Raw genomic sequence first — 113,223 nt, forward strand, 5'->3', positions numbered from 1 at the left:
CCACGCTGGGCGAATACGGCGAGACGGGCACGCAGCGGCTCGAGGGCACCGACATCCCGTCGGACCTGGCGCTGCTCGCCGGCACCGACGAGGCCCGCGAGGTCTCCCAGGTCGTGGTGCGCACGATGATCGCCGACCTGTCCCAGGCTCCCGTCGACGCGCACGACGTGTACCTGCGCCTGCACCTTCTTTCGCACCGCCTGGTGAAGCCGCACGGCCAGAACCTGGACGGCATCTTCGGTCTGCTCGCCAACGTCGTGTGGACCAACTTCGGCCCGTGCGCCGTCGAGAACTTCGAAACCGTTCGTTCGCGCCTGCGCATCCGCGGTCACGTCACCGTCTTCGGGGTCGACAAGTTCCCGCGCATGGTCGACTACGTCGTGCCGTCGGGTGTGCGTATCGCCGACGCCGACCGCGTCCGGCTGGGCGCGCACCTCGCGTCGGGCACCACCGTCATGCACGAGGGCTTCGTGAACTTCAACGCCGGCACGCTCGGCAGCTCGATGGTCGAGGGTCGCATCTCCGGTGGCGTGGTCGTCGACGACGGCTCCGACATCGGTGGCGGCGCGTCCATCATGGGCACCCTCTCCGGTGGCGGCAAGGAAGTCATCTCGATCGGCAAGCGCTGCCTGCTCGGCGCCAACGCCGGTGTCGGCATCTCGCTCGGCGACGACTGCATCGTCGAAGCCGGCCTGTACATCACCGCGGGCACCAAGGTCACCGGACCGGACGGAACCGTCGTCAAGGCCAAGGAACTCAGCGGCGCGTCGAACCTGCTGCTGCGCCGCAACTCGGTCAGCGGGGCCGTCGAGGTCGTCCCCAACAAGGGCACCGGCGTCGAACTGAACGCCGCCCTGCACGCCAACGACTGAGCCCGGCGCGCATCCGAACAGAGCTACACCCGAACAGAGCAGAGCAGTGACCGAAGCCGGACGACCCCACACCGAGATCGAGGATCTGGGCACCGGCCTGAAGGTCCGGCACCTGACGATGATGGGACTCGGTTCCGCCATCGGCGCGGGCCTGTTCCTGGGGTCCGGCGTCGGCATCGCCGCCGCCGGACCCGCGGTCATCGTCTCGTACATTCTCGCGGGCATCATGATCATCTTCGTGATGCGGATGCTCGGTGAGATGGGTGCCGCGCTGCCCGCCAGCGGTTCGTTCTCCCACTACGCGCGCATCGGCATCGGCGAGTGGGCCGGCTTCACGATGGGCTGGCTCTACTGGTTCATGCTGATCATGGTGCTCGGCGTCGAGATCACCGGCGCCTCGAGCATCGTCAACTCGTGGATCCCCGCGGTGCCGCAGTGGGTGATCGCGCTGGTGTTCGTCACGTTCTTCGCGGTCGTCAACCTCGCGAAGGTCGCGAACTTCGGGGAATTCGAATTCTGGTTCGCCGCACTGAAGGTCGCGGTGATCGTCGCGTTCCTCGTCATCGGTGTGCTGCTGGTGTTCGGCCTGCTGCCCGGGACCGAGCCGGTCGGGACGACGCATCTGTTCGGTGACGGCGACGGCTTCGCGCCGAACGGCATCGCGGGTATCGCCGCGGGTCTGCTCGCGGTCGCGTTCGCATTCGGCGGCATCGAGATCGTCACCATCGCGGCCGCCGAATCCCGGGACCCGGAACGAGCCATCGCGACCGCGGTGCGCACCGTCGTCTGGCGCATCAGCATGTTCTACCTGGGGTCCATCGCGATCATGGTGCTGGTGCTGCCGTGGACCGTCGCGGGCAGCACCGACGATTCGCCGTTCGTGTCCGTGCTCGACGTCGCAGGCATCCCGTACGTCTCCGGATTCATGGAACTGGTCGTCGTGGTGGCGCTGCTGTCGGCCTTCAACGCGAACGTCTACGGAACGTCCCGGATGGCGTTCGCCCTCTCCCGCGGCGGCGACGGTCCCGCCGCCCTGAGCAAGCTCTCGCACACCGGGGTGCCGCGCAACGCGGTGCTGCTGTCGGTGTTCTTCGGGTTCGTCAGCGTGCTGCTGAACTGGCTGCTGCCCGACACCCTGCTCGGGATCCTGCTCAATGCGGTCGGCTCGGCGCTGCTGGCGATCTGGATCTTCGTCGTCGTCGCGCAGTTGCGCCTGCGTCCGCGATTCGAACGCGAAGGCGTCCTCACGGTCCGCATGTGGGCGTTCCCCTACCTGAGCTGGTTCACCCTGGCGATGCTCGGCGCGTTCATCGTGCTGATGCTGTTCGACGACGCCGCCCGCATCCAGTTGCTGTCGACGCTCGTGCTGTTCCTGGTGATCGCCGGGATCGGCTTCGTGTGGCAGCGCCGCACCCGGCAGCACCCGACCCGGCAGGCGCAGTAGCCGGCCGATCGAACCTCGCTAGCGGGTGCGGTCCACGAGGGCGCTGACGAAGATCGCCGAGATGTCGGCAGGGTCCTGCGCGATGTAGCTCGTTCCGCCGGTGGCGTGGGCGATCGCCGCGAGCGCATCCGCATCGGCGTCGTCCGTGATGCCGACCGTGACGATCACGACCGGCCGGGCCGGATTCTGCTCGCGCTCGAGGGTCGCGACCAGATCCTCCCGGCCGATGCCGCCCGATTCGTCGTCCCCACCGTCGGTCAGGACGATGACGCTGTTGATCGCGCGCGGGTCGTAGGTGGCCTGCATCTGCCGGAACGCTGCGAGTGTCGTGTCGTAGAGGGCCGCGCGATCGCCCGCCGCTGCCGCCGCCTCGGCCGCCACAGTGGTGCTGAGCGTGTTCATCAGATCCCGCTGCAGGTGCCCGTCCACCATGGTGTCGAGCCGCCGGATGGGCAGCAGTTCGCGGTGGCCCTGCCCGTCCCCGCCGAGATCGTCGGCGAACACCCACAGGCCGGCCTGCACGCTGCCCGAGAACATCGCCGTGGCGGAGCGGGCAGCCTGCTCGGTGAGTTGCAGGCGCGTGGCGCCGCCGACCGGCGTGTTCATCGACGCAGAGACGTCGACGGCGACGAGCGTGCGGATCGGCAGGGCCAGTACCGCCCACGCCTGCAGCGCTTCCTGAGCGATGCTCTCGTCGTGCAGGGTCATCGCGGTGATCTCACCGACCCCGGCTCCCTCGGACAGGGCCCGCCCGGCGGGATCGCGGAACCCGTGGGCGACGAAGACGTCCCGCGCCCACTGCGTCGAGAAGATGTCCGCCAGCATCCGTCCCGCCTCGGTCGCGTCGCGGTGCCGCTCCGGGCCCGGCGCCGTCACCACCAGCGAGTAGTCGAGCAGGATGCTGCCGTTGTCGGGCACCTTCGCTTCGAGCACCGCGCCCCCGAGTGCGTCACCGCCGTCGGTGCTGTACCGGTGGAACTGCTGTTCGGTGGCGACACCGACCCCGCCCTCCGACGCGATCAGGTCGAGCAGGACCCCACCGGTCGGTGGCTCGTCCGGCCGAGCGTTCTCGCGCTGCGCGAGCGGTGCCATCGCGGTGCGCACGGTGCCGATCGCGACCGGATCGTTCTCGGTTTCGGCGAGCGCCGCCCGGATCGGCGCCGCGGCCACACCCGTGCGCAGCGGATTGCCCGGACGCAGGTCCTTCAGGGCGAGGGCGGCCCGCCAGGTGGCCACCTCGGGGACCTGCCCGGGCCGTCCGACCAGGACCGCCGGCGTCGTCGCGATCGGCGTGAGGACGGTCTGCACCGGACCCGACGCCATCGCCGACGCGCGGGTGGCCCACCAGCCCGAATCCGTAATCCACAGGTCGGGTGCGCCCTCCCCGGTTCCGAGCAGGCCCGCGACGTCACCGGGTTCGGCGACCGAGACGGTGAAGCGTGCACATCCGGTGTCGGCGCGGGCGAGCACCTCCTCGACCGCGTCCTCGATTCCGGGCGCCACCGCGAGGGTGTATTCGTCGACGACGTCGCACCGGTCCCGCCAGGCCCGGACCGCTCCCGCAACACCGGCGCCCAGTCCGACAAACAGTGCGACGACCAGCAGGTACGCCGCGGCCCTCCGTGTCGGGCGACGCTTCCGCTCGCCGGGCGGCACCGCCATACGACTCCTCCCCTGACCGATGATCCGGCCGACCTCCGGGTATTACCCCCCCATATGACGCCGGTCACACCTTATCGGTCACGAGATGCAATCGTTACAGCATCGTGAGACCCCCGGCGTGTTCCGGGACGACACCCTCCAACCGCCGAGCCACGATCGCGGCCTGCAACTGCCGCAACCCGGACGGCCGGGTCGGGTCGTACCCGGTCAGCTGCGCGATGCGCTTGAGCCGGTAGTCGACGGTGTTGGCGTGCACGTGGAGCGTGCGGGCGGTGAGCTGGCGGCTCAGGTCGTGGGCGATGTGCGTCTCGAGCGTCTCGATGAGCTCCGGCGTGTCGTCGAGCGGTTCGAGGACCCGGGCGAGGTACTCGCGCGCCGGGCCGGGCCGGGTGAGCTGGTACTCGAGCGCCAGGTCCTGCATGCGGTACACCCCCGGCGCGCGGCCGAGCTGACGAACCAGATCGAGCAGTTCGTGGGCCTGCTGCGCTCCGGTCGGCACCTCGGAGACCGTCGCGTGGACCACCACGATCGTCACCGACACCCCGGCGACCGTCTCGATGCGCTCGCGCAGCATCGCGATCGAGTCGTCGCTGCGGGCGCCCGCGAGCAGCACCGTGCCGCCTTCCGGCCCGAGCAGCGCCAGCTGCCGCCCCTCGCAGGCCGCTTCCAGTTCGACCTCGACGCGACGGAGGGTGCGGCGGGCGACGACGTCCTGCCGCACGTGCGGATTGCGGGTGTCGGGATGGCGGGCCAGCGCCAGACCCAGCACCGTGTACCCGTCGGCCAGCTCGAGCCCGGACCGCCGCGCGACCGCGGCGGCGTCCTGGCCGCTCAGCAGGGCGGTGACCAGTTCCTGCGCGGCGACGTCCCGTTCCCGCTTGATCGCGTCGAGTTCGGCGACGAAACCGGTGGTGGCGGCGACGGTGACGCGCTCGAGCAGCGCCATCCACAGCCGGGACGCGGCGGCGATGGACTCGATGTCGCCCTCACCTGCGCGTTCGGTCACCAGTTCCCAGCCGAGGCGGATTCCCTCGTGGTAGATGCGCAGCATGTATTCGAGCCGGAAACCGGCGCGCGCCCACTGCGCGGCGCTGCTGCGCAGCTCGGCCAGGTCGGCGTCCGACGGCAGCTCACCCGCGTCGAGCAGGTGGATCGCGATGCGCAGGCATCGGACGGTGACCTCGGTGACGTCACCGCGCAGCGACTCGCCCGGCCGCAACGAGCACGGCGCGACGTGGTCGGCGAAGTGCGCGACGAGTTTGCGGGCCACCGCCGGCAGATCACGAAGCGGTACCGACGCCGGCTTTCCGTCGACGACGAATGCGGGCTCCCCACCCCCCGGAACCATCGGATGCACGTGATCTGTCCGCACGTGATCGGTCACAGACATGTTTCAACCCCCCAATGAGTAGACGCACCTACTGTGCAGAAAACAATCCGCCTTCGGGGGCGGAATGCGCAACCCCAAGTCACAGATTTCTCGCGAACTCCGCCCGGCGGGGCCCATCCACCCCGCCGGCGGCTCCTATCCGAGCAGCAGCTTCTTCTGCACCTTCCCCATCGCGTTGCGGGGAAGGTCCTGCACCACCCGCACCTCCCGGGGACGTTTGTGCACCGAAAGCTGCTGTGCCACAAGGTTGACGAGTTCTTCCTCGTCGACCCCCGGACCGCCCGGACGCGGCACGACGAACGCGACGATGCGCTGCCCCAGATCGTCGTCGGGCACTCCGACGACGGCGACCTCCCGCACCGCGGGATGCCCGAGGAGGACGGTTTCGATCTCCCCCGCACCCACCCGGAACCCGCCGGACTTGATCAGGTCGGTCGATTCGCGGCCGACGATCCGGTGGAATCCGCCGGGATCGATCACGGCGACGTCACCGGTGACGAACCAGCCGTCGTCGGTCCGTGATTCCGCGGTCGCGTCCGGGCGGTTGAGATAGCCGTCGAACAGCATCGGCCCGCGAACCTGCAGCACACCGATACTCTCGCCGTCGTGCGGCACGTCGGCGCCGTGTTCGTCCCGCAGCCGGGTCTCCACGCCGCGCACCGGTGTGCCGACCCACCCCGGCCGGCGTTCCCCGTCGGCGCGGGTGCTCAGCGTCAGCATGGTCTCGCTCATCCCGTACCGCTCGATCGGCGTGAGGCCGGTCAGCTCGCGCAGCCGCTCGAACACCGGCACCGGCAGCGGGGCACTCCCGGACACCAGCAGCCGCGCGCCCCTCAGCGCCCGCGCCGACGCCTCGTCCTCGACGACCCGCGACCACACCGTCGGCACCCCGAAGTACAGCGTGCCCCGGGCCTCGGCGTACGCCTGCGGTGTCGGCTTGCCGGTGTGGATCAGCCGGCTGCCCACCCGCAGGGGCCCGAGGACACCGAGGATCAGGCCGTGCACGTGGAACAGGGGAAGCCCGTGCACCAGGATGTCGCGGCTCGTCCAGTCCCACGCCTCGGCGAGCGCATCGATGCCCGCGGCGATCGCGCGGCGGCTCAGCAGCACACCCTTCGGGGCTCCCGTCGTGCCCGAGGTGTAGAGCACGAACGCGATGCGCGCCGGATCCGGTTCGGGCAACGCGTGCCAGTCCCGCGCGTGCAGTCGCACCGCGATCACCGGCAGTTGCGGGACGGCGTCGTCCGATTCGGGTGCCGCTCCGAGCCAGGCCTGGGCGCCGGAATCGTTCAGGATGTGTGCCCGCTCGGCCGGACCGGAATCCGGCGGCACCGGAACGACGGTGACACCCGCGAGCAGCGCGCCGACGACCGCGACGATCGTCGACGCCGTCGGGGTCGCGAGCACCGCGACCCGCTCGGCCCGCGCGACGCGCGCCGCAACGGCGGTCGCGGCACCGAGGAGATCGCTCCGGGACAGGGTGTGCCCGTCGGTCCGGACGGCGTCGGGCACGTCGTCGCCGCGCGCGACGGCGAGGGGATTCAGTGAGGACAGGAGTGCAGACACGGCATCACCTTCCCACAGACCGCATCCTCAGGTCCCGACCGCCGCGGCCGACACCGGTCGGGTCGGCGGCATCACGGTGCCGAGGACCGCGCCGAGCAGCATGCCGCACAGCACCGCCACACCGTGTGCGTCGTCGATCAACAGCAGCAACGCGCCGATCGCGAGAATCGCCAGGGACACAGCCAGTTCGAGGCGGCGGGCACCCATCGACAACCAGAGTCCGGCGGTCGCCGCGGCCAGAGCGAATGCCGCCGCGGAACAGCCGGCACCGGCGGACGGCGACACGAACGAGGTGAACAATCCCCACATCAGCTGTCCGCCGGCGAACAGGGCGAGCGCACGGCCCGGCCCCCACACGCGCACACCCGCGACCGCGAGCACGGCGAGCAGCACCAGGTTCGCCACGGTGGCGGCCGCTCCCCCGTCCTGGACGAGCACCGACGTGCCGATCCGCCACCATTCGCCGTCGTTGCGGATCTGCACCGGGTTGCGCCGGAACATCTCGTCGAGCGCGGGCACGGCGACCCGTAGCAGGGACGGCACGGCCACTATCAGCCACAGCACGGTCGCGGCGAGGGGCGGGGGCCACAGGAACGTCCCGAGGTCGCGGGCACGGGCCCAGCGAAGCGCAAGCAGCGTCGCCAGCACGGCGAACAGGACATACAACACCGCCGATCGCGGATCGTCGCCCGATGTGCTCACGGACGCCAATCTACCTGCGTACGACCGGTTTCTCGGGTTACCGAGCCCGATCAGCCGAGTCGGGACGCGGCCGCGGCGATCCTCTCGTCCGTCGCGGTCAGCGCGATCCGCACGTGCTGCACACCACCGGGACCGTAGAACTCGCCCGGTGCCACCAGGATTCCGCGTTCGGCGAACCAGTCGACGGTCGCGCGGCACTCCTCGCCGCGCGTCGCCCACAGGTAGAGCCCGGCCTCGGAATGGTCGACGGTGAAGCCGGCGCCGCGGATCGCTGCGAGCAGCACCTCGCGCCGCGCGCGGTACCGCTCGCGCTGGATGTTCTCGTGCTCGTCGTCGAGCAGCGCCGCGGTCATCGCGGACTGGATGGGCAGCGGCAGCATCATGCCGGAGTGCTTGCGCACCTCGAGCAGGTCCGCGACCAGTTCGGCGTCACCGGTGACGAACCCGGCGCGGTAGCTGGCGAGGTTCGAGGTCTTCGACAGCGAGTGCACGGCCAGCAGGCCGGTGTGGTCGCCGTCGCACACGCTCGGGTGCAGGATCGACAGCGCTTCGCCTTCCCAGGTCAGCCCCAGGTAGCACTCGTCGGACACGACGACGGCGCCGCGGCTGCGGGCCCAGTCGACGACCTTGCGCAGGTGCTCGAGGCCGAGCACCTTGCCGGTCGGGTTCGACGGGGAGTTCACGAACACCAGCGCCGCGCCCTCGGGGCCGAGTCGGTTGAGGCCGTCGGCGCGGATCAGCCGCGCGCCGGCGAGCAGACCGCCGACCTCGTAGGTCGGGTAGGCCAGTTCGGGGATGACGACGAGATCGTCGGCGCCGAGACCGAGCAGGGTCGGCAGCCACGCGATCATTTCCTTGGTACCGATCGCCGGCAGGATCGACGACTCGGCGATGCCGGTGATGCCGTAGCGGCGTGCGAGCGCGCCGACGGCGGCGGACCGCAGTTCGGCGGTGCCGTGGGTCGTGGGATAGCCCGGCTCCTCCGCGACCGCGACGAGTGCCTCGCGGATCACCGGGGCGACCGGATCGACGGGGGTTCCGACCGAGAGGTTGACGATCCCGTCGGGATGCGCCGACGCCTTCTCCTTGGCGTCGGTCAGCGAGTCCCAGGGGAAGTCCGGCAGTGATTTCGCCACCGAACGACGTGCACGTGTGGTCACCGTGGAGGTCAACTCATTCCTCGCCCATGGGAGGAAGCGCCTTGATGAACGGCGGGTCGTAGTCGACCTTGCCGAGCTTGGCAGCGCCACCGGGGGAACCCAGATCGTCGAAGAAGTCGACGTTCGCCTTCACGTAGGCGGACCACTCGTCCGGCACGTCGTCCTCGTAGAAGATCGCCTCGACGGGGCAGACCGGCTCGCACGCACCGCAGTCGACGCACTCGTCGGGGTGGATGTACAGCATGCGACCGCCCTCGTAGATGCAGTCGACGGGGCATTCCTCGATACATGCCTTGTCCATCACGTCCACGCACGGCTCCGCAATCGTGTACGTCACTGCTGTTCTACCTGCCTTTCACTATGCCCGCCGACCTGCGCGGTCCCGCCCGAATCGGCCACCCGCGGCGACCGACGCCGTCCAGTATCCCCCGCCGGGCGGGGACCCCGACGAATTAGGGTGCCCTGACCTGCTGGAGGACCGGTGCGGATGTCCCGGCCGCCGCCGTCAGGCGACGGTCACCCCGATGTCGCGACGCGCGTACGCGGTAGTGCGCTGACGGGCCGGACGGCCGATGCCCTCGGCGATCGCGACCAGCTCGGCGACGGTCTTCTCCGATCCGTGCTGCGATCCCGCCATCCGGGAGATGGTCTCCTCCATCAGGGTGCCGCCCAGGTCGTTGGCGCCACCCTGCAGCATCGCCTGCGTCCCGGCGACCCCGAGCTTGACCCAGCTGGTCTGGATGTTGTCGATCCGCCCGTGCAGCATGATCCGCGCCAGCGCGTGCGCGGCGCGGTTGTCGCGCATCGTCGGACCCGGCCGGGACGCGCCCGCGAGGTACAGCGGCGACGACTGGTGCACGAACGGCAGCAGCACGAATTCGGTGAAACCACCTGTGCGGTCCTGGATTCCGCGCAGCACGTTCAGGTGTCCGACCCAGTGGTGCGGCTGGTCGACGTGCCCGTACATCATCGTCGAGCTCGACCGCAGCCCCACCTCGTGCGCGGTCGTCACGACGTCGATCCACTCGGCGGTGGGCAGCTTGCCCTTGGTGAGCACCCAGCGCACCTCGTCGTCGAGGATCTCGGCGGCGGTGCCCGGGATGGTGTCCAGGCCGGCCTCGCGCAGTTCGATCAGCCAGTCGCGGGTGGAGATGCCGCTGCGCGCGACGCCGTTGGCGATCTCCATCGGCGAGAACGCGTGCACGTGCATCGTCGGGACCCGCTCCTTGACCGCGCGCACCAGGTCCGCGTAGCCGGTGACCGGCAGTTCCGGATCGATGCCACCCTGCATGCACACCTCGGTGGCACCGGCGACGTGCGCCTCCCACGCCCGGTCCGCGACTTCGCTCGTGGACAGGGTGAACGCGTCGGCGTCGCCCTTGCGCTGCGCGAACGCGCAGAACCGGCAGCCGGTGTAGCAGATGTTGGTGAAGTTGATGTTCCGGTTCACCACGTACGTCACGTCGTCGCCGACGGTGTCGCGGCGCAGCGCGTCGGCGAGTGCGACGACCGCCTCGAGGCCCGGGCCGTCGGCGGTCGCCAGCGCCAGGTATTCGGCGTCGGAGCAGCCGGCGGGGTCGCGTTCCGCCGAGCGCAGGGCCGCGAGCACATCGGTGTCGACCCGCACGGGAGCGCTCGCACCGAGGGCGAGGACCTGTTCGCGGACGGTTTCCCAGTCACCGAAGGCGCTGCCCAGGTCGGAGCGGTGCTCGGTGTTGCGGCCGGTGACGTCGATGTCGGAGTTCAGGTCGATGCGTCCGGACGACTCCCAGTCGATGTCCGGTTCCTGCCAGGGCAGCCCGGACGGGATCACGTCGGCGGCGAGCCCGGTCTGCGGGTCGGACAGCGCCCGCACGTGGGCCGCGATCCGCGGGTCGATCCACGGCTGACCGGCCAGCACGTACTGCGGTTGCGCGGCGATCCGTTCGGTGAGGGTGAATCCGGCGTCCGCGCTGATCTGCGCGAGCGTGTCCAGGTTCGGCCACGGCCGCTCGGGGTTGACGTGGTCGGGGGTCAGCGGCGAGACGCCACCCCAGTCGTCGACACCGGCGGCGAGCAAGGCGCGGCACTCGTCGTGCGAAACGAGGTTCGGGGGCGCCTGGATGCGCATGCCGGGGCCGAGCACCAGGCGGGCCACGGCGATCGCGGCCCGGAACTCGTCGAGATCGGCGTCGTCGTGACCCCGCATGGCGGTGTCGTCCTTGGCCCGGAAGTTCTGCACGATGACTTCCTGGATGTGACCGAACGCCTTGTGCGACTTGCGGATCGCGGCGATCGACTCGGCCCGTTCGGTGAACGTCTCGCCGATGCCGACGAGGATGCCGGTGGTGAACGGCACCGAGAGCCGTCCGGCGTCGGTGAGCACCCGCAGACGCACCTGCGGGTCCTTGTCCGGGCTGCCGTGGTGGCACTGCCCCTTCTCGGTGAACAACCGCTCGGAGGTCGTCTCGAGCATCATGCCCATCGACGGCGCGACCGGCTTGAGCCGGGAGATCTCCGCCCAGCTCATCACGCCCGGGTTCAGGTGCGGCAGCAGGCCGGTCTCCTCGAGTACCCGGATCGCCATCGCCCGCACGTAGTCGAGGGTCGAATCGTAGCCGCGCTCGTCGAGCCACTGCCGGGCCTCGGGCCACCGGTCCTCGGGCCGGTCACCGAGCGTGAACAGCGCTTCCTTGCAGCCGAGTTCGGCGCCCTGCCGCGCGATCTCCAGGATCTCGTCGGGTTCGAGGTACATACCCCGACCCTCCGCCCGCAGCTTGCCGGGCACGGTGACGAACGTGCAGTAGTGGCACCTGTCCCGGCACAGCCGGGTGATCGGCACGAACACCTTCCGCGAATACGTGACGGTGCCGGGACGTCCCACCGCGGCCAGACCCGCATCCCGCACCCGCGCCGCGGACGCGCACAGGTCCTCGAGATCCGCGCCGCGGGCCTGCAGCAGGACGGCGGCCTCGTCGACATTGAGCGTCACGCCGTCGCGGGCCCGGCGCAACGCTCGCCTCATCCCCGGCACAGCCTGCGCCTCGGTCCGCCCGGCGGCGCCGGGTCGGACCGAGGGCATGGGAAGGTTCGTGACGGGAGCGTCGTCGTCAGTGGAGCGGGTCATTGGGCGATCATGCGCCACGACTCCGACGCGTGCCACCTCCGGGTGCTCACTCCCTGGGATAGTCCTCGTCTTCGGGGACGGACAGGCTCTGCTCGACGGCGTCACCGGGATCGACCTCGAGCGGAACCTGGTCGGGCACCACGTCCTCCGCGGCTTCGTCGTCGTATGCGTCCGTGACCTGCTCGATCCGATCGGCCTCGGGCAGTCCGGCGAATTCGTCGGGGCGCGCTGATCCAGGCATCACAATCCTCCTCGTCTCGACGTTTCGACCAGGCGGCCCGCGTGCCGGACCGGCCGGTACAACCGAGCCTATCGGCTGCGTGCGCTCCCGGCTCGTGATCTTCTCCCACCTGCGTGTTCACTCGGGGTCGGGAGACTCGTGGGCCGGATCCGACCGAGTCGCGCAATACTCGGGAGCGACCGGCGCGGCGACGAGGAGCACGAATTGACACGGGATTCCGAACTGGGCAGACCCGACGCCCGGACCGTTCCACCGACACCGGTGGTGATGGACGATCCCGCGTGGCGGCCGAGCCCGAAGGCCCGGTTGCTGTGGGCCGTGAACGCCGCGCTGCTGTGGATCCCGATCGTCGCCGCCCAGATCGTGTGGGCGATCGTCGACGCCGGTCACGGCCCGTGGCACGTCGCGGCCGCGGTCGCGACGCTTGTGCTCGCCGCCGCGCACATCGGCCTCGTGCCGGTGTGGCGGTACCGGGTGCACCGCTGGGAGATCAGCGACACCGCCGTCTACACCCGGTCGGGATGGTTCACGCAGGAACGCCGCATCGCGCCGATCTCCCGGATCCAGACCGTCGACACCGAGCGCGGCCCGATCGACCGGTGGCTGGGACTGGCGACGGTCACCGTCACCACCGCGTCGTCGGCGGGAGCCGTGGAGATCGCCGCCCTCGACGTCGCGGTCGCCGACGCCACCGCGGCGCGTCTCACCGAGATCGCCGGACGCAACGGGATCGACGCGACGTGAGCATCGAATCCGTCCCCCCGGAATCGGAGAGCCCGGCCGCGCTCGCCGCCGAGGCCGAGCAGCCGTGGCTGCGGCTGGACCCGCGGATGCTGCTGGTCCACCCCGTGCAGGAGATCCTGCGGCTGCTGCCGGTGCTCGCGGTGTCGGTGATCGTCGGCAGCAGCAGCGGCAACCACGGCTGGGGTCTGGCGGTCGCCGGGCTGCTCGTCGTCGTCGGTGTGCTGCGGTGGTTCACCACCACCTACCGGATCGGCCCGGTGCACGTCGAGCTGCGACGCGGTCTGCTGCAGCGGCAGGTGTTGTCGATTCCGCGCAGCCGCATCCGTTCGGTGGATGTCGACCGCCGCGTCATGCATCGCCTCCTCGGGCTCGCCTCGGTGCGGATCGGCACCGGTCAGGCCACCTCCGGCGGCCGCGACCGCAACCGGTTCGAACTCGACGGGCTCGCGATCGGCGCGGTGCCGGCACTGCGCGAGGCGCTGCTGTCCGGCCACCCCGTCCCGGACGGCCGTCCCGACAAGGCCCCCGCAGCCGCCCCCACCGAGATCGAACTCGCCCGCCTGCAACCGTCCTGGGTGCGCTACGCGCCGTTCTCCACGACCGGGCTCGTCGCGGTCGCGGCGGTCGCGGGTGTGGTGTTCCAGTACGGGCTCGGGGAACGCCTCGCCGAGTCCGGCACCGTGCAACGCGGCATCTCGTGGGTCACCACGGCCGGTCCGGTGATCGCGGTCGCGGTGGGAGCGGTGGCGTTGCTGGCCGTCGCGAGTGCCGCGGCGTGCGTGCGGTACCTGCTGCTCTACGGGAACCTGCTCGTCACCGACGACGGCCGCACCCTGCGCATCGGCCACGGGCTGCTGCGGGTTCGGCACACCACCCTGGACCGGGCGCGGCTGCGCGGCGCGGTGCTGCGCGAACCACTCGCCCTGCGGATCGCGGGCGGTGCCCGGCTCGACGCGATCATGACCGGTGTCGCGGCCGAGCGCGGCGAATCGTCGCTGTTGCTGCCCGCGGCCCCGGCCGCCGAGGCGCATCGCGTCGCGACGGCGGTGGTGCGCGACCCGGCACTGCCGACGACACCGCTGCGGTCGCACGGTGCCGCGGCGCGCCGGCGCCGCTACACCCGGGCCGTCCTGCCCGTCGTCGCCGTGCTCGCGGTCGCGGCCGTCGCCACGGCGGTCACCGGCCGGACGGTTCCGCTGCCCGTGTGGGTCGGCGCCGGTCTGCTGATTCCGGTCGCGGCCGGTCTCGCCTGGGACCGGTTTCGCAGCCTCGGGCACGCCGTCCTCCCCGGGTGGCTGATCACCCGCAGCGGATCGCTGGATCGGCAGCGGGTGTGCCTCGAAGCCGACGGGATCATCGGCTGGACCGTGCGGCAGACGTTCTTCCAGCGGCGTGCCGGGGTCGCCACGGTCATCGCCGCGACGCCCGCCGGGGTCGGGCACTACGAGATCCTGGATGTGCCGGTGGGGCAGGCGTGGGCGCTGGTCGAGGCGGTCACCCCGGGCGCCGGCGACGTGTGGGCGAACCGATGACCCGGCCACCAGACGAGACGCCGCACACCCTCGCCGAGATGGACGAGCAGCTGGTGCACTGCCGGGCCTGCCCTCGGCTGGTGGCGTGGCGCGAGCAGGTGGCACGCGACAAACGTGCCGCGTTCCGCGACGAGGCGTACTGGGGCCGCCCGGTGCCGGGTTTCGGCCCGGCCGACGCGGCGCTGCTCATCGTGGGTCTGGCACCGGCCGCGCACGGCGGCAACCGCACCGGCCGGATGTTCACCGGCGATCGGGCCGGAGATTTCCTGTATGCCGCGATGTACGACGCAGGGCTGGCGTCGCAGCCGACGGCGACGCACCGCGGCGACGGTCTCGTCCTGCGGGGCACCCGGATCACGGCGCCGGTGCACTGCGCTCCGCCGGCGAACCGTCCGACGACCGTCGAGCGCGACACGTGCCGTCACTGGCTGGACCTCGAACTGAAATTGCTGACCCCGACGCTGCGCTCGGTGATCGTGCTCGGCGGTTTCGGCTGGCAGGCGCTGCTGCCGGTGCTCGCCGACGCCGGCTGGGCGATCCCGCGGCCGCGACCGCGGTTCGGGCACGGCGCGCACGTCGAGCTACCGGGAGCGTCCCCGGACCGGGCACCACTGCACCTGTTCGGGTGCTATCACGTCAGCCAGCAGAACACCTTCACCGGGCGGTTGACCCGGTCGATGCTGGCCGACGTGCTCATTTCTGCGGCGGAGACTGCCGGACTGCGTTCGTGATGGCGTTGATGCGCGCGCTGAACAGGTACAGGCCGGCCGGGCCGAGCGCCGCGATCGGCAGCAGCAGGATCCGCCAGTCCGCGACCGCGAGCTGATCGGCGCCCGGGCCACCGACCAGGCACAACAAGAACCCGACGGTCCAGGCCACGAGCGGCCACGTGGCCTTGCCCAGCGATCCGGTCTCGGTGCGCACCGCCATCACCAGCAGCAGGTTCACGACCGCGGCGAGCAGGATGGAGATCGGGAACGGCACCGAGCCGATGTACATGCCCAGGAACAGCACGGACAACACGGCACAGATCAGGCCGTCGACGACGAGCAACGCCACGACACCGGTCCGGGGTGGGACGTCGGCGGGAACGGAGGCGTCGGATGGTGCGGTGGCGGGATCGACCGTCATGGTTTCGATAGTGCGCCAACGTGCCCCCGATGCGCACATCGGGGGCACGGTTCCGGAGCGGTCCGGATCAGGGAACCGGCGGATAGCCGAGCATCGTCAGCAGCTGGCTCTGCTGATCTGCGAAGTCGTACAACGCGTGGTAGTAGTCGGCGCGGATCTGATCGGCGTAGGGCCGCAACGAATCGACGAACGCGACGATCTGATTCTGGACGGACCAGTTGTACATCCGCATCCCCCCGGGCTCGGCACCGACCGGACAGTGACTGTGAGCAGAATCACTCCTGCTCGGCAGCGCCAGCCTACGTCAGGCCCGCGAAGAGGTCACGCTCTCGGCCGGAGTCGTCGACGTCCCCGAGCGCGCCCCGCACGAGCACGAAGTGCTCCTCGGCGAAGACCGGCTGGGCGATCAGGTTCGACAGCGCGAACGCGGCGCCGCCGGGCGCGACGATCACCTGGGTGGCGTGCGCGGCCATCGCCGCCCGCTTCGCGTCGAGCACTCCGCCGACGTCCACCGCGGTGGTCACCCGCTCGTCGGGCACGCTCGGCAGGTCGCCGGCGTCGGGCACGGCCCACTCGGCGGGGATGTCGCCGAGCGCGGCGAGTCCGTCCCGCAGCGCGCTCTCCTCGGTGACGGTCCAGTACAGCTTCGGGGTCGACCACGGCTCCCCCGCCTCCGGATACGCGTCGGTGGCGGCCGCCTCGATCGCGGCGGTCACGCGCTCGTGCACGGCGACGTGATCGGGATGGCCGTAGCCGCCGACCGGGTCGTACGTGACGACGACGTGCGGGCGCAGTTCCCGGATCACGGCGACGAGCGCCGACACCGCTTCGTCGTGGTCCGCGTTGACCCAGGCCCGGGGGTTCTCCGCCGACGGGGTCCCGGCCATGCCGGAGTCGCGCCAGCGTCCGGCGCGCTCGAGGAAACGGGGCGCGGCGACGCCGAGCGCGGCGAGCGCCCGGGTCAGTTCCAGGATGCGGTAGCCGCCGAGCTGATCGGCACGATCGGCGACGAGTTCGGCCCAGTCGTCGCCGATGACCTCGCCTTCCTCGCCGAGCGTGCAGGTCAGGACGGTGACTTCGGCGCCCTCTGCCACGTAGCGGGCGATGGTCCCGCCGGTGGTGAGGGTTTCGTCGTCGGGATGGGCATGCACGAGCAGCAGCCGCCGGGCAGCGTCGGTCACGAGGTCGTCCTCCACCAGTTGGGGGCGTCGGCGACGACACCCGCGGGTACCGCACCGGCCAGCGATACGCCGTCGATTCCGGGGCCGGCCGCGACGACCGTGCGGTCCTGCACGATCGGCAGGTTCACGGCGAGGTCCCACAGCTTCGGCTGCGCGTTCGTCAGGATCTCGTGGACGTCACCGTTACCGCGGATCGCGGCGTCGAGGTCGGCGGTCAGCGACGGGTCGCACACCGAGCTCAGATTGCTCGGGGCCTCGAGCTGCGCGATCACCGCGTCCTCCTCGACGACCTCGGTCTCGGGGGAGGGCTCGTCAGCCGGGGCCGGGGCGGTCGGTGCCGGGTCGGAGTCGGTGGTTTCCTGCGGAGGCGTGCCGACCACATCGGACGGAGGCGTGCCGACCACATCGGACGGAGGCGTGCCGACCACGGGGGGCGGAACCGGCAGGCACCCGAATCTCGACAGCGCGGCCGTCGCCGGATCGTTTCCGGCCCGCATCCAGCCGACGACGGCGTGCACCCGGCCTTCGACGAGCGCGTCGCCGTACAACTCGTCGGCCGGCAGCGCGGTGACGGTCGCGCGGATGCCGGCCCCGCGCAGCAGATCGGCGGCGGTCCGCGCGACCGCGAGAGGCACCCCGGCGTCCTCGACGACACCGATCACCAGGGTCAACGGCGCGCCGTCGCGGACGAGCAGTCCTTCGGTTTCGGTCTCGGGCGCCGGCGCCGGAGTGGTGGCGGGTGCCGCCGTCGCCACGGGCGCGCCGGACGCACCGTCCGGAACGTCGACCGGAGCCGGCGGCGGCGCCGGCAGGTATCCGGCCTCGGCGAGCAGGCCGAGGGCCTGTTCGCGGGAGGGTCGCGGAGGCATCGACGGCGCATAGCCGGGATCCGAGGGAGCGAGCACCTGGGCACGAGCGGGAACGACCGCGGATTCGGTTCCCGCCGCGACGGTGGCGAGCAGGTCCGGGTCGAGCAGACCCAGCACGCCGCGGCGCACGCGCGGATCGGCGAATTCCGGGGTCCGCGCGTTCAGGGTGAGATCGAGTGTGCGCGGCTGCAATTGGGTGCCGGCCCGGACGCCGGGAACCGCACCGAGCTGGGCGAGCAGGGCCGATCCGCCGCGCACCTGCGCGACCTGCACGTCGCCGGTGCGCATCGAGTCGGTCAGCTGGGAATCGGTGCCGCCGCGGCGCAGCAGGATCTCGTCCGGCCGGGCGGGCAGCCCCCAGAAGCGGTCGTTGCGTTCGAGCAGGATCTCACCGCGGCCGCGGTCCACCGAGTCGACGGAGAATCGGCCACCGGACACCGGGATCGACTCGGCCAATCCGGTGACGAAGCCGCCGGGCGTGTCCTTGACCAGGTGGGCGGGCAGCAGATCGGAGAACAGTTCACGCCACGCCGGGTACGGCTCACGCAGGGTCACGGTGACGGTCTTGCCGCCCCCGGAGGACGCGACGTCCTCGATCAGCCGGTACCCGGACGGGTCCACGACCCCGGGCTGGGTGATCATCTGCTGCCACAGGTAGCGGAAGTCCTCGGCGGCGATCGGCGCACTGTCCGACCACTGGGCGTCGGTGCGCAACTGGTAGGTGATCGTGAACGGGTTCTCCGAGGTGACCTCGGCCGACACGAGCACCGACTCGTCGGGAACACGGTCCACCAGCGCCGGGTTCGCGGGGTTCGGCACGGTCCGGAACGCACTCGGCAGCACCAGTTCGGCGACGGCGTTGCCGACCGGCGATTGGTCCGCGAGCAGGTGCGGATTGAATCCGGCGCCGATGTCGTCGATGGCGACGACGACGGTGTTGCGCTGCGGCGCGGGCGCCGGGGTCTGGGTCGGCTCGGTCTGCTCGATCGGCGGGGGCGGAGAGGCCGTGCACGCCGCCAACCCCGTGACCAGAGCGGTGATTCCGGCCATCACCAGTGGCCGGCACCGTCTCCGGACGCGCGAACGCAACAACCGAGCCTCCCCTCCGTCGGACAACGGCTCGGGTGGCGGCTCCGGAACGGATCGGGGCCACCACCCGGACTGCTACTTGTTCCGGGCCTTCTCGCGCGAACGCGCGCGGGCACGGTCGGTCGCGGACAGGTGCACCTTGCGCACGCGGACCGCCTCCGGCGTGACCTCGACGCACTCGTCGACGGCACAGAACTCGAGCGCGGCCTCGAGCGTGAGCTCGATCGGCTTGGCGAGGGTCTCCATGACGTCGGCGGTCGAAGAGCGCATGTTGGTGAGCTTCTTCTCGCGGGTGACGTTGATGTCGAGGTCCTCGGCACGCGGATTGATGCCGACCACGTGGCCTTCGTAGGTGTCGCTGCCGGGCTCGACGAAGAACGTTCCGCGGTCGGCGAGCTGGATCATCGCGAACGGGGTGACCGAGCCGGAACGGTCGGAGACGAGCGAACCGGTGTGGCGGGCACGGATCTCACCGGCCCACGGCGCGTAGCCGTGGAAGATCGCGTTGGAGATGCCGGTGCCGCGGGTCTCGGTGAGGAAGTCGGTGCGGAACCCGATCAGGCCACGGGACGGGATGATGAATTCCATACGGACCCAGCCGGTCCCGTGGTTCGTCATCTGGACCATCTTGCCCTTGCGGTTCGCGAGGAGCTGCGTGATCGCACCGAGGTGTTCCTCGGGGCTGTCGATGGTCAGCTCCTCGTAGGGCTCGTGCAGCTTGCCGTCGACGGTCCGGGTGACCACCTGCGGCTTGCCGACGGTCAGCTCGAAGCCCTCGCGGCGCATCTGCTCGACGAGGATGGCGAGGGCGAGCTCGCCGCGGCCCTGCACCTCCCACGCGTCCGGGCGTCCGATGTCGAGGACGCGCAGCGACACGTTGCCGACGAGCTCGGAATCGAGGCGGGACTTGACCATGCGGGCGGTGAGCTTGTGGCCCTGCACGCGGCCGACCAGCGGCGACGTGTTGGTGCCGATGACCATCGAGATGGCCGGTTCGTCGACCGTGATGGTGGGCAGCGCCACCGGGTTCTCGGTGTCGGCGAGGGTGTCGCCGATCATGATGTCGGGGATGCCGGCGACGGCGACGATGTCGCCCGCGACGGCCTCGTCACCCGGCTGGCGTTCGACACCGATCGTCTTGAGCAGCTCGGTGATCTTGACGTTCTTGACGCCGTCGGCGTGCATCCACGCGACGGTGTCACCCTTGCGGAGCTTGCCGTTGTGGATGCGCAGCAGCGCGAGGCGGCCGAGGAACTCGGACGCGTCGAGGTTGGTGACGTGCGCCTGGAGCGGAGCCTCGGGGTTGCCCTTCGGGGCGGGGATGCACTCGAGCAGGACCTCGAAGAGCTCGTCGAGGTTCTCGGCGTCGGGAACCTGGCCGTTCTCCGGCTGCTTCCGGCTGGCCTTGCCCTCGCGGCCGGAGGCGTAGAGGACGGGCAGCTCGAGCGCGAGTTCGGCGGCTTCGGCGGCCTCGTCGTCGAGGTCGGAGGCGAGGTCGAGCAGCAGCGTCTGGCTCTCCTCGACGACCTCCGCGATCCGGGCGTCGGGGCGGTCGGTCTTGTTGACGACCAGGATCACCGGCAGCGACGCGGCGAGCGCCTTGCGCAGCACGAAGCGGGTCTGCGGCAGCGGGCCCTCGGAGGCGTCGACGAGCAGCACGACACCGTCGACCATCGACAGGCCGCGCTCGACCTCACCACCGAAGTCGGCGTGGCCGGGGGTGTCGATGACGTTGATGACCGTCACGGAACCGTCCTGGTGGTGACGGTGCACGGCGGTGTTCTTCGCGAGGATGGTGATGCCCTTCTCGCGCTCGAGGTCGCCGGAGTCCATGACCCGGTCGACGAGTTCCGCACGTTCGGCGAAGGCGCCCGACTGGCGCAGCATGGCGTCGACGAGGGTGGTCTTTCCGTGGTCGACGTGCGCGACGATGGCGACGTTCCGAAAATCAGCGGTGCTCACGCGATGGCTCTCCTGGCTGTAGTCCGGCCACACGGCACTGGACCCGGTCGGCACCTCGCCCGTACGGCGTTTCGTCTCGGTGGCCGCGACGCGAATGCGAGACACCCGACGTGACCGTGAACCGGCCCGCGCAGGCACTGCGGCCTTGTATATCTTACAGGCCGCCGAACCGTGTCCGCGCCGATGGACCGCGGTTACCCCAGCTCAGCCCGCCCGACGTGATGTTCGCCACGCCTATTCGCCGTCGGGTGTGGCGCCGTCGAACCATCCGTCGCACCGCACGGCACTGTTCTTGCGGGCGGCGTAGTGATCGAAGAACACCGTCGACATCAGTTCGCGGCGGCTGGTGACCCCGGCCTTGGCGAACACCGATTTGAGGTGGTCCTGCACGGTGTACGGCGACATGTGCAGACGCCGCGCGATCTCCGCGGTGCTGTCGCCGCGGAGCACCCGTTCGACGACCTCGCCTTCGCGCCCGGTCAATCCGAATGCGGCCACCACCAGCGGAAACACCGCCGCGGCGCCGGCCTGCTCGATCGTCACCGCGATCCGCGTGCCCTCACCGCGACCGGCCAGCGGCGACGCGTGCACGACGAGCCACTCCCCCGTCCGCGAGCGCACGGTGAGGCGGGGCACCGAGCCGGTCCGGCCGGCCTGCAGCGAGCGTGCGGCCGCGACGGTCGACGTGAGCGCGGGCGGCGGATCCGCCCACAGCGAGCCGCCGAGTTCCTCGACGCGCTGCTCGGCGCCGGGTGTGGCCATCTCCACTTCGCCGTGGGCATCGAAGACCACCACGGCGGGCCCGTCGAGCGGTTCCGTCCACTCCGCCCTGGCCTCGGCGGTGGTGGCGATCAGTCCGGCCCGGACGCCGCGCGCCAGCAGCCCGGACACGCTCTGCACGAAGTCGGCTTCGGCCGGGCTGAAACCGCTGGATTCGGGGGCCCGGTAGACGGCCATCCCGCCCCAGGTCCTGCGGCCGGCCTTCATCGCGGCACGCAACTCGTGCCCGAATCCGAAGTGGGGTTCGATGAGGTCGCGGAACCGGGAGCTGCGGTACGGGTCGCCCGCGGTCTCGTCGTGCAGGATGCTCACGCCCACGTCGCGGCGGGCGAGATCGGTGAACAGACTCACCCGGTCCTCCACGTATTCGTGGTACGCGAAGAGTTCCTCGCACGGATCCTCGATCCCGACCTTGATCGAGCTGGTGACCAGGGTGGTCGACGGATCGATGGTGGCGAAGCACACCCCTTCGAACGGCACCGCCCTTTCCAGGATGTCGAGCGCTTCCATCCCGAACGCGTCCCACGGAAGTCCGGCGCGGGACAGGGATTCGATGCCGGCACGGGCAGCCTCGGCGCGGAACGTTCTCACCTGAAAAGTGTGCAGGACGCACCCGATCTTGGTACACCCCAGAATTCTGGGGGTCGCGATTCCCCGCACTTCGGGGATTTTTCCGCCGGCCGGACGCGGACACGCTTCTCCGCATGACGACAACATCGACGACCGTCCCGCGGATCCCGTTCCCCGACCTCGCCGCCCGCATCGACGGCGCGCTGATCCTGCCCACCGACGACGAGTTCCCGCACGCCGCTCAGGCCTGGAACCTGGCGGTTCCGCAGCGTCCGCGCGCGGTGCTGCACGCCCGGACCGCGGCCGACGTGGTGCACGCCGTGCGCTTCGCGATCGAGCACCGGCTGCCGGTGACCGCGCAGCCCGGCGGGCACGGCGCCACGACCGCGCTCGACGGGGCGCTGCTGATCCGTACCTCCGCCCTGGACGACATCTGGATCGACGCCGACGCCCGGGTCGCGCGGGTCGGCGCGGGCGTCAAGTGGGGGCAGTTGCAGACCGCGCTCGACGGCACCGGCCTCACCGGGATGCTCGGTTCGAGTCCCGACGTCACGGTCGTGGGGTTCTGCCTCAGCGGTGGCCTGTCCTGGTTCGGTCGCGCCCACGGCACCGGGGCCGCCTCGCTCCGGGCGGTGGAACTGGTCGACGCGGCCGGAACGCACCGCTGGGTGGACGATTCCACCGACGCATCGCTGATGTGGGCGTTGCGCGGCGGCGGAGGCGAGTTCGGAATCGTCACGGCCGTGGAGATCGCGCTGGTGCCGGCACCGGAACTGGCCGGGGGGCGCCTGCTGTTCCCGGTCGAGGATGCCCCGCGCGTCTGGCGGGCGTTCGCCGAGGTCACGACGGTGGCGCCGCGGGAGCTGACGCTGTTCGCGTCCGTGCTGCACTTTCCGCCGATCCCGGAGCTGCCCGAGGAGATCCGCGGGCGGTCGTTCTGCGCGGTGGACGCGGTGCTGCTGGGGGGCACCGCGGCCCTGGAGGCGCTGCTCCGCCCGATCGCCGGGGCCGGGACGGTGCTGCGCAGCACGATCGGTCCGCTGCGGCCGAGCACGATCGGCGACGTGTGCGAGGAACCGGTCGATCCGTCGCCCGCGCTGACCGGATCCGGGTCACTGGTCTCGCTGGACGACGAGGTGCTCACCGCGCTGCTGGACCGTGTGTCCGACACCGCGTGCGGGCTGATGCAGGCCCAGGTCCGGCATCTCGGTGGCGCCTTCCGGGACGATCCCGCGCGGCCGGCGGCATGCGGGCGGGTCGAGGCCGAGTACATGGCGATGATGCTGGCGATGGCGCCGGTCCCGGAGGCGATCGAGCCGGCGCAGGCGGCGATCGACGCGGCCCTCGACGTCCTGAAGCCGTGGCACGCCGGCCCGCTGCCCCTGTCGATGCTCGGTCACCACGACGGCGCCGAGGTCGCGTTCGCACCGGATACGCTGCGCCGCCTGCGCGACGTCAAGGAATCGACGGATCCGCGGTGTGTCGTGCGCGGAAATTTCCCGGTGCACGGCTCTCCCGCAATTCGGTAAGGGAATGCTAACCTGCCTTCCACGGTCGGGAGCACGTCCGTGGAAGGCAGGATGGGGACGCGAATGGGCAAGGTCAAGGTGAGCAAGATTGCGCGTCTCACCCCGAAGAAGAAGTGCTGCCGTAAGAAGACCCGCTGCATCAAGTGCCCGGTCGTGATCATGCGGATGAAGAAGCTCGAGGGCGAGGACCTCAGCAAGAAGGAACTCGAGAAGCGGCTGAAGAAGGCCCGCGCGGCCTGAGCCCGGAACCGGTCCGCGCGGGTTCTGCGCTCCGGGTTCTAGGACCTCCGCAGCAGGTGTTCCTGCAGGTCCGGTAGCCATTCCCGGTCGTTCGGCACCAGCGGCAGCGTCGCCAGTTCCGCCGCATCGACCCACCGCAGCGCGGAGTGTTCGAGCGGGGCGGGGACTCCGTCCACCAGTTCGACGCGGTAGGCGCACAGCATCCGGCCGTCCGGCAGAGGTACCGCCGCTCCGATGCGTTCGCCCCCGGAGACGTCGACGCCGAGTTCCTCTCTCAATTCGCGGCGCAGCGCGTCCTCGACGGTTTCGCCGGGTTCGACCTTGCCGCCGGGCAGTTCCCACAGGCCCGCGAGTTCGGCAGGTCCGGTGCGTTGCGCGAGCAGCAGCCGCCCGTTGCGGAACAGCGCGGCCGCCACCACTTCACCCGGGCCGTCGGTCATGTGCTGCTCCTGTCGTTGCGGTCACGTGCTGCGGCGTCCCAGAATGAGTCATGGCCGACCTTCTCTCCGACGCCGAGATCGACGCCGCCCTCGCCGACCTCCCGGGCTGGTCCCGGAAGGGGAATTCTCTGGTGAGGACCATCGAATCAGCAACCTTCCCGGACGCGATCGCCCTGGTCACCCGTGTGGCCGACGCCGCCGAGGTGATGAATCACCATCCCGACATCGACATCCGGTGGCGCAAGGTGACGTACACGCTCTCGACGCACTCCGCGGGCGGGATCACGGCGTCGGATCCGGCTCTCGCCCGCCGGATCGACTCCCTGGCGGGACAGTAACCGGATCCGCCGGCGGCTGCGTCCGCCCCGCGTGGACGATCCACGCGTAGACCGCGAGCGCGCCGATCACGTTCGCGGCGCCGAGCCACGACAGGACCGCGGGGCGCGAGATGTCCCAGATGGAGTCCTGGGCCCAGCCGAGCAGCCACGGCACGCCGACGAGGGTCGTGACCGCCCAGCACGCCGCGATCACGCGGGTTCCGCGGCGCGCGGCGAGCGGGCCGTACACGAGCCACACGAGCATCGGCACGACCCACACCCAGTGGTGGGCCCACGAGATCGGCGAGACGAGCAGTCCGAACAGTTCGACGACGACGAGCGTGCCGAGGCGGTCGTCGGGGCCCAGTGCCCGCCACGCCGCGTAGGCGAGGGCCGCCGAGAGCGCGACCGCGATCAGCCACAGCGGTCCGGTACCGACGTCGTGACCGACGATGCGGCTGAGCGCCCCGCGCAGCGACTGGTTCCACACCGATCCGACAGGTCCGATCCGATTCGCGTCGCCGAAGAACGTCGTGAAGTACTTGCGGCCCTGTTCGCCGAGGACCAGCACGCTCACCGCGACGGTCGCGAAGAACACGACGGCGGAGAACACGGCGGCGGACCATCGCCGGCGCGCGACGAGATACAGCCCCGCGATCGCGGGGGTCAGCTTGATGCCGGCCAGGAGCCCGACGAGGCCGCCGGAGATCCACCAGCGGCTGCTGCGGGCGGCGATCATGATGCCCAGCACCAGGAAGACGTTGACCTGCCCGTAGTCGAGGGTCATCCGGACCGGTTCGGTCCACACGCCGATCGCCGTCCACACCAGCGCGACCGCCGTCCACCGGGTGTTGCGGGCGTCGGCGCCGACGAGCAGCTCGAGCGCGATACGCACGATGCCGAACAGCGCGGCGACCGTGAGCAGCTGCCATACGAGGCCCACGAAACCGAACGGCAGGTAGTGCAGGGGGAAGAACACCAGCGCGGCGAACGGCGGGTAGGTGAACGGCAGCGGGAAGTCGGGGGTGTCCCGCGAATACGTGAAGTCGTAGAGATCGCCCTGCAGCAGGCTCGCCGCGCCCTCGACGTAGACGTGCAGGTCGACGAGGTTCAGGCCGTTGGGGGTGAGAAAGGCCCACAGCAGCCGGGCCACGACGGACACGAGCAGCAGCGCCGCGCACCACCACAGACGCTGCGAATCGTGACTGCGCTGGAGGCGGGCGGATCGTGGCACTGGGGTGCAGCCCTCCCGTGGTCGTAGGCCCGGGCGCATCCGTAAGAGCACTGCGCATCCGAGGGCCCCCGGCTCGCCCGAGGACCGGAGATACACAGTATCGGCTCGCGGGTACCGCCCGGAAAACGCTGGTCCCAGGAGTAACAGTTTTATCTCCAACCCCAGCAGCAACACCCGGTTGGGGTTACGGTCTACCGGATACCACCATTCGGAAGACACGGTAGCTACACTCCCGGCAGGTCCTGCCATCGGCGCAAATCAAGCGCCACGGCTTGTACCGGACGGGGGGCCTACATAGAGTGTCTCCTCGAGCCGTCAGCTCCCGCGGCCCGTAACGGACCGCCGGGGGCTTCAACGACAAGGATGGGGAACAGTGCTTCGTACTCGAGGAATGCGACGGGCGCTCATCACGTGCGCACTCGCCGCCACCGCGGGACTGATCGTGCCCACGCACGCGGTCGCGCAACCGCTTCCACCGGCCCCGGTCATTCCCGATCTGGCCCAGATCACGAGTGCCCTGCCCTTCCAGGTGCCTGCGGATCTGTCCATCGAGACGCTCACGAACCTGCTCGCGAACCAGGTCGCCAACCCCGAGGAGATCGAGGCGCTCGCCTCCCTCGCCCCGGCCATCATCGGTGCCGCTGCGGGCCCCTCCGATATCGCGGACGACGGCAAGAACGACCTGCTCGCACAGGCCAAGGAGCTGCTCGAGAACTCCGAGCTGCCCGAGTCGATCAAGTCCACGCTGCAGCGGGTCATCACGTTCCTGGACGGCAGCGGTGGCGGCGGTCCGGACATCCCGGATCCGAACAGCGTCGTGATCACCCAGTTCCTGTACCCGACCCTCGGTGAGGGCTGCATCAGCGACACCGCCGACTCGGTCGGCACCGCGCTGGCCGTCGCCGGACCGTCGAAACTGCCGCCTCCGGGACCGGGCGCCGGCCAGACCGGTTTCGTGTTCACCGCGCTGGGCACCGCTCCGCTCGCCGAGAAGCAGGAGAGCCCGCTCACCGTGAGCTGGATCAACGTCTCCAACGGCCGGACCGGCTCCCAGCCGCTCACCGGTGAAGCCAAGATCAACCCGGACGGCCCGGCCACGCTCAGCGCGATCGCCGACACCGGGTCGGGCAACGTCGTCGCGGTGATCTCGGGCGGTATCACCACCCAGAAGCCGGACGCCGAGCCGCGCTCGTGCTCCTTCCTGCCGACCATCGGCCTGGTGACGGTGCGCTGACGCGCAACACCGTGTCGTTCGAGACCGCCGGGGCACTCGCCCCGGCGGTCTCGTCGTTTCGCGTATCCGTCCGGGCGACCGTCGGCACGTGATAAACCGGGGCATGGCCGAATTCCCGTCCCGTGCCGGAAAGCAGTGCCGGAGCGACCGCTCCCGGTCGATCCGCTCGATCGCATCGCTCGATCCTGTCGATCCGGTCCGAGGGCTCGATTCTCTCGATCGGCTCCGCCTATTCGATCCTGTCGATCGGCAGTGTCGGCTCGATCCTGTCCATCGGATCCGTCGGCTCCGCGGGGTCGGCCCTGTCGTCGCTGTCGTTCGGCAGCCTCGGATCCGCGCTGTCCGGGCTGTCCCGGTGGTCCCTGCTGTCGTGGCGCGGCAACCACGACGCCCCCGACGCCGAGCATCCCTCGCTCGTGGTCACCGCCGCCGAGGAGGACCCGGCGCAGCACTGCCAGAGTTGAGTGCCCCGCGGCTCTACCCGGCCTCTAACCCGCGCTGAGGGACCACTGCCCGTAGTCCTCGGTGAGCACGTGGTTGACGTCGATGCCGATACCGTCGATCGTCTTCTGCCCCGGAATCTGGTGCAGGTTCGCCAGCGGATGCACGTACCCCTTGGGGGTGCCCCAATCGTGCTGCCAGTAGAAGGAACCGAGCTGCGCGACGACGGCGAGGTCGATCGTCGGCGAGTTCGCGTAGACCCCGGTGTTCTCGCGGCCGACCACGGACTGCCAGCCCAGCAGATACGGCGCGATCAGGGTGGCGAATTCGAGCGGCGTCGGATTGTCGTCGATCGACGCGTAGATCGGACGGTCGTCGGGACCACCGGCTGCCCGGTGCAGTTCGAGGCCGCGGGTCGCGTGCTCGACGCCGGCGTCGAAGCCGCCTCGCCAATCGGCGGTGTCCGCCTTGCCGAACTGGTAGCAGGACACGACCTCGAGCCCGCTGTCGGTCAGGTCCGTCGCCTCGTCCTCGGTCAGCGGCTTGGCCAGCATCCACTCCGCACCGGGCCGCCGATCCGAGACGTACCGGATCGCACCGATGTGCCCGGCCGCGCGGATCGACTGCGGGGACGGCACATCCGCCGAATAGTCGACGATCGTGCCCAGGACCTCCCGGCCCTGCGCGACGCCGGGCGCGGTCACGGCGGACAGCCACACCGCTCCCGAGCCGATCGCCGCGTATCGGAACAGTTCCCGACGAGAAATACTCATCGCACCTCGCTTCAGCCGGTTCGGTCGAGAAGATCACCGCCCCCGAGGTCCGGGGTGGGCACCATCGGGTATTGCACCACACCCCCCAGCCGTCACAGGGGTAACACGCGAAACCGAGGTGCCGGCTGTCGCCCGGCTATCGGCCGGCGAGATCCGCGAAGTAGGCCGGCACCAGCGCGACGTCCTCGACCGTCCGCACCGTGGTGCGCACGCCGAGCCCGTGTTCCTTGAGCAGGTCGCACAGGCCGTCGCCGTCGATCAGGTCGATCGGCGGTGCGCCGTGCCGGTGTGCCTCCGCGCGGGCGTCGTCGGTGAACGAACCGGTGGAGACGAGCAGCCCCTTGTCGCCGCGACCCACCATTGCGGCGCGGAACTCGCGGACGACGTCGGCGCCGGCCCGCTCGGGGCCGCGCACGAACCGGAAGAAGACGGAGAAGCTGAGCAGCGAGACCCGCAGCACACCGGTGCCCTCGACGGCGGCGTCCGCGTCGTCGGGTTCGCTGTCCGGCACGGAACCGGGCGCGGGGATCGTCAGGGTCGTGAATCCGGCGGCGCGCAGCACCGAGGTGACCATCCGGGCGAAGCCGTCGGCGGGCAGTTCGGCGATCGCGGCCAGGACCGGTTCGCGCCAGAGTTCGGGATCCTCGGGTGCCGCCACGAGCGGAACGACCTGAGCGCCCAACGACGCGTTGCGGACCAGCCGCTTGCGGCGCTTCTCCGCGGTGTACGCCACCTGCATGGGCTTGATCTCGGATTCGCGCACCGCCCGTCCCCGGTCGGTCACGCTCCAGACACCGCGGCGGGTGTTCGAGAGCAGGCCCATGCCCTTGAGATAGGTGCGTGCCCACGCCACCCGGTATTCGATCTCGGTACCGGGACCGTCGCCGTGCAGCACGGTGCGCACCGCCTCGGGCAGGCCGGCACGGTCGATCACTTCGCTGTCGATGTCCTCGATGACGCCGGACCCGCCGAGGGCGATGACCGCCTGCAGGGTGGGCCACAACAGATCCGTGTACGGCGGCAGGGCGACCTCGTCACCGGCCGAACTTTCGGCAGAGGTTCCGACCACGTTCCGGCGCTGCACACCTTCCCCAATCGCGTGCGGGTTGTCTCCGCACCGCTCTCGATCCTGCACGTCGGAATCACCCTAGCGGATCGCCCGAGCACAGCGGCGCACGCACACGCTCCCACCGCGTGGGACGACCCGCCGCGAGCGGGCATCGGCGTGCGATAGTGACCCGGACCACGCCGGGTCACCGGCGAGTGGCGGTGTTCGAGACGGGGTGGGTCACGGCATGGGATGGAGTCACAGCGAACTCGAGGATGCGTTCGCGCTGTACCAGCAGGCGTCCGCGGATGCGCGGCGGACCGGCGACTGGGGACTGTTCGCGGACCGGTTCACCGAGGACGCCCGCTACTACGAGCACGCGTACGGCCGGTTCGAGGGCCGCATCGCGATCCGCGAGTGGGTGATCCGCACGATGGGCGCGTTCCCCGGCAACCGGATGACCGCGTTCCCCGCGACCTGGTCGGTGATCGACGCCGACCGCGGGTGGGTGATCGCCGAGATCGACAACCCGATGGAGGATCCGGGCGACGGCTCGCACCACGCGGCCGCGAACATCACGATCCTGCACTACGGCGGCGACGGGTTGTGGTGCTACGAGGAGGACGCCTACAACCCGATGAACTTCCTGCGCATGGCCCAAGGCTGGTGCCGCGCCGCGGAGGCGGCGGGCACCCTGCCCGAGGACGCCCGCATCTGGTGGAACCGATACGGACGCTGAGCCCTCAGTTCCGTACGTCAGCGATGAGCTCGTGCTGCTCGACCGCGCTCGGGGCCTGCATGCCGGGCGCGTTCGGGTCGGAATGGGAGGCGCGGAACGAGTCCGACTTCAGCCACGCGAGGAAGTCCTCGCGGGTGTCGAACTCCATCGTCGAGACGTAGGGGGCGTCGTCGCCGACGGGACGCTGCAGCGTCGTCCGGTGCAGACCCGGGACGCCGGCGAGCGTGGTGTTCATGCTCTCGACGAAGACCTTCTCGAACGCTTCGGCGGTCTCGGCCGGGACCGGGATGCGGTTGGTGACGATGAACATTGATGCTCCTTGTTTCCGTTCGGGCGGGCCCTCCGAGGCCGCCGCGGCACATCATATCGACATCGTGTCGACAAATGTCGAGCCGGATCGCCCTCGTCCGCGCTTCCCGTTGACTACGATCAGGTCCGTGGCCCGTCCGGCACCGATCGACATGGCTCACCACCCGCATCTGAGCGGACTGTTCGCTCCCCAGCGGGAGGAGGTCGACGTCCGCGGCCTCGAGATCGTCGGCGAACTCCCCGACGATCTGCACGGCAGTTATCTGCGCAACGGGCCCAATCCGCGCTTCGATCCGATCGGCAGCTACGTCTACCCCATCGACGGCGACGGCATGGTGCACCGCGTCGAATTGACCGACGGTACAGCGCGATACACGAACCGGTTCGTCCGGACACCGAATGTGCTCGCCGAGGAGAAGGCCGGCCGCGCCTTGTGGTCGGGACTGACCGATCCCTACTTTCCGCCTGCCGAGGAGGTCGGCCCCGACCTGGCGAACACGATCCGGGAACTCCCGGACATCAACGTGATCCGGCACGGCGGCCGGTTGCTCGCGCTGGCGGAGGCCGCTCCCCCCTACGCGTTGGGTTCCGACCTCGAGACGCTCGGGCGCGAAACCTTCGACGGCGCCCTGCCGGTCGGACTCACCGCGCACCCCAAGGTCGATCCCCGCACCGGCGAGATGGTGTCGTTCTGCTACGTGCTGGACGCGCCGTACCTGACCTGGTCGGTGATCGGCGCCGACGGCACGGTGACGCGCGGCCCGACACCGGTCGACGGTGCCGATCGCCCGTTGATGATCCACGACATGGCTCTCACCGAGCGGTACGTCGTCCTGATCCTGGCGCCGTTCGTGTTCGAGCTCGGCCGGATCTTCACGGGAGCTTCGCCGCTGGATTGGCAGCCCGAACTGGGTGTGCGGATCGCACTGATTCCTCGCGACGGCAGCGCAATCCAGTGGCACACCACCGACGCGTTCTGGGTGTGGCACACCGCAAACGCCTTCGACCTACCCGACGGCTCGGTTGCCGTCGACTACGTCGAATGGCAGTACCCGGGTGGGCTCGTCGACTCCGCCGATCCCAACCCGAGCGCCCTGCGCCGCGCGGTGATCGGACGCAACGGGATCACCCGGACGACGCTGCACGAGCGCAACATCGAATTCCCCCGCGTGGACGACCGCCGGCTCACCGAGACCCATCGGGTCGTGGCCACGGTCGGCGAATCCGGCGCGACCGAGCTGCCGGCGGGTGATGCGGACGCACTGTTCTGGTTCGACGTCGCCGCGGGCACCGAGTCCGTGTGGCTCGGCGGATCGCTGGCACCGGGCGAACCCGCCTACCTGCCGAGCAGCAACGGCGGACCCGGATACTGGGGCACCATCGCCACCGATCGCAACGACCTGACCAGCTGGTTCCTCATCTTCCCGGCGGAGGATCCCGCGTCGGGTCCGCTCACGCGGGTGCGGCTGCCGATCCGGGTTCCCGCGGGTCTGCACGGGGCGTGGATTCCGGCTTCCTGACACCGCCTACGGTGGTCGCGTGGGATTCACACGCGCAGAACTCGAGTCGTTTCGCGACGCCCTCGTCCCCGATCTGATCGGGCCCGGATGCCGGTTGCTGTTCGTCGGGATCAATCCGGGTCTGTGGACGGCGGCGACCGGCGCGCATTTCGCGCGCCCCGGAAACCGGTTCTATCCCGCGCTGCTGCGCGCCGGGATCATCACGCGCCCGATCGATCCCGGCGCGGGGATGAGCCCGGAGGACCGGCAGCATCTGCTCGACCGTGGTGTCGGGATCACCAACCTGGTCCCGCGCGCGACCGCCCGCGCCGACGAACTGACCACCGCCGAACTGCGCGCGGGTGCCGAACGGCTCGCCGCCGTCGTCGCCGAGTTCACGCCACGGGTGGTCGCGGTCGCCGGAATCACCGCCTACCGCACCGCTTTCGGACGGCGTAAGGCGGTGACGGGCCTGCAGGACGAGACGATCGGCGGCGTCCCGCTGTGGGTGGTGCCGAACCCGAGCGGACTCAACGCCCACGACACGGTCGACTCGCTCGCCACCGCCTACGCCGAGCCGGCGCTCCGCGCCGGTGTGCCTTTGTGGCGGCCAGGGGCGCCACAAAGGCACACCGGCGACTAGCGGACCTTGGCCAGGTAGTCACTGGCGCGGTAGCCCGGCCCGACCCCCTCGACGAGGATCGCGGAGCCGTCGGAGTGCTCGGTGCGCAGCGGCAGGATCGCCTGGTACGCGGGCGATTCGTACCAGGCACGGGCATGCTCGGCGTCCGGGAACTCGATGACGATGAGATGTCCGGGCCACGTTCCTTCCACGACCACCGGATCGGTGCCGTGGACGAGGAACCGGCCCCCGAATTCGTCGAGGGTCGCGTCGATCTCCTGGAGGTAGCGCACGATCTCCGGTCCGAAATCGACCGAGCGCAGGTGGGCGACGGCGTATGCGGTCATTTTCTTCTCCCGTGGTTCGTTGGCCGGTGGGTACACAGACGAGACTCCCGGTCGCGGCGACACGAATCGATTACCTGTGAGGTAATGGCAGCCCTTCCCGGCCTCCCCTACCGTCGAATACATGACAACCGTGCAGCAGGAATCGGCCGGCGCGCTGCTGCGGCACTGGCGGGAACGTCGCGGGCTGAGCCAGCTCGCCCTCGCCAACCTCGCGGGGGTGTCGGCGCGGCACCTCAGTTTCGTCGAGACCGGCCGGTCGAAGCCGTCGCGCAGGATGCTGCTCGCACTCGGCGAACACCTGGATCTTCCGCTGCGGGAACGCAACGCGCTGTTGCTCGCAGCGGGTCTGGCCCCGGCATATCCGGAGCATCGGCTCGGCGACGTGCCGATGGCCGCCGTGTCCGACGCGATCGGCCGGATCCTGACGTCGCACATGCCGTTTCCGGCGCTGGTGGTGGATCGGCACTGGACGATGATCGACGCGAACGACGCCGTCACCGGACTCCTCGCAGCCTGCGCACCGGCCCTCGTCGAGCCCCCGGTGAACGTGCTGCGGTTGACGCTGCATCCCGAGGGGCTCGCCCCGCTGATCTCGAATCTGGGCCAATGGCGGGCGCATCTGCTGGCACGACTGCGGCACCAGATCGGGGCGACCGGCGACCCCGAGCTGATGCGCCTGCACGCCGAACTCGAGGGCTACCCCGGGGACGGGACCGCGGAGGCCGGGCACGCGGACGCCGGTGACAGCGCAGCGCTCGTGGTACCGCTGCGGTTGCGGGTCGGCGACGTCGAGTTGTCGCTGCTGAGTACCACCACACTGTTCGGAACCCCGCTCGATGTGACGGTGTCTGAACTGGCGATCGAGGCGTTCTATCCCGCCGACGACGCGACCGCCCGTGTGCTGCTCGGCAAGTGAACCGGTCGGCACCGAACCGCTCTCGAGTCGCACCGCCGCGCGGTAACGTCGAAACGGCCCCATCATCGTGAAACCGGATCCGGAGGACACCGATCATGAGCACTGCAAAGTGGTGGGTTCTGGACGGACGCAACAACGGTTTCGTCCTCGAGGAACGACCGAGCGGCGACATCGTCGTCGTCAACACGACGACGTCCGAGGAGCACGTGCTGCACGGCTATGTGTGGAAGCACTCGCACGTGTTCGGTGTGCAGATCCAGAGCGAGGGTCCGCCCCCGTACGGGCACTGGGTGGAGAACCCGGAAGACTGAACTCTCACCGAATCATCCTGAGCCACGGCATCATCCGGAGTCACGGAACCATCCGGCTCACGGAATGATCCGGAGCGCATAGCGCTCCCCTGTCCTGCTGTCGACGAGTGCCGCCGCATCCACGACCGCGGCGACGGGCAGCACGTCGTAGATCGCGGCGGCAAGTCGCGGCAGGTCGGTCAACCGTGTACGCGGACTCAGCGTGCAGTGGGGCATCCAGACGTCGGGGCGGTAGTGCTTGTGCAGGTCCGCGCCGGTGGCGACGACCGCGTCGACGACGCGGCGCTGCCGCTGGAGCAGGTCTGCGGTGGGTGCCGGCGCCAGCCAGATGCGCCCGCGCCGGAAGGTGCCGAGCGCGTCGAAGTGCAGGACCATGGGACCTCCGTCCGCCAGCGTCTCGACAGCGGCCGCGACCTCGTCGACGACGAAGGTCCGCAGTACCGCATAGGACAGGTGCGGGACGTGACGGCGGTGGGTGTGCGTGAGCAGCGTGGGAATGTCGAGGTCCTCGAGCCTGTCCCACAGGCGGCGCAACGCGCGTTCGGTTTCCCTGTCGAAGAGCAGGCACACCGCGAGAGCCATCAGCCGAGACGTTCGGCTCGCGCGTACAGATACCGCTGCTGGGGCAGGCTCGTGGCGCGTCGCGCGGCCTCGCCGTATTCCGCCCGGGCTGCCGCCTCGTCGCCCAGCATCTCGAGCAGATGCGCCCGCACCGCATGGAACCGCCGGCCGTCCGCGACACGGTCGTCGGCAGCGAGCCGCGCGAGGAGGTCGAGCCCCTCCTCGGGACCGCGTGCCATCGCGACGGCGACGGCGTGATTGAGCGCGACGACGGGGTTGTCCGACATCCGCAGCAGCAGTTCGTAGAGCCGCACGATCTGCGGCCAGTCCGTCTCCTCCGCACGAGACGCACGATCGTGCACCGCGGCGATCGCGGCCTGGAGCTGGTACGGGCCGGCTTCGCGGCGGCGAAGTGCCCCAGAACGAAGTGCCCCGGCAACCAGTGCCGTGCCCTCGGCGACGGCGTCGCGATCCCACAGCGAGCGGTCCTGCGCGTCCAGCGGGATCAACGCTCCGTCGGCGGACACCCGCGCGCCGCGCCGCGCGTCCGTCAGAAGCATCAATGCCAGCAGTCCCGCCACCTCGGGGTCGGACGGGAGCACCCTGTGGACGATGCGGGCCAGCCGGATCGCCTCCGACGACAGGTCGTGGCGGACGAGGTCCGTGCCCGAGGTCGCGGCGTAGCCCTCCGTGAAGATCAGGTACAGCACGTGCAGCACCGCTGCGAGTCGCTCGGCGTATCCGTCGGCCGCGGGCATCCGGAACGGCTCGCCGCTGTCCTCGATACGTTTCTTCGCGCGGCTGATCCGGCGGGCCATCGTGTCCTCGGAGGTCAGGAACGCCCGCGCGATCTCCGCGGTGGTCAGGCCGCCGACGGCCCGCAACGCGAGCGCGACCTGGGATGCGGGCGTCAGCGACGGGTGGCAGCACAGGAACAGCAGCACGAGCGTGTCGTCGGAGGGGACGTCCGCATCCGCCGCGGGTGCTCGCCATCGATCGGACGGTGTCCATTGCGTGACGACATCCTCGCGGCGCCGCCGCGCCTGCTCGCTGCGCAGCAGGTCGGTCAACCGTCGTGATGCGACGGTGACGAGCCACGCCCCCGGATCGTCCGGAAGCCCCGAGCGCGGCCATCCGGTCGCGGCCGCCAGCAGCGCTTCCTGCACCGCGTCCTCGGCCAGGTCGAAGCGCCCGTAACGCCGGACGACCGCACCGAGGACGCGCGGCGCTTCGTTGCGCAGCACGTCCTCGAGCGCGGTGTCGTGCATGTCTACGGTTCGGGTTCCGGGGGCACGCCTTCGTCGATGGGACGGACGTCGGCGTAGGCGGCGGCACGGACATGCGGCGGCGCCGGGCACTCGGCGAGCCGGAGCGCGATCTCGGTGGCGCGGTCGAAGCTGTCGCACTCGACGATCCAGTAACCGGCGAGCACTTCCTCGGACTCGGCGTACGGCCCGTCGGTCACGAGCGCGCCGGGCCCGACGCGCCGGGTGTGGACGGGCGCGGCCAGTCCCCGGGTCTCGACGAGTTCGCCGGAGGCCTCGAGTTCGGCATTGAACTTGGTCATGAACTCGGCCATGGCCGCGAAGTCCTCCTGCGACCATGCGGGCGTCCCCGTGCTCTTGCCCGCCATGCCGTCGTAGTCCTGCTGGGTCCCGTAACTCTGGATCATGAATTTCATGGCCGTTCCTCCTCCGTGGCACCCCGGATGGGTGCTGCATCGGATACGTCGGAGCCGGTGACCCCGTCCGGACACAGTCCTGAAGAGAAATTATCGGCGAATGCGGGAGACTTCGGTGCCGATCAGGCCACGGTCACGTGCCACACCAGCGCGGCCGCGAGCGCACCGACACCGTTGAGCGACCAGTGCAGCGCGATCGGGGCGAGGATGCTGCCGCTGCGACGACGCAGCCAGGTGAAGACGAATCCGGCGGCCGCGGTCGCGACGACCGCGCCCGCGATGCCGAGGACCTGCCCCCACACGCCACCGCCGAGCACTGCGCTCAGGCCCGCGTTCCCGGAGGTGAGGCCGAGCGACGACGCGATGTGCCACAGGCCGAACAGCAGCGAGCCGGCGGCGAAGACGCCGCGGGCTCCCCACGCGCGTTCGAGCGCGCCGTGCAGGACCCCGCGGAAGGCGAGTTCTTCCGGGATGACGGTCTGCAGGGGAATCACGATCATCGATGCGACGAGGGCACCGGAGATGGTCGCGTACCGCTCGGACAGGAAGAACTGCCGGGTGAACGGCAGCGCGATACCGACGGCGACGACGCCGACGACGAGCCCGATGGCCCCGAGCGAGTAGAGCGTCCCGCGCTTCCAGTGCCGGGGCGACAGTCCGAGTTCCGACCAGCGCATTCCGCGGTGCCGCATCATCGCGACGAGCACGAGCGCAGCGATGGGCACGGTCGCGATGGACGCCCACACGGTGGTGAAGTGGGCCACCATGTTGGTGGCGACGAGCACGGCGACGACGACGAGAACGTCGAGCCACGCGTGAGCGCGGTGGAGGCGTACGAGACCCGCGGTGACTCCGCCGGGCATATTCGCGAGAAGCATCCTCACAAGTGTACGGATTGCGGCCCCGTCGCGGCATGACGCACATCACTGCAACGGCGTACCACCCGTCACCGAGAGCCGGAAAACCGCAGGTGACGCACGTCACTTCGCGATCAGGAATCGGCTGGGTCACACGCCCCGTTGTCAAGGTCTTGCGTCGTCGCCGCTAGCCTGTTAGCCGAACCCAGCCCCTCTCCAGGAGTAATCATGGCCGACTTCCTCTACGAGGACCTGCTGCCCATCGGGGAAGACCCCACCGAATACCGGCTGCTGACCAGCGAGGGGGTGTCCACCGTCGAAGGACCCGACGGCCGCACCTTCCTGAAGGTCGAACCCGAGGCTCTCCGCCTGCTCACCGAGACCGCGCTGCACGATATTTCCCACTACCTGCGCACGGATCACCTGAAGCAGCTCGCCAGCATCCTCGAGGACCCGGAAGCGTCGAACAACGACAAGTTCGTGGCCCTGGATCTCCTGAAGAACGCGAACATCGCCGCGGCCGGCGTGCTCCCGATGTGCCAGGACACCGGCACCGCCATCGTCATGGGCAAGCGCGGCCAGCACGTGCTCACCCCCGGCGACGACGAGGAGTCGATCGCGCGCGGCGTGTACGACGCGTACACGAAGCTGAACCTGCGCTACTCGCAGAACGCTCCCCTGACCATGTGGGACGAGAAGAACACGGGCAACAACCTGCCCGCCCAGATCGAGCTGTACGCGGACACCGCGAAGGGCCACGAGAACTCCTACAAGTTCCTGTTCATGGCCAAGGGCGGCGGATCGGCCAACAAGTCGTACCTGTACCAGGAGACGAAGGCCATCCTGAATCCGGACTCGATGATGCAGTTCCTCGAGGCCAAGATCCGCTCTCTCGGCACCGCCGCGTGCCCGCCGTACCACCTCGCGATCGTCGTCGGTGGCACGTCCGCCGAGTTCGCGCTCAAGACCGCGAAGTACGCATCGGCGCACTACCTGGACGAGCTGCCCACCGAGGGCGCGATCACCGGCCGCGGGTTCCGCGACCACGAGCTCGAGAAGAAGGTCTTCGAGCTCACCCAGAAGATCGGCATCGGCGCGCAGTTCGGCGGCAAGTACTTCTGCCACGACGTCCGCGTGATCCGCCTCCCCCGCCACGGCGCGTCGCTGCCCGTCGCGATCGCCGTGTCCTGCTCGGCGGACCGCCAGGCGAAGGCGAAGATCACCCCCGAGGGCGTGTTCCTCGAGCAGCTCGAATTCAACCCGGGCCGGTTCCTGCCGGAGATCACCGACGAGCGCCTCGATGCCGAGACCGACGGCGTGTCCGGCACCGGCAAGGGTGCCGCCGTCAAGATCGATCTGACCCGGCCGATGCCGGAGATCCTGGCCGAGCTGTCCAAGCACCCGGTCAAGACCCGGCTGTCGCTGACCGGACCGCTGGTCGTCGCCCGCGACATCGCGCACGCCAAGATCAAGGAACGGCTCGACGCCGGCGAGGAGATGCCGCAGTACCTGCGCGACCACCCGGTCTACTACGCGGGTCCGGCCAAGACCCCCGACGGCCTGGCGTCCGGCTCGTTCGGCCCGACCACGGCGGGTCGCATGGACTCGTACGTCGAGCAGTTCCAGGCCGCGGGTGGCTCGATGGTGATGCTCGCGAAGGGCAACCGCTCCAAGCAGGTCACCGACGCGTGCGAGAAGCACGGCGGCTTCTACCTCGGCTCGATCGGCGGCCCGGCCGCCCGCCTGGCGCTGGACTGCATCAAGAGCGTCGAGGTCGTCGAGTACGAGGAACTCGGCATGGAGGCGGTCTGGAAGATCGAGGTCGAGGACTTCCCGGCCTTCATCGTCGTCGACGACAAGGGCAACGACTTCTTCGCCGGTACCGGCGAGGTCACGCTGACGATCGGTAAGCGCCCCGGCCTCTGATCGGTTGCACCCCAACGCATCCGCGGACCGTTTCGGTTCGCGGATGCGTTGTTTCGTCTGCGGCCGTCAGGCGCAGGCCGCGCACGGCTCGGTGCGGGAGAGCACCGCGGGTGCCTGCGCGACCACGTCCTGCAGGAACCGCACGACGGTGGCCGCCGAGGCGGGTTCTCCGGGCTTCAGCACCGCGCACAGGGCCCGGCAGACGTCGGGGTCGAGCGCGGGTTCGGCCCGGAAGTTGGTGCCGAGCGCGAGCGTGAGCGGTCCCGGAAGCCGGGGCGAGCGGATCTCGAGTGCCGCGCCCGCGTGCCCGTCGGTCAGGCAGACGTCGAAGCGCGCGACGTCGGCGTCGTGCTCGAAACGGACGGTCCGCACGCGGTTGTGACGCATCTGCCGGTACAGGGGTCGCAACCCGCCGAGGACCAGGGGGCGGATCGTGACCGAGTTCCTCTGGACGTTCATAATTTGGAATTATTCCAGATTATGTCGAGGGCCGGCAACCGTCCCTCACAGCACTGCCGCTCCCGCCACCTGCTTCACCGAGGCATTGATCCGATTCCAGACGTTGATCGTCGCGATCTGCACGATCAGCGCCGCGAGCTGCTCCTCGGTGTAGAGATCGGCGGCCGCGTCCCACACCTCGTCGGGAACCGGGTCCGGCCGGTCCGCGAGCCGGGTGACCGCCTCGGTCAGCGCCAGCGCCGCGCGTTCCTCGTCCGTGAAGTACGGGGATTCGCGCCAGGCGGCCACCGCGAACAGCCGCTCGGCCGTCTCGCCGTCCTTCAACGCGAGCCGCGGGTGCAGATCGACACACACGCCGCAGCCGTTGATCTGACTGGCCCGCAGGTGCATCAGATGCAACGTCTTCACGGGAATGTCGACGTCGTCGGTGGACTGTCCGAGCGCGTGGATCGCCTGCATCGCCGCGGGCAGGACCATCACCGGATTCTTCATTCGAGCCTGCATCGGTTCGCTCCTTGTCACATCGGGTCGTTCCGGTTCATCACCACATCGACGGAACAGGGCGGAAGGATGTGACAGATGAGCGACGAGGATTTCCTGGCGCGGCAGTTCGAGACCCACCGAACACACCTGTGGTCCGTCGCCTTCCGCATGCTGGGATCGGGGGCGGACGCCGACGACGCACTGCAGGAAACGTGGCTGCGGCTGAGCCGTTCCGACACCAGTGAAGTCGCCAACCTCGCCGGCTGGCTGACCACCGTCGTGAGCCGTGTATGCCTGGATCAGCTGCGGGCCCGCCGATCACGATCCGAGGTCTCCCTCGACGATCCCGATCACCCCCGGGAGCCCGCACTCCCCCAGCCTGCGACCGGGCCGGAACACGAAGCGGTTCTTGCCGATTCCGTCGGAGTCGCGATGCTCGTCGTCCTCGACACCCTCGGCCCGGCGGAACGGCTCGCGTTCGTGCTGCACGACATGTTCGGTGTGCCGTTCGACGAGATCGCCCCCATCGTCGACCGCGCCCCTGCCGCGCCCCGGCAGCTCGCCAGCCGCGCGCGACGCCGGGTGCAGGGCGCGACCCTCACCCCATCGGACCTGTCGCGCCGGCGGCAGGTCGTCGACGCGTTCCTCGCCGCGTCCCGGGAAGGCCGGTTCGACGACCTGCTGACGCTGCTCGACCCCGAGGTGCGCCTGCACGCCGACGACGCCGCGGTCGCCGCCGCGCAGGACGCCGCCGCGGCCGGGGCGCCCCTGCTCGACCGCGAACTGGTCGGGGCCAAGGCGGTGGCCACCGCGTTCTCCGGACGCGCCCGGAAGGCGCAGACCGTCCTCGTCGATGGCATGCCCGGCGCGGCCTGGGCACCGGGCGGCATGCCGCGGTCCGTGTTCGTCTTCACGATCGACGACGGCCGGGTCGCAGCGATCGACGTGGTGGTCGATCCCGACGAGATCGCCGCGCTCGACATCGTGTTCGTCGACGACTGACGTCGCCGCGTCCCCCTACCTTTTCCGAGCGAGTCCCCCTACCTTTTCCGAGCGAGTCCCCCTACCTTTTCCGAGCGAGCGGTACATTCGATCGATCGAAGGAGACGAGCGATACATTCGCTCGGACGCGCGGAGCGCACACCGCCGACGGTCAGGCGTCGAGCACGGTCCCCGCCCGCTCCGGCAGGGTGTAGGCCGCGACCGCGGCGACGGCGAACGCGGCCGCGAACACCCCGAACACGAGCCCGTTCCCGCCGTGCAGCAGCCACGGCACCATGAGCGGCGCGAGGATCGACGCGATCCGGCCGAACGCCGCGGCGGCGCCGGTGCCGGCCCCGCGCACCGACGTCGGATACAGCTCCGGCCCGATCGCATACAACGCGCCCCACGCGCCGAGGTTGAAGAACGACAGCATCATTCCCGCCGCGACGATCGTGGTCGGAGTGTCCGCGAGCCCGAACAGTCCCGCCGCGACCGCCGAGCCGACGAGGAACGTCGCGAGGGTCGCGCGGCGGCCCCACACTTCGATCAGCCAGGCCGCGACCGCGTAGCCGGGTAGCTGCGCGAGCGTGATGATCAGGGTGTATTCGAACGACTTGACCAGGTCGAAGCCCTGATTGACGAGCAGGCTGGGCAGCCAGATGAACGCGCCGTAGTACGACAGGTTGATGCCGAACCACACGATCCACAGTGCCGCGGTGCGCCCCCGCAACCGCGGGGACCAGATCGATTCCGCGACGACGGGTGTCGGCTCCGCAACCGGTTCGTCGAGCGGGGGCGTGGCGACGGCGACGCCCGCCGACCGCTCGAACGCCCGCACCGCGGCTTCCGCTTCGGCGAATCGGCCCTTCCGCTCGAGGAAGCGCACCGATTCGGGAAGACCCAACCGGATCACCACGGCGTACAGCGTCGGGACGACACCGGCGAGCAGTGCCCAGCGCCAGCCGTCGTCGTTGATCGGCACGACGAAGTAGCCGATCAGCGCGGCCATGATCCAGCCGACCGCCCAGAACGCTTCGAGCGCCACCACCACGCGACCACGCACCTTGCGCGGCGCGTACTCGCTGACCAGCGTCGATGCGACCGGGAGTTCCGCCCCCAGCCCGAGTCCGACGACGAACCGCAGCACCAACAGCACCGCGACCGATCCGGCCAGCGCCGACGCACCGGTCGCCAGGCCGTAGACGAGCAGCGTGGTCGCGAACACCTGCCGGCGTCCGATGCGGTCGGCGAGCAGCCCGCCGAGCGCCGCCCCGACGGCCATGCCGACGAACCCGATCGAGCCGATCCACGAGAGCTGGGTGCTGCTGAGGTTCCATTGCACGGCGAGGGCGGCCATCACGAACGAGATGAGCCCGACGTCCATCGCGTCGAGCGCCCAGCCGATGCCGGAGCCGAGCACCAGCCTGGTGTGTCTGCGGGTGAACGGCAGTTCGTCGAGCCGCTGGGCGCGCGTGGTCATGAAGCGCAACGTACCGGCCGGGCCGCTCGGTTCGCAGTGAGCGACGCGATGGGGTTTCGCACACCCGGGAGGCCGTCAGGAAGGCATCGACTGCCCACGCAACGCCTCTGCCCCCTCCCCGCTCAGACGCGACAGTGCCGCGCGCCGGCCGGTGAGCAGCAGCAGAATCGCGGAGATCGGTCCGCGCACCTCCGGACCCTCGCCGACCGACCAGTCGACATCGGTTGCGATGAAGCGGAATCCGTCGAGCGGAACAGACTCGAAGACCCGGCTCTTGCTCGTTCCACGCGAGGACCAGACCCGATCCGCCGCGGTGGCCGCCGCCGCGGTCGGCATCGGGAGGTCCCGCTGCAGCGGCACCGCGATGTCCTGGCTGTGGACGAGGATGTCGATCAGTGTCTCGAGCTCGGTGAGGCCGATGTTGTGCCGGCGCGAGCCGATCATGGCCCGGATGTCCGCGACCAGCCGTTCGGGCGGTGACGCGGCGCGGCTGCGGGCGGCCTCGCGGATCGTCGTGTTGACGCTGCCGGGATGCCGCAGCGCCATCCGGATCGCCTGACCGAGCGTGATCTGCTGCAGCGTCAGGTGGGCGGCGACGTCGCGCACGGTCCAGCCCTCGCACAACGACGGGTGCGACCACTCGTCGTCGGAAAGCTGTTCGAGCAGGTCGGCCGTGCGTCGACGTTGGTCGTCGATCGCGTCCCACACCTCGTCGGAGTCCATCCGGCCACCCCGTTTCCTGTCCGCCCGCACGACACCCGGCCCGGATGACACCCGGCACGTTCAGCCGCGCGCCGCCTCCTCGAGCACCGGCACCTCGATCTTGTGCATCTTCATCAGCGCGTCGCTGACCCGCTGCACGACTCCCAGATCCGGGTCGGACATCAGTTCCCCGAGCCTGCGCGGCACCACCTGCCAGGACACCCCGAACCTGTCCTTCAGCCATCCGCACTGCGATTCCTCGCCGCCGTCGGCGGTGAGGGCGTCCCAGTAGTGGTCCACCTCGTCCTGGTCGGCGCAGTCGATCGCGAACGACACGGCCTCGTTGAACCGGAACTGGGGACCGCCGTTGAGCCCGCTGAACCGGGTGCCGTCGAGTTCGAACTCGACGGTCAGGGCGGTGCCCGCCGGAACCGGTGAGTCCTCGGGATAGGGGGTGACCTTCAGAATGCGCGAATTGGGGAACACCGTGATGTAGTACTCGGCTGCTTCCTGCGCGTTCATGTCGAACCACAGCCACGGGGTGATCGCGGGCATCGGTTTCTCCTCGTCTCGGGTTTCCATCGTCGCCTACACAGACCCCGCGGCGCGGGAAAACTCATCGGTCGACCAGCTCGGCCGGGTAGAAGAACTCGCCGATCAGGCTCCGCTCCCACCACTCACCCGTCGCACGCCGCTGCGCGCGGGTGGTGAACCGGTACCGGTACAGGCGGGCGCGCACGAAGCGCGGCGGTTCGTCCGGGAACGGGTTGTGCCGCAGCAGCTTCAGGACGTGTTTGTCGTTGCTGAGCAGTTTCGCCATGAGCTGCGGGAACCAGGCGGCCGCGTAGTCCCGGGAGATCCCGGCGAACCACATGAGCCAGTCCAGCCTCAGATGGTAGGGCGCGAACTGGCGGGGCCGGCGCCGCAGGTCGCCCGGCTTGCCCTTGAATTCGTATTCCTTCCATTCCGTGTCGGGGCCGATCGTCGCATCGGAGGTGCCTTCGACGACGACCTCGCGTCGTACTCGCGTCACGCTGCCGAACGCGCCGTAGGTGTTGACGAAATGCCACTTGTTGAAGCTGGCGTTCATCTTCTGCTTGCCCGACGCCATGTTCCGGATCGGCTGGTAGCTCAGCACCACCACCACGGCGGCCAGGGCCAATGCGGCCGCAGTGAAGGCCGCTGGTGTGTCCTTGTGGCCGCCGGGGGCGCCGAAAGGCAACACCAGGTCGTAGGCCGCATTCGGTATCACGGACAACCCGAGGATGATCGCCATCCAGTTCAACCACGAGAAGTTGCCGCTGGCCACCAGCCACAACTGGGTGACGATCATGATCCCGGCGGCGATCCCGGCGACCGGTTGCGGCAGGAACAACCCGAACGGCACGACGAGCTGCGTGAAGTGGTTGCCGAGGACCTCCACCTTGTGCAGCGGTCGCGGCAGGCGATGGAAGTACCAGCTGAACGGGCCGGGCATCGGCTGGGTCTCGTGGTGGTAGTACAGGCACGTCAGGTCCCGCCAGCAGCGGTCGCCGCGCATCTTGATCAGACCCGCTCCGAACTCGAGGCGGAACAGCAGCCACCGCAGCAGGATCAGCACGACGAACGGCGGCGCGATCTCCGCATTGCCCAGGAAGATCGCGAGCACACCCGCTTCGAGCAGCAACGATTCCCAGCCGAACGAGTACCACACCTGCCCCACGTTGACGATGGACAGGTACAGCGCCCACAGGACGAACCACACGAGCATCGTCAACGGCAGCGGCAGCAGGTCCGTGACCCCGAGGATCGTGGCGGCGGCGAGCACCGCCCCGGTCGCCGCGACCGCGGCGTAGAACCGGTCCGAATAGTGCCAATGGAACAGGCTCGGCGACCGCCGGAACGGCACCGCCCGCACGAAGTCCGGGATGGGGAGCAGCCCATCGGACGCGAGCAGCGCCCGGAACTGGTTGAACGCCACCAGGAACGCGACGAAGTACAGGGCCGCGAGTCCCCGCGTGAAGAACAACCGGCCCCACGTGTAACCGTCCGCATCGAACCAGTCCACCGCCCTCACCGATTCCGAGGATCCCACCGCTGCGACGCTTTGAAAACCCGCGCCTCCCCGAGAGGGCACCGTCGTCCGTCCGGAGCGAATATCGGTCCCCACCGCCCGGACGCGGCTACCGTCGGACTGTGCGTGTGTCCCGGATCGTCGCCGTGTCGGACGCCGTGGGTGCCACCCGCTCACGGCGGGAGAAGGTCGCGCTGCTGCGGGAGCTGCTCGCCGACCTGGACCCGGACGAGGTGGAACCGGTCGTCGCGTGGCTGTCGGGCGAGGTGCGGCAGGGCCGGATCGGCGTCGGGTGGCGCACCCTCACCGGCCTGCAGATCGACCCGGCACCCGAGCCGACCCTGTCGGTCGGTGACGTCGACGCGACCTTCACCACCCTCGCCGCGACCACCGGCGCGGGCTCCACGGAACGCCGCCGCACGCTGCTGACCTCCTTGTTCGGTGCCGCGACCGCGGACGAGCAGCAGTTCCTGGTCCGCCTGCTCACCGGCGATCTGCGGCAGGGCGCGCTCGAAGGGGTGATGACCGACGCCGTCGCCGCGGCCTCGTCGGTACCGGTCGAGGCGGCGCGCCGCGCGTTCATGTTGTCGGGCCGCCTCCCCGCGACCGCGGCGGCCGCGCTCGCGGGCGGTGTGGAGGCGCTGGGCGTGTTCCGGCTCGAGGTAGGACGGCCGGTCCGGCCGATGCTCGCGTCCCCCGCCGGGTCGCTCGCCGAGGCGCTCACCCAGCTCGGCCCGGTAGTGAGCGTCGAGTACAAATTGGACGGCGCCCGCATCCAGGTGCACCGGCACGGCGACGACGTCCGCGTCTACACCCGCACGTTGCGCGACATCACGTCGAGCGTGCCCGAGCTCGTCGAACTGGTTGCGGCACTGCCGTGTTCGAGTGTCGTGCTCGACGGCGAAACCCTGGCGCTGACCGACAGCGGACGACCGCGCCCGTTCCAGGAGACGATGAGCCGGTTCGGCGCGGCGAGCGCCCACGACCTGCTGCTGCACCCGTACTTCTTCGACTGCCTGCATCTGGACGGCACCGATCTGCTCGACGCCCCGCTCACGGACCGGATCGCCGCCCTCGACACGGTCGCAGCGCCGTACCGGATCCCGTCCCTGATCGAGCCCAATCCGGAGGCGGCAGCAGCGCACTTCGACGCTGCCCTGGCCGACGGCCATGAGGGTGTGATGGTCAAGTCCCTCACCGACCCATACGCGGCCGGACGGCGTGGCCGCACCTGGCTCAAGGTCAAACCCGAACACACGCTGGACCTGGTGGTACTCGGCGCCGAGTGGGGCTACGGCCGGCGCACCGGATACCTGTCGAACCTGCACCTGGGCGCCCGCGACCCCGACGGCGGCGAACCGGTCATGGTCGGCAAGACGTTCAAGGGCCTGACCGACGAGCTGCTGCGCTGGCAGACCGAGGAGTTCCCGCGCCGCGAACGTGCCCGCGACGCGCACACCGTCTACCTGCGTCCCGAGCTGGTCGTCGAGATCGAACTCGACGGGGTGCAGGTCAGCCCGCGTTATCCCGGCGGGGTGGCGCTGCGGTTCGCGCGGGTGCTGCGGTACCGGCCCGACAAGGACGCCGCCGACGCGGACACCATCGACGCGGTGCGCGCGCTGCTGCCGTCCCGGTAAACGGCCGAATGCCGATTCCCGGCCGCGGGTCGCGGTTACCGTCGTCGATGTGCGTGCGCCCCGAGAGGAGAACCCGTGACCGAAATCGCCGCCTCCCCCGCCGCAGGTCCCGGCCGGGAACGTCAGGGTGTCGTCTACCGCGACGGGGCGCTCGGCCGCCGCCCGGCCGTCCCGACGAACTTCGCCGATCTGGAGCGCGCCGCGCGCCGGGCCAGTTCGAAGCGTGCCTGGGCGTACGTCGCGGGAGGTGCCGGTGAGGGCCGCACGATGCGCAACAACCGGCGCGCGTTCGACCGGTGGGCGATCGTGCCGCGCATGGCGCACGGCGTCACCGAACGCGACCTCGGCACCACGGTGGTGAACACCGCGTTGTCGTCGCCGCTGCTGCTCGCACCGGTCGGTGCGGGCGCGTTGATGGCCCCCGACAGCGACCTGGCGATCGCGCGGGCCGCCGCGGCAACGGGGGTGCCGTACATCTTCTCCAACCAGGGCTGCACGCCGATGGAGGACTGCGCCGCCGCGATGGGCGACGCACCGCGGTGGTTCCAGCTGTACTGGAGCTCGGACGAGGACCTCGTCGACAGCCTGCTGCACCGGGCCGAGACGATCGGCGCGGAGGCCGTCGTCGTCACCCTCGACACGACCGTGCTGGGGTGGCGTCCGCAGGATCTGAATCTCGGTTCGCTGCCGTTCGCGCGTGGCGAGGGCATCGCCCAGTACACGTCCGATCCGCGTTTCCGCGACATCGTGCGGCGGCGGATCGACGCGGCACGCGAGACGGTCGCGGAGCGGCCCGACATCACGTGGGGTGCGATCCGCACGCTGCTGGCGATGACCCGGAACCATCCGGGCCGGTTCCTCGACAACCTGCGCTCCCCCGTTCCGCGTGCCGCCGCGGAAACGTTCCTCGAGATCTACTCCAATCCGGGCCTGAGCTGGGATCATCTGGCGACGCTGCGCGACCGCACCCGGTTGCCGGTGGTGCTCAAGGGGATTCTGCATCCCGACGATGCGCGCCGCGCCGTCGATCTCGGTGTGGACGCGATCGTGGTGTCGAATCACGGCGGCCGCCAGATCGACGGTTCGCTCGCTTCGCTCGATGCGCTCCTCGACATCCGGGCCGCGGTCGGGCGGGGACCGACTCTCCTGCTGGACAGCGGAATCCGAAGCGGCGCAGACATATTCGTCGCGCTCGCGCTCGGCGCCGACGCGGTGCTGCTCGGCCGGCCCTACATGTACGGGCTGGCGCTCGCGGGGCAGCGCGGGGTCGAGGAAGTGATCCGCAATGTGATCGCCGAGTTCGACCTCACCATGGCGTTGACGGGTGCGCGGTCGGTCGACGAGATCGACGAACGGTTCGTGCGCCCCAATCCGTCGACGTGAGCCAGGTCTTCGCGACGGTCAGCTCTCGGTGAGGAGAGTGCGACGCAACCCGCTCGCGCGCAGCACCTGGCGTCCCACTCCGGCGCGCACGGCGGCCTCGGTGCCGATGATGCGCACGCGTTTCCGGGCGCGGGTGATGGCGGTGTACAGCAACTCCCGCGTCAGCAGCGACGACGTCTCGTCGGGCAGCACCACCGACACGGTGTCGTACTGGCTGCCCTGGCTGCGGTGGATGGTCATGGCATACACCGTCTGCACCGCCGACAGGTGACTCGGGTGCAGCAGGAACGGATCCTTGCCGCGCGCGAACGCCGCGACCAGCGCGTCGTCCTCACGGCGCACCACGACCCCGGTGTCGCCGTTGTAGATGCGCAGGTCGTGGTCGTTCGCGGTGACCATCAGCGGCTGCCCCGGATACCAGCGATCGGGGTCGAGGCGACGCCCGGAGGACGCCCCGATCCATTCCATTGCCTGCCGCGCCCAGTGCTGCACGCCGTACGGGCCGTCGCGGTGCGCGCACAGCAGCCGGTGCGTCTCGAACCGGGCCAGCGCGGTGTGGGCGTCCCCCGCGACCGCCGCCGCGGTGACCTCCTCGGCGGAGCGGACCACGTCGTCGTGCAGGGCGGTCAGGTCGCCGGGGGCGTGGAAGGTCACCTCGGGCACGCCGCTGAGCAGGATGCGCATCGTCTCGTCGTCGTCGCCGTCGCGCACCGCAACCGCGAGCCGGGCGATGTCCCCACCGAACCGCCTGCCGCGGCTAAGGCGAACCACGCTGCCGCGCAGTCGTTCCCGCTCGCCGGCTCCGAAGGCGGTTTCGGCCGGATCGTCGGTGACGGCGGTCAGGTCGCGGGCGGCGATGTTCACGAACACCGGGTTCGGTGTGCCGGAGACGGGCCGCGCCACCAGATCCGCGAGGACCGCACCGGCATCGACGGACGTCAGCTGGTCCGGGTCGCCGACGAGCACGAGCCTCGTGTCGGGGCGGACCGCTTCGAGCAGGCAGCTCATCATCGTCAGCGACACCATGGAGGTTTCGTCGACGACGATCGCGTCGAACGGCAGGTGGTTGCCGGCGTGGTAGCGGAAGCGGGTGCGTCCCCGCTGCCAGCCGAGCATGCGGTGCAGTGTCATGGCGGTGACGTCGGGTGCGAGCCCGAGCGGCCCGGCCTGGTCGCGCACCGATTCCTGCAGCCGTGCCGCGGCCTTGCCGGTCGGGGCCGCCAGACCGATCCGCACGCCGGGCCCGTGCAGCGAGGTGAGCAGCGCGAGGATCCGCGCGACGGTGTGCGTCTTGCCGGTGCCGGGTCCACCGGCGATGACGGTGGTCCAGTGGGTGGCGGCGAGCGCGGCGGCCACTCGCTGACGGTCCGGTGCCGACGACGGCCGGGACGGGTCTGCCGGGTCACGGAACAGTTCGTCGAGCCGCCGCACCAGCAGGTCCTCGTCGACGTCCGGGTAGTCGCGGGATCGCGCATCCAGCGCCCGCCGCACGGTCTGCTCCTGCCGGAAGTAGCGGTCCAGGTACAGCAGCGGCCCCGCGTCGGTGTCGACGAGCCGCAGCGGACGCAGGGGCCCGGTCGGGGATCCGGTGATCAGGGGGCTGCGCCGCAGGGCCGCGATCACCGCGTCGTCGTCCGGCCAGGGCAGCGTGGCCGGGTCCACCTCGGCGTTCTCGTCGACGCCGACGTCCCGCAACCGGGTCAGGTCCAGGCACACGGACCCGGACCGCACGGCCCGCACGGCCAGCGCGGTGGCCAGGTGCACGTCTTCGTCGGGTTCGGCGCCGAGGCTCGCCAGTCGCAGCGCGACGTGGACGTCGGCGGCGGCGAGCACCCCGGCCTCGTTGAACGCGCGCAGGGCGCCTTTGCCGCGCTGGGCCACCAGGACATCGATCACGGTTGGGCCTTTCCGGCGAGCAGGTCGGACAGTTCGGTGACGAGGGCGGCCGGAGGCGTCCAGTCGAACACGCCGACTCCCGCCGGCGTGTCCGGCCCGACCATGCCGCGCACGAACAGATACTGCGCTCCCCCGAGGTGCACGGCCGGATCGTAGCCGGGCAGTCGCCACCGCAGATACCGGTGCAGTGCAACCGAATACAGCAGCGCCTGCATCGGATAGTGGGCGCGCAGCATCTCCGCGGCCATCCGGTCGCGGGTGTAGTGCTCGGTGGTCAGCACCTCGTCGGGTGCCAGCCGGTTCGTCTTGTAGTCGACGATGACGTAACGACATTCCCCGTCGCTTCGCTCGCCCCCGGCGCTCCGCTCACCGGACACCCGCAGCACCGCGTCGATGCTGCCGGTGAGGTAACCGCGCAACGGAATCGGCTCGAGGGTCCGCACCGGCTCCGCGTAGGGCCGCATCGGGTCGTCGGCGGGCAGGTGCCGGCGCAGCAGCGCACCGACCGCGTCGAGCGTCACGATCGTCGAGACCGGATTGTCGCCGCCGGCGAGCGGCAGTTCGAAGTCCAGTTCCGCCAACCGATCCGACGGCGCGATCCCGGCGAGGGTCGTGCCGAGGGCACCGAGCGGGGTGTGCAGCACCGGCGTCAGGGCCGCGGCCAGGGCCGCCGGATCGACGTCCGAATGCTGCGCGACGATCACCTCGCGGCATCGATCGAGCAGTTCGGCGTCGAGGTCGGCGGCGGCGGTGTCGACGACCTCGAGGACGGCGTGGACGAGGGTGCCGAACACGGTGCCGCCGGGCAACCCGTTCATCGGCGACTCGATGCCGGCCACGTCCGGCACCGGTTCCGGTCCGCCGGGCGGCAGCGGCGGCTCCTCCGGCTCGTCGTCCTTGTCCGGCGTCTCGACTTCACTTGCCACGCCGGGATGTTCGTGCGCGGAGGCGGTCAGCGCCGAATAGGATGTGCGACGCCAGTATTCGTCGAGTGTCCGGTCGAACCGGGCGGCGGCGAGGGCGTCGTCGCGATCCCGCTCGGGGCTCCACGTCGGCACCGCGATCGGGCCGGGCGCGACCGGTTCGGTCACGATCAGCCCGCCGGATCGCTCGGCCCACGCCGCGAACTGCTCGGCGACGACCGCATCGGCGGGGATCTTCACGTTCGGCGCGAGATCGGCGGTGCCGTCGACGCGACCGGCGAGCATGCGGTGCAGCGGCGACGACCCGGTGCCGAAGGACGGCGCCCACCACAGCGCGAGATGGCTGCGTGCGCGGGTCAGCGCGACGTACAGCAGCCGCAGTTCCTCCCCGGCCGCCTCCTCGTCGTGCCGGGCGCGGCGCTGCCCGTATCCGGGACTGCCCTCGCCGCCGACGTCGAGAATGCGGCGGCCGTCCTCGTGCAGCAGCAACGGATCGGGATTGGGGTGTTTCGCCGAGTCCCACCCGAACGGCACGTACACAACCGGGAATTCGAGCCCCTTGCTGCCGTGCACGGTGAGGATCTGCACAGCTGCGGCGTCGCTGTCGAGGCGGCGGCTGCGGTCGGTGCTCCCGGGACGCGGATCCAGCATGCGCTCCTCGAGCCACCGGGTCAGTGCCGCCGGGCCCAGGAACTCCTCGGCGGCAACACGATCGAGCAACTGCGCGATGTGCCGCACGTCGGTCAGGGCACGTTCGCCGGACACGGTCGCGAGCAGCCGCGCTTCGAGCCGGCTCAGCGTCGCGAGCTGTTCGAACAACGCCGCGAACCCGGACCGGGCGAACACCGCGGCCAGTTCACGCAGCATGCTGCCGACCTCGGCGACCAGCTCGTCGCCGCGGGTGTCGACGTCGTCGACGGTGTATCCGAGCAGCGGGGTCAGCGCGGCCAGTCGCACCCGGTCGGATCGGTGCGGCTGTTCGATCGCCTGCAGCACCCACAGCCAGTCCTGCGCGGCCGGGGTCGCGAACACGCTGGTGCCCCCGGCCAGCACGCACGGCACGCCGGTGCGCACGAGCGCGTCGTACACCAGCGACACCTGGGTGTGGGTGCGCACCAGCACCGCGATGTCGCCCGGTTCGATGCGGCGCGGGCCGCGACCGTGATCGATGGCGGCGCCGCTGTCGAGCAAGCGGACGATGTCCGCGGCGACGTCGCGCGCGACCCGGGACCGCAGCGCACCGACCGCGGGGAATCCGGAACTGCCGTACGGTCCGGCGCCGGTCCGCGGCAGGTAACGCAACCGGATCGGGGGTGCCCCGGTCAGACGCGTGGACGGTCGCGCAGCATCGACCGGGTGCACGACGATCCGCGAATCCCCCAGGGCGGCACCGCCGTACAGCTGCCTCAGCGCCGCGAGCAGGTTGCCGTCGCTGCGCCAGTTGGTCGTCAGCTCCAGGTGACAGTCGGCGACCGCGACGGCCTCGAGGTAGCTGAGGACCTCGGCCCCACGGAACGCGTAGATCGCCTGCTTGGGATCGCCGACGAGCACGAGGGTGGTGTGACCGTGGAAGGCGCGGCGCAGGATCTCCCACTGCTTCGGGTCGGTGTCCTGGAATTCGTCGACGAGCACCACCGCGAACCGCGACCGGATCCGCCGGCATGCCGCCTCGCCGTGGTCCGGGTCGCCGAGTACCCGGTGCAGCAACGCGAGCTGGTCGTCGAAGTCGCGCACGCCCGCCGCGCGTTTGCGGCGTTCGACCTCGGTGCGCACGGCGCGGGCGAAGGCGACCCGCTCCCCTGCCGGTGTGCCCTCGGCGCCCTCCGGGACGAGATCGGCCTGCGGATCGAAGATCGCGGCGCGGGCGGCGGCGGTCGCCTCGGCGAGACCGATCGGCGGGCTCGGGATCCGGCCGTAGGTGCGCAGATACAGATCCGCGACGACCTCGGTGGTCAGGTCGTCGACGTCCTCGACGAGCACCACGTCGGGTTCGCGTTCCCCGGCGATGCCGAGTTCGTCGAGCATGTGCTGGCAGAAGCCGTGGGTGGTGGCGATGGTGGTGGAGTCGAAATCCGACAGGGCCTGACGCAGCCGGGTGCGGCGCGCAGCGACGTCGCCCTCGGCGAGATACCGGATCAGCTCGTCGGCGCTGCGCCGCGCGCTGTCCGGCTCGGCGAGCGCCGCCGCGACGGTCGCGAACCGTTCCCGGGTGCGTTCGCGCAGTTCCTGGGTGGCGGCGCGGCTGAACGTCACGAGCAGCAGGTCCGACAGGTCGGCGTGGCCCTCGGCGACGAACCGGGTCGCCAGGCCGACGATCGCGTAGGTCTTGCCGGTGCCGGCGCTGGCCTCGAGCACCGTGGTGCCGCGCGGCAGCGGACCGAGCAGATCGAACGCCGTCGCCGGCGAGGTCGGCGCCGTCATCACGGCCTCCCCTGGGTTTCCGAGGCCAGCAACGGTTCCCACAGCCGCCGGGCGAGCACTCCGAAGCGGCTCGGGTCGTCGTACCAGGCGCGTTCGTCGTCGAGCGGCGGGGCGGTGGTCAACGCGTTCAGGCTCACTCCCGTTCCGTACAGGTAGGTCAGGTGCCGGTCCTTGCCGTCGCCGAACGCGCCGCCGAACTCCTTGGCGGCGGATTCGAGGGCCATCTCGACCGAGTCGCCGCGGTACCGCCGGTTCGCGTATTCGGCGGAGGCACAGGTGGTGATCGGCAGCGGCGTGTGCAGTCCGCGATCGCGCAGGCTCACCAGCCGCAGCAACTGATCGCGCGCATCGGCGGGCGCGATGAGGGTGGAACGCCAGGCGGGGGTGCGGAAGCGACCGCGGCCGGTGGTGACCGCCTGCCACGTGCCGGGCCGGCCGGACGCGGCGACGGCGAGCAGGTGGACCCACGCCGTCATGCGCTGTTTCGGAGCCAGGCGCGAGAAGGTGCTTCGCGCGATCGTCGTGCCGTGGATGCCGCCGACGGTGCCGGTGAGGCGGCGGCCGTCGCCGAGGTCGACGACGACGTCGGCGGTGCCGGCGGCCCCGGCGTGCACCGGCCCGCACGTCGCGACGAGTTCCTCGACGGTGCGGGTGACGTCACCGAGAACCTGCTCGCCCAGCGCGGCCGGAGGCAGGGTCCCCCGACGCCATTCGGCGGCGCGGAAGTCGGCGGGATCCACACCGGCCAGGCGTGCCTCGAGCATGCGTTCGCCGAGGTCCCAGCGGGCCAGGCCGTCGAGTTCGATGTCGAGAGCGTCGGCGATGTCCTCGTCGAGTTCGGGGATGCGCAGTCCCAGTCGCTGCCGCAGGAAACCCTGGGTCGGGTGCGTGAGGAAGGCGACGAGTTCGGCGAGGTCCACGTCGCCGTCGGCGCCGCGCGGAGCCAGCGACGCACACGCCACCCCGACCGATCGGGGTGGTTCGGGATCGGGTCGCGCCGCGGCCCGCGCCCCCGCGAGGGCAGCGGTGTCGAAGCTGAACGGCGCGTCGGCACGGAAGTTGCGGGCATCGAAGGGCTGCAACGGATGCCGCCTCACCACCTTGTTCGGTTCGCTTCCCGTCATGACGGCGACGACATCGCGCAGTTCGCTCAGCGGCACGGCGGGCGGCCGGTGCGCACCGGTGACGGGATCGGCGCCGGTGTGGAACAGCAGGACACGGTCGCGGGCGGACATCAGCGCGTCGAGCAGCAACTGCCGATCCTCGCTGCGCGGATCACGTTCTCCTACAACGGGATCGAGTGCGGTGACGTCGTCGCCGTCGATGTGGGTGCCGCGCGGGAAGTGCTCGTCGTCGAGCCCGAGCAGCACCACGACCCGATGCGGCACCGACCGCATCGGGACCATCGTGCAGACGGTGAGCTCACCGGTACGGAAGTTCGCCCGCGTCGGCCGGCCCGCGAGCCGGCTCGCGAGCATGGCCCGCACGTCGGCCAGACGCAGCTGCGCGTCACCGCTGTGCTCGACGGCGGCGGCCAGTTCGCGGTGCGCCTGGGTGAGCTGCCAACCGTCGGCCGGGGCGACATCGGTGAGCAGGTCGACGGCACGGGCCAGGTCCGCGGCCCACCGGGTCGCGGGTTTGGGACCACGGAGGCTGTGCAGCACCGAATGCAGCCGGTCGATGTACTCGGCGAATCTCCCGGCGCGGTCGATGTCGTTGCTGTCCACGTCGTCGAACGGCAGTGCAAGCGAAAGCCATTCGCTCTGCGACTCGTCGGCAGCGACGCCGAGCAGGAGCCGGTCGAGTGCGGTGCCGAACGTGTTCTGCGGGAAGTCGGCGAGACCGACCGCCGCGCGCTGTCCCTTGGCCAGGCCCCAGCGCGCACCGGTCGCCACGGTCCATTCCTGCAGGCGCTCGAGGTCGTCGTCGGTGAAGCGGAGCCGCCTGCGCACCGGCGGCGCCGCGGCCAGGTCGAGGACCTGACTGGCGGTGACACGGGCGTCGGCGAGGTCGAGCAGCGTCGCGACGACGGCGAGCACCGGGTTGGTGCGGCGCAGGGCGCGGTCGGCGACACGCACCCGGAGGCCGTGACCCGGATGACCGTCGACGCCCTGCCCGAACGCGGCGTGGACCAGCGGGGCGTACGTCTCGACGTCGGGGCACATGACGATCACGTCGCGCGGTTCGAGCGTCGGGTCGTCACGGAACAGGTGCAGCAGCGATTCGCGCAACACCTCGACCTGCCGGGTCGGTCCGTGGCACGCGTGGATCTGGACGGTGCCGTCGGCGGGGGCGGAACCGGCGACCGGGGCACGGCCGGCGCGGATGTCGGCCTGCAGCCGGCCGAGCAGCGTGCCGGCAGGCTCGTCCGAAGGGTGGTGGACGTCGACGGCGCCGAGGACGCTCAGGCGCATCTGGAACTCGCGGACGTCGCGGGCCAGCGCGGCGAGCAGCGGATGCCGGACCGCGAGGGCGCTGTCGTCGTCCGCGCGCCGCAGCCGCGGCGGGATCTCGGCGAGTGCCTGCCACATCGCCGGGCTCGGGTGCGGCAGCCACAGGTGCACGTCGCGGCCGGCGCCGAGCGCGGACAGGACCGCGAGCTGCACCGTCGTGAGCCGGGTGGGTCCGAACAGCGACAGTCGTTCGGGCAGGTCGACGACGCCCGGTTCGGCGCGCAGCCGCGCGCAGGCGGCGTCGAGCCGCTGGGCGGGACTGTCGCTGCCGATGCGCTCGCGCAGGCAGCGCCACAGTTCGGGCTGCCAGAGCAGGTGCTCGTCGAGCGGCGCGCCGGTGCCGTCCGTGTCGCGGCCGTCGGCCCAGTCCAGGAGCATCTGCGGTCGCTGGGCACCGTAGCTGCGCATGAGGTCGGCCAGGTGCGCGGCGGTCGCGTACCGGCGGCCGGTGCGGAAGTCGTCGGTGCCGTACCCGAGGTGCCGGGACAGCACCGCGCACCACGGCTCGCCGACGCACTCGTCGATAACGGCGAGCAGTGCCCACAGCACGCGGGACGGATGCCAGGGATCGTCGTCGGCGGTGGTCCCGGAGGCCGCGGACAGCGCTTCGTCGACGAGTCGCGCGGGTGACGGGAAGTCGATGTTGGCCGCGACCCCGTCACCACCGGTCGTGCCGAGCGCGGTGGACAACCGCTGGGTGAGCCACCGTTCCATGCCGCGGGCGGGGACAGCCACGACCTCCCGCGCGAACGGATCGGCGGGCGGCGTCGCGAGCAGTGCGGCGAGGGTGTCGGCGAGGGTGTCGGCGCGCTCGGCGCGGTGCAGCGTCAGCACGCGTGTCCTCCTCGACGTCGTCCGGTGTTCCTCCTGCGGTCTATCACACCGGTCGGACATCGAGCACCGTCGCGCGACCCCCGGGCGAGGGCGGCGCGACGAGTGGTTCAGCGGGTGAGCCAGGCGGCGAGCGCGTCGCGGTCGTTCTCGACGATCCGGCCGATCATCTTCGCGGCCAGACCTTCGATCTGCCGGCCGACGATCGGGATCTTCACGGTGACCTCGCCGCGCACGGCGAGGACGGTTCCGTCCGCGGCGGGCCGCAGATGCGAGGTGCCCCGGAAGTCGACGGGGATGCCGCTGGCACCGCCGACGACGAGGCCGGTCGCGCCGTCGGCGCCGAGGGCGCCCCAGTGGTCGGTGCGTTCCATGATCATCGGGCCGCGCACGACGCCACGGACGAGCGCGGGCATGTCGGCCGGTTCGGTCCGTTCGGTCACGACGACGAGCAGCGTGCCGGGACCGTCCGGGTTCTCGATCCGCACGGTCGCGGTGGGACTGGCAGCGACGCGGTCACGCCAGTACCGCTCGTCGGTCAGCGCGGCGTGCACGTCGCGGGCCGGATGGTCGAGGACTGCCGTGAACTCGAATTTCTTCGGCACCGTTCGGACGGTACTGCGTTCCGGCGGTCGCGTCAGGGGAACGGGAGCGCGGGCCCACTACGCGAAGGAGAGGCCGTGGCGCTCGAGGTCTTCGCGCAGGATGTGAACGGCCCTGGGTCCCATGCCGTGCAGCGCGAGCAGGTCCCGTTCGGTGTACCGCGTGAGGTCCTCGAGGGTCGCGACGCCGATGCCGTCGAGCGCGCGCTGCGCGGGTGCGGAGGTCTTGGGCAACGGGTGTCCGGTCACGCGAACCAGTCTCGCCCGGTTTCGCCGGGAACGCAGCGGTTGGGTGCAACGCACCTCTGCCGGTGGCGCAAAGACCGCGCGTCGGGGGGCACCGGCGACCGAGACGACGTCGCCGGGGACCAGGTGGACGCGGGGGTTCCGGGCGGGCAGGTCGTTGATCCGGACCAGGCCCTCCATGAGCAGGGCCGCGGCTTCACCGGCGGATCCGGCGAGGCCGCTGTCCTGCAGAAAGCCGAACAGGGAGTCGGGAACGAGTGTCGGCATGCCATCAGCGTGCCCGGTGTGCGCGTCGAGGCGGTCACGTGTGCGGAACCATCGGGTGAACGATCCGCGAATACGCGACCGCGGGTGTTGACTGCACCCACCTCCGGTGCAACACTTAACCAAATGGTTCAGTATTCGGATCTGGATTCGACGTTCGCGGCGCTGGCCGACCCCACCCGCCGCGGAATCCTCGAACATCTGGCGAAAGGGCCCGCGTCGATCAGCGACCTGGCCGCGCGATTCGAGATGAGCCTGCCCGGCATCACCAAACACATCCGACTCCTGGAGGAGGCCGGCCTGGTACTGACGGAGAAGAAGGGCCGTGTGCGGTACTGCACCCTCGGCGACAACCCACTCGACCACGAAGCGGCATGGATCCGCGGCCACCGAAAGTCGATCGAAGACCGCATGGACCGCCTCGCCGCATTCCTCGACGAAACCAAGGAGCCATCATGACCACCCCCGATCCCGCTGTCACAGACACCACTCTCACCGTCACCACCCCCGGCGACCGTGTGATCCACATCGAGCGTGTCTTCGACGCCCCGCTCGACCGGGTCTGGGCCGCCCATTCCGAACCCGACCTGCTCGCCCGATGGTGGGGCCGCGGGAACCGGCTCGACATCGAGAAGTTCGAATTCGAGCGCGGCGGGCACTGGCGGTTCGTCGAGCACGCCGACGGTGAAACCCATGGATTCGAAGGACGATTCCGCGAGATCACCCCGAAGGAACGCATCGTCCAGACCTTCGAGTGGGACGGCATGCCCGGATACGTGTCGATCGACACTGCGACGTTCGTCGACCTCGGCGACGGTCGCACGAAGCTCGTCACCGAGAGCCTGTTCCACACCACCGAGGAACGCGACGGCATGCTGCAGTCCGGCATGGAGTCCGGTTTGAGCGCGAGTTACGTCGCACTGGATCGCCTGCTGGCGGCGTGACACCCGGACACCACACCCCCGCGTGACCCCCCGCGTGACACCGGCTCGGAGACTTCGGTCACCATGTCCGCATGAAACACGGGGGTGTGGCTGTTCTGTTGGGGGTCTTCGCGGTGACGGCGGGAACCGGATGCACGGTCGTCGTGCCCGGAATTCCCTCCGCCTCGGCCGAGGAGCCGACGTTCCCTGTCTCCGCCCCGCACGCGACCGCACCCGAGTCCGAGCTCGCATCGTCCCGGGCTCCGGGCATGTCCTCCCCGGTCCGATCCATCGTCGATGCCGAGAACTACCTGACCGCGCCGGGTGTCTACCACTTCACGAGCGCCAGCGGGAAGTTCGCGTGCATGATCTCCACGGAGGAACCGACGCTCGCCGGCTGCCACGGACCCATGCCGGCGACCGCACCGAAGGTGCCCGGCAGCGGCGCACCCGACGTCCTGGTACCGCCGAACTCGGTGTCCGTCACCGCCGACGGACCGGCCGCGTTCACGAGTGTGGGCGACACGCGGTTCCACGGTCCCGGAGCCGGCGTGCAGCCGCTGCCCTACGGTCACCGCCTCGACGCCGCCGGATTCACGTGCACCGTCGATCCCGTCACGGGCGTCACCTGCGCGGCACGCCTGCACGGATTCACCGTGTCGGACAGCGCATTCGACCTCTGGTAGTGCACACCGCCCCGGCGCCGCGACGTCACCCGGCGGAGGCCTGCTCCGCGGCCCACTCGGCGACCCGCCGGACGCTCTCCTCCTCGGACAGGTCCTCGACGCGCGTCATGATCGACCAGCGCACCCCGAACGGGTCGCGGATCGAGGCGTAGCGGTCGCCGGAGACGAACGTGGCCAGCGGTTCACGGATGGTGGCACCGGCACGCTCGGCCCGCACCACCACCTCGTCGACGTTCGAGCAGTACAGCCCGAGCGAATAGCAGTCGGCGTCCCCCTGCGGCGCCGCGACGAGCCCGTAGTCCGGATTGGGTTCTCCGAGTTGCATTCGCCCACAGCCGAAGTCGAGGTCGGCATGGACAACGATTCCCCCGATTTCGGTGACGTCGACGACGCGGGCACCGAACACCGAGCGGTAGAACTCGATAGCGTCGCGGGCCGACGGCACCGCGATGAACGGGGTCAGGCTGGTGGATCCGTGCGGGATACCGTCGGTCGTGTGGTCGCCGGTGACACCGGCTCCGGTCATGGTGTTCTCGTTCATGCCACGACGCTAGGACCGGACCGTCGGGGGTGGCTTGTAGATTCGCGACAGCACACGAGAAGGGATCCGGCGTGACGACCAGCGACCGACGCGGTGTCCTGTATCCCGCGCGCCTGCCCACGTTCCATCGCGAACCACCGGCGCGCGAACTCGCAGGCCTGGTGCGGTGGTTCTGGATTCCGGAATGGCAGCTCGCCCCGGGCCGAACCTCGCGGCAGGAGGTCCTGTCCTTCCCCGCCTCGAATCTCACCGTCGGAGCCGATGGGGTGACCCTGACCGGCCCGACGACGCGACGGTCGCACCGCGACCTGACCGGCACCGACTGGGCGGTCGGTGCGCTGCTGCGCCCCGCCGCGGTCCCGGCGCTCGTCGGCGACCCCCGCGCGGCACGCGACCGGCAGGTCCCGTTCGAGGCACCCGAACTGCACCGGGCCGTGACGGCGGCGATGGCGTCCGAGGGTGACGGCGCCGCCCGGCGGGCTCGCGCGACCGCGGCGTACTCCGCGTGGCTCCTCGATCGCGTCGGCCCACCTGACGCCGAGGGTGAACTGGCCAACGCGATGGAGGACACGATCGCCGCGGATCTCGGACCGGCCCGTGTCGACGACCTGGCACAGACGCTGGGGATCTCCGTGCGCAGCGTGCAGCGTCTCGCGCAGCGGTACGTGGGCGTGACACCGCTGGCGATGATCCGTCGCTACCGGCTGCAGGAGGCCGCCCAGCGCCTGCGCGACGGCCCGGCGATCCCGATCGGGCAGGTCGCCGCCGAGCTCGGGTACGCCGACCAGGCACACCTGTGCGCGGACTTCCGGCGCGTGCTCGGTTTCACCCCGAGCGCGTACCGCGACCGCGCCGGCCCCGGCGACAACCCGTCCCACCCCGCACCGACCGGGTGAGCGATCGGATCCGGTCCGGAGCCCGGACTCAGAAGTTGCCGCGTGCGGCCTGCTCCCGCTCGATCGCCTCGAACAGCGCCTTGAAGTTGCCCTTGCCGAAGCCGAGCGATCCGTGCCGCTCGATCAGTTCGAAGAACACCGTCGGTCGGTCGCCGATGGGCTTCGTGAAGATCTGCAGCAGGTAGCCGTCCTCGTCGCGGTCGACCAGAATGCCGCGCTTCTTCAGCTCCTCGATCGGCACCCGGACCTTGCCGATACGGGCACGCAGCTCCGGATCGTCGTAGTACGCATCGGGAGTCGCGAGGAACTCCACGCCCTCCTCACGCAGCCGGTCGACCGCGGTGAGGATGTCGTTGGTGGCCAGGGCGAGGTGCTGCGCACCCGGTCCGCGGTAGAAGTCGAGGTATTCGTCGATCTGCGAACGCTTCTTCGCGATCGCGGGCTCGTTGAGCGGGAACTTCACGCGGTGGTTGCCGTTGCACACCACCTTGCTCATGAGAGCCGAGTAGTCGGTCGCGATGTCGTCGCCGATGAACTCCGCCATGTTCGTGAAACCCATGACGCGGTTGTAGAAGTCGACCCACTCGTCCATGCGTCCGAGTTCGACGTTGCCGACGACGTGATCGAGCGCCTGGAAGATCCGCTTCGGCGCGCCCTCGCGCTTGCGGTAGGTCGAGGTGCGCTCGACGTAGCCGGGCAGGTACGGACCGTTGTAGCGTGACCGGTCGACCAGCGTGTGCCGCGTGTCGCCGTAGGTCGCGATGGCGCCGATGCGGACGGTGCCGTTCTCGTCGCTCAGCTCGTAGGGCTCCTCGAGGACGGTCGCTCCCTGGCGCCGGGCGTGCTCGATGCACTTGTCGACATCCGGGACCTGCAGCGCGATGTCGACCACGCCGTCACCGTGCAGGCGGTGATGCTCGATCAGCGGACTGTCCGGGTCCACCGCGCCCTTGATCACGAATCGCACGGCGCCGCTGCGCAGTACGTAGGCGTGGTGGTCGCGGTTGCCGGTGGTGGGTCCGGAATAGGCGACGAGTTCCATGCCGTAGGCCGACTGGAAGTAGTGCGCCGTCTGCGTCGCGTTGCCGACCACCCACACCACAGCGTCCCAGCCGCTCACGGGGAACGGATCCCGTTCGCTGTCGTACTCCACCAGACCGACGAGGCGCTGGAGCTCCTCGGCGTCGAGCTGAGCGAGTCGTTCGCTGTCGGTCAGGGTGTATTCCAGAGTCATCGCTGCAACCTCCTGCCGCTCACTGCGGCACAGTCGTTGTGTCGTGTGTCACCAGGAGAAACCCACCCGCCGGTGGGACGCAACGTCGCCTTCGGGAACTGGTCCGACTGACTCGAATTCGCTGGAATCCTGACGTTCACCTATACAATCAGGCTAGTTTTCGGCGTCCGATGGGAAGGAAGCGCGATGCGCGAGCCCGTGCAGCTGGACGAATTGGATTTCGCTCTTCTCGAGGCCCTGCACGCCGACCCGAAGGTCGGCGCGCTCGAGCTGTCCCGTCGCCTGAAGGTCGCGCGCGCCACCGTCTCGGCACGCCTGCGGCGCCTCGAGGACACCGGGGTGATCGCCGGCTACGAACCCCGGATCAACCTCGCCGCAGCCGGTTTCGAGGTCCAGGCGTTCGTGACGATGGAGATCGTGCAGGGCGCTCTCGAAGACGTCACGGAGGTCCTCGAACGCATCCCGGGGGTGCTCGAAGCGTTCGCCACCACCGGCGCGGGCGACGTCCTGTGCCGCATCGGGGCCGAATCGCATCTCGGCCTCCAGCAGACCCTCATCGAACTGAACCGCTCGTCGATCGTCGCGCGCTCGACGAGCGTGATGGTGCTGTCGGAGGTCGTGCACTACCGGGCGATGCCGCTGCTCCGCACCCTCCAGCCCGAACGATCCGCGAAAGCACCCGCGTACCGGCGCTGAGCCGATCACGCCCACAATCCCGCTCCGACTAGCCGGATTGCACAGAAAAAAGCGCTTCGGGCATCCGGACCCTCCGCACGCTGCACAGTTCTCCGAGGCACAGTTGCGCGGCATTTGTTACTGCCGTCACAGTCGTTCGCCATGAAGAACCTGCTGACCCGATTCGAAGAAAAAGCCCCCGAGATCGTCTTCGAGTGGCACGACACCGAGACCACCGCCCGGGGCTGGGTCGTCATCAACTCGCTGCGGGGCGGCGCAGCGGGCGGCGGCACCCGCATGCGCCGCGGTCTCGACCGGCGGGAGGTGGAGTCGCTGGCGAAGACCATGGAGATCAAGTTCACCGTCTCCGGACCCGCGATCGGTGGCGCCAAGTCCGGCATCGATTTCGATCCGTCCGACCCGCGCAAGGAAGGCGTGCTGCGCCGTTGGTTCGCAGCGGTCACTCCCCTGCTGCAGGCGTACTACGGCACCGGCGGCGACCTCAACGTCGACGAGATGAACGAGGTCGTTCCGCTCACCGAGGCCAACGGCCTGTGGCACCCACAGGAAGGCGTCGTCAACGGTCACTTCGGCAAGGACGAGCGCCAGCGGATCCAGCGGGTCGGCCAGCTGCGACTCGGCGTCGCGAAGGTCGTCGAGGACGCGCGGTTCACCCCCGCCACCAGCACGAAATACACTGTCGCCGATCTGATCACCGGCTACGGTGTCGCCGAGTCGGTCCGTCACCACCAGCTCGTCTACCGGGGCAGCGACCTGGCCGGCAAGCGCGTGATCGTGCAGGGCTGGGGCAATGTCGGCGCCGCCGCTGCCTACTATCTCGCCCAGGCCGGCGCGTCGATCGTGGGCATCATCGACCGCAACGGCGGCATCCTCGAGCCCGAGGGGCTCTCCTTCGACGAGGTCCGCACCCTGCTGCTCGAGCGCGACGGCAACGCCCTGCGCAGCGACCGCATGCTCCCCTTCGACGAGGTGAACGCCCGCATCTGGGATCTCGGAGCCGAGATCTTCCTGCCCTGCGCCGCAAGCCGACTCGTCACCCGCGAGCAGGTCGACCGCATGGTCGCTGCGGGACTCGAGTCGATCGCCTCGGGCGCGAACGTCCCGTTCGCCGACGACGAGATCTTCTACGGCCCCACCTACGAGCACGCCGACAAGTCCGTCGCCGTGATCCCCGACTTCATCGCCAACTGCGGCATGGCCCGTGCCTTCGCCCAGCTCATGGAAGGCGACGTGGAGGTCTCCGACGCCGCGATCTTCGGTGATGTGTCCACCACCATCGAGACTGCACTGCGTCGGTGCCACGACCGTTCGGCCGAGCTCACCGGACTCGCCGCGACGGCCTTCGAAATCGCCCTCGACCAGCTGGTTCCTGCCGGGGAGCGCATCGATGACTGAAACCCTGGCTCCCGCGACCACGACCGGTGCCCAGAGCACCGCCGGTCTGCATCGCGCGATGAAGCCCCGCCAGCTCGTCATGATGAGCCTCGGCGGCGCCATCGGAGCCGGCCTGTTCGTCGGGTCGGGGGCGGGCATCGCCGTCGCCGGCCCGGCGATCCTGATCTCGTTCCTCGTCGCGGCCGTTCTCGTCGTGTTCGTGATGCGGATGATGGGTGAGATGGCCGCGGCCAACCCCGCCAGCGGCGCCTTCTCCGAACACACCGAGAACGCCCTCGGTCCCGTCGCGGGCCGGACCATCGGGTGGTTGTACTGGGTGCAGGTCATCATCGTGATCGCCGCGGAGGCCACCGGCGCTGCCGCGATCACCGCGGTGGCACTGCCCGGGATCCCCCAGTGGGCGTCCGCGCTGTTCTACATGGTCGCGCTGACGGGCGTGAACCTCGTCGGCGTGCGCCGCTTCGGCGAGGTCGAATTCTGGTTCGCCGCAATCAAGATCGCCGCGATCCTCGGGTTCCTGGTGATCGGTGTCGCGATGATCGCCGGGTGGATGCCCACCTTCGAGACGACCGGCTTCGCGAACCTCACGGCGCACGGCGGGTTCGCACCCACCGGTATCGCCGGTATCGCCGCCGGCCTGCTCATCGTGGTGTTCGCGTTCGGTGGCACCGAGATCATCGCGATCGCCGCCGCGGAGACCGCCGATCCTCGTCGCAACGTGGGCCGCGCGGTGCGCACCCTGGTGTGGCGCATCCTCGTGTTCTACATCGGGTCGGTGCTCGTGATGGTGACGATCCTGCCGTGGACCTCCGAGGACCTCGCGACCGGTCCGTTCGTCGCCGTGCTGCAGGCCGGGGCCGTCCCGGGTGCCGCCGCGGTGATGACCGTGATCGTCGTGGTCGCGCTGCTCTCGTCGCTCAACGCGATGCTGTTCAGCGCTTCCCGAATGATCTTCTCGCTGTCGCACCGAGGATCGGCGCATCCCGTCTTCGGGCGACTGTCGTCCAACGGCGTCCCGCGCAATGCGGTGCTCGCCTCGGTGGCGTTCGGTTTCGTCACGGTCGGGCTGAACTATCTCTACCCCGACCGGGTGCTGCCGCTGCTCCTCAACGCCGTCGGCTCCACGATCCTGGTGCTGTGGACGTTCGTCGCGGTCTCGCACATCGTGCTCCGTCGTCGCGCACGACGCAACGGCACCGAGGATGCACAGCCGCTGAAGATGTGGGGCTTCCCGTACCTGTCGTACGCGACGCTCGGCCTGCTCGCCGGCATCGCGGTGCTCGCACTGTTCGACACCGCCGCCCGCACACAGCTGCTCGCGACCGGCGCTCTGACCGCAACGATCGCCGGTACCTGCACGGTGCTGGCGCGGCGACGCGCCGCGGCCGAAAAGGTTCAGGCCGAGACGGTTCAGGAGCGCCAACCGTAGGGACGCGTGATCATCTCCACGAAGTGACCGGCGGGGTCGAGGAAACAGATTCCTCGACCCCGCCGTTCCTGTTGCTTCCGTGCGCGGACTGCCGAGGATCGGCCGTCAGGCGGTGACCCGCGCCGCCGCACCCGCGTCGACCGACATCACGGTTCCGGTGATGTGCGCACTCGCCTCGGCCGCGAGGAACAGCACGGCGTGGGTCACCTCCTCCGGCTCCAGGAACGGGACGGGCTGTCCGTGGAGACTCGCGAAGATCGGTTCGATGTCGGCGCGCGTGGGGTTCTCGAGATCGGGCCGCATCATCCGATACAGAGCGTCGTTGTGCACCATGGGAGTCGAGATATTCCCGGGAGCAACAGCATTGACCGTGATCCCGTGCGGGGCGAGGTCGAGCGCCGCGCTCTTGGTCATCCCGATGACACCCCACTTCGACGCACAGTAGGCGACCTGACCCGGGGCCGCACCACGGCCGAGCATCGACGCGATCGTCACGATCCGACCGTAGCCTCGCTCGATCATCCCGGGTGCAACGGCAGCCACGGTGTGGAACACACCCGTCAGATTCGTGCCGAGGACCTCGGACCACTGACTGTCGGGAAGGTCCTGGACGGGCGCAGCCGCCGAGACCCCGGCGTTGGCCACGGCGATGTCGATTCTTCCGAGTTCCTCCTCGGCCCGACGGACCAGTGCCTCGATCGCCGACCGGTCTGCCGTGTCGGCCTGGACCGCGATGCACCGCCGGCCGGTCGCTTCGACCAGGCGCACGGTCTCTTCGAGATCGTCCTTGGTGCTCAACGGGTATGCGACCGCGTCACTGTCCTCGCAGCGGTCGCAGACGACGATGTCGGCCCCGCGTTCGGCGAGCGCGACGGCATGCGAGCGGCCCTGTCCTCTTGCGGCACCGGTCACCAGCGCCACCCGGTTCGTGAAGTCGGTCATCTCGTCTCCTCAGCTAGCTGGATGTGGACTGTTCGTCTGCACGCGCCCGGACGAACCGGGCGCACGACTCGATCGACGCGACGGAGACGCTGTGAGCGGGCTGGATCAGCGGCCACGTGTGTCCTTGCTCCGCAACCACTTCCAGCGTGCAGGTGACGTTCGCCTTCGCAAGCGACTCGGCCAGACCGAGCGCGTCACCGACCAGCGCCTCGTTGCCCCCGACCTGAATCAGCGTGGGCGGAAATCCCGCGTGGTCGGCCAGCAACGGCGAGGCCAGCGGGTCGCTTGCAGGGGCACCCTGCAGATAGTCCTCGCGCGCCGACTCCGCCGTCGCCAGCGGGAAGAACACATCGGACGCGGTCTCGTAGAACGGCGACGAGCAGTGCAGGTCGAGCCACGGCGACAGCAGCATCAGCCCGTCGGGAGTGCGCAGAGCGCCCGCCTTCGCCGCGACGATCACCGCGGCGGCGAGACCGGCGCCCGCCGAGTCACCGGCGAGGACGATCGGTCCCTCGGTTGTGGAGGCGAGTTCCTCGTAGACCGCGACGGCATCGCGCAGACCGGCCGGGAACGGGTTCTCCGGCGCGAGCCGATAGCGCGGCAGGACGACCGTCGCCTCCGCGCCCGCCGCGATCTTCGCCGCGTAGGCGTTGTACGCCTCCGGGCTGCCCATCCGGTATCCGCCCCCGTGCAGATAGAGGATGGTCGCCCGGCCGTCGGCGCGGATGGTCCGGCACGGCACACCCGCGAAGTCCGCATCGCCCGCCGTGACCTCCAGCACGGGGTCGATCTCGGTCGCGGCGAACAGCGCGCGGCGTTCCAGCAGTTCCGGGCTCGCCGGCGCACCGGTCCGCTCGGCGGGCAGCGCATCGTGCACTGTCGGCATGTCGTCTCCCAAATAGTTTTCTACGAAAGGACTCTCACGAGCGAGCGGCCTCGACGAGCTTGTCCGGATGGCGCGCGGCGATCGTCCGGCGGATGCCTTCACGCCAATCCACCGTGCACGGTCCGGTGATGGAGGCACGCAGCGTGGTGTCCGCGATCGATCCGCGCAGCGTTCCCTCGATCGGAGCCACGTCGACGACGGGGTCGATCCCCATCAGTTCGCCGGCGTAGGCCGCCCACTCCTGCACGCTCACCGGTTCGTCGCCACCCCAGTTGACGATGAGCGCAGGCGTGGCGGCCGCCTCGAGCAGGGCACCGACCTGGCTGTTGATGTCGTCCTCGTAGATCGGGCTGTACATGCACGGATCCCAGCGGGTGGTGATCGGCCGGCCGTCGGCGAGGGCGTCGACGTGCATGGCCGGCAGCCCACCGTTGGGACCGTACGAGGCGTTCATCCGAGCGATCGTCACCGGGACGCCGAAAGCGCGTGCGGCGAATCGCGCGGTGGCCTCCTGGCTGATCTTCGACATCGAGTAGGTCGGGGTGTGGGTGCTGTTGCACTCCCCCAGCGGCGACTGCTCGGTGAACACGTACATCGGGTCGTCCTGCGGTCGGTAGACCGAATGGGTCGACATCACGAGGGCGCCCTTGGCGGATCGGCAGTGCTGCAGGAGGAGTCCGGTGCCTTCCGCATTGGCGCGGATCGCAGCGTCGTAATCCCATCCCGGAGCCAGGCTCGCAGCCAGGTGCACGACGTACGTGAAATCTGCAGGGACACCGTCGAAGTCGCCGTTTCCGAGATCGCAGGTGACCGGGGTGATCCCCGCGTCGCTCACCCGCTGCCGGTCGTCGGGTCGGCTGTACCGCGCCAGTCCCCACACCTCGTTCTCGGCCGCGAGTGTCCTCGCGATCGGAAAGGCGATCTGACCGGTCACCCCGGTCACCAGGATCTTCTCACCGCTCAGCACGGGTCTCACCACAATTCGTCGGTGTACTTGTCCGTCCCGACCACGGTCGGGATGAACGGCGAGGCGAAGGTGACGTGACCGGCACCGGAGTTCTCGATGTTCTCGGCGTAGTCGACGATGTGCTGCCAGCTCTCGGCGGGATTGCCCTCGAGGAAGCACATCTGCAGGATGCGCTCGGTGGATCCGCCGTCGTTGCCCATCTTCATCGGCACGTTGTGGTCGGCGGGCCAGGGCTTCATGCGCCAGTTGCTCACGAGATCGACAGCACCGGTGGCGAGCAGCTTCTCGACCGGACCGCTGTTGATGGTCTCGAGCGCGGAGGCGCGGTCGACGCCGTCGGCCGGCTCGATCATGACGATGACGAGGCCGCCGTAGTGATGGTCGTGTGCAAGCTCGAGCGGGACGCCGTCCTCGTGTGCCGAGATATTGGAATCCGGCAGGTACTGGCCGGTGTGGACGTGCTCACGCTCGGCGAAACCGCGTCCGGCAGCGTAGAGTTCGCCGACCTGCTTCTGAGCCCAGGCGTCGGCGACCTCCGCATCGGGCTCGTGAACCCAGTAGATCGCGAGATACGAACCGTCCTCGGTCCTGGTCGCGACCGGTCCGGTCGCCGGGAAGCGCAGGTCCTTCAGGGCCTTCGTGGCGACCCAGCGGCTGCCGGCGAACCAACCCGGACCGACCATGCAGCCCGAGTAGCGGTGGTCGCGCTCGTACCAGCGGTTGTACTCGACCTCGTGACCGCGCGACGGATCCACCATGGTGAACAGTGCGTAGCCGAGTCGCACAGGAGTCAACGTCATTGCTCTCTCCTACTTTCGTGAACCGGACGCGCGGGCAGCCGGAAGGCCGGCTGCCCGCGGTCCTCGAGAATTCCTGCCGGTATGCCGCCGGTCAGCGAGTCGCGGCGATGCCGTCGAAAGTGTCGTCCTCACGCCACTTCTGGAGCATCTCGAAGTACTCGTAGCCGGGTCCGTACAGACCGCCCGCGAGGATGCTGCGCTTGTCGTCGATGCGGCCCTCGTTGTTGTAGTGACCCGGCGTGCACGAGAGGTTCCATTCCCGTCGCATCTCCACGTGCTCGGCGATGGTCGCGTTCCAGCCGGCCTCGGCCTCGGTGGTCGGTTCGATCGCCCGGATGCCCTCGTTCAGGCACTTGCCGACCATGTAGACCATGTGCCGGGCCTGGTTGTCGATGAGGTTGGAGATGTTCGAAACCTGCGTCGACTGAACGAATCCCAGGAAGAACAGGTTCGGGAAGTCCTTGCTGAGGAAGCCGTGGTAGGTGCTGGCGCCCTCGGCGAACTTCTTCGACAGCCGGTTGCCGTTGCGGCCCAGCACGTCGTAGCCGGCCTTGTCGGTCCAGGTGCGTCCCTGCTGGAAGCCGGTCGCGTAGATGATGAGGTCGACCTCGTACTCGCGGTCGCCGACTACGATGCCCTTCTCGGTGATCCGGTCGATCGGCGTGGTGGAGGTGTCGACGATGTCGACGGACTCCTTGTTGAAGACCGGAAGGAAGTCGTCGCTGAAGCCCGGCCGCTTGCACATGGTGCGGTAGTAGGTCTTCAGCTTCTCGGCCTTGACCGGGTCCGTGACGATAGCATCGACACGGTCGCGCAGCATCTCGTTCCACTCGTAGTCCGAGCGCTCCATCGCGTCCATGTACTGCTCGAGGGTCGGCTCCGCGCCGCCGGCCTCGTAGATCGCGTGCAGCTGGTACTTCGCGAACTTGATCCAGCCGTCGTCGACGTCGCAGTCGGCGGTGGCGCGGTCCATCGCGCACTTGTCGAAGGAGACGCGGCGCTCCTTCTGCCAGCCGGCGGGCAGGGACTTGAACCATTCGACATCGGTCGGGGCGTTCTCGCGCGGCGCGATCTGGCTGGGCGTGCGCTGGAAGACGACCAGCGACTTCGCGCGCTCGGCGAGATGCGGGATGGCCTGGACACCGGTGGCACCGGTACCGATGATGGCCACACGCTTGTCGCGCAGTTCGGTCAGGTTTCCGGTGGCGTCGCCACCGGTGTAGTCGTAGTCCCACCGGCTCGTGTGGAAGCTGTGGCCGGCGAACTTCTCGATCCCCGGAATGCCGGGCAGCTGGGGACGGCTGAACAGGCCGCTCTGGGTGGAGACGAAGCGGGCGCGGAACACATCGCCGCCGTCGGTGCGCACCGTCCACCGCGCGGTGTCCTCGTCCCATTCCATCTCGGTGACCCGGGTCTGGAACAGGGCGTGCTCGTATAGACCGAACTGCTCGCAGAGAGACTGCGTGTAGGCGAAGATCTCGCTGCCGCGGGTGTATCGCTCGGTGGGGATGTAGCCGGTCTCTTCGAGGTACGGCAGGTAGATGTACGACTCGACGTCGCAGCGCACGCCCGGGTAACGGTTCCAGTACCAGGTGCCACCGAAATCGGCTGCGACATCGAGGATCTTGAAGTTGGTGACGCCGATCTTCTTCAGCTCGATGCCGGTGCTGATGCCCATGAAGCCGGCGCCGATGACGAGCATGTCGAGATCGGCGGTCTGCGGCGGCGTGGTGCGTGGGCCGTCGGCATGCGGGTCGGCGTCGAAGTCCGCGAACTTGCCTTCGAAATCGATCGCCTGGAAGGTGTCGGCACCGGTGTTCGGCAGGCGCTTGTCGCGCTCTTCGGCGTACTTCTTCCGGAACCATTCGAGGTCGTCGACCTTGCGCTGGGGTACCCAGAGGTGTGGATCGCGTGCGGTGGTGTCGGAGGCGGTCATGAAAGTCCTTTGGTCGTCACTGCGTCGGAATGTGCGATCCGGCGACGGAGAGAAATTCGTCGCCGAGGCGCATTCAGCGATGTATCGAGGGGAAGCCGTGATCCGGCGCAGGTCCGGTCACCAGGGGGTGCCGGCAGGGATGTGCATGAGCTCGACGCGGTTGCCGTCGGGGTCGGCCACGAACACGAACTGCGGGGCGGTCGGGTCGTCCAGACCGGCGCGGGTCTCCGGCACCAGCGTGCCGCCGTACTCGCACAACGCCTCTGCCGCGGCGTCGATGTCGTCGGCAAAGAACGACAGGTGGGTCATGCCCAGATGGTTACGGCGGGTGGGCGGGGTGCCGATCACGCCGGGCTGCCGGTAGGACAGCAGTTCGATGCGCAGGCCGTCCTTCTCCAGGAAGGTCGAGGTGAGACTGCACGGTGCATCCACCTCGGGGATCTGCTCGTCGATGTCGTATTCCATGATCTTGGCGAAACCCAGTCCGTCGCAGTAGAAACGAAGGCTCTTGGCGAGATCGGAGACACACAGCCCGACATGGGACGTGCGGTAGGTGTGCGTGGCAGCTTCGGTGTTCGCAGTCATCCGGGAATCCTGTTCGTGTGAGGGGTAGGTCAGCCGACGGCGACGGGGGTGACCGGGCTCGCCGTACCGCCGGTGATCTTCAGCGCGCCGATGGTGAGCAGGAACTCGTAGCACTTGTCGGCGGCGAGTTCTGCGAGGTTCATGTTCTCGACCAGGTAGATGCCGTGCTCGACGAGCAGGATGATGTGTCCGCCGAGGTAGACGTTCTGGTCGAAGGGAATGGGCTCGATCGCGGCATTGTCGGAGCCGACCAGCGCGACGTCCTTCTCGGCCAGGAAGGCGGCGGCTTCGAGGCCGATGCCCGGCTGCGGCATCATCTCGCCCTGGTTGGTCAGGTAGTCCTCGAGCCATCCGGTGCGGATGAGCACCAGGTCGCCCGTCTGCAGTTCGACGCCCTGCTCGTCCAGCGCCTTCTGCAGGTCGGCGACGGTGATGACGTAGCCGGGCTCGAGCAGATCGACCCCCTTCGAGGCGGCGACGTCGATGAGGACGCCGCGGCCGGCGATGCCACCGACCTTGTCGATGCTGCACTTGGCCGCGCCCGAGTACGGGGTGACCTGGTCGGCCGGGTAACCGTTGTAGATCTTGTTGTCGGCGTACACGTGGCACAGGGCGTCCATGTGCGTCGAGGTGTGCGACGGCATGACGAGCTGGTCCTCGTTGGCACCGACACCGGGGACACCGCCGTTGGCGAGGGCCATCGCCTCGTCCTGATGGTTGGTGAGGGTGAGACGCTGCGGGATGCCACGGTATTCGAGGTTCGGCACGCCCGATCGCTGGATCGGAATGCTGAGGCTGTAGGTCTTGCCCGTCTTGGGCAGGCGGAGCGCGGAGAGCACCCGCTCCGGCGTGAGGTGATTGAGGGCGCCCAGCTCATCCGCTTCGCCCCAGCGGCCCCAGTTCGACTTACGCGTGCTCAACATCGACTCCTCAACTTGTGTCCTCGGTAGCGAGGTTCGGGGTGGTTGTCGGTCGGCTCGGGACGTGTCGGTAACCGAGCACGAAACGAATCCGTAAGCGACGACATATACCCATCCGCTTTGTGACCGGACTCACTGTAGCCATCGGCTACGTTTGCGTCAACAGCTCTGTCCGATTCGATTCCGCACAATTCGGTCAGTGCCGACATTCATCGCCTGACGCAGCTGTGACCGCGAAATAGCGACTGCCGGCGAGCATTTAGGAGCGAGCAACCGAAGAGCCCGGCAGTGTCCATTGACATTTCCGCGGCGGTATGAGCACACGACGCGGCGACGGTCACTCTCGGGGTGCACCCCGTCCGCCTCGGCGTCAACCCCCGGCGGGATGCGCTGGTCACTTCCCGAATCCGGCGACGAATTCCGGCACGGACTCGATCGACCGGAGTCGGCGCACCCGGAGAACGAGCACACCGCGTACGACCGCACGAGCACGCGAGCCCGAACCGCCTGTGTCGCCAGCGGATACCGTATGCGGTTCCGGCACAGTCGGTTCGGGCTCGCTCGGCCACCCGGAGGCAGACGTGCTATTGCGCGTCCGTGAATTCGAAGTGCGACTCGTCCGGCTTCTCGCACAGTTCGTAGTACTTCTCGCCGCTCCACGGTGCGTTCATCTGCAGCCGACCGAACTCGTTGACGTAGTAGTTCTTCTCCATCGCCGAGTTCGGCATCAGGTAGATGAGCTTCTTGGCCTCTTCGTGCAACTGCTCGTTGTACTCGTCGAAGGCGTCCTTGCGGATGACCATCGACGCCCGGCCCTTCTCGAGCATTCCCACGATGCACTCGGCGATGTAGCCGGTCCAGACCTCGAACCACACCGGCAGGCCCGCACCACTGGCCACCGGCTGCGAGTTCGGTCCGTACAGCATGAACATGTTCGGGAAGCCGGGTACGGTCATGCCGAGGTGCGCCTGCGCACCCTGCGCGGTCCAGACGTCTTCGAGAGTCACCCCGCCGAGGCCGAAGTACTGCGTCGGCCAGATGTACTTCTCCGTCTGGAAACCGACCGCGGCAATGACCAGTTCCGTCTCGCGGGTCTCCCCGTCGGCAGTGACGATCGCGGTGTCGGTCATCCGCTCGATCGGAGTTGTGACGAGCTCGACGTTGTTCCTGGTCAGCGAGGCGTACCAGTTGTTGTCGACCACCGGACGCCGCGTCATGGGCGGGTAGTCCGGGATCAGCTTGTCGATGAGATCCTGCCTGCCGTCGACCTGGGCCGAGATGTAGCCGACCAGGATCTCGCGCAGCATGTCGTTGCGCTTGCTGATCTGCCCGCCGTTCGCGATCCACTCCTCGTCCGGCATGAGCACGTTGCGCAGGTCGATCGTGGCCAGGCCGGCGACGTACTTGTTCCAGTTCCAGTAGAACGGCATCTTCCGGATCAGCCACTGCAGCTCGTCGGAGATCGGCACCCCGTAGTTGGTTCGCGGCGAGATCCACTGCGGTGTGCGCTGATACACCGTGACGGATTCGGCCTTCTCGGCGATCTTCGACAGCAGCTGCACGCCGGTCGAGCCGTTGCCGATCACGGCGACCTTCTTGCCTGCGTACTCGACGTCCTCGCTCCACCGGGCGGTGTGCACGATCCGGCCGGTGAAGTCGGAGACGCCCTCCACCGAGAGCTCGCGCGGCGTCGCGAACACACCGCTGGCGGCGACCACCACGTTCGCTTCGACCTCGGTGACGGACTCCTCGCCCTGCACGGTCAGTGTCCAGCGCTGCGTCGCCTCGTCGAAACGGGCCTCCGTGACGTCGGACCCGAACCGGATGTGCTCGTACACACCGTATTTGCGTGCCACATGGTCGATGTACGCGCGCACGTCGGACTGGCGGGCGAAGTATTCGGTCCACGGGTACTTCTTCTCGAAGGCGTACTCGTAGGTGAAGCTCACGGTGTCGACACGGACGTCGGGGTAGGTGTTGATGCTCCACACCCCGCCGACCTCGGCGCGACGCTCGTAGATCGTGAACGGGACGCCGAGGGTGGCCAGCTGCACACCCATGGCGACACCGGCGAAGCCGGCACCGACGATCGCGACGTGGTAGCCCTCGGGAATCGCCTTCTCCCCGTGCCATTCCGCCTGATAGGGCATGTGCGAGAAGGCCGGGATCTTGTGACGCATGATCAGGTCGTCGGGTCCGAGGGTGCGGGCTTCCGCCATCTCGAGCAGCTCGACGACCTCGTCCCGGGACGGGACCGGCAGCGTCGACTCGTCCGGCTCGGTGAGCAGGTATTCGACGGCCTTCGCCCGGATGAGTGCGGTGTCCTCGTCGGAGAACACGATCGCGTCCGTGGTCGGACCGAAGACGCGTTCGGGGGTGATCGCGGCGATCTCCGCGTCGCGGGTCGCCTGGTACAGCGCCATCCGCAACGCATTGGTGTCGGCGCACTCGACGGCGCGCTCTATGAAGCTACGTCCTGGCATGGGAACTTCCAATTCTCGGTTTCGGGGCGGGCACGGGGCCGTGTCAGTCGACGGCCGCGCCGGACAGGGCCCGCTGGTCGATGACGGCCTGCCGGAGGTGCTGCTTACGGATCTTCATCGTCGGGGTCTTCGGCATCTCCGAGACGATCACGACGTCCTCGGGGAACTTCGCCGGCGAGATGCCGGCCTCCCGGCAGTACGCGCGGACCTCGTCGACGCCGAGATCGGCCGCGCCCTCGTGCAACTGCAGCACTGCGCAGATGCGCTCACCCGACCTGTCGTCGGGCAGGCCGATCACGGCGACATCCGCGACCGCAGTGTGCGCAGCGAGCACCTCTTCGATCTCGGTGGGGCTGATCGATTCGCCCTTGCGGATGATCAGGTCCTTCTCCCGGCCGACGAGGACCAGGTGACCCTCCGCCTCGAGCTTTCCGGTGTCGCCGGTGAACATCCAGCCCTCGGCGTCGAAGGGACGGATGATCTCGCCGTCGGCGCGGTACTCCTTGAACAACATCGGGCCTCGCAGCCACACCCGGCCCACCTCGCCGGTGGGCAGCACGTCGTCGTCCTCGGTGCGGATCTGCACCTCGCAGCCGAGCACGGGACGTCCGGAGGTGGTGGCCAGTTGCTCGATGCTGTCGCTCATCCGTGCCGAGGTGATCATCGGGCACTCGGTCATGCCGTAGGCGTGCAGGATCGGGATACCCATCTCGGTGAGCACGTCCCGGAACAGCTTCTCCGGCATGGGAGCTCCGCCGCCGGTCAGCATGCGCAGGGTCGGGACCACCCGTGCGCCCGGATTCTTCCGCTGTTCCTCGAGCAGCATGGCGTAGTGCGGGGTCGAGCCACCGGTGATGGTCACGCCCGCACGACGCATCAGGTCCACCGCGGCGCCCGGCTCGTAGACCTCCATGAGGGCCAGCGACATACCGGTGGTCAGCGAGGCGATCAGCAGGTCGGGACCGCCGATGTGCGCGTACGGGAAGAAGATGGTGCCGACGTCCTCGGCAGTCGCCCCGATGGCGTCGGCGAGGGAGACGCCGCCGGCGATGAGCGTGCCGTCGGTGTGGCAGACACCCTTGGGCGCCGACGTCGTTCCGGAGGTCGTGTAGATCCAGCGCACCTCGTCGCGGCCGACCGGCGCGGGAGGAAGGGTGGCCGGGTCGCCGTCGGGCAGCTCGGAGGAGACGATCAGCAGGTTCAGGCGGTCACCGCTCGCAACACGCAACTCCTCGGCCATGGCGCCGTGGTCGAAACCGCGGAACTCCCCCAGGGTGATCAGCCATTGCGACTCGCACTGGGACAGCATCGCCCCGACCTCACGTGCCCGGTAGAGCGGAATGATCGGGTTCTGGGTCACGCCGAGACGCGACAGCGCCAGGCTGAGCACGACGGTCTCGATGCGGGTGGGCAGCTGCCAGCTCACCGTGGAGCCGGGTTCGATCCCGCGGGCCAGCAGGCCGGCCGCGACACGTTCGGCCGTGGCGAGGACCTCGGCGAAGGTCGCGCGGCGATCGTGCTCATCGATGAGGGCGACGGCATCGCCGGTGTTCTGGGCCCGCAGGGCCAGCAGATCCCACAGGGAGACTGCGTCCTTCGGCGCGATGTCCGAGTTCACGAGTTCTCCTCCTTCGTCTTCGCCTCCGACGGAAGCGGGCCGGGTGTCAAGAGCGGATATCCGGTGCGCAACAGGGCATTCGAGTGCCCGTGCCAGTGGATGTCGAAGGCCGACTGCAATGCTGCCTGCTGACCCATGATGTCGAGGGTCTGGTTGACGGCACGCTTGGCGGTGGCCAGTCCCCACGGGTCCATCTGCGCGATCTCCCGCGCGAGATCCATGGTCTGCGTGTCGAGTTCGTCGAGCGGGACCACGCGGTTCACCATGCCGGCGGCGAACGCCTCGGTCGCGGTGAGCCTGCGGGCCGTGAACAGCATCTCCTTGGCGCGGCGCGCGCCGAGTTCCCAGGTGTGCGCGTGATATTCGACGCCACCGACACCGAACTTCACGACGGGGTCGCTGAAATAGGTGTTGTCGGCAGCGACGATCAGATCGCACGGCCAGATGACGTTGAGAGCCCCGGCGACGCAGGCGCCCTGGACCGCGGCGATCGACGGCTTCGGCACGTCGCGCCACTTGCGGGAGAAGCCGAGGTAGTGCTCGGTCTCCCAGCCGTAGGCACTCTCGAGGGTCGTCTTGCCCTCCTTGAAATACCCCGGGGCCGGGGTCTTCAGATCGTGGCCGGCGGAGAAGTTGTCGCCGTTGGCGCGCACGACGATCACCCTGACCGCGTCGTCACGGGCGGCCTGCTGCCACCGGGCGTCGAGGTCCTGCAGCAGGGAGGCGTCCTGGGCGTTGTGCTGCTCCGGACGGTTCAGGCTGATGACGGCGACGGCGTCGTCGACGCGGTAGTCGATGTAGCTCATCGGCCGGTCCCGGTGTAGATGCGGTCGAGCGCCTCGACGATGTCGGCGTCGTTGCGTGCCGCAGAACCGAAATCGAACTGCCAACGCTTGGCGGCGTCGGTGAACAGGTGCACGTTCGACTCGATCATGTACCCGATGCCGGCATGGACCTCGTGCGCCGAGTGGACGATCTCCTGCGCGGCCTTCGCCGCCTGCTTACGCATCAAACCGATGTGGGGCTGCGGATCGAGGCCGGCGTCGAGGGCGGCAGCGGCCGACCGGGCGTGCACGGACGTGAAGTGCGCAGCGATCGCGAGGTCGGTGCACAGGTACTGCACTGCCTGGAAGCGGCCGATCGGCCCGCCGAACTGGTGCCGCTGCTGCGCGTACAGCACGGTGATGTCGAGCAGCTTCAGTCCGGCACCGTAGAGCTGCGCGGCGCGCAGCACCGCTCCGCGCTGCTCGGCGACCTCGACGGCGCGGTCGGCGTCGCCGCCGCGGGCCAGCACGGCACCATCGGCCACCGGCACGTTGTCGAACGTAACCGCGAACATCGGGTACCCGCCCATGTTCGGCATCGCTTCGACAGCGGACGCGGAGCTCGACTCCACCACTGCCACAACGCTTTCCCGACCGGTTGCGTACACGAGGAAGCTGTCTGCGTCGCCGGCGTGGTCCACGGCCAGCGCAACGCCGTCGAGCGTGCCGTTCTCGTACGTCACCGCCGAGCCCCACTCGGGGGACGGGAACACCGGGACCACCACGGCCTCACCGTTGCCGATGCGCTTGGCGAGGCTCGACGCCTCGTCGGTGCCGATCACCAGCGCGGCGTCGCGGGACATCGTCAGCTCGAGCAGCGGAGTGGCGGCCAGCGCCCGTCCCGCCTCGACGAAGATGCCGGCGATCGTCGCGAGCGACGGGCTGTCGGCGTCGGCGCCGGTCGGGTCACCGAGTTGCAGCCAGCCCAGTTCGGCGAACTGTGCGACCTGGTCCGCGAACGGAACAGTGTTGGATCGGTCCTCCAGCGGCGAGTACCGCGCGAACACCGACTTGCTCACATCTGCGAGGGCGGCGAAGTCCTCGCCCCATGCCAATTCCATCTTCAGCTCCTATCGGGGCAGGCCGAGGCCCCGCGTCGCGAGCACCATCCGCTTGAGTTGGGACGTTCCTCCGGCGTGGTTGGCGAAGGACTGCCGGTACCACGCCTCGGGCTTTCCGTTGAGGGGGGCGTACGACGATCCCGACCGCAGTTGGCTGGTCGGGCCGAGCACCCGGTCGTAGATCTGGGCGAACAGCGGTTCGTACTCCTTGGCGGCGACCTGCTGCACGCCACCGCCCCAGGGAGTCTGGCGGCCGTGGGCGTTGTCGCCGATGATCTCGTAGGCGAGCAGGCGCTGGGTCTGCACGATGGCAGCGAGTTCGGCCAGGTCGGCCTTCACGTGCGGGTCGTCGAGCTTGCCCGGGATCGCCTTGCAGTACTCGATCAGGTCGCGCAGCCGGGCCTCCTGCATCGCGTAGATCGGCTCGACGGTCCCCGACGCGTAGAAGGCGCGCATGATGTACTGCCAGCCCTTGCCCTCTTCACCGATCAGCGAGGACGCCGACACACGGACGTGGTCGAGGAAGGTGCTGGACTGGACGCCGCCGCCGTAGTTGCGCATCGGGTGCAGGGTGACGCCGGGGCTGTTCAGGTCGACGACGAAGATGCTGACGCCGGCACTCAGGCTCGCCTCGGGGTCGGTGCGGGCGGCCACGTACAGCACGTCCGACATCGGTCCCCAGGAGGTGAATGCCTTCTCGCCGGTGATGACCCACTCGTCCCCGTCCTTGACGGCCTTGGTCCGCAGGGAGCCGAGATCGGAACCGGCGCCGGGTTCGGTCAGCCCCTCGGCCCAGAGGGTGCGCATGTTCGCGATGTCGGGCAGCAGCCGCTTCTTCTGCTCCTCGGTGCCACCCACCAGGATGGTGCCGGCGGCGAGGAAGATGCCGACGGAGTTGATCAGGGGCGCGTCGGCCGCGTACAGCTCCTCGAGAAAGATCTGATTCGAGATCGGGGACAGCCCCTTGCCGCCGTACTTCTTCGGCCAGGTCAGGCCGATCCATCCCTTGGCGGCGATCTTCTTGCTGAATTCAACTGCGATGGCCCACTGTTCGGGTGCGTCGTCGAACTCGGGGTTGAAGGCGTGTTCCTTCGGCAGCTCGGCGTCGAGGAATTCTCGGATCTCGGCGCGCCAGGCCTCGTGTTCTTCGGTCAGAGTCGGTCTCATGAGGTGGTTCCTGCCTGGCGTTCGTCGGTGCCTGCGGTCTGCTCGGCAGCACCGTTTCCGAGGTGACCTTCGGGGTAGAAGCGGCGGGCCCACTTGCGGATGTCGCGGAAGCCCGCGGCTTCGGCGGTCGCGAGTCCGGGCGGCTCGGTGTAGCGCTGGTGTTCCCAGATGGCGATGTCGGCCTTCAGCTGCTCCACCGCGCTGCGCTGGCGCTTGGCGACGCGGTCGGCGCCCTCTCCGTCCTCCTTGCTGGCCCAGGCGGTGAACCGGAGGATCGAGGTTTCGTCGTCGACGGGCGTGACCGCGGTCAGCGAGCAGATGGCGCCGACGCCGTCGGCGTAGGAGTAGCCGAGCCCGACGCCCAGCAGTGTCGCGCGGGTGCGCCCTTCGACGAGCTCGAAGGAGCCGTCGGCGTTGCGGCGCTTGAAGTTCAGGGCCAGTTCGGTGCGGAAGGTGTTGTCACCGAATTCGCGGTGGACGACGGTGGGGATCTCGTCGGCGCGGTGGACGTACTTGAAGTGGGCGAAGTCGACGCCGTTCTCGGAGGCGTACTGCGGGTGGATCGGCAAGGCCGCGCTCTCGAAGCGGCCGGTCTCGCCCGGTTCGTGGTAGTCGTCGGCGGAGCCGGCGCCGGGGAACAGGTCGAAGAGACTGGGCACGTCGTACAGCGGGGCGCGGCCTTCCGCGTCGTGCCAGAGGTACATGACGCCGTCGCGTTCTGCGGCAGTCCAGGTACCGATCTTGCGGACGCGGTTGGTGGCCTTCTGGTACGGGATGCAGGTGTTGCGGCCTTCGGGGCTCCATTCCCAGCCGTGGAAGGGGCAGCGGATGTCGTCGCCGGAGACGGTGCCGCCGTGGCCGAGGTGGGCGCCGAGGTGCTCGCAGTAGGCGTTGAGAACCACCAAGCGGCCGCTCCGGGTGCGGTAGGCGACCAGGTCCTGACCGAAGTAACGCAGTGGCTTCACGTCACCGGCGTCGAGCTCGGTGGACCATCCGATCTGGAACCACCCCGTCGGCTTCATCGATAACGCCATGGGTGACAATTCATCCTCCTGAACTGTTGCAACAGAAGCGCTTTCGGCACCTGCGCAGAAGACGTTCGACAACAAGGGTTTTCGTGGACCGCACACCGACAGGCATGCGTCGGCACGCCCCTTCGTCGGGGTTCGACGCAGGGCGCCGCACCGGGAGACCCGGTTCACCGCGATCCCGCGTCGTGACTGGCATCACTGTAGCCAGCGGCTACGTTGACGTCAACAGCTCCTCGGAAATTCTTCTTTTTCGCAGGTGAGAACGGGTGCAGTCGGACCCCGAGGAGAACTGCCTGTAGCCAGTGGCCACAGTGCGTCTCCCTATCCCGGAATGTGCTGACCCGGCTCGATGCCGGCGCGCTGCGACCCCTGTCCCGTCGACCACTCGCATGCTTGACGCTCGGAGCCCACCGCCCCTAGCATCACCAGCGTCGATACCGGCGCCACCGCGGCGGCCGGATTCCCCCAGCACCCCTTCGTTTCCCGCCCGTCACTCGTCGCGTCCGCGCGCACCGTGCGGGGCGGGCTCCCCAGGACAGCGAGGTCGAGAAAGTGAAAGCGATCGTCTACGACGGCACCGACAACAAGCTGGTCGACGGTGTCACCGTCCGCGACCCCGGCCCCGGTGAAGTCCAGGTTCGTATCGTCGCGAGCGGCCTGTGCCAGAGCGACCTGAGCGTCGTCAACGGCAAGATCCCGTTCCCCACCCCCGTCATCCTCGGCCACGAGGGCGCCGGCATCGTCGAGGCCGTCGGGCCGGGGGTGAGCACGCCCGCCGTCGGCGACCACGTCGTACTGTCGACGCTGGCGACCTGCGGTCAGTGCGCCGCATGCACCTCCGGACGTCCCACGATGTGCCGCGAGTCGTTCGGCAACCGCGAGACCCCCTTCGAACTCGACGGCACGCCGATCCACAACTACGCGGCCCTCTCGACCTTCGCCGAGCGCATCGTCGTCAAGGCCGGTCAGGCAGTGCCGATCTCGAAGGACGTCCCGCTGTCGACGGCATGCCTGATCGGTTGCGCGGTGCTGACCGGCGCCGGAGCGGTGTTCAACCGTGCCCGTGTCGCCCCCGGCGACTCGGTGGTCGTCATCGGCGCCGGCGGCATCGGCCTCAACGTCATCCAGGCCGCCCGCATCGCGGGCGCCACGACGATCGTCGCCATCGACACGAACCCGGACAAGGAGCCGAAGACCGGCCTGTTCGGTGCCACCCATTTCGTCGACGCGACCGCCGGCGACACCGTCGCCGCGATCCGGGAGCTCACCGACGGCGGTGCCACGCACGTCTTCGACTGCGTCGGTGGGGAAGCCATCACCAGTCAGGCGATGGAGATGCTCGACTGGGGCGGGCAGCTGACCATGCTCGGCGTCGCCGGACCCGAGGCCAAGCTGTCGGTCCCGGCCACCACCTTCTACATGGACCGCTCGGTGCTGGGATGCCGCTACGGTTCGTCACGCCCGGGCGCGGACATCCCGAAGTACGTGGAGATGTACCGATCCGGCCGACTCCTCCTCGACGAGCTCGTCACCGAGACCTACGAGCTGGAGAACTTCGAGTCCCTCGTGGACGACGCCCGAAACGGAAAACTCGACCGCGGTGTGCTGCTGATGCCGTCCTGAGAACGACCCCGATCAGAGGAACAGGCGGAGGGCCGAGCGGCCTTCCGCCTGTTTCGAATTCGTCGATGCGCTCTACACTCTACCGGTTCGGGCGTGCGGCGTAGACGAGGAGCTTGAGCAACTCGGTGACTTCCTGCCGAAGATCTTCCCGGCTACGCCACCGCTTGTCGGAGAGCTCGATCATGTACGGCTCGTACAGATCCCACACCGAGCCGACCACACCGATCAGCGCCGCCAGCACACTCGGATCGAATTCATCCCGGACCTGCGGCGGAGTGGGGTTCTTCCACAGCGCCTCGATGTGCTGGCGGTAGCCACGCGAACGCGCTTCGCCGAGCAACCGGTCCGGCTCGATACCCTCGAAGATCGACCACATCAGCATCCGGCCGAACTGACCGGAGTCGAGATCGGCGCCGATGGAATTGTCGATCGCGTCGTAGGCGTCCTTCTCTGCGGACAGACGGTCGCCGCCGTAGCCGACCAGCAACTCCATCACCGCCACCAGCAGGTTCTCCTTGGTGCGATAGAAGCGGTGGATCAGCCCGTACGACACATCCGCGGCAGCGGCGACCTCCCGGAGCGTCACCTTCGCAGGACCCTTGCGTGCGAAGAGGTCCGCGGCGGCGAGAAGGATGGCCTCCTGCGCTCCGGACGTACCCGGGCGGGTCGGCCTCCACTCTGCGACCTTCTTCGCAGACTCGGAGTCGGTCTCGACCTGCAGCGCCGGATTCTCCTCGATCGAGTCGGCCGTGTAGGTGCCGGCCAACCGCAGCACGTCGTCCTCGGTGTCAGGGTCCAGCAGCAGCTCGGCCGGCGTCAGATCGAATCCGTCGACCTTCGTGATCGCCCACAGGGCGATGGCAGCAGGTTCGATCTTCTCGTCGAAAGCCGCGAGGAGCTCCGGGACCTCGGGGTGGATCCTGTGATTCTCCGTGTCGAACTGCCACACCGGAAAGAGCGTCACCCCGTCGCCCGCATATCCGAGCATCTTCCGGCTCCGGACACGCTTGTTGATCGCCTGACGACTGATACCCAGGAAGCTCGCCACCTGCGGCGTGGTCCAGACGTCGTCGGCGAGGGCGGCGGCCTTACTGAGGTGCTCCATATGACGCAGACCCTATCATGATCGGCGACAGGAAGATTCGCGTGGCGAATCCGAATGCCGGCACCGGCGGTGACGGATCGGTGTTCCGATGTCGCATCCCATCCTTGCGGATCTCCCAGGCCGTGTCATCCCATCGGGTCGAACAACTCGCGCACCCATATTGACGCAGACGTAGCCAATGGCTACTGTGACGACAGTCACTGGGTCGGCGGTGGCCCGGCACGACTGCAGGCGGTCGCCGAGGTCCGTCGAACGTGAATCGGAAGTACATGCGCCTCCGTCGTCGCGGAGGCCTCGACATCTGCGCGGTCCGCTCACGAGACCCGCCTGCAACGAGTCGGAACCGAACTTTCCTCGGTGAGTACACCGGAGGACACAACCGAACAGGATCGATATGAACTCACCCGAGATCGCGCCTGCGCGAAACCTGGTCCGCAAGGCGTCGCTCGCAGGCTTCTTCGGAACTGCCGTCGAAGCCTACGACTTCATGGTCTTCACTTTTCTCATCGCCTATCTGTCGCCGCTGTTCTTTCCCAGCGACAACCCCGCGGCCGGAATCCTGAGCTCGCTCGCGGTTCTCGGCACCGGATTCCTCGCACGCCCCATCGGCGGCGTCGTCTTCGGCCGGATCGGTGACCGATACGGTCGTCGCTTCGCGCTGATCCTCACGATCTCCGGCATGGGCGGTGCCACCATCCTCATGGGTCTCCTGCCGACGCACGCCGGCGTCGGAATCGTGGCCCCGGTCCTGCTCGTACTCACTCGTATGCTGCAGGGATTCTTCGCCGGCGGCGAACAGATGGGTTCGGCCACGTTCGTCACCGAACACGCTTCCGCCAAGAACTACGGCATCCTGAGTGCGATGACCCCGGTGGGATTCGCATTCGGCAGTGCCCTCGCTCCCCTGGCCGTCGCCCTCACCACCTCCCTGACTTCCGAAGAGACGATGGCCGACTGGGGCTGGCGGATCCCGCTCCTGATGTCGCTGCCGTTGATGCTGTACGTGCTGTATCTGCGCAAGCGACTGGAGGAATCGCCCGATTTCCAGGAACTCGCCGGTACGCACAAGGTTCAGTCCTCCCCCGTGCGTTCGGTTGTCACGCGGTACCCCGCGACGTTGCTCCGAGTGATCGCACTCAGCACCTCGGTACTCGCGATCGGGTACGTGGTTCCGGCATACATGCCGCTGTTCCTGCAGCAGGAGGTCGATATGGCCCCGGGCGTCACCGCCTGGATCGCCACCGCCGGATCGACCTTCGCGATCGTCATCGGCTTCGGCGCCGGCTTCCTGATCGACAGGACCGGCCGCAGGAACACCATGATCATCGGGCTGGGCACGATTCTGGTCACGATGTTCCCGATCATGTACTTCATGAAGGCCACCGGCGGAAACCTGATCGTCACCGCTGCCGGTCACATGCTCCTCGTCGGACTGGCCGGAGCCTCCGCCGTCCCCGTCTACGCGACGCTCACGTCGGCCTTCCCTGCCGCGGTCCGCTACACGGGCGCTGCCATCGGATTCGGTCTCGGCTCGGCGATCGGTGGAGGCCTCGGCCCCTATCTCGCAGGGAAATTCACCGCGATCACGGGGAATCTCTACGCCGCCTCCGGTGTCGTCGGCGCTGCAGCTCTCCTGGGCATCGTGGTGATCGCCACCATGCCGAACAGCAACAGCAACACCGCACCCGAAGCCTCGCTCATCACAGGCGACACCGAATCCGTCGACGCGGATCCGGTCGAGGAGCCTTCACCGGCTCCGAAGATGGCCTGACACGTACCGATCGTGGCCCCGATGCACCCGCGCGCATCGGGGCCACGCCCATGACTCCTCGGCCCCGAGCCGCCTGTTCTCTCGATCGGAGTACGCATGCCCCAGGATCCCGCACCGTCGCACGGCCCCGCAGACAGCGACCGGATCATCGACTACCGCAGTCGATTCGAGCTCACTCAACGCCGTTACCTCGTACTCGGCGGCGGGCAGGGGATGGGACGGCAGGTCTCTCACGCCCTCGCCCAGCTCGGCGCCCAGGTGATCGTCGTCGACGTGGATCGGGACCGCGCCGAGGCGGTGTGCGCAGAGATCGGCCCCCCGGCCACACCGGAACAGGTCGATGCCACCGACAACTCCGACATGGCCGCGTTGGCCGAGCGGGTGGGTGAGATCGACGGCGTCGTGGACGTCATCGGCATGGCTCGCTACGGACCCTTGCTCGACATCAGCGACGACGACTGGCATTGGGAAGAGTCCATCGTCCTGCGCCATGCGGTGCTCACACTCCGGCATTTCGGTCCTCGGTTGCGCTACCGCGGCGAAGGGTCCATCACGTTCGTCTCGTCGGTCTCCGGTATCGGCAGCTCTCCGGTGCACGCCGCCTACGGCGCCTACAAGGCGGCGCTCGGCTCATTGGTTCGATCGGCAGCAATCGAGCTGGGGCCCTCCGGCATTCGCGTCAACGCGGTGGCTCCCGGGTTCGTCGTCACACCGCGGATCTCGGCGATCCTCGACTCCGAGGCACTCGAGAACACCCGCACCCAGATACCGCTGCAGCGGTTGACGCTGCCCGCCGACGTCGCGAGCGCCCTGGCCTTCCTGGTGAGCGACCTCGCCCGAACGATCACCGGTCAGGTGATGATCGTCGACGGCGGAGCCACGAACAAATACCCGTACGACATGTCGGGGTTCTGAGTCCGTGCAAGCCCGCTCCGGACAGCACACAATTGACGGTTGACGAGAAAGTAGCCAATGGCTACAGTTCTCTCAGCCGCAGTGATCGCGGTCACGTCACACAGTTCCGGTCGCAGTCGACCGGAAGCTCGTTCCTAGTGCACAAGGAGAGGAATCGATGTCCTACGCCGTCGATCCCGAGTACCTGCCGACGATGGGATTCCTCCCCGATCTCGACGTTGCCGACGCGGAAAAAGCTCGCGCACTGATCCTTTCGATGAAGTCGGAAGATCCGATGTCGGCGGTGCCCGCAGGCGTCGCAGTGGATCGCCGGACTGCACCGGCAACCGACGGATCCGACATCCACCTCGTCGTGTTCCGTCCGGAAGGCCGCGCCGGACAGACACTTCCCTGCATCGTCTACTTCCACGGCGGCGGGTTCGTCTTCGGTGACGCCGCAACCGATGTCCGGGTTCCGTCGGCACTCGCCGCGAACCTGGACGCGGTGGTGGTCTCCGTCAACTATCGACTCGCTCCGGAGCACCCGTTCCCCGCACCGTTCCACGACGCCTTCGACGCCCTGACCTGGGTCGCCGGCGACAACGACCTCGGAATCGACCCGACCCGGATCGTCCTTGCCGGAATCAGCGCCGGCGCCGGCCTCGCCGCGGCAGTCGCCCTCAAGGCCCGCGACGCCGGCGGTCCCACGGTGATCTTCCAGGCCCTGGACTCCCCCGTCCTCGACGACCGCCTGCTCACGACCTCTGCGACCGAGTACACCGATTCCCCGTTGTGGAACCGGCAGAACGGAATCGACAGCTGGAACCATTACCTGGGGGCCGACGTCGACCGGAGCACGACATCGGAATATGCCGCCCCCGCACGGGCGGCCGACCTCAGCGGGTTGCCCCCGGCCTACATCGCGGTCACCTCCTTCGATCCGCTCCGCGACGAAGGGATCGACTACGCCCAGCGGTTGACGCAGGCAGGCGTGGCGACCGAGCTGCATCTCTACCCCGGAACGTTCCACGGATCGTCCGGAGTGTTCCCGCAGGCTGCGATCTCCCAGCGGATCGACGCCGACTACACAGCCGCCATCCGGCGAGCACTGAACAGCTGAACCACGAGCATCCCGGAATCGGAGAATCATGCCGCACCGCTTCGAAGGAAAGGTCGCGATCGTCACCGGTGGCGCACGCGGACAGGGCGAACAGATCGTTCGGACCCTGGCACGCGAAGGCTGCTCGCTCGTGATCGGCGACGTTCTCGACGACCTGGGAAAGACCGTCGCCGACGACCTCGGCGAGTCCGTCGTCTACACACATCTCGACGTGACGGTCGAGGCAGACTGGGCCGACGCTGTGGCGCTGGCCGAATCGACGTTCGGCGGGCTCGACGTCCTCGTCAACAATGCGGCGATCTACCGCAAGCAGTTGCTGGAGGACGAGACAGTTGCCGACCTCGACAAGGTCCTCGCCGTCAACCTGCACGGACCGTTCCTCGGCATCCAGGCCGTCACCCCCGCGATGCGTGCCCGAGGTGGCGGATCGATCGTCAACGTGTCGTCGCTCGCCGGAACTACGTCCTACGCAGGACACGGCGCGTACAGCATGTCCAAGTGGGCTCTGCGCGGACTGACGAGGACCGCCGCGATCGAGCTCGAACCGTCGAAGATCCGGGTGAATGCCGTGCTGCCCGGCAACATTCGCACCGACATGTCGCCGACGACCGCCTCCGCCGAGACCCCGACCGGCCTCAAGCGTCAGGCCGACCCACAGGAGACCGCGAACGTCGTGGTCTTCCTCGCCTCGGACGACGCGTCCTTCGTCAACGGCACCGACGTCGTCGCGGATGGCGGCTCCCTGCTCGGGTAGCAGTCTCCACTCCCAAACTCCTCAGCAAGGCGCCCCGCCGCGCCGCTGCAGCAGATCCGATCCTTGGAGGAACATGTCCACCTCGACCCCGGAAGCCGGCCGCACCGCCGAACGCTTCGACGTCGTCGTCATCGGCGCGGGATTCAGCGGAATGTACGCGCTGCACCGTCTCCGTCAGCAGGGCCGTCGGGTCGTCTGCCTGGAAGCAGGCGACGGTGTGGGCGGCACCTGGTACTGGAACCGCTACCCCGGCGCCCGCGTGGACATCGAGTCCATGCAGTACTCGTACTCCTTCGACGACGATCTCCAGCAGGAATGGTCGTGGTCGGAGCACTTCTCGCCGCAGCCGGATCTCGAGGCATACGCGAATCACGTCGCCGATCGCTTCGACCTGCGCGAGGACATCCGTTTCGAGACCCGTGTCGACGCACTGACCTTCGACGAGTCCACGGACGAATGGCATGTCGGTACCGCATCGGGCGACCGCTTCGTCGCCAAGTACGTGATCGCGGCCACCGGCAGTCTCGACGTCTCCAACGTCCCCGACTGGCCCGGCCTGGACCGTTTCCGCGGTCAGGCGTACCACACCTCGCGGTGGCCCAAGGAGGGCGTCGAGCTCGCAGGTAAGCGAGTGGGTCTGATCGGCACCGGTTCCACCGGCATCCAGATCACCCCCGAGGTCGCTGCGGTCGCCGAGCACCTCACGGTCTTCCAACGGACCCCGAACTTCAGCCTTCCCTCACGCAACCGGAAACTGGATCCGGAATACCAGCAGGAATGGAAGGCCAACTATCCCGAGCGACGCAAGCAGATCCTCGACACCCACGGCGCAGTGCTCATGAGCAATGTCGCCGAGCAGCGTTCGATCTTCGACTACACCGAAGAGGAGCGCGAAGAAGTCATGGAGCGCGCGTGGAACGCTCGGAACGGACTCGACTTCATCCGGACGTTCACCGATACCTCCAGCGACCCGAAGGCGAACGAGATCCTCGCCGAGTTCGTGCGCAACAAGATCCGGTCCATCGTCCACGACCCGGAGACCGCAGAATTCCTGTGCCCGAAGACCTATCCGATCGGCGGCAAGCGGATCTGCATCGACTCCGGCTACTACGAGACCTTCAACCGCGACAACGTGAGCCTGGTCGACGTACGAGCCCACCCCATCGAGGAGGTCACCGAGTCGGGCCTTCGCACCAGTGAATCCGAGTACGACCTCGACGTGATCATCTTCGCCACCGGCTTCGACGCGATGACCGGTTCGATGCTGAGGATGAACGTGACCGGCGTCGACGGAGCGCGACTCGCCGATCACTGGGCCGACGGACCGAGGACCGTCTTCGGCCTGATGACGGCCGGATTCCCGAACCTGTTCATGGTGCACGGCCCCGGTAGCCCCTCCGTCCTGGCGCAGATGATCACCACGGGTGAGTGGCAGGTCGATTGGATCCTGCGGACCATCGATCATCTCGAGGAGAACGAGATCTCCCGCTTCGGCGCCACCCTCGCGCAGGAGAGCGAGTGGGCGGCCGAAGTCGACACCGCTGCCTCGCGCACGATGCACTCCCGTACCGACTCCTGGTACACGGGTGCGAACATCCCCGGCAAGCCGCGGGCCCTGCTGATGTACGTCGGTGGTTTCCAACGCTATTCCGACTGGTGCACCCGCGCTGCGGACGAGGGGTACACGGGGTTCGAGAAGAAGCAGCGCGTACCCCTGCCCTGAGTCCGGATTTCTTTTCACGCAGTCGAATTCACGAGAACAATGTAGTCAACGGAGAGCGCAGGCGACCGAGAGTGAGCACCTTGCAGACCGTCGGTGTCGGATACGAACTGACCGTCATCGACGTCATCGAAGAGACCCCGGATTCGAAGTCGATCGTCCTGCGCACGCCGAAGAACTCCCGTGAATTGTTCGTGTACCGACCCGGCCAGTTCCTGACCGTCCGGATACCGAGCGACCGCACCGGACATGTCGCCCGGTCGTATTCGCTGTCGAGCGCTCCCGGCATCGACGACGAGTTGAAGGTCACCGTCAAACGAACCGCCGGCGGTTACGGTTCGAACTGGTTGTGCGACAACGTCGAACCGGGCAATGCCCTCACCGTCCTGCCGCCCTCGGGTCGCTTCACGCCCGCGGATTTCACGAGCGATTTCCTGCTGTTCGCGGCAGGGAGTGGCATCACGCCGATCATCTCGATCCTGAAGACGGCCCTGCTCCGGTCCGACCGGTCGGTCATTCTCTTCTACGCCAATCGCGACCGCGACTCGGTGATCTTCCACCGCGAACTCGAGGACTACGCCGCGAAGTTCGACGACCGTCTGACGATCCACTACTGGTTCGACGACGTGCACGGCATCCCTTCTCGTGAGAGGTTCGCGGCACTGGCGGCGGAGCACACCTCTCGCGAGGTGTTCGTCTGTGGCCCCGCCCCGTTCATGGACGGCGTCGCCGACGGGGTGCGAGCGGCAGATGTTCCTGCGGAGCGCCTTCATCAGGAAGTGTTCGTGTCACTTTCGGGGGACCCCTTCGAAGCACCCGCGCCGCTCGTCGACGACGATCCCGCCTCTGCGGTGGAGACGGTCGTGCACCTGGACGGCGAGTCGCATCGGTTCGAGTGGCCGAGCGGCAACACTCTCGTCGATGTACTGCTCGACCGCGGTGTCGACGTGCCGTTCTCCTGCCGATCGGGTGAGTGCGGATCCTGCGCGTGCACAGTGGTTTCGGGGAAGGTCGTGATGGAGAAGTCGGACATCCTCGACCCATCGGATATCGCCGAGGGGTACATCCTCGGATGCCAGGCACGTCCCGACTCGGGTCCGATCGAGATCGAGTTCTGACCCCGTTCACTCGACGGGCCGGATGTGTTGACGCTGTCGCAGCCAAAGGCTACAGTGATCCCCATCACGGCCCGTTCGAGTGAGATCTGTTCTATACCAATATTTTCCGTCGCGAATCGATCTCCGGACACCACGGTCCGGTCGAGTTCCGCGCCGCGGCCGTGAACAAGAGTCGTAGACCTCCTCCAGAAAAGAGACAGCGTTGACTCGGTTGTTCGACACCCATCGGCTCGGCGGACTCGTCCTCGACAATCGTCTCGTGATGGCGCCCATGACACGGGCACGGTGCATCGACACGATCCCGACCGCGGAGACGGCGGAGTACTACCGCCAGCGGGCGACTGCCGGACTGATCGTCACCGAAGGCACACCGATCTCCCCCGAAGCGCAAGGATACGTGTACGTCCCGGGGATCTGGTCGCCGACGCAGGTCGCCGGATGGCGCACGGTCACCGACGCCGTCCACAGCGAGGGCGGGCGGATCTTCGCCCAGCTCTGGCACGTCGGCCGGTTGTCGCACATCTCCCTCCAGCCGGAAGGCGGACGACCCGTCAGCGCAGGCGCCGTGCCCGCTCCGGAGAGCAAGATCTTCGCGCTCGACGACGACGGGAACGTCGGCTTCGTCGACGTCGGTGATCCCCGCCCGTTGAGCACCGAGGAAGTCGGCCGCGTCGTCGATGACTTCGCCGGTGCAGCAACCAATGCCGAGGTGGCAGGCTTCGACGGTGTCGAGTTGCACGGAGCCAACGGCTACCTGTTCGAACAGTTCCTCAACCCCGCGACCAACACCCGATCCGACCGGTACGGCGGCTCCTACACCGATCGTGCCCGGTTCCTGCTCGAGACGGTCGACGCCGTGATCGACGTACTCGGCTCCGCCAGCGTCGGGATCCGGCTCTCCCCGTTCAGCGAACTGTTCGACATGCCCGCCTATCCCGAGGCCGCAGAGACCTATCTGTACCTGGCCTCGGAACTGTCGCGCCGCAACCTCGCCTACATCCACCTCATCGACCAGCGTCCTGCCGGCGGTCGGCTTCTCGACATCGACTTCCTCACGGCCTTCCGTGCCCGGTTCCGGGGAACGATCATCCTTGCCGGCGGAATGACGCAGGAGTACGCCGACGAACTGTTCGAGCGGGACCTGATCGACCTCGCCGCCTTCGGACAACCGTTCATCGCGAACCCCGACCTCGTCGCACGCCTGCAGAACGGGTGGCCACTGACGGCACCGGACCCGAACACCTACTACGGCGGGGGCGCCGAGGGCTACCTCGACTATCCGCGATTCACCCCGGCGCGCGTGTGACGCGGCAGATACGCCACACGCGCGACGTCAACACCAGAAGGGATCTCCATCGATGACCGAAACGACGTCGACCCCCACCCGGTGGCGTGACCTCGACCTGGGCACCCGAGTGGTCGGCTACGACGAGCGCGACGCCGTCCTGTACGCGCTGGCGGTCGGCGCCCACGCCACCGACCTCGACCTGGTCTTCGAGGACCGACTCCGCGTCCTGCCCACCTTCGCCCTGACCCTCGCACAGTGGGCACCCGATGCGCTGGGCACACTCGGGGCGTTCGACACGAAGACGGCGCTCCACGGCTCGCAGAGTCTCGACGTGCTCGCTCCCCTGCCCCGGTCCGGCGAGATCTCGATGTCGGCACGGGTCGGCGAGGTCTGGGACAAGGGCCGTGCTGCGGTCTTCGAAGTGGTCGTCGAGAGCGACTACTTCGTGGCCACCTGGGCGCTGTTCGCCCCCGGCGCAGGTGGATTCGGCGGTGATCGCGGTCCGTCGGCACCGTCCGCACCCGAGGGGGACCCGACCGTCGTCGGCACTTTGACGACCGATCTCGATCAGGCCGCGCTCTACCGCCTCACCGGCGACCGGCACCACATCCACATCGATCCCGACGCCGCAGCACGCATCGGGCAACCACGTCCGATCCTGCACGGCCTGTGCACCCTCGCTGCGACCACCCTGCCTCTCGCAGACATGCTCGGCGCCCACCCGGCCGACCTGAAGACCCTGTCCGGCCGGTTCGCGGCACCCGTCTTCCCCGGCGACACCGCGCAGGTCCGCGCCTGGGGCGACGCCACCGGCGCGCGCTTCGACGTCACCACCGACGGCGGTGCCGTCTTGAACGGTGGACACGCGTCCTTCGCCTGACCCCGACCACGACCATTCCCTCTCCGAACGGAACATCATGACGAGCACACGCCGCTTCGAAGGCAAGATCGCATTCATCACCGGAGCCGCCCGCGGCCAGGGTCGCGCCGAAGCCGTCCGGCTCGCGAGCGAGGGCGCCGACATCATCGCGGTCGACATCTGCAAGTCCCTCGAATACCCCGCCTATCCCGGCGCCACCCCCGACGATCTGGCCGTCACCGTCAAGGAGGTCGAAGCGCTCGGCCGGCGCATCGTCGCCCGCGAGGTCGACGTCCGCGACTTCGACGCGCTCCAGCAGGCACTCTCGGAGGGCGTCGCCGAACTCGGCGGCCTCGACATCGTCGTCGCCAATGCCGGTGTCTGCACCGCCGCCACCACCTGGGAGCACGCCCTCGAGCAATGGAAGGAGACCATCGACATCAACCTGACCGGGGTCTTCCACACCGTCAAGGCGGCCGTGCCGATCCTGCTCGAGCAGGGCCGGGGTGGCGCCATCGTCATGACGAGCTCGGTGGCGGGTCTGCGCGGACTGCCGTTCGTCGCCGCATACTCGGCCAGCAAGCACGGGGTCGTCGGCCTGTGCAAGACGCTGGCCAACGAACTCGGACAGCACCGCATCCGCGTCAACACCGTGCACCCCGCCGGGGTGACCACCGACATGCAGCCCGTCGAGATGCAGCAGATGATCGCCGACCATGCCGCCACCCTCGGTCCGATCTTCATGAACGCCCTGCCGGACGAGGCGACCGACGCAGAGGACATCGCCGGAACCGTCGCCTGGTTGCTGTCCGACGAAGCTCGTCACATCACCGGAGCTCAGATTCCGGTCGACCTGGGAACCCTCATCCGCTGACTATCGGAGGACCGATGACCGAACTGCCTATCCCCCAATACGATTCCGCTACCACTGTTCGCTCCGTCGAGGTCGAGATCGACGCCCCCGCGAGTGTCGTCTGGGAGGTCCTCACCGACCTCGGCAACTACCCGAACTGGAACCCCTTCTGCATCGCGGTGGAATCGACACTGGAAATCGGTGCGCCGGTGAACATGACACTGGCCGACTACTCGGGAGCCACGGAGACCTTCCCGTACACCGAATACGTCTGCGCGGTGGTGCCGGAGCGTCTGCTGTCGTGGGAACTGCGACCCACCGAGGTCTCCGCGCAGGCCGCTCGGCGCGATCAGGTCATCGAGCCGATCGACGAGACCCGGTGCCGTTACTACTCCACCGACGCTTTCCTCGGCGAGGAAGCACACCAGATCATGGCCGACAGCGGTGCGTGGGTGAAGCGCGCCTTCGACGACACCGCTGTCGCGCTGAAGAAGCGCAGCGAGGCGGTCTTCGCCGAGCGCCGCCTCGACCCGCAGTCCGTGTGACGCAGACGCCGATCACCCCACCGCACGACCACTCGAAAGGCCGACATATGGCAAACCGCATGCAGGACAAGATCGTCATCGTCACCGGTGCTTCCTCCGGCCTCGGCCGAGCGACCGCCGAACTGATGGTCGCCGAGGGCGCTCGCGTGGTGATGGCGGACATCAGCCAGGAGGCGGGTGAGGCGGCAGCGCAGGCGATCGGCGCCGAATTCGTCCGCACCGACGTCGGCAACCCGGCCGAGGTCGAGGCGCTGGTCTCCGGCACCGTCGCCAAGTACGGGCGACTCGACGTGATGTGCAACAACGCCGGAGTCCACTCCGCCGCACCGCTTCTCGACACGACGAACGAGGATTTCGAACGCGTGGTGGCCGTGAACTTCGGGGGGATCTTCTACGGGACGCGGGCGGCAGGCCGTGTGATGGCGGAAAAAGGTTCCGGTGTCATCGTCAACACGGCCTCGAACGGCGGGTACCTGCCCACCGAGGGCATGGCCGTCTACTGCGGTACGAAGGCGGCCGTGGTAGCAATGTCCAAGGCCTGCGCCCTCGAACTCGCACCCAAGGGTGTTCGGGTGAACACGATTTCGCCCGGGACGATGCTGAGCGGCATGGTTCCGGACGTGGAGGGCATCGTCGAGGTCCTCGACAAGCTCCAGCCCATCGGATACGCCGCGAATCCGTCCCAGATGGCCACGGGAATCCTGTACCTCGCCTCGGACGACGCCAACTACGTCACCGGGCACGATCTGATCGTCGACGGAGGCGCCACCGCGGGCCGAGTCGCAGTCGGAATCTGACACAGCCCCGGAAGAAACTCCGCGAGAAGGAAGCGAGTCGATGAATCGGTTCGAGAACAAGGTGGCATTGGTGACCGGCGCCGCGAGCGGCATCGGCCGTGCGGTTGCGGAACGGTTCGCCGCCGAGGGAGGCACCGTCGTCGTCGCCGACATCCAGGACGACCTGGGTTCCGCTGTTGCGCAGTCGATCGTGGCCGGCGGCGGCCGTGCCGTGTACCGACACCTGGATGTCTCGTCCGAAGCCGAATGGGACGGGGCAATCGCCGAGACGGTCGACACCTTCGGTTCCCTGGGAATCCTGGTGAACAACGCGGGTATCGCCCATCCGGACCTGATCGAGGGCACCGCTACGGAGCTCTACAACCGTGTCATCGCGGTGACGCAGACCAGCGTCTTCCTCGGTCAGCGTGCGGCAAGCTCCGCTCTGAAGTCGTCCGGCTACGGTTCGGTCGTCAACGTCAGTTCGATGTTCGGCATCGTCGGAGGCTTCGGGTCCGCACCGGCGTACGCGGCCGCGAAGGGCGCCGTGCGGACCTTGTCCAAGAACACCGCGATCGCGTGGGCCAAGGAAGGTGTCCGCGTGAACTCGGTACATCCCGGATTCATCGACACTCCCACCCTCGGGGACCAGGGACACGAGCACATGGTCGCGGTGACCCCGATGGGCAGGCTCGGCACCTCGGACGAAGTGGCCGGACTCGTTGCCTTCCTGGCGAGCGACGAGGCATCGTTCATCACGGGTGGCGAGTTCGTCGTGGACGGCGGATACACCGCGCAATAGCACTCGAGGGTGGCCGGCACGAGTGGTCGTGCCGGCCACCTCCCCGGCCTGCGTCGGGTCTCGACGGGCGCCGCGATGACTTTCGGGTCCGAAACCGGTCGACACTGGAGAAGAGATCCATTCGACCCCTGGGGAGAGATCATGACCCAGCAGACCGCCCGTGCCCTACCTCCGATCGTCGACCGGCAGACCTGGCGGGAAGCGCTCGACGACCTGCGCAGACGGGAGAAGGCCGCCACCCGTGAACTCGACGCCATCGCGGCGCAGCGCCGCAGGCTGCCGATGGTCGAACTGCCCGATTACACGCTGATCGGCCCGGACGGCCCGATTCGCCTCGTCGACGTGTTCCAGGGCCACTCGCAACTCATCGTCTACCACCACATGTGGTCCGACGGCGCGGAGTGGCAGTGCGGCGGATGCACGAGCCTCTCCACGCAGTGGACCCGGCTGGGCATCCTCGACAACTACGACGCCCGCATGGTCATCGTCACCAACGGGCCCATCGACGAGGCCCTGGCCTACAAGGCCAAGGTCGGCAACAGGATGGACTGGTACTCGTCCTCGGAGAGTTCGTTCGGCGCCGACGTCGACGCGCCGCCCGGCGGCGACTTCGCGGTCAACGTGTTCCTCCGCGACGGCGACAAGGTCTACCGCACCTGGCACACCACCGGCCGCGGCACCGAACAGCTCAGCTACACCTTCGCCCTGCTCGACATCCTGCCGTGGGGCCGGCAGGAGGAATGGCAGGACTCCCCCGAGGGATGGCCGCAATCGCCCACCTACTCCAAGTGGCTCGACTCCCCCGACGTGGCGCGGCTCTACGGTCCGGGCACAGACGCCCGGTAGGGTTCGCCGCGTAGCCGCGGCGCTCCCCCACGTGGAGGTGAGTCCGAATCACTTTCCGACACAATCCAATCGAACTGATCGAACTAATCGGCGAGATTTCGGCTGCCGATCCGGCCGGTTCCGTCCCGCAGGGGGCTCGGCTCCACCGAAGCGACATCGTCCCGCCCCGGTGAGACCTTCAGCGGGCGTACAGCCGCCGCCGGTCCATCGCTCCACAACCTCGCAGCCTTGCGGCGGTATCTCCGGCCGAAGGTCTGCATGAGAACGAAGCGCGGGACGGCGGGGATGACGTGCAGGATCACATCGCAGTCCTCCGGGGTGGCGCCGTCGACGATCCAGGGTCCTTCGGCTCCCAGCTCGACGATGCCCTTCGGTTTGACGAAGTACTCGTTCTCGACGGCGAGGTACTCGGCTGTGGTGAGGGTGGCGCCGACGACCGGCATCATCTCGAGTTCTTCACGCCGAAGGTGCGGCAACAGGACCTCGGTGAGCCCGGCCAGCGTGCCGAGCAACCGGTCCCGCGCGCCGGCATCTTCACGGTATGCCCGGGCGGCCGCCTCCAGGGCGGTGATCGCGGGAGCGATCCCCCGATGGTCGGTCGCCATCTCGTCGAGCAGTGCACTCGCGGCGGGATTCCTGGCCCGGATCAGCGGCCACAGTCCGGCGTCCTCGGCGGTGTGGTGCAAGTGCAGGGCACGCATCATCCACACGATGTGGTCGGCGAGCTCTCGTCGGCGTCGCTCGTCGGGTGGTGATTCGGACACCAGTACCAGCCGGGTTCGTTCCAGATCGCGACGCAGAGCGCTGTGGACGATCCCCATGCTTCGGGTATCGGCGGGCTCATGACGCTCCATGTCCATGGCCCTCTCCTTTCCTTCGTCCGCTCAGCCCCTCGAATTCATGGAAGCCTTCTGCCGCACAACGGATTACGACTCTTGTGCAAAGGCTCGACAGATTGCTCCGATGTTCAGGGATGCGGTGGCGGAGTTCGCGGTGGCGGACCTGATACATTGAGTTCAATCAGGTTGTACCCAAATTATCGGAGCGGTGATGGCCGAAGTCAAGAGGCGATACGACGCCTCCGGCAGGCAGGAACAGGCCTGCGAGCGACGTCGCGCCGTGGTCGTGGCCGCGAAAGAGTTGTTCGAACGCGACGGCTTTCGGGCCACCACCCTCGCCGGGATCGCGGACCGGGCGGGTGTCTCGGTCAAAGGTCTCTACAAGAGTTTCGGCAGCAAGGCGGCGCTGGCGAAGGCGGTCTTCGACTTCGTGATCGCCGGTGACGACGAACCGGTGCCGGTCGCCGAACGTCCGGAGCAGCAGGCGATGTTCGCCGAACCGGACGTGCGCCGCAAGATCGAGATATTCGTCCACGCCCTGGCCCGCCGGCAGCAACGATCGGCGAAGGTGCAGATCCTCATTCGCGACGGACGGCACGTGGACGACTCGCTCACCCCGGTGTGGCGGCAACTGAGCGAGGAGGGGCTGACCGCAGCGACGATGCTCGGGGGGCACTTCCTGGCCACCGGACAGCTTCGTGCCGGCGTCGACCTCGACGAGGTTCGCGATGTTCTGTGGAACTATCTGGCGATCGACACCTACGAGCGACTGGTCCTCGAACGGGGTTGGACACTCGACCGGTATGCGGACTGGGTGGCGCGAACGATTGTCGCCGCCGTCTGTCCACCGTGATCAGAGCACGTGCGGAATCAGCCGCCACGTGCGGGCGATGTAGCGGCGGTAGGGGTCGCCGAGCGCGTCGACGAGCATGCGTTCCTCCGCCGGTATCCGCACCACATAGGCGGCGGCCAGCACGAGCACCGTGAGGGGCGCCAGCCAATTCGTATATGCGAGAGTGAATCCCAGCGCACAGATCAGCGCTCCCGTGTACGACGGATGCCGGATCCGCGCGTACGGCCCGGTGTCGATCACCCGCTGACCCGCGACCGTCTGCAGTTCGAAGGTGAACGACGCACCGAGTTCCCGCACCGCGCGCAGCCGGAATCCCTGCCCCGCCAACGCAATCGCCAGTCCGGCAACGAAAAGGAGCAGCGGCGCGGTGGTGATCGTCGTTTCCGTGACGGTCAGGCTCAGAACGGGACCGCCGACGTAGACGGCGACGAGGCCCAGCCCGACGGCGACACCGGTTCCGCGGCCGACCGGGTTCGTCGCGGACGGCGGATGCCTCCGCCCGATGAGAACCTCGGAGACGATCCACGCTGCCAGCGCTACGACCAGGGCGATCCCGGCCAGGGGCTCGCCGGCGAACAGCGGAGCGGTCACGGTCCGAGTATCCCGCCGCGCCCGGATCGGGCGCCCGCGAACCCTCGCGAACCACCCGGAGAGGACCGGCCCGGTCGGTACCATCGGATTCGTGCCCGCCCCGGAACACATGCACGCGGCCTACGTCGAATCGCTCGGCGGCGTCGACGCGATTCGCTACGGCCTGTTGCCCGTTCCGCGATGCGGCCCCGGTGATGTGCTCCTGCGGGTCGAGGCGGTCGCGGTCGACAACGTCGACACCTTCGTCCGGTCCGGACGGTTCCGAACCGAGATGACGTTCCCGTTCGTGATCGGACGTGACGTCGTGGGCACCGTGGTCGACCGGGGCGCCGACGTGACGGCCCCGAACATCGGCGACCGCGTGTGGTGCAACAGCCTGGGGCACGACGGCCGGCAGGGTCCGACCTCGGAATACACGACCGCTCCGGTCGAACGGGTGTATTCACTGCCCGAAGGGGTGGATCCGGTCGTCGCGGTCGCGGTCGCGCACCCCGCGGCGACCGCGCATCTCGCCCTGTACACCCACGCCGGTCTGCGGGCGGTCGACACGGTGTTCGTCGCCGGCGGCGCCGGGCATGTGGGCTCGGCGTTGACCGCCATGGCTGCGCGCTCCGGTGCGAGCGTCCTGGCGTCGGCGCGCGCGCAGGACCACGAATGGTGCCGTTCGGCGGGCGCGGCGCAGGTGTTCGACTATGCGGCTCCCGACCTGATCGAGCAACTGCGCGCCGCCGCTCCGAACGGTGTCGACGTGCTCGTCGACACCTCCGGCCGGCTCGACCTCTCCGACGCCCTGGAGCTGCTCGCGCTGCGCGGCCGGATCGTGGTGATGGCCGGGATGGACCGGAAACTCGAGTGCCGGGCAGGCGATCTGTACCCCCGCGACCGCAGCCTGCTCGGCTTCGCGATCAGCAACGCCACCACCGACGAGCTGGCCGAAGCGGCACGGCACGTCACCACGTTGCTCGCCGACGGGGTGCTGCGTCCCCGGCACATCGAGGAGCTACCGCTGAGCGCCGCCGGCGAGGCCCACCGCCGCCTCGAGGCCGGAGAGGCGCGCGGCACCCGCCTGGTGCTGCGTCCCGACAACTGAACGGGAGGCCGACGCGATGGACATCGGAAACGGCCGGGTAGTGATCGAGTGGGACGGCGGCCGCACCGTCGTGAATGCGCCCGACCAGGTGCGGATCGGCCGGGACGAGGCCATGGACATCACGATCGCCGATCCGATGGTCTCCCGTGAACATGCCCGCGTGCTGTGGGACGACGGCTGGTACGTCACGGACTCGGGCAGCAAGAACGGCACGTTCGTCGACGGCCACCGCGTGGATCGGATCGCGGTGACCGACTCCGTCGTGGTGCGCTGCGGTGGCCCCTTCACCGCGCCGTCGCTGAAGATCAGCGTGGCCGACCCGTCCGCGACACGGACCCGGAAGGGCATGATCGAGCAGTGGCGGACGATGCGCGCCGACGATATGCGGCCCGCGCCGCGCCGCAAGCGACGCCCTCTGGAAGCCGGCGCGCGTTCGATCGGACGCGACCGGACCTGCGACATCGTCGTGAACGACGTACTCGTCTCCCGCGTCCATGCGGCGTTGCACACCGGCCCGTCGGGCCTCGAGATCGAGGATCTGGGCAGCGTCAACGGCACGTACGTCGACGGGAAAGCGGTGACCCGCACGCCTCTGCGCGACGGCGACGTCGTCACCATCGGCAACACCGATCTGGTGGTACACGACGATCGCCTCGTGCCACGGCAGGAGGAGCCGTCACCCACGGTCGGGTTGCGTGTGCACGGCGTCGGTCTGACGATCTCCGGTGGGCAGCGACTTCTGGACGACATCAGCCTGTCCGCCCCGCTCGGTACGCTCACCGCCGTGATCGGCCCGTCCGGGGCGGGCAAGTCGACGGTCGCGAGGATCATTTCCGGAACCACCGGCCCGACCGACGGTGTCGTCGAATTCGAGGGCCACGACGTGCACTCGGAGTACGAGGCGTTGCGGTCGCGGATCGGGCTCGTCCCGCAGGACGACGTGGTGCACCGGCAGCTCACCGTGCGGCAGGCACTCGGCTATGCGGCGGAACTGCGGCTGCCGCCGGACACGACGCGTTCGGACCGGGACGAGGCCATCGCGAATGTGCTGGCCGAACTGCAGCTCACCGAGCATGCCGACACCCGTGTCGATCATCTGTCCGGCGGGCAGCGCAAGCGGGCGTCGGTGGCCCTCGAGCTGCTCACCGGTCCGTCGCTGCTGATCCTCGACGAGCCCACGTCCGGGCTGGACCCGGCCCTGGACCGGCAGATCATGGCCACCCTGCGGCGCCTCGCGGACCTGGGCCGGGTGATCCTCGTGATCACGCATTCGCTGTCCTATCTGGAGATGTGCGATCAGGTGCTGCTCCTGGCACCGGGCGGCAAGACGGCGTACGTCGGCCCGCCCGCGCAGGTGGGTTCGGCGCTGGGCAGTACCGACTGGGCGGAGATCTTCGCCCGGGTCGCGGCCGAACCCGACGCCGTGTACGCCGATCACCTGGCGCGCAGCACCCTGGTCGAGCAGCCACCGGCGACCGAGCCCGGTCCGCTGCCGCAACCGGCCCAGACGTCGCGGACGAAACAACTCGGCACGGTGGCGCGGCGGCAGCTGCGACTGATCCGCGCGGACCGCGGATACCTGATCTTCCTGTCGGTGCTGCCGTTCGTCCTCGGCGGCCTGACCATTCTCGTGCCGGGCGACGACGGTTTCGGATTCCCGGCCCCCGGTGAAGAACCCGGAGAGCTGTCGTTCATCCTCATCCTGCTGATCCTCGGCGCCTGCTTCATGGGCCTGTCGCTGACGGTGCGCGATCTCGTCGGCGAACGGCAGATCTACTTCCGGGAACGCGCCGCAGGACTGCAACCCTCCGCTTATCTGTGGGCCAAGATCCTGGTGTTCTGTGCGGCGGCGATCGTCCAGTCCGTTGTATTGGTGCTGGTGGTCATGGCCGGCAAGGGCGCTCCGGGCCCCGGCTCCCTGATTCCGGTCGGCGCCGTGGAACTGATGGTGGACATCGCGCTGACCACGTGCTCGTGCGTCGTCCTCGGCTTGGCCCTGTCCGCGGTGGCCCGGTCGAGTGAGCAGGTCATGCCGATGCTCGTCGTGGCGGTGATGGTGCAGCTGGTGATGAGCGGGGGCCTGATCCCGATCACCGGCCGCGTCGTGCTCGAACAGTTGTCATGGCTGTTCTCGGCACGCTGGGGATACGCCGCATCGGCCTCGACCGTCGACCTTCGCGCGAAGGATCCGACGGCCGAGGCCGATGCGCTCTGGCAGCACACCGCGTCGGCGTGGCTGTTCAACATCGGGATGCTGATGCTGGTCGGAGTCGTGCTCGCGCTGTTCGCCTACAGTCGGCTGCGGTTGCGGGGTCGGCGCTCGGCACGTCGACGCGAACTCCGCGCTCGCGCAGGCGGCTGATCCGTGCCGCGACCGACACCCGAACAAAGGACACAGCCATGAGCTTCGACACCCCCGCGGGAACTCGTGGTGCCCGCCAGCCGTCCGGTCCCCTGTTCCGTCTGGTCAACAAACTGATGGCCGGGCGCATCCGGCGCAGTGGCCGCTTCCGCGGGAGCAATGCCCTCATCCTCACCACTGTGGGCCGCAAGACGGGGCAGGAACGTTCGACGCCGGTCAACTGGTTTCCCGGTCCGGACGGCAGCCGGCTCATCGTCGCCTCGGCCGCCGGCGCCGCCGGCAATCCCGGCTGGTACTACAACATCGCGGCCAACCCCGACAAGGTGCGCATCGAGGTCGAAGGACGCACCGTCGCCGTCGACGCCGAGCAACTTCACGACGCCGAACGAGAGCGCGCCTGGGAACAGATCGTCAGCGCGAGCCCGGGGTTCGCCGATTACGAGAAGAAGACCGACCGCGAGCTTCCCGTCATCCGACTCACCGAGCGGAACTGACCCACGATCGGCGCCGACTCTGCTTTCCCCCAGCAGGTCCGCTGTCGGAGACCGCAGCAGACTCGGTCCGCAGCCGCGACCGGACCGAACCTCGCGCACTCCACGCAGCCCGAAGCAGCTGAGCAGCGCGGGGGCCAGGGGCGGCGGCCGCGACCACGAGGAAGGCCGTGAAGAACCCGCTGCCGAGCGCCTCGAGCGCGCGGGGTTGCGCGGCGGCACCGGGCGCGACCGCAGGCAGCCTACCCACCGCGATCGGGCGGAGCCTGCGGCGGCGGGTGGGACGGCGGGGCGATCGCATCCACCTGGTCGTTGTTCACGTAGTGACTCCGTCCGGTATCCGAGGGCCCGGAATCGGCGCGCGAGACCGAGTAAAATTTCGCTCGATCGTTCCCGTTCTGCCTGCAACGGTGAGGATTGTCGATGCCGAGATCCGATCGGACCGCAGATCCCGCCACCCCGGCCCGACCCCGGCGGCGGACGTCCTCCCCTGCTCCGGCACTCACCGGTGCCGCTGCATCCGCGACCGCGACAGCCAGGGCTTCCCTCGCTCGGAGCAACCCATGACGACACCGATCGGACTCGACGACCTTCCCGGCCCCCACGGACTCCCGTGGCTCGGCAACCTGCTGGACATCGACACCCACAGCCCGATCGACGGCTTCATCGCGCTCGCCCGCGAATACGGCCCGATCTACAAGCTGTCGCTGCCCATGGGGACCCGGGTGATGGTCTCCGGCGCCGATCTCGTCGACGACCTGTGCGACGACACCCGGTTCGACAAGCAGGTCGGTGCCGGGCTCGGCGCTCTCCGCAACAGCGTCGCCGGATCCGGATTGTTCACCAGCGCAACCGACGACCCGTTGTGGCATCGCGCCCACAACATCCTCATGGCGCCGTTCAGCCAGCAGGCGATGCGCGACTACGTCCCGCGCATGCTGGACATCGCCGGCCAGCTGATGGACAAGTGGTCGCGTCTCAATCCCGGCGACGAGGTGAACGTCCCGGTCGACATGACCGCACTGACCCTCGACACGATCGCCCTGTGCGGGTTCGACTACCGCTTCAACTCCTTCTATCGCGAGACACCGCACCCGTTCGTCGCGGCGATGGTCCGCTCGCTGGCCCAGGCGCAGAAACGCGCCCGCCAGCTGCCGATTCAGCGGCGCCTGGACATCCAGGCGAAACGGCGGGCCCAGGAAGACCAGGAGTACATGCAAACCCTTGTCCAAGGGCTCATTTCGGAACGTCGCCGACGCGGAAGCGACGCCGACAATACGGACCTGCTGGGCCGCATGCTCGAGGGTGTCGATCCGAAGAGCGGTCTCGGCCTTCCCGACGAGAACATCGTCGCCCAGTGCCTGACATTCCTGATCGCCGGGCACGAGACGACCAGCGGCCTGCTCTCGTTCGCACTGTACTTCCTGGTGAAGCACCCCGAGATCGCCGACCGTGCACGGGCCGAGGTCGACGAGGTGCTCGGCAACGATCCACAACCCGGATACGAACAGATCCGCCGCCTCACCTACGTCACGCAGATTCTCGACGAGACGCTCCGATTGTGGCCCACCGCACCGATGTTCACGCGCACACCACGCCAGGACGAAATCCTCGCCGGACGCTACGAGATCCCCGCCGGCACAGGACTTTCCGTAATCATCCAAGCGTTGCACCGCGACCCGGCCGTCTGGGGCGACGACGCCGACACATTCGATCCCGACCGCTTCACCCCCGAACGCAAGCAGGCGCTGCCCCCAAATGCCTACAAGCCCTTCGGCACCGGACTGCGGGCCTGCATCGGACGGCAGTTCGCGATGCAGGAGGCCACGCTCGTCCTCGGAATGCTCCTGCAACGCTTCGAGTTCGAAGATCATCGCGACTATCGGCTGCACACCCGGACCGCGCTCACCGTCAAACCGGACGAATTCTACATCCGGGTACGACCTCGCGCCGGGCACACACTCGGCACCGCGGCTCCTGTCGCCGCAGACACCGCGCCCACCCCGGAGCCTGTCGTCGAGCCCGCAGCTCCCGGCGCCGGGCACGGCACACCGCTGACGATCCTGTTCGGCTCGAATCTCGGTACCGCCGAAGGCATTGCGAACAAACTCGCCCGGGAAGGCACCGAACACGGATTCCGGGTGACCGCCGGTACGCTCGACGACCACATCGATGCCGCCCGTACGGCGTCGTCGCTGATCGTGGTGTGCTCGTCGTACAACGGGATGCCACCGGAGAACGCCGAACAATTCGTCGCGGCGCTGCGCGAGCCGTCGCTGCCCGACGATGCGTACTCGGCCGTGCGATACACCGTGTTCGGCTGCGGCGACACCGACTGGGCCGCCACCTATCAGGCGGTCCCGACCCTCATCGACACGGAACTCGAACGGCACGGCGCGCAACGCATCCGCCCGCGCGGTGCGGGCGACGCACACGGCGACTTCGACGCCCAGTACCGGCAGTGGCATTCGGAGTTGTGGTCGGACTTCGAAACCGCCCTCGATCTGCCCTCGGCAGCCGTCGCACCTCCGGACGGCGGTGGCATGTCGATCTCGATCGTCAACCGTCAGCTCGCCAATCCCGTCGTCCTGTCCTATCGAGCCGTCCCCGCCCGGGTCCGGGTGAACCGGGAACTCGTGCGCGACGGTGCCACCGTTCCCGAGCCTCGATCCACCCGGCACGTCGAGGTCGCGCTGCCCGACGGCATGGACTATCGCGCCGGTGATCATCTGGGCGTGCTGCCGCGCAACAGCGTCGACTTGATCCGGCGGGTGATGTGGCGGTTCGGCCTGGATGCCGGGATGTACCTCACGATCGTCGCGGACCCCGGCACCCACACCCACCTGCCGGTCGACGAATCCACCCCGCTGCTGGGAATCCTGGGCAGTTGCGTCGAACTGCAGGCCTGCGCCACCCGCGCCGACATCGAGGTGCTCGCCGAGCACACCGCGGATCCGGAACAACGCGCCGAACTGACGGACCTCCTCGACGACGAGCAGTACCGCGACGAAGTCGCCCTGCCCAACGTCTCGGTTCTCGACCTGCTCGAGCGTTTCCCCGCCTGCACGGTGCCGTTCGAGAAGTACCTGGATCTGCTGCCACCGCTGCAGCCGCGGTACTACTCGATCTCGTCGTCGCCGGCGACCGATCCGGCGACGTGCAGCCTCACCACCGGGGTGCTGCGCGCCCCGGCTCGCGGTGATGGTCGTCCGTTCGCGGGTGTGTGCTCGAACTATCTGGCGGACATGGCACCCAACAGCACCATCTTCGTCTTCCGCCGTCGGCCGACCATCCCGTTCTACCCGCCGTCCGATCCGAGTGTGCCGATGATCATGATCGGGGCCGGGACCGGGCTGGCACCGTTCCGCGGGTTCCTCCAGGAACGCGCCGCCCAGAAGGCACGGAGTGGTTCGGTGGCCCGTTCGCTGTTGTTCTTCGGTTGCCGCTGCCCCGGATACGACGACATCTACTCCGACGAACTGGAGTCCTACGCGTCGAGCGCCGACGTCGGGGTGCACATTGCGTACTCACGGCAACCGCGCGAGGGCCGCCGGTACGCGCAGGACGAGATGCTCGCCCACCAGGACGAGATCTGGGATCTGATCGGGCAGGGCGCGTCGATCTTCGTGTGCGGCAACGCCCGCACGCTCGCTCCCGGGGTTCGTGCCGCCCTGAGCCAGATCGTGGCAGGTAAGCGCGGCTGCTCGGTCGACGAAGCGCAGACCTGGCTGTCCGGTATGCGCGCAGAACACCGCTTCCTCGAGGACATCTGGGGCGGAAGCTGAGTAACGCCGCGAGCCCCGCAATACCGGGCCTGCTCGGGTTTTGCTGCCTATACTCCCGGCATGCTGATCATCGGGATCATCCTGTTCGGATTGCTCGTCGGCGCGGTCGCACAGCTCGTCGTGGGCAAGTCCAAGTCCGGAATCGACTGGACCCTGGCGTTCGTTGCCGGTGTCGGCGGTTCGTTCGCCGGTGGCCTGATCATCAGCCTGCTCGCCGGCGACGGTCTGGCGCTGCGCCCCAGCGGCATCATCGGTTCCATCGCCGGCGCGATCATCGTGACCGCGCTGTGGTCGTGGTGGAAGACGAAGTCCACGTCGCCGGTCGACTGACCATGCTGCACACCTGACCGCGCCGCACACCTGACCTGCGGATACACGATTCCGGCAGCGAGAGCGCGCTTCCGGCCGTACCGTGAACCGATGATCACCGGCGTACACACTCTGGTCTACTCCGACGACCCCGACGCGACCCGCGCGTTCTTCCGCGACATCCTCGGGTTCCTCTCCGTCGATACCGGTGGCGGCTGGCTCATCTTCCGCACCGGACCGTCCGAACTCGGCGTCCACCCGACGTCGGGCGTCCACGAAGGCGTCGAGTACACCTCGCCTCGTCAGCATTCGATCTCGCTGATGTGCGACGACCTCGAATCGACGATGGCCGAATTGTCCTCGAAAGGTGCACGATTCACCCGTGAGGTACGCGACGACGGCTACGGCCTCACCGTCGATGTTGCGGTACCCGGGGCCGACGACATCCTGCTGTTCCAACCGCGCTACGATCCGCCGGCCTTCCTCTGACCGGCACGGCGACGCCGATCATGCGGGCGAATGCGGTGCTCCCACACCCGGATCGATCCGCACCGGGCCGTCCGCCGTCGGCTTCACGGGGAAGTCGAAGATCGTCGTCGGAATGTACACCGTCGCACAGGAGTTGGGGATGTCGACGACCCCCGACAATCTTCCCTCGATCGGTGCCGCGCCGAGCAGCAGATATGCCTGTTCCGGGCTGTATCCGAATTTCGTGAGGTAGTCGATCGCGTGCAGGCATGCCCGCTGGTATGCCAGTTGGGAATCGAGGTAGCGCTGTTCGCCGTCGAGGGTGACCGAGGTGCCGGAGAACGCGAGCCATTCCGAGAACTGCGGGTCGGTGTTGCCCGGCATGAAGATCGCGTTCTCGCTCACCCCGTAGGTCTCCATGCCTCCCCGGATGAGGTCGACCCGCAGATCGATGAAGCCGCCCATCTCGATGGCCCCGCAGAACGTGATCTCGCCGTCGCCCTGCGAGAAGTGCAGGTCACCGACCGACAGATTCGCGCCGTCGACGAACACCGGGTAGAAGATCCGACTCCCCTTGGTGAGGTTCTTGATGTCCTGGTTGCCGCCGTTCTCGCGCGGCGGCGCGGTCCGTGCCGCCTCTGCCGCGACCCGGTCGAAATCCGCACCGGTGAGACTGCCGAGGATCGCGCCGTCCGGCTCGGGCGGTAGTGCCAGCGGCGGCACCCGGTCCGGATCCGTGGCGATCAGCGCGGCTTCGCGCGTGTTCCACGTCGAGAGCAGAGCGTGCGAGGGGGCCGTCCCCATCAATCCGGGATGCACGATGCCGGTGAACGACACGTGCGGGACGTGGCGACTCGTCGCCTTCTGTCCGGAGAAGTCCCAGATCGCCTTGTACGCGTCCGGGAATTGATCGGTGAGGAAGCCGCCACCGTTGGGCTTGGCGAAGATCCCGGTGTAGCCCCAGCCCTGACCGGCGAGCGGGCCGGAGTCCTCCTGCGGGATCGGGCCGACGTCGAGGATGTCGACGATCAGCAGATCGCCGGGCTTCGCGCCCTCCACGGCGAACGGTCCCGAGAGTGCGTGCACGGTGTGCAGCGGCGCGTTGCGGATGTCGTCGGCCGAGTCGTCGTTGTGGATCGCCCCGTCGAACCATTCCCGGCAGTGCACCCGGAACGAGTCCCCCGGCTTCACGGTCGCGACGGGCGGGATGTCGGGGTGCCAGCGGTTGTGACCGATCTTGTCCTGGTCGGTGAAGCGGCGGGTCGAGTCGAGGGGGAAGATGACGTCGGGCACGAAACCTCCTTGATCGGCAACTTCAGGGGCGAGGAAGCAAGCGGTGCCGGGGATCCGTCGTAACGGGCCGCGGCGGTCGCCGCGAGCTCCCCGGCAGTGCACCCGATACGACGCCGGGTTCGGACGCCGTCCGCTCTGCCGCATCGTGTGCACGCATCGCCGCCGATCCGCCACGACCGAGGCGCGGCGCGGCGAGCAGACGCGGAGCCGATCGGGCACAACGGGGGCAGGGCGCGGCCGGCCCGACCTCGCTCATCGACATCGAGAGATCGAAGGAACCGCAGTCGGCGCATCGGAATTCGTACAGCGGCATCGGCATCCGTTCTTCGCATATCCGGTGTGCCCCCGACCGTATCCGACCGATTGCGGCCGCGCCGGAGGTCGGCGAAAGTCGTAACGTCGAGGCAACCTTGCGGCCCGGGTGCTGCGACTGCCTGGCAACCCGGGCGAATCGGCGACGGCGACGTGCCCGTCGAGTCGCCCGCGGCGACGGCTCTGCCAGGATGTGCCCATGAAATCAGTGGCCCGGCTGGGCACGATCCCTGTGTCCACGATGGTGCTGCTCGTTGCCCTGTATTTCGCGCAGGGCCTGCCGTTCGGGTTCTTCACCCAGGCTCTGCCCGTGGTGCTCCGGGAGTCCGGATTCTCGTTGATCGCGATCAGCGCGACCGGAGTTTTGTTCGCACCGTGGGCGCTGAAGTTCCTGTGGGCGCCGTACGTCGACCACTACGGCACCCGCCGCCGGTGGCTGCTGACGCTGCAGCTGCTGTCGGCGGCGGTGACCCTCTCGATGGCGGCAGTGGATCTCGAGTCGTCGCTGCGCTGGCTCCTGGTCGGGATCGCGGTCGTCAATGCGGTGTCGGCGACCCAGGACATCGCCACCGACGGGCTCGCCGTGCAGCTGCTGGGCCCGCGAGAGCGCGGTGTCGGCAACGGAATTCAGGCGGGCGCCTACCGAATCGGGATGATCGTGGGCGGCGGTGCGTTGCTGTGGCTGTTCTCCATCGCGGGATGGCGAGCGCTGTTCGTCACGATGGCCGTGTTGCTGCTGGTGACGACGATCCCGGTGTGGACGATGCGGCAGACGTCGGTGCGCAGCGCTCAGGAGCCGACGACCCCGGTCCGGCTGGCGGCCGGGTGGTGGACGCGTCTACGTCGGCCCGGGATGGTCACATTCATCCTCTTGATCGGCGGTTTCAAGTTCGGAGACTCGATGGGGTCGGCGATGGTCGGCCCCTTCATGTCGGACTCGGGTCTGTCCCTCGGGCAGATCGCGCTGATCAAGGGCGTCCTGTCGTCGGTCGGTGCACTCGCGGGTGCCGCGATGGGCGCGTGGATGTGTTCGCGGTGGGGCCGGCGGAGGGCTCTGCTGATCGGTGGCGTCACGCAGACCGCGAGCGTGGCGCTGTATCTGGTCGCGTCGCTCGGGGTCGGCGGATTCGGATTGATCGTCTCGGCGAGCCTGGCCGAGCACATCCTCGGCGGCGCCGCGACCGTGGCCGTGTTCACGCTCATGATGGACGCCGCCGATCGCGACCACGCGGGCAGCGACTACACGCTGATGGCGTGCGCGATCGTGGTCGTCCAGGGCATCGCCGGTTTCGCAGCGGGTGCGGTAGGTGAGCTGCTCGGCTATCCCGCTCTGTTCGGCACGAGTGTCGCCCTGTCGGGGCTCGGCTGTGCGGTTCTGCTCGTCGCTCTCGACCGGGGAGTGGGACCTCGTGGCGTCGGTGACGTCTGGCGAGCGCCCGAACGGACGAACGCAACCTGAACGGATTGGGCCGGACGCCCATGTGGCGTCCGGCCGAATCCGGGTCGGGCAGGTGTCAGGCCTGCGCCTCGGCGGGTGCGCGACGCGCGCCCACGGCGTAGAGCGCCAGGCCCACGACGACCCACGTCACGAGAGTCAGTGCGGCCGTCGATCCGCCGGCCCAGTCGAAGTAGGCGGCCGAGCGGACCAGGGTTCCGGCTGCACCCGGCGGCAGGATCTGGCCGAACGTGCCGAGCCCGCTGGGCAGCCACGCCGACGTGGTGGCGATGCCGGCCAGAGGGTTGCCGAGGAACATCATCGTCATCGCGCCGAGTGTGAATCCCTTGGCACCGAGCGCTTTCTGCAGACCAGCCAGCGGAAGGGCGAGCCCTGCAATGCCCAGAGTGAGCGCCGCCGCGACCGGCCACATGCCCGATTCGATGCTGCCGAACCAGTAGGTGAGCACAGCGGACACTGCGATTCCGCCGAGCGCGGCGAAGCCGACCAGGCCCGCGAGGTACCACGCGTTGCCGCGCGGGAAGACCTTCCGGAACGCGACGACCGGGACGATGCCGCCGAAGACGAGCGGGAACGCGAGTCCACCGATGCCGATGCCGGTTGGATCGGACGCGGGCAGCGGAACGACGTCCTCGACCGACACGGCGGACCCGGTCGCCCGGGCCACGGTCTGAGCGGTGCCGGTGAGCGATCCGGAGATCGCGGACGAACCGGCACTGGCGACCAGGGCGTGGACGTCGCCGCTCTCGACGACGAACCCGCCGACGACCTCGCGGTTACGGATCGCGTCGCGCAGGGCCTCGTCGGATTCGAAGCGCTGCGTCTCGTATGCACCCGGGGCAGCCTCACCGAGGGCCTGCTCGAATTGGGCGGTATCGGTTCCCACCACCCCCACCTGCAGGTCGTGGGCGCCGCTCTCGAGCGACGGCAGGATGAAGACCATCAGCAGCAGGACCAGGATCACGCCGAGGCCGGCGCACATGGCGAGCAGCATGGCGGCAGGGTTCCGGGTGCGTCCGGAAGCGCCCTCCTCGGCTGCCGCCGGGGACTTCGTGTCGATCTGTGTCATTCCCTCGTCCTTATTGTTCCGGTCTTGAACCGGATGAAAATCCTCCACTTATGTGGAGAATAATTCTCCGTTTAGAATGGGATGTCAAGAACGCCCGTCAGGACCGAGCGCCCGAGGAGTTACAGATGCGTTCCGATGCCGCGAAGCGTCGTCAGGCAATCGTCCGGGAGGCACGACGGTTGTTCGCCGCCCACGGGAGCGACATCGCGTTGGAGACCATCGCCGAGGCCGCAGGCGTCGGCATCGCCACCCTGTACCGGAACTTCGAATCACGCAGCGCGCTTGCCCACGAGGTGGCGCTGGCGATCCTCGGCGACATGCAAGCAGCGGCGGCCGATGCCCTCGACGCGTTCGATGCGGCGCCCGACACAGCCTGGGCGAAGTACGTGCAGCGACTCGTCGAACTGGACCTGGGGGCGTTGTCGGGCGCTCTGACAGAGTTCGTCGCGCACGAGTTGCCCGAGTCCGTGCGCCGGGCACAGGAGATCACGCTCGCCGGCGTCGAGGACGTGCTCGACTCCGCCCGGTCCGCGGGCGCGGTCCGCGCGGATCTCGGCGCGCTCGAACTCGTCCTCGGGATCGGCATGATCACCCGCCCCCAACCAGCGGCCATCCGGACCGTCGCGCCCGACCTCGTCCCACGCCTGGTGTCGATCATGCTGGCCGGAATGCGGCCCTAGCCGTCGGTAGCGGGGTCCGCTGTCCGTTCCAGGACGTCCGCGGGCGCATAGTTCGCCCAGCCGTGCCCGGGCCAGTTGAACCATCCGGACGACGCGAGGGTCCCGCCGTCCGGATGCAGCGTCGTGCCGGTGATGAACGACGACAGACCCGATGCGAGGAACACGACGCAGTTGGAGATGTCGTGGACGTGCCCGACGCGCCCCATCGGAATCGCGATCGCCGCACTGCGCGGATCGGCCAGGGCGTGCTCCCCTACCGCGAGCCGCTCGAGGTTCGGCGTCGGAACGAAGTCCGGCGCAACGTTGTTCACGCGGATCCGGTCCGGTGCCACTTCGACCGCGAGTGTTCGGGCGAACTGTTCGACGGCGGCCTTCGCGGCCGAGTAGACGGCGAAACCCGGTGCGGCCCGGTGCGCTTCGATGGTCGTGAGATTGACGATGCTGCCGCCGCGACCACCGTTCTTCATCCTGGGCACCGCGAGCGAACACGCGTGCAGCACGTGCGAGAGGTTGGTGCGCACGAGCGCGTCCCAGCCCTTCGGCTTGGTGTCGACGAACGGCGACCGGAATGTGCCGCCGACGATGTTCACCAACGTGTCGAGCCGTCCCCAGCGTTCGTCGACGTCGTCGAACAGCGCGGACAGCGCGTCGGGGTCGCGGGCGTCGCCGTGCCGCACGATCGCGTCGAT

The 113,223-nt window shown here is 68.9% G+C and carries 106 protein-coding genes (2 of these 106 running past the window's edge); 49 read left to right on the forward strand and 57 right to left on the reverse strand.

The window, feature by feature from the left end; translation table 11 throughout:
• Both dapD and ACWDTS_RS00480 read left to right on the forward strand, forming a co-directional pair.
• Positions 1 to 872 carry the 3' portion of a 2,3,4,5-tetrahydropyridine-2,6-dicarboxylate N-succinyltransferase gene (gene dapD, locus ACWDTS_RS00475; RefSeq protein ID WP_248676142.1) on the forward strand. It extends 82 nt beyond the left edge of the window, so only the last 872 of its 954 coding nucleotides appear in the window; its start codon lies beyond the left edge, outside the window; its stop codon occupies positions 870 to 872.
• Positions 873 to 990: 118 nt separating this feature from the next.
• On the forward strand, positions 991 to 2,316 hold the full coding sequence (locus ACWDTS_RS00480) for an amino acid permease (RefSeq protein ID WP_374068489.1): 1,326 nt from the start codon (positions 991 to 993) through the stop codon (positions 2,314 to 2,316).
• An 18-nt stretch (positions 2,317 to 2,334) separates the two neighbouring features.
• On the opposite strand, the gene ACWDTS_RS00485 is transcribed toward ACWDTS_RS00480, so the two are convergent.
• From ACWDTS_RS00485 to ACWDTS_RS00520, 8 genes are all read right to left on the reverse strand, one after another.
• The gene (locus tag ACWDTS_RS00485) at positions 2,335 to 3,978 is read right to left on the reverse strand and encodes a hypothetical protein (protein WP_450117308.1); all 1,644 of its coding nucleotides are present in this window, start codon (positions 3,976 to 3,978) and stop codon (positions 2,335 to 2,337) included.
• Between the two features lie 94 nt (positions 3,979 to 4,072).
• The gene (locus tag ACWDTS_RS00490) at positions 4,073 to 5,326 is read right to left on the reverse strand and encodes a PucR family transcriptional regulator (RefSeq protein WP_248676150.1); all 1,254 of its coding nucleotides are present in this window, start codon (positions 5,324 to 5,326) and stop codon (positions 4,073 to 4,075) included.
• Between the two features lie 177 nt (positions 5,327 to 5,503).
• Positions 5,504 to 6,934 (reverse strand): acyl-CoA synthetase, encoded by a 1,431-nt coding sequence (locus tag ACWDTS_RS00495; RefSeq protein WP_450117309.1) that lies wholly within the window; start codon positions 6,932 to 6,934, stop codon positions 5,504 to 5,506.
• 27 nt (positions 6,935 to 6,961) lie between these two features.
• Positions 6,962 to 7,636 carry a rhomboid family intramembrane serine protease gene (locus ACWDTS_RS00500; protein WP_450110016.1) on the reverse strand — a complete coding sequence of 225 codons (675 nt, stop codon included), beginning with the start codon at positions 7,634 to 7,636 and terminating at the stop codon, positions 6,962 to 6,964.
• A 50-nt stretch (positions 7,637 to 7,686) separates the two neighbouring features.
• Complete coding sequence (dapC, locus tag ACWDTS_RS00505) at positions 7,687 to 8,796, reverse strand: succinyldiaminopimelate transaminase (RefSeq protein WP_450117310.1); 1,110 nt, start codon at positions 8,794 to 8,796, stop codon at positions 7,687 to 7,689.
• A 13-nt stretch (positions 8,797 to 8,809) separates the two neighbouring features.
• A complete protein-coding gene (gene fdxA / locus ACWDTS_RS00510; RefSeq protein ID WP_138997778.1) occupies positions 8,810 to 9,133 on the reverse strand; it encodes a ferredoxin in 324 nt (107 codons plus the stop codon).
• A 168-nt stretch (positions 9,134 to 9,301) separates the two neighbouring features.
• On the reverse strand, positions 9,302 to 11,902 hold the full coding sequence (locus ACWDTS_RS00515; protein ID WP_450117311.1) for a bifunctional FO biosynthesis protein CofGH: 2,601 nt from the start codon (positions 11,900 to 11,902) through the stop codon (positions 9,302 to 9,304).
• Between the two features lie 46 nt (positions 11,903 to 11,948).
• A complete protein-coding gene (locus ACWDTS_RS00520) occupies positions 11,949 to 12,143 on the reverse strand; it encodes a hypothetical protein (protein ID WP_197250110.1) in 195 nt (64 codons plus the stop codon).
• Positions 12,144 to 12,410: 267 nt separating this feature from the next.
• Here ACWDTS_RS00520 and ACWDTS_RS00525 point away from each other — a divergent pair, with 267 nt between their 5' ends.
• From ACWDTS_RS00525 to ACWDTS_RS00535, 3 genes are read left to right on the forward strand one after another with little or no spacing between them, the layout of a single operon-like run.
• Positions 12,411 to 12,887 carry a PH domain-containing protein gene (locus ACWDTS_RS00525; RefSeq protein ID WP_248676149.1) on the forward strand — a complete coding sequence of 159 codons (477 nt, stop codon included), beginning with the start codon at positions 12,411 to 12,413 and terminating at the stop codon, positions 12,885 to 12,887.
• A complete protein-coding gene (locus tag ACWDTS_RS00530) occupies positions 12,884 to 14,419 on the forward strand; it encodes a PH domain-containing protein (protein ID WP_450117312.1) in 1,536 nt (511 codons plus the stop codon). Before ACWDTS_RS00525 ends, ACWDTS_RS00530 begins: the two co-directional genes overlap by 4 nt.
• Complete coding sequence (locus ACWDTS_RS00535; protein WP_282582369.1) at positions 14,416 to 15,150, forward strand: uracil-DNA glycosylase; 735 nt, start codon at positions 14,416 to 14,418, stop codon at positions 15,148 to 15,150. The genes ACWDTS_RS00530 and ACWDTS_RS00535 overlap by 4 nt, the downstream gene beginning before the upstream one ends.
• On the opposite strand, the gene ACWDTS_RS00540 is transcribed toward ACWDTS_RS00535, so the two are convergent.
• The 6 genes from ACWDTS_RS00540 to ACWDTS_RS00565 form a co-directional block, all read right to left on the reverse strand.
• Complete coding sequence (locus ACWDTS_RS00540; RefSeq protein WP_197253952.1) at positions 15,113 to 15,550, reverse strand: hypothetical protein; 438 nt, start codon at positions 15,548 to 15,550, stop codon at positions 15,113 to 15,115. The two genes, ACWDTS_RS00535 and ACWDTS_RS00540, sit on opposite strands and share 38 nt — an antisense overlap.
• Positions 15,551 to 15,617: 67 nt before the next feature.
• Complete coding sequence (locus ACWDTS_RS00545; protein WP_197253962.1) at positions 15,618 to 15,776, reverse strand: hypothetical protein; 159 nt, start codon at positions 15,774 to 15,776, stop codon at positions 15,618 to 15,620.
• Positions 15,777 to 15,849: 73 nt separating this feature from the next.
• Positions 15,850 to 16,731, reverse strand: a complete 882-nt coding sequence (mshB, locus tag ACWDTS_RS00550) for an N-acetyl-1-D-myo-inositol-2-amino-2-deoxy-alpha-D-glucopyranoside deacetylase (RefSeq protein ID WP_248676137.1) — start codon at positions 16,729 to 16,731, stop codon at positions 15,850 to 15,852.
• Positions 16,728 to 18,650, reverse strand: a complete 1,923-nt coding sequence (locus ACWDTS_RS00555) for an ABC transporter family substrate-binding protein (protein WP_450117313.1) — start codon at positions 18,648 to 18,650, stop codon at positions 16,728 to 16,730. The genes mshB and ACWDTS_RS00555 overlap by 4 nt, the downstream gene beginning before the upstream one ends.
• Before the next feature lie 114 nt (positions 18,651 to 18,764).
• Positions 18,765 to 20,651: a translational GTPase TypA gene (gene typA / locus ACWDTS_RS00560; RefSeq protein ID WP_197253876.1), complete on the reverse strand. Its 1,887-nt coding sequence runs from the start codon at positions 20,649 to 20,651 to the stop codon at positions 18,765 to 18,767.
• Positions 20,652 to 20,885: 234 nt separating this feature from the next.
• Positions 20,886 to 22,022 carry a LuxR C-terminal-related transcriptional regulator gene (locus ACWDTS_RS00565; RefSeq protein WP_197253878.1) on the reverse strand — a complete coding sequence of 379 codons (1,137 nt, stop codon included), beginning with the start codon at positions 22,020 to 22,022 and terminating at the stop codon, positions 20,886 to 20,888.
• A 113-nt stretch (positions 22,023 to 22,135) separates the two neighbouring features.
• On the opposite strand from ACWDTS_RS00565, the gene ACWDTS_RS00570 reads away from it, so the two are divergent.
• Positions 22,136 to 23,530: an FAD-binding oxidoreductase gene (locus ACWDTS_RS00570; RefSeq protein WP_450117314.1), complete on the forward strand. Its 1,395-nt coding sequence runs from the start codon at positions 22,136 to 22,138 to the stop codon at positions 23,528 to 23,530.
• A 51-nt stretch (positions 23,531 to 23,581) separates the two neighbouring features.
• Positions 23,582 to 23,770, forward strand: a complete 189-nt coding sequence (locus tag ACWDTS_RS00575; RefSeq protein ID WP_197253938.1) for a hypothetical protein — start codon at positions 23,582 to 23,584, stop codon at positions 23,768 to 23,770.
• 38 nt (positions 23,771 to 23,808) lie between these two features.
• Here the strand turns inward: ACWDTS_RS00575 and ACWDTS_RS00580 are convergent, their stop codons facing one another.
• Entirely contained in the window at positions 23,809 to 24,210 is a 402-nt protein-coding gene (locus ACWDTS_RS00580) for a (deoxy)nucleoside triphosphate pyrophosphohydrolase (protein WP_248673896.1), read from the reverse strand.
• Positions 24,211 to 24,260: 50 nt separating this feature from the next.
• On the opposite strand from ACWDTS_RS00580, the gene ACWDTS_RS00585 reads away from it, so the two are divergent.
• Positions 24,261 to 24,548, forward strand: a complete 288-nt coding sequence (locus tag ACWDTS_RS00585; protein WP_450117315.1) for a 4a-hydroxytetrahydrobiopterin dehydratase — start codon at positions 24,261 to 24,263, stop codon at positions 24,546 to 24,548.
• Here the strand turns inward: ACWDTS_RS00585 and ACWDTS_RS00590 are convergent.
• Entirely contained in the window at positions 24,493 to 25,800 is a 1,308-nt protein-coding gene (locus ACWDTS_RS00590) for a mannosyltransferase (RefSeq protein WP_450117316.1), read from the reverse strand. The two genes, ACWDTS_RS00585 and ACWDTS_RS00590, sit on opposite strands and share 56 nt — an antisense overlap.
• A gap of 352 nt (positions 25,801 to 26,152) precedes the next feature.
• On the opposite strand from ACWDTS_RS00590, the gene ACWDTS_RS00595 reads away from it, so the two are divergent.
• Positions 26,153 to 26,995: an Rv1157c family protein gene (locus tag ACWDTS_RS00595; RefSeq protein WP_248673902.1), complete on the forward strand. Its 843-nt coding sequence runs from the start codon at positions 26,153 to 26,155 to the stop codon at positions 26,993 to 26,995.
• A 122-nt stretch (positions 26,996 to 27,117) separates the two neighbouring features.
• A complete protein-coding gene (locus tag ACWDTS_RS00600; protein WP_450117317.1) occupies positions 27,118 to 27,459 on the forward strand; it encodes a hypothetical protein in 342 nt (113 codons plus the stop codon).
• 24 nt (positions 27,460 to 27,483) lie between these two features.
• Here ACWDTS_RS00600 and ACWDTS_RS00605 read toward each other — a convergent pair whose 3' ends face one another.
• Positions 27,484 to 28,209, reverse strand: coding sequence for a DUF1906 domain-containing protein (locus ACWDTS_RS00605; protein WP_248673895.1), 726 nt, complete (start codon positions 28,207 to 28,209; stop codon positions 27,484 to 27,486).
• 136 nt (positions 28,210 to 28,345) lie between these two features.
• On the reverse strand, positions 28,346 to 29,293 hold the full coding sequence (locus tag ACWDTS_RS00610) for a winged helix-turn-helix domain-containing protein (RefSeq protein ID WP_450117318.1): 948 nt from the start codon (positions 29,291 to 29,293) through the stop codon (positions 28,346 to 28,348).
• Between the two features lie 211 nt (positions 29,294 to 29,504).
• On the opposite strand from ACWDTS_RS00610, the gene ACWDTS_RS00615 reads away from it, so the two are divergent.
• The gene (locus tag ACWDTS_RS00615) at positions 29,505 to 29,996 is read left to right on the forward strand and encodes a nuclear transport factor 2-like protein (RefSeq protein WP_248673894.1); all 492 of its coding nucleotides are present in this window, start codon (positions 29,505 to 29,507) and stop codon (positions 29,994 to 29,996) included.
• Between the two features lie 4 nt (positions 29,997 to 30,000).
• Here the strand turns inward: ACWDTS_RS00615 and ACWDTS_RS00620 are convergent, their stop codons facing one another.
• Complete coding sequence (locus tag ACWDTS_RS00620) at positions 30,001 to 30,306, reverse strand: antibiotic biosynthesis monooxygenase family protein (RefSeq protein ID WP_197253895.1); 306 nt, start codon at positions 30,304 to 30,306, stop codon at positions 30,001 to 30,003.
• Between the two features lie 127 nt (positions 30,307 to 30,433).
• Here ACWDTS_RS00620 and ACWDTS_RS00625 point away from each other — a divergent pair, with 127 nt between their 5' ends.
• Together ACWDTS_RS00625 and ACWDTS_RS00630 are read left to right on the forward strand one after the other, a co-directional pair.
• The gene (locus ACWDTS_RS00625; protein WP_450117319.1) at positions 30,434 to 31,825 is read left to right on the forward strand and encodes a carotenoid oxygenase family protein; all 1,392 of its coding nucleotides are present in this window, start codon (positions 30,434 to 30,436) and stop codon (positions 31,823 to 31,825) included.
• Between the two features lie 19 nt (positions 31,826 to 31,844).
• Positions 31,845 to 32,447, forward strand: coding sequence for a mismatch-specific DNA-glycosylase (locus tag ACWDTS_RS00630; RefSeq protein WP_450117320.1), 603 nt, complete (start codon positions 31,845 to 31,847; stop codon positions 32,445 to 32,447).
• On the opposite strand, the gene ACWDTS_RS00635 is transcribed toward ACWDTS_RS00630, so the two are convergent.
• Positions 32,444 to 32,773 (reverse strand): DUF1330 domain-containing protein, encoded by a 330-nt coding sequence (locus ACWDTS_RS00635; protein WP_450108157.1) that lies wholly within the window; start codon positions 32,771 to 32,773, stop codon positions 32,444 to 32,446. The two genes, ACWDTS_RS00630 and ACWDTS_RS00635, sit on opposite strands and share 4 nt — an antisense overlap.
• Before the next feature lie 121 nt (positions 32,774 to 32,894).
• Here ACWDTS_RS00635 and ACWDTS_RS00640 point away from each other — a divergent pair, with 121 nt between their 5' ends.
• Complete coding sequence (locus tag ACWDTS_RS00640; protein WP_450117321.1) at positions 32,895 to 33,689, forward strand: helix-turn-helix domain-containing protein; 795 nt, start codon at positions 32,895 to 32,897, stop codon at positions 33,687 to 33,689.
• Positions 33,690 to 33,784: 95 nt separating this feature from the next.
• Positions 33,785 to 34,000 (forward strand): maltose regulon activator MalT, encoded by a 216-nt coding sequence (locus ACWDTS_RS00645; RefSeq protein WP_420752866.1) that lies wholly within the window; start codon positions 33,785 to 33,787, stop codon positions 33,998 to 34,000.
• Positions 34,001 to 34,057: 57 nt separating this feature from the next.
• Here the strand turns inward: ACWDTS_RS00645 and ACWDTS_RS00650 are convergent, their stop codons facing one another.
• The 4 genes from ACWDTS_RS00650 to ACWDTS_RS00665 form a co-directional block, all read right to left on the reverse strand.
• Positions 34,058 to 34,582 (reverse strand): 2'-5' RNA ligase family protein, encoded by a 525-nt coding sequence (locus ACWDTS_RS00650; RefSeq protein ID WP_248673890.1) that lies wholly within the window; start codon positions 34,580 to 34,582, stop codon positions 34,058 to 34,060.
• Positions 34,582 to 35,829: an RNA polymerase sigma factor gene (locus ACWDTS_RS00655; RefSeq protein ID WP_450108159.1), complete on the reverse strand. Its 1,248-nt coding sequence runs from the start codon at positions 35,827 to 35,829 to the stop codon at positions 34,582 to 34,584. Before ACWDTS_RS00655 ends, ACWDTS_RS00650 begins: the two co-directional genes overlap by 1 nt.
• Before the next feature lie 2 nt (positions 35,830 to 35,831).
• Positions 35,832 to 36,242, reverse strand: coding sequence for a YciI family protein (locus ACWDTS_RS00660; RefSeq protein WP_231611059.1), 411 nt, complete (start codon positions 36,240 to 36,242; stop codon positions 35,832 to 35,834).
• A gap of 122 nt (positions 36,243 to 36,364) precedes the next feature.
• The gene (locus ACWDTS_RS00665; RefSeq protein ID WP_450108161.1) at positions 36,365 to 37,120 is read right to left on the reverse strand and encodes a CPBP family intramembrane glutamic endopeptidase; all 756 of its coding nucleotides are present in this window, start codon (positions 37,118 to 37,120) and stop codon (positions 36,365 to 36,367) included.
• A gap of 207 nt (positions 37,121 to 37,327) precedes the next feature.
• On the opposite strand from ACWDTS_RS00665, the gene ACWDTS_RS00670 reads away from it, so the two are divergent.
• The gene (locus ACWDTS_RS00670) at positions 37,328 to 39,025 is read left to right on the forward strand and encodes a fumarate hydratase (RefSeq protein WP_197253909.1); all 1,698 of its coding nucleotides are present in this window, start codon (positions 37,328 to 37,330) and stop codon (positions 39,023 to 39,025) included.
• A 66-nt stretch (positions 39,026 to 39,091) separates the two neighbouring features.
• Here ACWDTS_RS00670 and ACWDTS_RS00675 read toward each other — a convergent pair whose 3' ends face one another.
• Both ACWDTS_RS00675 and ACWDTS_RS00680 read right to left on the reverse strand, forming a co-directional pair.
• Positions 39,092 to 39,484: a hypothetical protein gene (locus ACWDTS_RS00675; protein ID WP_197253911.1), complete on the reverse strand. Its 393-nt coding sequence runs from the start codon at positions 39,482 to 39,484 to the stop codon at positions 39,092 to 39,094.
• 45 nt (positions 39,485 to 39,529) lie between these two features.
• Positions 39,530 to 39,988, reverse strand: coding sequence for a carboxymuconolactone decarboxylase family protein (locus tag ACWDTS_RS00680; RefSeq protein WP_197253913.1), 459 nt, complete (start codon positions 39,986 to 39,988; stop codon positions 39,530 to 39,532).
• A 75-nt stretch (positions 39,989 to 40,063) separates the two neighbouring features.
• Here ACWDTS_RS00680 and ACWDTS_RS00685 point away from each other — a divergent pair, with 75 nt between their 5' ends.
• Positions 40,064 to 40,969: a sigma-70 family RNA polymerase sigma factor gene (locus ACWDTS_RS00685; RefSeq protein WP_450108162.1), complete on the forward strand. Its 906-nt coding sequence runs from the start codon at positions 40,064 to 40,066 to the stop codon at positions 40,967 to 40,969.
• A gap of 151 nt (positions 40,970 to 41,120) precedes the next feature.
• On the opposite strand, the gene ACWDTS_RS00690 is transcribed toward ACWDTS_RS00685, so the two are convergent.
• The 4 genes from ACWDTS_RS00690 to ACWDTS_RS00705 form a co-directional block, all read right to left on the reverse strand.
• Positions 41,121 to 42,431: an MFS transporter gene (locus tag ACWDTS_RS00690; protein ID WP_450108163.1), complete on the reverse strand. Its 1,311-nt coding sequence runs from the start codon at positions 42,429 to 42,431 to the stop codon at positions 41,121 to 41,123.
• Positions 42,432 to 42,506: 75 nt separating this feature from the next.
• Positions 42,507 to 43,154 (reverse strand): maleylpyruvate isomerase family mycothiol-dependent enzyme, encoded by a 648-nt coding sequence (locus ACWDTS_RS00695; RefSeq protein ID WP_450117322.1) that lies wholly within the window; start codon positions 43,152 to 43,154, stop codon positions 42,507 to 42,509.
• A 60-nt stretch (positions 43,155 to 43,214) separates the two neighbouring features.
• Entirely contained in the window at positions 43,215 to 43,688 is a 474-nt protein-coding gene (locus ACWDTS_RS00700) for a VOC family protein (protein WP_197253921.1), read from the reverse strand.
• Positions 43,689 to 43,749: 61 nt separating this feature from the next.
• On the reverse strand, positions 43,750 to 45,180 hold the full coding sequence (locus ACWDTS_RS00705) for a lipase maturation factor family protein (protein ID WP_450117465.1): 1,431 nt from the start codon (positions 45,178 to 45,180) through the stop codon (positions 43,750 to 43,752).
• Positions 45,181 to 45,308: 128 nt separating this feature from the next.
• Here ACWDTS_RS00705 and ACWDTS_RS00710 point away from each other — a divergent pair, with 128 nt between their 5' ends.
• Together ACWDTS_RS00710 and ACWDTS_RS00715 are read left to right on the forward strand one after the other, a co-directional pair.
• Positions 45,309 to 46,823 (forward strand): ATP-dependent DNA ligase, encoded by a 1,515-nt coding sequence (locus ACWDTS_RS00710; RefSeq protein WP_450117323.1) that lies wholly within the window; start codon positions 45,309 to 45,311, stop codon positions 46,821 to 46,823.
• 75 nt (positions 46,824 to 46,898) lie between these two features.
• Complete coding sequence (locus tag ACWDTS_RS00715; RefSeq protein WP_450117324.1) at positions 46,899 to 48,206, forward strand: alpha-hydroxy-acid oxidizing protein; 1,308 nt, start codon at positions 46,899 to 46,901, stop codon at positions 48,204 to 48,206.
• Between the two features lie 18 nt (positions 48,207 to 48,224).
• Here the strand turns inward: ACWDTS_RS00715 and recD are convergent, their stop codons facing one another.
• The 5 genes from recD to ACWDTS_RS00740 all read right to left on the reverse strand — a co-directional run bounded on the left by recD (position 48,225) and on the right by ACWDTS_RS00740 (position 57,845).
• The gene (gene recD, locus ACWDTS_RS00720) at positions 48,225 to 50,102 is read right to left on the reverse strand and encodes an exodeoxyribonuclease V subunit alpha (protein ID WP_450117325.1); all 1,878 of its coding nucleotides are present in this window, start codon (positions 50,100 to 50,102) and stop codon (positions 48,225 to 48,227) included.
• A complete protein-coding gene (locus ACWDTS_RS00725; protein ID WP_450117326.1) occupies positions 50,099 to 53,446 on the reverse strand; it encodes a UvrD-helicase domain-containing protein in 3,348 nt (1,115 codons plus the stop codon). Before ACWDTS_RS00725 ends, recD begins: the two co-directional genes overlap by 4 nt.
• Positions 53,446 to 56,733, reverse strand: a complete 3,288-nt coding sequence (gene recC / locus ACWDTS_RS00730) for an exodeoxyribonuclease V subunit gamma (RefSeq protein ID WP_450117327.1) — start codon at positions 56,731 to 56,733, stop codon at positions 53,446 to 53,448. Before recC ends, ACWDTS_RS00725 begins: the two co-directional genes overlap by 1 nt.
• A 107-nt stretch (positions 56,734 to 56,840) precedes the next feature.
• On the reverse strand, positions 56,841 to 57,335 hold the full coding sequence (locus ACWDTS_RS00735; RefSeq protein WP_197258012.1) for a DUF2505 domain-containing protein: 495 nt from the start codon (positions 57,333 to 57,335) through the stop codon (positions 56,841 to 56,843).
• 57 nt (positions 57,336 to 57,392) lie between these two features.
• A complete protein-coding gene (locus ACWDTS_RS00740; protein ID WP_450117328.1) occupies positions 57,393 to 57,845 on the reverse strand; it encodes a hypothetical protein in 453 nt (150 codons plus the stop codon).
• 123 nt (positions 57,846 to 57,968) lie between these two features.
• Between ACWDTS_RS00740 and ACWDTS_RS00745 the strand changes: the two genes are divergently transcribed.
• From ACWDTS_RS00745 to ACWDTS_RS00755, 3 genes are all read left to right on the forward strand, one after another.
• Positions 57,969 to 58,301, forward strand: coding sequence for an ArsR/SmtB family transcription factor (locus ACWDTS_RS00745; protein WP_450117329.1), 333 nt, complete (start codon positions 57,969 to 57,971; stop codon positions 58,299 to 58,301).
• Positions 58,298 to 58,786, forward strand: coding sequence for an SRPBCC family protein (locus tag ACWDTS_RS00750; protein ID WP_450117330.1), 489 nt, complete (start codon positions 58,298 to 58,300; stop codon positions 58,784 to 58,786). Before ACWDTS_RS00745 ends, ACWDTS_RS00750 begins: the two co-directional genes overlap by 4 nt.
• 86 nt (positions 58,787 to 58,872) lie before the next feature.
• Positions 58,873 to 59,451, forward strand: coding sequence for a hypothetical protein (locus ACWDTS_RS00755; protein ID WP_450117331.1), 579 nt, complete (start codon positions 58,873 to 58,875; stop codon positions 59,449 to 59,451).
• Between the two features lie 25 nt (positions 59,452 to 59,476).
• On the opposite strand, the gene ACWDTS_RS00760 is transcribed toward ACWDTS_RS00755, so the two are convergent.
• Positions 59,477 to 59,992: a VOC family protein gene (locus ACWDTS_RS00760; protein WP_450117332.1), complete on the reverse strand. Its 516-nt coding sequence runs from the start codon at positions 59,990 to 59,992 to the stop codon at positions 59,477 to 59,479.
• 71 nt (positions 59,993 to 60,063) lie between these two features.
• Between ACWDTS_RS00760 and ACWDTS_RS00765 the strand changes: the two genes are divergently transcribed.
• Complete coding sequence (locus ACWDTS_RS00765) at positions 60,064 to 60,888, forward strand: helix-turn-helix domain-containing protein (RefSeq protein WP_450117333.1); 825 nt, start codon at positions 60,064 to 60,066, stop codon at positions 60,886 to 60,888.
• Between the two features lie 28 nt (positions 60,889 to 60,916).
• Here the strand turns inward: ACWDTS_RS00765 and hppD are convergent, their stop codons facing one another.
• Positions 60,917 to 62,122 carry a 4-hydroxyphenylpyruvate dioxygenase gene (gene hppD / locus ACWDTS_RS00770; protein ID WP_197258003.1) on the reverse strand — a complete coding sequence of 402 codons (1,206 nt, stop codon included), beginning with the start codon at positions 62,120 to 62,122 and terminating at the stop codon, positions 60,917 to 60,919.
• 186 nt (positions 62,123 to 62,308) lie between these two features.
• Between hppD and ACWDTS_RS00775 the strand changes: the two genes are divergently transcribed.
• The 3 genes from ACWDTS_RS00775 (at position 62,309) to ACWDTS_RS00785 (ending at position 65,642) form a co-directional block, all read left to right on the forward strand.
• Positions 62,309 to 62,818: an Lrp/AsnC family transcriptional regulator gene (locus ACWDTS_RS00775; protein ID WP_197258001.1), complete on the forward strand. Its 510-nt coding sequence runs from the start codon at positions 62,309 to 62,311 to the stop codon at positions 62,816 to 62,818.
• 141 nt (positions 62,819 to 62,959) lie between these two features.
• Positions 62,960 to 64,213 carry a Glu/Leu/Phe/Val dehydrogenase dimerization domain-containing protein gene (locus ACWDTS_RS00780; RefSeq protein ID WP_450108177.1) on the forward strand — a complete coding sequence of 418 codons (1,254 nt, stop codon included), beginning with the start codon at positions 62,960 to 62,962 and terminating at the stop codon, positions 64,211 to 64,213.
• On the forward strand, positions 64,206 to 65,642 hold the full coding sequence (locus tag ACWDTS_RS00785; RefSeq protein ID WP_450108178.1) for an amino acid permease: 1,437 nt from the start codon (positions 64,206 to 64,208) through the stop codon (positions 65,640 to 65,642). The genes ACWDTS_RS00780 and ACWDTS_RS00785 overlap by 8 nt, the downstream gene beginning before the upstream one ends.
• A 105-nt stretch (positions 65,643 to 65,747) precedes the next feature.
• Here the strand turns inward: ACWDTS_RS00785 and ACWDTS_RS00790 are convergent, their stop codons facing one another.
• The 13 genes from ACWDTS_RS00790 to ACWDTS_RS00850 all read right to left on the reverse strand — a co-directional run bounded on the left by ACWDTS_RS00790 (position 65,748) and on the right by ACWDTS_RS00850 (position 80,853).
• The gene (locus ACWDTS_RS00790) at positions 65,748 to 66,584 is read right to left on the reverse strand and encodes a mycofactocin-coupled SDR family oxidoreductase (protein ID WP_450108179.1); all 837 of its coding nucleotides are present in this window, start codon (positions 66,582 to 66,584) and stop codon (positions 65,748 to 65,750) included.
• A 13-nt stretch (positions 66,585 to 66,597) separates the two neighbouring features.
• On the reverse strand, positions 66,598 to 67,470 hold the full coding sequence (locus tag ACWDTS_RS00795; protein ID WP_450108180.1) for an alpha/beta hydrolase fold domain-containing protein: 873 nt from the start codon (positions 67,468 to 67,470) through the stop codon (positions 66,598 to 66,600).
• A 34-nt stretch (positions 67,471 to 67,504) separates the two neighbouring features.
• Entirely contained in the window at positions 67,505 to 68,446 is a 942-nt protein-coding gene (locus ACWDTS_RS00800; RefSeq protein ID WP_450108181.1) for an NAD-dependent epimerase/dehydratase family protein, read from the reverse strand.
• A complete protein-coding gene (locus ACWDTS_RS00805; protein ID WP_450108182.1) occupies positions 68,443 to 69,237 on the reverse strand; it encodes a hypothetical protein in 795 nt (264 codons plus the stop codon). The genes ACWDTS_RS00800 and ACWDTS_RS00805 overlap by 4 nt, the downstream gene beginning before the upstream one ends.
• 91 nt (positions 69,238 to 69,328) lie before the next feature.
• Positions 69,329 to 71,173 carry a flavin-containing monooxygenase gene (locus ACWDTS_RS00810; protein ID WP_450117334.1) on the reverse strand — a complete coding sequence of 615 codons (1,845 nt, stop codon included), beginning with the start codon at positions 71,171 to 71,173 and terminating at the stop codon, positions 69,329 to 69,331.
• A 117-nt stretch (positions 71,174 to 71,290) separates the two neighbouring features.
• Positions 71,291 to 71,758 (reverse strand): VOC family protein, encoded by a 468-nt coding sequence (locus ACWDTS_RS00815; protein ID WP_450117335.1) that lies wholly within the window; start codon positions 71,756 to 71,758, stop codon positions 71,291 to 71,293.
• 29 nt (positions 71,759 to 71,787) lie between these two features.
• Complete coding sequence (locus ACWDTS_RS00820) at positions 71,788 to 72,681, reverse strand: cyclase family protein (protein WP_450117336.1); 894 nt, start codon at positions 72,679 to 72,681, stop codon at positions 71,788 to 71,790.
• Positions 72,682 to 73,262: 581 nt separating this feature from the next.
• Entirely contained in the window at positions 73,263 to 75,161 is a 1,899-nt protein-coding gene (locus tag ACWDTS_RS00825; protein WP_450117337.1) for a flavin-containing monooxygenase, read from the reverse strand.
• Positions 75,162 to 75,204: 43 nt separating this feature from the next.
• Positions 75,205 to 76,779: a class I adenylate-forming enzyme family protein gene (locus ACWDTS_RS00830; protein ID WP_450117338.1), complete on the reverse strand. Its 1,575-nt coding sequence runs from the start codon at positions 76,777 to 76,779 to the stop codon at positions 75,205 to 75,207.
• Positions 76,776 to 77,585, reverse strand: a complete 810-nt coding sequence (locus ACWDTS_RS00835) for an enoyl-CoA hydratase (protein WP_450117339.1) — start codon at positions 77,583 to 77,585, stop codon at positions 76,776 to 76,778. Before ACWDTS_RS00835 ends, ACWDTS_RS00830 begins: the two co-directional genes overlap by 4 nt.
• The gene (locus tag ACWDTS_RS00840) at positions 77,582 to 78,664 is read right to left on the reverse strand and encodes an acyl-CoA dehydrogenase family protein (RefSeq protein ID WP_450117340.1); all 1,083 of its coding nucleotides are present in this window, start codon (positions 78,662 to 78,664) and stop codon (positions 77,582 to 77,584) included. Before ACWDTS_RS00840 ends, ACWDTS_RS00835 begins: the two co-directional genes overlap by 4 nt.
• Positions 78,665 to 78,673: 9 nt before the next feature.
• Entirely contained in the window at positions 78,674 to 79,831 is a 1,158-nt protein-coding gene (locus ACWDTS_RS00845) for an acyl-CoA dehydrogenase family protein (protein ID WP_450117341.1), read from the reverse strand.
• On the reverse strand, positions 79,828 to 80,853 hold the full coding sequence (locus ACWDTS_RS00850; protein WP_450117342.1) for a Rieske 2Fe-2S domain-containing protein: 1,026 nt from the start codon (positions 80,851 to 80,853) through the stop codon (positions 79,828 to 79,830). The genes ACWDTS_RS00845 and ACWDTS_RS00850 overlap by 4 nt, the downstream gene beginning before the upstream one ends.
• Before the next feature lie 561 nt (positions 80,854 to 81,414).
• Between ACWDTS_RS00850 and ACWDTS_RS00855 the strand changes: the two genes are divergently transcribed.
• Positions 81,415 to 82,485, forward strand: a complete 1,071-nt coding sequence (locus ACWDTS_RS00855) for a Zn-dependent alcohol dehydrogenase (RefSeq protein ID WP_450117343.1) — start codon at positions 81,415 to 81,417, stop codon at positions 82,483 to 82,485.
• Positions 82,486 to 82,564: 79 nt separating this feature from the next.
• On the opposite strand, the gene ACWDTS_RS00860 is transcribed toward ACWDTS_RS00855, so the two are convergent.
• Positions 82,565 to 83,590 (reverse strand): TetR/AcrR family transcriptional regulator, encoded by a 1,026-nt coding sequence (locus tag ACWDTS_RS00860; protein ID WP_450117344.1) that lies wholly within the window; start codon positions 83,588 to 83,590, stop codon positions 82,565 to 82,567.
• A 394-nt stretch (positions 83,591 to 83,984) separates the two neighbouring features.
• Here ACWDTS_RS00860 and ACWDTS_RS00865 point away from each other — a divergent pair, with 394 nt between their 5' ends.
• The 13 genes from ACWDTS_RS00865 to ACWDTS_RS00925 all read left to right on the forward strand — a co-directional run bounded on the left by ACWDTS_RS00865 (position 83,985) and on the right by ACWDTS_RS00925 (position 96,936).
• A complete protein-coding gene (locus ACWDTS_RS00865) occupies positions 83,985 to 85,361 on the forward strand; it encodes an MFS transporter (protein WP_450117345.1) in 1,377 nt (458 codons plus the stop codon).
• A gap of 96 nt (positions 85,362 to 85,457) precedes the next feature.
• Positions 85,458 to 86,276, forward strand: a complete 819-nt coding sequence (locus tag ACWDTS_RS00870; protein WP_450117346.1) for an SDR family NAD(P)-dependent oxidoreductase — start codon at positions 85,458 to 85,460, stop codon at positions 86,274 to 86,276.
• Between the two features lie 157 nt (positions 86,277 to 86,433).
• Positions 86,434 to 87,375 carry an alpha/beta hydrolase gene (locus ACWDTS_RS00875; RefSeq protein ID WP_450117347.1) on the forward strand — a complete coding sequence of 314 codons (942 nt, stop codon included), beginning with the start codon at positions 86,434 to 86,436 and terminating at the stop codon, positions 87,373 to 87,375.
• A 28-nt stretch (positions 87,376 to 87,403) separates the two neighbouring features.
• Positions 87,404 to 88,129, forward strand: a complete 726-nt coding sequence (locus ACWDTS_RS00880; protein ID WP_450108197.1) for an SDR family NAD(P)-dependent oxidoreductase — start codon at positions 87,404 to 87,406, stop codon at positions 88,127 to 88,129.
• Between the two features lie 73 nt (positions 88,130 to 88,202).
• On the forward strand, positions 88,203 to 89,852 hold the full coding sequence (locus ACWDTS_RS00885; RefSeq protein WP_450117348.1) for a flavin-containing monooxygenase: 1,650 nt from the start codon (positions 88,203 to 88,205) through the stop codon (positions 89,850 to 89,852).
• A gap of 71 nt (positions 89,853 to 89,923) precedes the next feature.
• A complete protein-coding gene (locus tag ACWDTS_RS00890; RefSeq protein WP_450117349.1) occupies positions 89,924 to 90,967 on the forward strand; it encodes a 2Fe-2S iron-sulfur cluster-binding protein in 1,044 nt (347 codons plus the stop codon).
• 202 nt (positions 90,968 to 91,169) lie between these two features.
• Complete coding sequence (locus ACWDTS_RS00895; protein WP_430716616.1) at positions 91,170 to 92,273, forward strand: alkene reductase; 1,104 nt, start codon at positions 91,170 to 91,172, stop codon at positions 92,271 to 92,273.
• 52 nt (positions 92,274 to 92,325) lie between these two features.
• The gene (locus ACWDTS_RS00900) at positions 92,326 to 93,135 is read left to right on the forward strand and encodes a MaoC/PaaZ C-terminal domain-containing protein (protein ID WP_277370492.1); all 810 of its coding nucleotides are present in this window, start codon (positions 92,326 to 92,328) and stop codon (positions 93,133 to 93,135) included.
• A 37-nt stretch (positions 93,136 to 93,172) separates the two neighbouring features.
• Positions 93,173 to 93,988 carry a mycofactocin-coupled SDR family oxidoreductase gene (locus ACWDTS_RS00905; RefSeq protein ID WP_026061840.1) on the forward strand — a complete coding sequence of 272 codons (816 nt, stop codon included), beginning with the start codon at positions 93,173 to 93,175 and terminating at the stop codon, positions 93,986 to 93,988.
• A 14-nt stretch (positions 93,989 to 94,002) separates the two neighbouring features.
• On the forward strand, positions 94,003 to 94,512 hold the full coding sequence (locus ACWDTS_RS00910; protein WP_450108203.1) for an SRPBCC domain-containing protein: 510 nt from the start codon (positions 94,003 to 94,005) through the stop codon (positions 94,510 to 94,512).
• A 47-nt stretch (positions 94,513 to 94,559) separates the two neighbouring features.
• Positions 94,560 to 95,309 (forward strand): SDR family NAD(P)-dependent oxidoreductase, encoded by a 750-nt coding sequence (locus ACWDTS_RS00915; protein ID WP_450117350.1) that lies wholly within the window; start codon positions 94,560 to 94,562, stop codon positions 95,307 to 95,309.
• A 40-nt stretch (positions 95,310 to 95,349) separates the two neighbouring features.
• A complete protein-coding gene (locus ACWDTS_RS00920; protein ID WP_450108205.1) occupies positions 95,350 to 96,090 on the forward strand; it encodes an SDR family NAD(P)-dependent oxidoreductase in 741 nt (246 codons plus the stop codon).
• A gap of 141 nt (positions 96,091 to 96,231) precedes the next feature.
• On the forward strand, positions 96,232 to 96,936 hold the full coding sequence (locus ACWDTS_RS00925; RefSeq protein ID WP_450108206.1) for a DUF899 domain-containing protein: 705 nt from the start codon (positions 96,232 to 96,234) through the stop codon (positions 96,934 to 96,936).
• Between the two features lie 83 nt (positions 96,937 to 97,019).
• On the opposite strand, the gene ACWDTS_RS00930 is transcribed toward ACWDTS_RS00925, so the two are convergent.
• Positions 97,020 to 97,796, reverse strand: a complete 777-nt coding sequence (locus ACWDTS_RS00930) for a hemerythrin domain-containing protein (protein WP_450117351.1) — start codon at positions 97,794 to 97,796, stop codon at positions 97,020 to 97,022.
• Between the two features lie 190 nt (positions 97,797 to 97,986).
• Here ACWDTS_RS00930 and ACWDTS_RS00935 point away from each other — a divergent pair, with 190 nt between their 5' ends.
• Positions 97,987 to 98,628, forward strand: a complete 642-nt coding sequence (locus ACWDTS_RS00935) for a TetR family transcriptional regulator (RefSeq protein WP_450117352.1) — start codon at positions 97,987 to 97,989, stop codon at positions 98,626 to 98,628.
• Here the strand turns inward: ACWDTS_RS00935 and ACWDTS_RS00940 are convergent, their stop codons facing one another.
• On the reverse strand, positions 98,629 to 99,219 hold the full coding sequence (locus ACWDTS_RS00940) for a methyltransferase family protein (RefSeq protein WP_450117353.1): 591 nt from the start codon (positions 99,217 to 99,219) through the stop codon (positions 98,629 to 98,631).
• A gap of 91 nt (positions 99,220 to 99,310) precedes the next feature.
• Between ACWDTS_RS00940 and ACWDTS_RS00945 the strand changes: the two genes are divergently transcribed.
• The 6 genes from ACWDTS_RS00945 (at position 99,311) to ACWDTS_RS00970 (ending at position 107,745) form a co-directional block, all read left to right on the forward strand.
• Entirely contained in the window at positions 99,311 to 100,309 is a 999-nt protein-coding gene (locus tag ACWDTS_RS00945; RefSeq protein ID WP_450117354.1) for an NADPH:quinone reductase, read from the forward strand.
• 16 nt (positions 100,310 to 100,325) lie between these two features.
• Entirely contained in the window at positions 100,326 to 102,671 is a 2,346-nt protein-coding gene (locus ACWDTS_RS00950) for an FHA domain-containing protein (RefSeq protein WP_450117355.1), read from the forward strand.
• Between the two features lie 38 nt (positions 102,672 to 102,709).
• On the forward strand, positions 102,710 to 103,165 hold the full coding sequence (locus tag ACWDTS_RS00955; protein ID WP_197257981.1) for a nitroreductase/quinone reductase family protein: 456 nt from the start codon (positions 102,710 to 102,712) through the stop codon (positions 103,163 to 103,165).
• A 560-nt stretch (positions 103,166 to 103,725) separates the two neighbouring features.
• Positions 103,726 to 106,947, forward strand: a complete 3,222-nt coding sequence (locus ACWDTS_RS00960; protein ID WP_450117356.1) for a bifunctional cytochrome P450/NADPH--P450 reductase — start codon at positions 103,726 to 103,728, stop codon at positions 106,945 to 106,947.
• Between the two features lie 60 nt (positions 106,948 to 107,007).
• Positions 107,008 to 107,277 (forward strand): GlsB/YeaQ/YmgE family stress response membrane protein, encoded by a 270-nt coding sequence (locus tag ACWDTS_RS00965; protein ID WP_450117357.1) that lies wholly within the window; start codon positions 107,008 to 107,010, stop codon positions 107,275 to 107,277.
• Positions 107,278 to 107,367: 90 nt separating this feature from the next.
• On the forward strand, positions 107,368 to 107,745 hold the full coding sequence (locus ACWDTS_RS00970; protein WP_450117358.1) for a VOC family protein: 378 nt from the start codon (positions 107,368 to 107,370) through the stop codon (positions 107,743 to 107,745).
• A gap of 18 nt (positions 107,746 to 107,763) precedes the next feature.
• Here the strand turns inward: ACWDTS_RS00970 and fmdA are convergent, their stop codons facing one another.
• Positions 107,764 to 109,017, reverse strand: coding sequence for a formamidase (gene fmdA, locus ACWDTS_RS00975; RefSeq protein WP_450117359.1), 1,254 nt, complete (start codon positions 109,015 to 109,017; stop codon positions 107,764 to 107,766).
• 22 nt (positions 109,018 to 109,039) lie between these two features.
• A complete protein-coding gene (locus ACWDTS_RS00980) occupies positions 109,040 to 109,336 on the reverse strand; it encodes an FmdB family zinc ribbon protein (RefSeq protein ID WP_450117360.1) in 297 nt (98 codons plus the stop codon).
• A 192-nt stretch (positions 109,337 to 109,528) separates the two neighbouring features.
• Here ACWDTS_RS00980 and ACWDTS_RS00985 point away from each other — a divergent pair, with 192 nt between their 5' ends.
• Positions 109,529 to 110,788 carry an MFS transporter gene (locus ACWDTS_RS00985; RefSeq protein ID WP_450117361.1) on the forward strand — a complete coding sequence of 420 codons (1,260 nt, stop codon included), beginning with the start codon at positions 109,529 to 109,531 and terminating at the stop codon, positions 110,786 to 110,788.
• Between the two features lie 55 nt (positions 110,789 to 110,843).
• Here the strand turns inward: ACWDTS_RS00985 and ACWDTS_RS00990 are convergent, their stop codons facing one another.
• Positions 110,844 to 111,854, reverse strand: coding sequence for an ABC transporter permease (locus ACWDTS_RS00990; RefSeq protein WP_450117362.1), 1,011 nt, complete (start codon positions 111,852 to 111,854; stop codon positions 110,844 to 110,846).
• Between the two features lie 125 nt (positions 111,855 to 111,979).
• Here ACWDTS_RS00990 and ACWDTS_RS00995 point away from each other — a divergent pair, with 125 nt between their 5' ends.
• Positions 111,980 to 112,534: a TetR/AcrR family transcriptional regulator gene (locus ACWDTS_RS00995; RefSeq protein ID WP_450117363.1), complete on the forward strand. Its 555-nt coding sequence runs from the start codon at positions 111,980 to 111,982 to the stop codon at positions 112,532 to 112,534.
• On the opposite strand, the gene ACWDTS_RS01000 is transcribed toward ACWDTS_RS00995, so the two are convergent.
• Positions 112,531 to 113,223 carry the 3' portion of an SDR family NAD(P)-dependent oxidoreductase gene (locus tag ACWDTS_RS01000; protein WP_450117364.1) on the reverse strand. 183 nt of this gene lie beyond the right edge of the window, so the window shows 693 of its 876 coding nt (coding positions 184–876); the start codon falls outside the window, past its right edge; the stop codon is at positions 112,531 to 112,533. The genes ACWDTS_RS00995 and ACWDTS_RS01000 overlap by 4 nt on opposite strands.

This window comes from Rhodococcus sp. NPDC003383, assembly GCF_053589115.1.

What these genes read in the sequence shown, in the direction of transcription:
- ACWDTS_RS00480 (WP_374068489.1), top strand. Translation starts at nt 991, where the DNA reads ATGATGGGACTCGGTTCCGCCATCGGCGCGGGCCTGTTCCTGGGGTCC.
- ACWDTS_RS00485 (WP_450117308.1), bottom strand. Translation starts at nt 3,978, where the DNA reads ATGGCGGTGCCGCCCGGCGAGCGGAAGCGTCGCCCGACACGGAGGGCC.
- ACWDTS_RS00490 (WP_248676150.1), bottom strand. Translation starts at nt 5,326, where the DNA reads ATGGTTCCGGGGGGTGGGGAGCCCGCATTCGTCGTCGACGGAAAGCCG.
- ACWDTS_RS00515 (WP_450117311.1), bottom strand. Translation starts at nt 11,902, where the DNA reads ATGACCCGCTCCACTGACGACGACGCTCCCGTCACGAACCTTCCCATG.
- ACWDTS_RS00520 (WP_197250110.1), bottom strand. Translation starts at nt 12,143, where the DNA reads ATGCCTGGATCAGCGCGCCCCGACGAATTCGCCGGACTGCCCGAGGCC.
- ACWDTS_RS00525 (WP_248676149.1), top strand. Translation starts at nt 12,411, where the DNA reads ATGGACGATCCCGCGTGGCGGCCGAGCCCGAAGGCCCGGTTGCTGTGG.
- ACWDTS_RS00535 (WP_282582369.1), top strand. Translation starts at nt 14,416, where the DNA reads ATGACCCGGCCACCAGACGAGACGCCGCACACCCTCGCCGAGATGGAC.
- ACWDTS_RS00540 (WP_197253952.1), bottom strand. Translation starts at nt 15,550, where the DNA reads ATGACGGTCGATCCCGCCACCGCACCATCCGACGCCTCCGTTCCCGCC.
- ACWDTS_RS00545 (WP_197253962.1), bottom strand. Translation starts at nt 15,776, where the DNA reads ATGTACAACTGGTCCGTCCAGAATCAGATCGTCGCGTTCGTCGATTCG.
- ACWDTS_RS00555 (WP_450117313.1), bottom strand. Translation starts at nt 18,650, where the DNA reads ATGGCCGGAATCACCGCTCTGGTCACGGGGTTGGCGGCGTGCACGGCC.
- ACWDTS_RS00570 (WP_450117314.1), top strand. Translation starts at nt 22,136, where the DNA reads ATGACGACAACATCGACGACCGTCCCGCGGATCCCGTTCCCCGACCTC.
- ACWDTS_RS00575 (WP_197253938.1), top strand. Translation starts at nt 23,582, where the DNA reads ATGGGGACGCGAATGGGCAAGGTCAAGGTGAGCAAGATTGCGCGTCTC.
- ACWDTS_RS00580 (WP_248673896.1), bottom strand. Translation starts at nt 24,210, where the DNA reads ATGACCGACGGCCCGGGTGAAGTGGTGGCGGCCGCGCTGTTCCGCAAC.
- ACWDTS_RS00585 (WP_450117315.1), top strand. Translation starts at nt 24,261, where the DNA reads ATGGCCGACCTTCTCTCCGACGCCGAGATCGACGCCGCCCTCGCCGAC.
- ACWDTS_RS00590 (WP_450117316.1), bottom strand. Translation starts at nt 25,800, where the DNA reads ATGCGCCCGGGCCTACGACCACGGGAGGGCTGCACCCCAGTGCCACGA.
- ACWDTS_RS00595 (WP_248673902.1), top strand. Translation starts at nt 26,153, where the DNA reads ATGCGACGGGCGCTCATCACGTGCGCACTCGCCGCCACCGCGGGACTG.
- ACWDTS_RS00605 (WP_248673895.1), bottom strand. Translation starts at nt 28,209, where the DNA reads ATGAGTATTTCTCGTCGGGAACTGTTCCGATACGCGGCGATCGGCTCG.
- ACWDTS_RS00615 (WP_248673894.1), top strand. Translation starts at nt 29,505, where the DNA reads ATGGGATGGAGTCACAGCGAACTCGAGGATGCGTTCGCGCTGTACCAG.
- ACWDTS_RS00620 (WP_197253895.1), bottom strand. Translation starts at nt 30,306, where the DNA reads ATGTTCATCGTCACCAACCGCATCCCGGTCCCGGCCGAGACCGCCGAA.
- ACWDTS_RS00635 (WP_450108157.1), bottom strand. Translation starts at nt 32,773, where the DNA reads ATGACCGCATACGCCGTCGCCCACCTGCGCTCGGTCGATTTCGGACCG.
- ACWDTS_RS00640 (WP_450117321.1), top strand. Translation starts at nt 32,895, where the DNA reads ATGACAACCGTGCAGCAGGAATCGGCCGGCGCGCTGCTGCGGCACTGG.
- ACWDTS_RS00645 (WP_420752866.1), top strand. Translation starts at nt 33,785, where the DNA reads ATGAGCACTGCAAAGTGGTGGGTTCTGGACGGACGCAACAACGGTTTC.
- ACWDTS_RS00650 (WP_248673890.1), bottom strand. Translation starts at nt 34,582, where the DNA reads ATGGCTCTCGCGGTGTGCCTGCTCTTCGACAGGGAAACCGAACGCGCG.
- ACWDTS_RS00655 (WP_450108159.1), bottom strand. Translation starts at nt 35,829, where the DNA reads ATGCACGACACCGCGCTCGAGGACGTGCTGCGCAACGAAGCGCCGCGC.
- ACWDTS_RS00660 (WP_231611059.1), bottom strand. Translation starts at nt 36,242, where the DNA reads ATGAAATTCATGATCCAGAGTTACGGGACCCAGCAGGACTACGACGGC.
- ACWDTS_RS00665 (WP_450108161.1), bottom strand. Translation starts at nt 37,120, where the DNA reads ATGCTTCTCGCGAATATGCCCGGCGGAGTCACCGCGGGTCTCGTACGC.
- ACWDTS_RS00670 (WP_197253909.1), top strand. Translation starts at nt 37,328, where the DNA reads ATGGCCGACTTCCTCTACGAGGACCTGCTGCCCATCGGGGAAGACCCC.
- ACWDTS_RS00675 (WP_197253911.1), bottom strand. Translation starts at nt 39,484, where the DNA reads ATGAACGTCCAGAGGAACTCGGTCACGATCCGCCCCCTGGTCCTCGGC.
- ACWDTS_RS00680 (WP_197253913.1), bottom strand. Translation starts at nt 39,988, where the DNA reads ATGCAGGCTCGAATGAAGAATCCGGTGATGGTCCTGCCCGCGGCGATG.
- ACWDTS_RS00685 (WP_450108162.1), top strand. Translation starts at nt 40,064, where the DNA reads ATGAGCGACGAGGATTTCCTGGCGCGGCAGTTCGAGACCCACCGAACA.
- ACWDTS_RS00690 (WP_450108163.1), bottom strand. Translation starts at nt 42,431, where the DNA reads ATGACCACGCGCGCCCAGCGGCTCGACGAACTGCCGTTCACCCGCAGA.
- ACWDTS_RS00695 (WP_450117322.1), bottom strand. Translation starts at nt 43,154, where the DNA reads ATGGACTCCGACGAGGTGTGGGACGCGATCGACGACCAACGTCGACGC.
- ACWDTS_RS00700 (WP_197253921.1), bottom strand. Translation starts at nt 43,688, where the DNA reads ATGCCCGCGATCACCCCGTGGCTGTGGTTCGACATGAACGCGCAGGAA.
- ACWDTS_RS00725 (WP_450117326.1), bottom strand. Translation starts at nt 53,446, where the DNA reads ATGACGGCGCCGACCTCGCCGGCGACGGCGTTCGATCTGCTCGGTCCG.
- ACWDTS_RS00740 (WP_450117328.1), bottom strand. Translation starts at nt 57,845, where the DNA reads ATGCCGACACTCGTTCCCGACTCCCTGTTCGGCTTTCTGCAGGACAGC.
- ACWDTS_RS00745 (WP_450117329.1), top strand. Translation starts at nt 57,969, where the DNA reads ATGGTTCAGTATTCGGATCTGGATTCGACGTTCGCGGCGCTGGCCGAC.
- ACWDTS_RS00750 (WP_450117330.1), top strand. Translation starts at nt 58,298, where the DNA reads ATGACCACCCCCGATCCCGCTGTCACAGACACCACTCTCACCGTCACC.
- ACWDTS_RS00760 (WP_450117332.1), bottom strand. Translation starts at nt 59,992, where the DNA reads ATGAACGAGAACACCATGACCGGAGCCGGTGTCACCGGCGACCACACG.
- hppD (WP_197258003.1), bottom strand. Translation starts at nt 62,122, where the DNA reads ATGACTCTGGAATACACCCTGACCGACAGCGAACGACTCGCTCAGCTC.
- ACWDTS_RS00775 (WP_197258001.1), top strand. Translation starts at nt 62,309, where the DNA reads ATGCGCGAGCCCGTGCAGCTGGACGAATTGGATTTCGCTCTTCTCGAG.
- ACWDTS_RS00780 (WP_450108177.1), top strand. Translation starts at nt 62,960, where the DNA reads ATGAAGAACCTGCTGACCCGATTCGAAGAAAAAGCCCCCGAGATCGTC.
- ACWDTS_RS00785 (WP_450108178.1), top strand. Translation starts at nt 64,206, where the DNA reads ATGACTGAAACCCTGGCTCCCGCGACCACGACCGGTGCCCAGAGCACC.
- ACWDTS_RS00790 (WP_450108179.1), bottom strand. Translation starts at nt 66,584, where the DNA reads ATGACCGACTTCACGAACCGGGTGGCGCTGGTGACCGGTGCCGCAAGA.
- ACWDTS_RS00795 (WP_450108180.1), bottom strand. Translation starts at nt 67,470, where the DNA reads ATGCCGACAGTGCACGATGCGCTGCCCGCCGAGCGGACCGGTGCGCCG.
- ACWDTS_RS00805 (WP_450108182.1), bottom strand. Translation starts at nt 69,237, where the DNA reads ATGACGTTGACTCCTGTGCGACTCGGCTACGCACTGTTCACCATGGTG.
- ACWDTS_RS00810 (WP_450117334.1), bottom strand. Translation starts at nt 71,173, where the DNA reads ATGACCGCCTCCGACACCACCGCACGCGATCCACACCTCTGGGTACCC.
- ACWDTS_RS00815 (WP_450117335.1), bottom strand. Translation starts at nt 71,758, where the DNA reads ATGACTGCGAACACCGAAGCTGCCACGCACACCTACCGCACGTCCCAT.
- ACWDTS_RS00820 (WP_450117336.1), bottom strand. Translation starts at nt 72,681, where the DNA reads ATGTTGAGCACGCGTAAGTCGAACTGGGGCCGCTGGGGCGAAGCGGAT.
- ACWDTS_RS00825 (WP_450117337.1), bottom strand. Translation starts at nt 75,161, where the DNA reads ATGCCAGGACGTAGCTTCATAGAGCGCGCCGTCGAGTGCGCCGACACC.
- ACWDTS_RS00835 (WP_450117339.1), bottom strand. Translation starts at nt 77,585, where the DNA reads ATGAGCTACATCGACTACCGCGTCGACGACGCCGTCGCCGTCATCAGC.
- ACWDTS_RS00840 (WP_450117340.1), bottom strand. Translation starts at nt 78,664, where the DNA reads ATGGAATTGGCATGGGGCGAGGACTTCGCCGCCCTCGCAGATGTGAGC.
- ACWDTS_RS00845 (WP_450117341.1), bottom strand. Translation starts at nt 79,831, where the DNA reads ATGAGACCGACTCTGACCGAAGAACACGAGGCCTGGCGCGCCGAGATC.
- ACWDTS_RS00850 (WP_450117342.1), bottom strand. Translation starts at nt 80,853, where the DNA reads ATGAAGCCGACGGGGTGGTTCCAGATCGGATGGTCCACCGAGCTCGAC.
- ACWDTS_RS00860 (WP_450117344.1), bottom strand. Translation starts at nt 83,590, where the DNA reads ATGGAGCACCTCAGTAAGGCCGCCGCCCTCGCCGACGACGTCTGGACC.
- ACWDTS_RS00865 (WP_450117345.1), top strand. Translation starts at nt 83,985, where the DNA reads ATGAACTCACCCGAGATCGCGCCTGCGCGAAACCTGGTCCGCAAGGCG.
- ACWDTS_RS00870 (WP_450117346.1), top strand. Translation starts at nt 85,458, where the DNA reads ATGCCCCAGGATCCCGCACCGTCGCACGGCCCCGCAGACAGCGACCGG.
- ACWDTS_RS00875 (WP_450117347.1), top strand. Translation starts at nt 86,434, where the DNA reads ATGTCCTACGCCGTCGATCCCGAGTACCTGCCGACGATGGGATTCCTC.
- ACWDTS_RS00880 (WP_450108197.1), top strand. Translation starts at nt 87,404, where the DNA reads ATGCCGCACCGCTTCGAAGGAAAGGTCGCGATCGTCACCGGTGGCGCA.
- ACWDTS_RS00885 (WP_450117348.1), top strand. Translation starts at nt 88,203, where the DNA reads ATGTCCACCTCGACCCCGGAAGCCGGCCGCACCGCCGAACGCTTCGAC.
- ACWDTS_RS00900 (WP_277370492.1), top strand. Translation starts at nt 92,326, where the DNA reads ATGACCGAAACGACGTCGACCCCCACCCGGTGGCGTGACCTCGACCTG.
- ACWDTS_RS00905 (WP_026061840.1), top strand. Translation starts at nt 93,173, where the DNA reads ATGACGAGCACACGCCGCTTCGAAGGCAAGATCGCATTCATCACCGGA.
- ACWDTS_RS00910 (WP_450108203.1), top strand. Translation starts at nt 94,003, where the DNA reads ATGACCGAACTGCCTATCCCCCAATACGATTCCGCTACCACTGTTCGC.
- ACWDTS_RS00915 (WP_450117350.1), top strand. Translation starts at nt 94,560, where the DNA reads ATGGCAAACCGCATGCAGGACAAGATCGTCATCGTCACCGGTGCTTCC.
- ACWDTS_RS00920 (WP_450108205.1), top strand. Translation starts at nt 95,350, where the DNA reads ATGAATCGGTTCGAGAACAAGGTGGCATTGGTGACCGGCGCCGCGAGC.
- ACWDTS_RS00925 (WP_450108206.1), top strand. Translation starts at nt 96,232, where the DNA reads ATGACCCAGCAGACCGCCCGTGCCCTACCTCCGATCGTCGACCGGCAG.
- ACWDTS_RS00930 (WP_450117351.1), bottom strand. Translation starts at nt 97,796, where the DNA reads ATGGACATGGAGCGTCATGAGCCCGCCGATACCCGAAGCATGGGGATC.
- ACWDTS_RS00935 (WP_450117352.1), top strand. Translation starts at nt 97,987, where the DNA reads ATGGCCGAAGTCAAGAGGCGATACGACGCCTCCGGCAGGCAGGAACAG.
- ACWDTS_RS00950 (WP_450117355.1), top strand. Translation starts at nt 100,326, where the DNA reads ATGGACATCGGAAACGGCCGGGTAGTGATCGAGTGGGACGGCGGCCGC.
- ACWDTS_RS00955 (WP_197257981.1), top strand. Translation starts at nt 102,710, where the DNA reads ATGAGCTTCGACACCCCCGCGGGAACTCGTGGTGCCCGCCAGCCGTCC.
- ACWDTS_RS00960 (WP_450117356.1), top strand. Translation starts at nt 103,726, where the DNA reads ATGACGACACCGATCGGACTCGACGACCTTCCCGGCCCCCACGGACTC.
- ACWDTS_RS00965 (WP_450117357.1), top strand. Translation starts at nt 107,008, where the DNA reads ATGCTGATCATCGGGATCATCCTGTTCGGATTGCTCGTCGGCGCGGTC.
- ACWDTS_RS00970 (WP_450117358.1), top strand. Translation starts at nt 107,368, where the DNA reads ATGATCACCGGCGTACACACTCTGGTCTACTCCGACGACCCCGACGCG.
- ACWDTS_RS00980 (WP_450117360.1), bottom strand. Translation starts at nt 109,336, where the DNA reads ATGCCGATGCCGCTGTACGAATTCCGATGCGCCGACTGCGGTTCCTTC.
- ACWDTS_RS00985 (WP_450117361.1), top strand. Translation starts at nt 109,529, where the DNA reads ATGAAATCAGTGGCCCGGCTGGGCACGATCCCTGTGTCCACGATGGTG.
- ACWDTS_RS00990 (WP_450117362.1), bottom strand. Translation starts at nt 111,854, where the DNA reads ATGACACAGATCGACACGAAGTCCCCGGCGGCAGCCGAGGAGGGCGCT.
- ACWDTS_RS00995 (WP_450117363.1), top strand. Translation starts at nt 111,980, where the DNA reads ATGCGTTCCGATGCCGCGAAGCGTCGTCAGGCAATCGTCCGGGAGGCA.